Source organism: Devosia geojensis, assembly GCF_000969415.1.
Lineage (GTDB): Bacteria > Pseudomonadota > Alphaproteobacteria > Rhizobiales > Devosiaceae > Devosia > Devosia geojensis.
Genome location: NZ_JZEX01000119.1, coordinates 1 through 114,091 on the forward strand (window position 1 = coordinate 1; position 114,091 = coordinate 114,091).

Sequence of the window (114,091 nt, forward strand, 5' to 3'; positions counted from 1 at the left end):
CCCCAGCCCCTCCCCTCAAGGGGGAGGGGAGCGATGCCGCGGCGCCCCGGGTCAGACAAACGCGGCTTCTCCTTCGACGCCGGATTTGACGCCGGTGATGAGGGAGAAAAAAAAAAACGCCGACGATCCTGCCGCGGCGCCAGACCCAGATGCGGTCGACGAGGTCGAGCACCTGGCGCAGGTTGTGGCTGACGAGGATCAGGGGAATGCCGCGCTGCTTGAGGCCGCGGATGATGTTCTCGACCTGGGCGGTTTCCTGCACGCCGAGCGCGGCGGTCGGCTCGTCCATGATGATGAGCTTGCTGGCAAAGGTCGCAGCGCGGCTGATGGCGACGCACTGGCGCTGGCCGCCGGACATGTTGCGGATCTTGCTCTTGAGGTCGGGAATCTTGACGCCGGTGGTCTTCAAGGCCTCGGCGGAGCGGCGGGTCATCTCGCGCTCGTTGAGGATGGAGAAGGGACCGAGATTGAACCAGGTCCGCTCGCGGCCGAGGAAGAGATTTGACGGGACGTCGAGATCATCGGCGAGGGCGAGGTTCTGGAACACGGTCTCTATGCCATGGTCGCGCGCATCGATCGGGGTCTTGAACGCGACTTCCTCGCCGTCGAAGAAAATCTGGCCGGCGGAGGGCTGCTCGACACCGGTGATCTGGCGGACGAATGTCGACTTGCCCGCGCCATTGTCGCCGACGATGGCGACGTGCTCGCCTTCGCGCAGCACGAAGTTGGCGTCCTCCAGCGCATGGATGCCGCCGTAGCGTTTGCTGAGGCCGCGTGTCTCGAGGATGACCTTGCGTTCGGACATTTGCTACTCCTTTTGGTGTCGCGCTCTCGAACCGCAAAAGTGGTATCCACTTTTGCTGAGAGCGCTCCTTCCTAACCCCGGCCGCGGGCGCGCTGGCGGTAGACGTCCTGGACGACGGCGATGACGATGATCGCGCCCAGGATCATCTCCTGGTAGTAGGCCCCGACCCGGAGGAACGTGAAGCCGGAGGTGATGACGCCGAGGATCAGCATGCCGAGCGCGGTGCCGACGATGGAGCCGCGCCCGCCGGCCAGCGAGGCGCCGCCGATGACGGCCATGGAGATGGCGTGGAGCTCGTACATGGTGCCCATGCCGGACTGGGCGGTGAGGCCGCGGGCCGAGAGCACGATGCCGGCAAGGCCAGCCAGCACCCCGGCTATGCAATAGACCAGGATGATGTGGCGCTCGACGTTGATGCCGGAGACGCGGGCGGCCTGCTCGTTGGAGCCGATGGCGTAGGTGCGCCGGCCATAGACGGTGTAGCGCAGCGCAAGCTGGAAGAGGACCGCGACGGCGAGGAAGATCAGCACCGGGTTCATGCCGGCGCCGATGGCGGCGAAATCGGGCGTCGGGAAGGAGACGGGCTGGCCTTCGGTGTACCATTTAGCGACGCCGCGGGCGCTGACCATCATGCCGAGCGTGGCGATGAAGGGCGGTATCTTGGTGTAGGCGATCAACGCGCCGTTGATGAGGCCGGCGAGGAGCCCACAGCCAAGGCCGACGGCGACGGGAACGATGACCGGCAGATCGGTCAGGTGCGGATAGACGGCGCGGGCGTAGGTCGACACCTGCGCGAAGCTCATGGCGATCATGGCGGTGGCGCCGACGACGGAGCCGGAGGAAAGATCGATGCCGCCGGTGATGATGACCTGGGTGACGCCGACGGCAATGATGCCGATGACGCTCACCTGCAGGATCATGATGCTGAGGCGCTGGAAATTGAAGAGGAAGCTCTGGCCCTGGAAGATCCAGCCGAGGATCTCGAAGAGCACGGCGATGATAACGAGGCCGATGAAGACATTGAACTCGGCCGGCCAGGGGCGGCGATCGGTTTTCTCCGCGGCGGGCTTGGCCGTTGCGTCTGCTACCTGGGCCATGGTGTCCTCTCTTTTTTCGCCATTCTACGCCTGCCGATGGCGGGGTTTAACCGGAATCGACGGGTGGGCTCCCCTTCCTTGAGAGCGGAGCTAATACATAAGTCTCCGACCTGGGAACCGGCCCCCTTCCCTCTCCCCTTGTGGGAGAGGGACAGATTTTCCGCGTTCAGCGGAAAATCAGGGTGAGGGGTCTGCGATGCCGCCGCTTACGCTGACGTTTGCCTCGGCATCGTTGACCCCTCATCCGCCCCTTCGGGGCACCTTCTCCCACAAGGGGAGAAGGGGGTGCCCTACTCCGGCCCCTTGGTCAGTTCGCTTCGAAATAGTCCTCGATGTTCTCGGGGGTGACGAGCTCGAAGGGCACCCAGATGACCTGCTCGACTTCCTCGCCGGCGGCGAGCGCGATGGCGGCGTCGAGGGAGCCGGAGCCCTGGGCGGCGGCGTTCTGGAAGACGGTGACGTCGAGGTCGCCGGCCTGCATGGCCGCGAGGGCGTCCTGCGTCGCGTCGACGCCGCCGACGATGACGTCTTCCATCGACATGCCCGCCGCCTTCATCGACTGGATGGCGCCGATGGCCATCTCGTCGTTGTTGGAGACGAGCGCATCGAACTGAACGCCGGCCGAGAGCCAGTTGGTCATGAGGTCGGCGGCCTGGGTGCGCTGCCAGTTGGCGGTCTGCTCCTCGACGATGGTCATGAACGAGCATTCGTCGGTGGCGATGACGTCGTGCACGTCCTGAGTGCGCTGGCGGGCGGCCTGGTTGGAGAGCTCGCCCATCATGACGACGATATTGGCGCCCTCGCCCTTGCCGACCTCCTGCAGCAGGCGGCAGACTTCCTGGGTCTCGAGGGTGCCGGAATCGACCTCGTTGGAGCCGACGAAGGCCTGGTTGTCGGGCAGGGTCTCGAGGTTGACCGGCTGGCGGTTGACGTAGACCAGCGGGATGTTGGCCTGTGCGGCCAGCGCCGACATGGCTTCGGTGGCGTCGGTGTCGACAGGATTGACGATGATGGCGTCGACGCCTGAGGCCACGAAATTCTGGATCTGGTTGAGCTGACGGCCGACGTCGTTCTGCGCGTCCTCGATCTGCACCTCGACGCCGTCGAGTGTGCCGGCGTATTCCTCGATGCCGTTGCGCAGGACGGTGAGGAAATTGTCGTCGAAAAGCGCCATGGATACGCCGACGGTCTGGGCGGCGGCGGTGCCGGTCATCAGGCCGACGGCAAGGCCGGCCAGTACGAGCTTCTTCATTTATGTTCTCCTCCTCATGGAGCGTCCGGTGGCGCTCCTGTTCTTGACCGGATGTTCCCCGAGCGGGAATCCTCCTCTATGCGGCGCGCTCCTCCAGCGCGTCGGAAACGAAATCGATGCTCTGGCCGATGGCCTTGGCAGGATCGGCGAGCGTGCGCAGTTCCTCGGCGAAGGGTTCGAGCGAAAGCAGCGCGCGGCAACCGGCGGCGCGCAGCGCCGCGATCTGGCCGAGATTATCGAGCCGGTCGCGCGGACCGACGAGGACGCGGTGGGAATCGCGCATGTCGGTGAACGCCACGGCGGGGTCGTCGACCCCGGAGATGTGGATGAGGCCTGTCTCCTGCGGAAAGAGCTGCGCCTCGCCGGCAAGGCGATGGTGAAACGTATCGTGGACGAGGCGGAACGCGCCCTGCCCGTTCGCGGCGGCGATGGCGGCGACGGCTTCGCTCTTGAGGCTCAGCGAACAGGCGGCAAAGCCGAGGCATTCGATGAGGCCGGTGAGGCGGCGCGCGGAGAGGATCGGCGACAGGCCGGCGAGCGCTTGCGTCGCGTTGGCGACCCGCTCGCTGCGGTCAAGGCCCGTGCCGTCGTTGGCGGCGACGAGAACGAGCGCCCCGGCGCCGCAGGCTGCCGCATAGTCGGCGAGCGCCTCGGCTTCGGCGGCGCGCTCGGGCGACCAGTGATTGAACTTCTGCAGGGCGTTGATGGAAAGGATCGCGACCCCAGCCTCTTCGGCGAAGGCACGCACGGCAGCCGGCGGCGTGCCGTCGAGGATGGGCAGGCCCGGCAGGTCGTTGCGAATCTCGACAGACGAGATGCCGAGGCTGCGCGCAAGGGAAAAGAACGCCGGCAGAGGCAGTTGCGGAGCGACCATGTGGTTGAGCGCAAAAACAGGCCGGTCGTTCAAGCTCACCCTCCCTCGACGCCGGGCTCTTGGCGGCCCGTCCGCTTATGCCCTCAAATGAAACACGGGTTCCGCTTCTTTGTCAATCTGGAACTAATATTCCAAATTTGACAGTGATGGATGCGATTTTCCGCGCATTCTACGGAACAAACGGACGCTGTGACGTTCCAAAAAGATGCGTTGCTCGTGGATCGTTCAAATCCTTGCACAGCCCCGCGACGGCGACAGACGCGCCGGCACCAAGAGACGCTTGAGGTATTTCGGACCTATCGGGTAGGAGCATAGGCAATTCGATCCGCCGGGTCGCATGGAATAAATCGAGGACGACAAATGAGTGAAGTCGCGGGCTCGCAGCAGGCGACCTATGTGCTGACGCTTTCCTGCGCGGACCGGCCGGGGATCGTGGCCGCGGTGACGACGGAGCTGGCGGCGCTGGGCGGCAACATCGCCGAGAGCAACCAATTCTGGGACCGGCAGACCGGCCAGTTCTTCATGCGCATCGCCTTCACCATGCCGGCGGGCACCGGGCGCGAGAGCATCGAGCGGGCGCTGAAGCCGGCATTCGAGCGGTTCGGCATGAAGACGGCGATCGCCGACCAGGCGCGCAAACCGCGCATGATCATCATGGTCTCGAAGTTCGACCATGCGCTGCTGCACCTGCTGTATCAGATCCGGGTGGGCTGGCTGGACGCGGAGGTCGCCGCGATCGTCTCCAACCATGCGGACGCCGAGCGGATCGCCAGGGCCGAGGACATCCCCTTCCACCTCTGGCCGGTGACCAGGGAGAACAAGGCCGAACAGGAGGCCAAGGTCATCGCGCTGGTCAAGGAAACGGACGCGGACCTCGTCGTGCTGGCGCGCTACATGCAGGTGCTGTCCGACAATCTCTCCAACCGGCTCTATGGCAAGGCGATCAATATCCACCACTCGTTCCTGCCGAGCTTCAAGGGGGCCAAGCCCTACCATCAGGCGCACGAGCGCGGAGTGAAGCTCATCGGCGCGACGGCGCACTACGTGACGGCCGCCCTCGACGAGGGGCCGATCATCGAGCAGGAAACGGCGCGGGTGACGCATTCGATGAGCCCGGACGACCTGATCGCGGCCGGGCGCGACATCGAGAGCCGCGTGCTGGCGCGGGCGGTGAAGCTGCACCTGGAAAGCCGGGTGATGCTGAATGGGCATAAGACGGTGGTGTTCGGGTAGGTAGAGACGTGCCACGCCCTCGTGGTTCGAGGCCGCTTCGCGGCACCTCACCATGAGGGCTACTGGGACGACTCTGGATTCTCATCAGCCCCCATGGTGAGGCGCGAAGCGCAGCGGAGCCTCGAACCACGAGGGCGTGGCACTCAGTCCTTCTCGCCAGCCGCTTCCGCGTCCCTCGCCCGCTTGGCGTCCGCCTCGGCGATCCAGCCGCTGAACTTGGTGAAGAGGCGGGCGAACTCGACGACTTCTTCTTCCGGCCAGTCGCCCAGGGCGTCGGCGAAGCGCTGCCACTTGTACTTGCGCACGGCCAAGGCGTGGCGGCGGCCGGCGTCGGTCAATTCGAGACAGATGCGGCGGGCGTCGGCCTGGGAGGCGACACGCTTGACGACGCCGGCCTCGACGGCGTCGGAAACGATGCGGCTGGCGCGGGAGGGATCGACGTTGAGGCGCTCGGCGACGGTGCCGACGGTCACCTCCCGGTCGCTGCCGGCGCAGGATTCGACGACGGACATGACGTCGAAGACGCCGGGATCGAAGTCGAGCTTCAGGTCGCGCACGGCCATGCGCATGAGCTCGCGCCGGGCCATGGAGCGGCGGATGTTGCCCATGATGGAATCGATGGCGACCGCCGCCTCGGCCGCGCGCGGCGACATCCCGTTGCCGATGAGCTGCAGGACATGATGATCCTGCAATTGATCGACCGGCTTTTTTTGGCCTTGGGCGTTGTCCTTGCTCATAATAGGCTCATATCAAGTCTCGGGCGCGCTGCAAACCGACGGTGCGGGACAGGCAAATTATGTGCTATTGACATATAAGTGACAATGGCACATTTTCTAGCGCCTTCAGCAAGAGCTTTGCCATGACCGAAACCGCTTCGCCTGCCCCTGCCCCGATGTCGTTCTCGCGCAAGATGACGATCTATGTGGCGCTTCTCGCCGGCCTCTTCATGGCCGTGCTCGACGCGCAGATCGTGGCGACGGCGCTGCCCACGATCGCCGCCGACCTCGGGCGGCTGGAGCTCTTCGGCTGGGTGGGCGCGGCGTACCTGCTCGCCACGGCAGCGGTGACGCCGTTCTACGGCAAGCTCGGCGACCTCTTCGGGCGCAAGCGCGTGTTCATGGCGGCCATCGTCATCTTCGTCATCGGCTCGCTCGCCTGCGGGCTCGCGCGGTCGATGGAGATGCTGATCGCTGCCCGCGTGATCCAGGGTCTCGGGGGCGGCGGGCTGATGACCTCGGCCTTCGGCATTCTCGCGGACCTCTTCGAGCCGCGCGAGCGGGCCAAGTACCAGGGGTTCAGCTCGGCGGTGTTCACGGTGGCGAGCCTCATCGGCCCCGTGGCGGGCGGCGTCATCAGCCAGACGATCGGCTGGGAGTACATCTTCCTCATCAACCTGCCGATCGGCATCGGCGTCATCATCGTCCTGATCTTCGCCATGCCCAATTTCGAGACCGGGCGGAAGCCCAGCATCGACTACATGGGCGGGTTCCTGCTGGCGGCGGCGGTGACGGCGCTGGTGTTCTGGGCCGAGGAAGCGCTAGGCGGCGGCTATGGCGGAGTGATGGTCTACCTGCTGCCGGCGGTGGTGGTCGCGGCGCTCGTCGGCTTCGTGGTCGTCGAGCGGCGGGCGGACGAGCCGATGGTGCCGCTGCACCTCTTTTCCAACCGCAGCATCTCGCTGGCGCTCGCCATCTCGGTGGTCTCGGGCGTCGCAACGCTCGGCATGCTCAACTACTTCGCCCTCTTCCTGCAGACGGTGACCGGGTTGCCGCCGGCGCTGGCGGGTCTCCTGTTCCTGCCCTCCTCCGTCGGCTCGCTGCTGGCTTCGGTCGGCTCGGGCATGCTGGTCTCGCGCACGGGGCGCTATAAGATCTTCCCGGTGATCTCGATGGTGCTCGGGGCCGTGGTGATGATCGGCTTTTCGACCGTGCACGCGACGACACCGCTCTGGTTCATCGGCATCCTGATGTTCTTCTTCTCGGTCGCCATCGGCCTGCAGATGCAGACGCTGATGACGGCCGTGCAGGCGGCCGCGCCCATGCGCGACGTGGGGGCGGCGACGGGCACCATCACGCTCGCCCGCATGATCGGTGCTTCGCTCGGGCTGGCGGCCAATGGCGGGCTGCTGACGGCGGCGCTGATGCGGGGGCAAGAGGGGATCTCCGCCGGCACGCTGGCGGCGATGCCCGGGCCGATGAGCGAGATGACGCCGACCGCGATCGCGACCCTGCCGCCGGAAGCGGCGAGCGAGGTGGTGGAGGTGTTCGCCACGGCTTTCGGCACCGTGTTCTACTTCGGCGCGGCGCTCTTTGCCGTGGGGTTCTTGTGCGCGCTGCTGATGCCGAACGTGAAACTCGCCGGGCGCGGCGGCGAGGCGCCGACGGGCGGACGGGCGGCTCCCGCGGGGGTGCCGGCGCAGGCGGCGGGGGAGTGAGAAAAGCGGGGATCGGCACAAATCCCCCACCGGATGTCACCCCGGCGAAGGCCGGGGCCCATCCTGAGATGGCGTAGCGGCCGCCAGGTGGGAGTGGTGAGCACCTGGAGGTGCCAGTTTCATACACCTTGCGGTTGGGGGGATATCTCAGGATGGGTCCCGGCCTTCGCCGGGATGACATCGGGGTTGAATGAGGCTCGGTGCCAGTCCTCCAATTTCAATCCCTGACAGGCTTCAACGCTGATCGGTCAGGTCCCACCACAAGTCACGCCAGTCGGGATTGGTTTCTTCGATCAACCTCCCCTTCCAGGCACGCTGCCATTCCTTGATCAGCTTCTCGCGCGTGATCGCCGCGTCGATGTTGTCGTGGACCTCGAACCAGACGAGGTGCCCGATGCCGTGCTTCCTGGTGAAGCCCTCGACGGCGCCTTCGCGGTGTTCCCAAGCCCGGCGCACGATGTCGTTGGTCACGCCGATATAGAGCGTTCCGTTCCTGCGGCTGGCCATGATGTAGACGCAGAAGGTACGGTGCATGGTGCCCCCAAGTATGCCCACGCAAGGGCACGATGCTTTCACATCCACCGTTGTCACCCCGGCTTTCGCCGGGATGACAGGCGGTGGGTGGGGTGGGTTTGTACCTCGAGCCGCCCCTTCGCGGCCCCGCCCTACGTCTCCCTGGCCCGCTCGAGGATGCGCTTGCAGTCGAGGAGTTCTTTCAGCACCTCGGAGAGCTTGTCGCGGGCGTCGCGGTCGAGGGTGGGGTTGGCAGTCATGCGGGCTTCTTCGAGCTCGGCTTCGTCGCCGGCGACTTCGGCCTGCTCGATCATGGGCAGGAGCTCTTCGATGGGCTTGCCCTCGCCCACGGCGATGACGTAGCGCGGGCCCTGGTCTTTCAGGATGCGCTGGACGCCCTTGATGGTGAAACCCTGATCGTAGAGGAGGTGGCGGATGCCCTTCAGGAGCATCACGTCGTCGGGCCGATAATAGCGGCGCCCGCCGCCCCGCTTCAGCGGCTTGATGTTCGAGAAGCGGGTCTCCCAGAAGCGCAGCACGTGCTGGGGAAGGTCGAGCTCCTCGGCCGCCTCGGAAATGGTTCGGAAGGCGTCGGGTGACTTGTCCAAACCGCACTCCAGAATGCTTTATTTTCCAGCACGTACCATAGATTTGTTGATCTTGGATTTCAACACGTTGCTGGGTTTGAACACAAGAACCTGGCGGGGAAGGATCGGAACCTCCTCACCCGTCTTGGGATTTCGTCCGATCCGCTGGTTCTTGGACCGGACCTGAAAGGAGCCGAAAGAGGAGAGCTTGACGTTTTCCCCCCGCACAAGGGCGTCGCTGATGAGGTCGAGAACCCGCTCGACCAGCTCCGCCGACTCGGTTCGGGAAAGGCCGACCGTGCCATAGACCACCTCGGCCAAATCCGCCCGAGTCACCGTCTTCTGAGTCATTCGCACCCCCGTATTGCCATCAAGGCCAATCACAGGTCCGGCACCCGAATCGGCGGCCGGCCTTGGTTATTGTCGGCACGATCACGACGTCATCGAGGCAAAACTCGACAGCCCCGTCTGGCGTTTCCTCAACCCGCAAAGAGACTAACGCCTTGAAACGGTTAAGGTCAATGCGCGAGATGGCGGGCGCCGGACGGCGCGATCGGCCGGTGGAAAACCCTCACCAGCGGATGAGCGACGCGCCCCAGGTGAAGCCGCCGCCCATGGCCTCGAGCATGACGAGGTCGCCGCGCTTGATGCGCCCGTCGGCAACCGCGACGCTCAGCGCCAGCGGCACGGATGCCGCCGAGGTGTTGGCGTGGCGGTCGACGGTGACGATGACCTTCTCGGGCGGCAGGCCGAGCTTGGCCCCTGCCCCGTCGATGATGCGCTTGTTGGCCTGGTGCGGCACGAACCAGTCGAGGTCGTCGACGGTGACGCCGGCCTGGTCGAGGGCTGACTCGACGACGTCGGTGATCTTGCCGACCGCGTGGCGGAAGACCTCCGGCCCCTGCATCTTGACGTGGCCGGCAATGCCCGTCGAGGACGGGCCGCCATCGACATAGAGCTTGTCCCAGTGATGCCCGTCCGAGCGAAGCGCCGAGGCGATGACGCCCCGGTCCGGCTCGCCGTCGGCGATCTCGACGAGCTCCATGACGGCTGCGCCCGCGCCGTCGCCGAAGAGCACGCAGGTCGACCGGTCGGTCCAGTCGAGAAGGCGCGAGAAGGTCTCGGCGCCGATGACGAGGGCGCGTTTGGCAAGGCCGTTCTTCAGGTAGCTGTCGACGACGGCGACGGCGTAGACGAAGCCGGAGCAGACGGCCTGAATGTCGAAGGCGGCGCCGTGATGGATGCCGAGCTTCATCTGCACGAGAGCGGCGACGGCCGGGAAGGTGTAGTCGGGCGTGGTGGTAGCGACGACGATGAGGTCGATGTCCTCCGGCCCGACGCCGGCCTGCGCCATCGCGGCGCGCGCCGCATGAACGGCGAGATCGGACGTCATCTCGCCTTCGGCCGCAATGTGCCGCTCACGGATGCCGACGCGCTGGACGATCCACTCGTCCGAGGTGTCGACCATTTTCGCCAGGTCTGCGTTGGTGAGAACTTTTTCCGGAAGGTAGCCGCCGACACCACGAATTATGGAACGCGTCTTCACGCCGGTTTTGCCTCCGGTTGGGTTTGTTCGGGCTCGGCCGGCTTCACGGGGAAGCGGCGCAGACCCTCGTCGATCTTGTCGATCAGATGGCTGCGGGCCATCTCGTAGGCGAGGCCGAGGGCGCTCTTGTAGCCGATTTCGTCGGTGCCGCCATGCGATTTGATGACGATGCCGTTAAGGCCGAGGAAAACGCCGCCGTTGACGGTGCGCGGATCGAGCTTGCGGCGCAGGGCATCGAGCGCCTGGCCGGCGAACAGGGCGCCGACCCTCGACATCAGATTGGCCGTGAGGGCGTTGCGCACATAGGTACCGACCTGCCGGGCGGTGCCCTCGGCGGTCTTGAGGGCGATGTTGCCGACGAACCCTTCGGTGACGACCACATCGACGGTGCCCTTGCCGATGTCGTCGCCCTCTACGAAGCCGTGATAGCGGAAGCCCGCGCCGCTGGCGGCGGAGAGCAGCCGGGCGGCGTCCTTGATGGAATCGAGGCCCTTGACCTCCTCGGTGCCGACGTTGAGCAGACCCACCGTCGGCTGGTCGTCATCGAAGAGGGCGCGGGCGAGCGCGGCGCCGAGAATGGAGAAATCGACGAGCTGCTGGGCGTCGGCCCCGATGGTGGCGCCGACGTCGAGCACGATGATATCGCTGCGCAGCGTCGGCCAGATGGCGGCGATGCCCGGGCGCGAAATGCCGTCGATGGGGCGCAGGCACATGGTGGCCATGGCCATCAGCGCGCCGGTATTGCCGCCCGAGATGCACACATCCGCCTCGCCGTCCTTGACCGACTGCAGAGCCGCCCACATGGAGGAGTTGCCGCGGCCCTTGCGCAGGGCCTGACTCGGCTTTTCGTCCATGGCGATGACGGTGTCGCAATGACGGATGGCGGAAACGGGCTTGAGCGTCGGAAACTCGTCGAGCAGGGGTTTGAGCTCTTCCTCACGGCCGTGGAAGACGAAGCTCGTATTCTTGCGCTCCTTCAAGGCAAGGCTCGCGCCGTGGAAGACGATGCGGGGGCCGTTGTCGCCGCCCATGGCGTCCACCGAAATGCGAATTCTGTCGGTCATTTGTGCTCGCGAGAGGGGCGTTGGAACCACGAGAGAGAAGTCATCCGATTACAAGCGGTTCCGTTGTGATTTGCCGCATCGCGCGGCGGAAACCGGGCTTCCGCGCCCCCGGCGCAACGCTTGCGTGAACATAACCCATCGGGGGTCGCACGCAAGTCCCGCGCAACGAAGGGGTGGCTGGAACCGTCGTGTTCCGAACCGTGAAAGCGGCGTCCACTTTTGCCGGAAACACTCTAACGCCCGTCCGAGCGGGGCTTCAGGTCCTTGAGCCGCGCGAACGGGGACTCCTCGACATCGCCGTCGTCGAGCTCGAGCGTATCGAGACTGGCGCCGGGCGCGCGCGGATAGGGATCGATGGCGAGCGCGAGGGTTTCGACGAGAAGCTCGGCCAGGTCGAGATCGGGGCCGTCGATGTAATCCGGCGGATCCTCGCCCTCGAGCTCGACAAAGATCTCGGAGCCGGGCTCCGGCTCGTGCGCACGCTGCGAAGCGGGCAGGAACACGCGGTCGACGGGCTCGTCGATCTCCTGCGTCACCGGTTCGGCGGTGATGACACAGGGCTGTACCACCCGCCCCTGCAAGCGGCCGACCACCCGCACGCCGCCGCGGAAGCGCGTGGCGGTAAGGCGGGCCGAGAGGCGTTCGAGGGCCGAGACCTTCAGCCGCTCGGTGAGCCGCGCAAGCGCCTCGGCATCCGCCTCGACCTCGATCTGCCGGCCGGTGGCGGAGATCTGGTCGATGCGCACGAGCGCATCCGGCAGGAGCGGCGACGGCCGGCTCATGCGGGCGCCTCGAAGGAAAGCCGGCCAGCGCGGATGGCCTCGACCGGCTGGGCCGCAAGATTTGCATCGAGCGCGATGACGTAGTCGGCCAGGCGCCGCGCGCCCTGCGTCCCGACCTCGTCGAAGATGTTGCGGACGAGGACCCCGGCCAGCGCCTCGCGGTCGCCGGCATCGAGCGCCTGGTCGATGGCGGCGAGCAGGCCATAGAAGATGTTGCCCATCTTCTGGATCTTCTTGGGCACCCCGATATCGGTGACGCCCATCTCGCGCAGCTGCCGATCCATGTCCTTGAAGAAGAGATCGAACACGGCCTGGGCGAAATCGCGCTGGCCGGAATCGCCGCCGCGCAGGCGCCGGAAGAGCAGCGCCAGATGCAGGCTGATCATGTCGAAGCGGCCGGTGACCGTATCGGGCACGGACCACTCGGCGTAGAACAGCGGCTGCCGGGATTGCGCCACAATGGCGCTATAGACGGCGTAGACCGACTCGGTTTCGGTGTTTTTTCGGAACAGCGACAGGATCATCGGTTGGCTTCAAGGTCTTATGCGAGGGCACCGGAAGGGCGGTGCGTTCCGGCTCGGGTCAGCTTGCCATCCGAGAACTTGGCCGCTACACATGCCGGCGGCGAAAGCGGTCTCGCAGGGACTGCTGCCGTGATGTCACGCCTATAGTCGAGAGCCCTGGGGAAAGTCAAACAATGCCGTTGTCCGTCGTTTCCGGGCGTCTCGCGCCGATCGCCGCTGCCGCCATGCTCGCCGTCGCGCTTGCCGGCTGCACGGCCAGCAACAGCCTGGTGACGCAGCGCACGCAGGGCTACGAGATCCCCGAATCGGCACTGGCGCAGATTCGCCCCGGCCAGAGCCAGGACCTGGTGCGCACCGTGCTCGGCACGCCGCCGCTGACCAACGAGTTCGGCGGGCAGACGGCGTGGTACTACGTCGAGACCAAGCTCAACACCACCGCCTTCGGCCTCAATACGATCCGCTCGCGCACGGTGCTGGCCGTCTATTTCGACGAGCGCGGACGGGTGCGCGAACGCGCCGTCTACGGGCTCGAGGACGGCGTGGTCATCAACATGGAAACGCGACGCACGCCCTCGTTCGGCGAAGACCGCACGTTCATCCAGTCGATCCTGGGTTCGATCGGGCTTTAAGCCTCGGCATTCGCCACGCCCTCGTGGTTCGAGGCCGCTGCGCGGCACCTCACCATGAGGGCTACCGATAGCGCCTACCCACCGATGTCCTCCCGGCGAAAGCCGGGATCCAGCCTGAGATATGTCCCCGGCCGCAAGGTGGTTGCGGCTGTTCCTTGATGTGCCCTCTTCATACACCTTGCGGCTGGTGAGGCATCTCAGGATGGGCCCCGGCCTGCGCCGGGGTGACATCTGGGTGGGTGAGCGTGGTGCCAGAGCTTGCGCAAACGGCGCGGGCACTATTCATCCCGCTCACTGCGTGTCATCCCGGCGCAGGCCGGGATCCAGCCTGAGATGTGTTCACCGCCGCCAGGTAGTTGGGGCGGTCCGTCAACGTGCCCTCTTCATACACCTTGCGGCTGGCGAGGCATCTCAGGATGGGCCCCGGCCTGCGCCGGGGTGACATCGTGGGGGAAGCGGCATGGTGCCCAAGTTAGGCTTCGCCACGAAACTCCCGCACTACGCGAAACCGAGGCTCAGGGTGTAGGTCAGCGGGCTCTTTGCGGTGATGTAGACCTTGGGGCCGGGGATCGAGAGGCCGCCGTTGTGCCAGGCGTATTGCTCGCCCGGGCGGGCCTCGATGAGGCCTGGGCCGTTGCCGGGGCCGAAGGTGATGCGGTCTTCGCCCAGGGTGTAGGTCCCCTCCCCTTCGATGAGATGGAAAGTGCCGTCCTCCAGCGCCTCGGCGCCGGAGAGCTCGCCGCCTTCGCGGAAGGTGAGCTCGAAGGTCAGTTCCACGTCCGCCTCACCCGAGATGTCGAAGGCGAGGTCAAAGCCGGTATCGGTTCCGGAGATGGCGACGTTCGTCGTCAGGTCGCGGGTCGAAACCGGGCGATTGTCGAAGTCCATCATAGAATAGAAGCGGCCATCGACGGAGCGCGAGAGGGCATAGACGGCATCTGCGCTACGCCGCTCGGCGGGCATGGGCAGGTAGTAGGGAATGGCGAGCGCGTTGCCGAGGCGGATCTCGCCGTTTTCGAAGGCGATGCCGTTGGAGCGGAAGTGGCCCATGGAAAAGAAGTTGGGCACCAGGCGCACGGCCTCCAGCACCGCCTTGCCGTTGAAGGCGCGCAGCATCGTGGGATTGGTGGAAAGGCCCGAACCGAAGCGGTTGTAGAACGGGGTCGGCTGGCCGTCCGCGTACCAGTCCGTGCCGCCGAAGGCGGAGGCGTTGAGCTTGCCGCGGCGGATGCGCACCAGGCCGGCACCGGGATAATAGCGCTTGAGATCGGCGAAGGGCTCCTCGTCCGCCGGGAGGGTAGCGGCGATCTCGGGGCGCTCGATGAGATCGCCGAGGAAATCGCCGATATCGGCGGCGAACTGCCGCTCGATGAGACGGGCCATGGCGGCGAAGCGCCCGTTGCCATCGAGAAGCGAAAGCTCGCGGAACTGGGTGTAGAAGTAGCGGATATTGACGACACGCTGGTCCTGGTCCTGCCGGCGGGACTGGATGGTCTCGATCTCACCGTTGGGCTCGGAGTGCTCGATGGTCAATTCGAGGTTGCGTCGCACGTGCTCGAGGAGCTCGGGCCGGTCGAGGACGTGGGCGACGACGAGGAGCGAGGGGTTGGTGACCTCGGAATAGTAGATGCCGCTGCGCTCCGAATAGATGCCGTCGGCGTCGATATCGATGCCTTCGGCGAGCCATTCGTCGATGCGGTCGTTGTAGGAGACGCCGGTGACGTGCCCGATGCGGGCGAGCGCGGCGCAGAGCTTCCAGCGGTGGTTTGGCGTATGGACGCCGCCGGCGGCAAGGCCGGGACCGGCTTTGCCCATCATATCGCGGATGCGGCCGGCCATCTCGGCGCTCGCGGCGTGATCGTCCGCTTCGAGGAGCGAAACCATCAGGCCCATGTCTTCGATGAGGAAGCCGGTATCGGGCGGAGAATGGCGGTTGCCGACGCTGAAGGTGCCGTCCTCGTGCTGGCGTGAGGCGAGGGTCGCGAGCATCTCGTCCAGGGAATCGAGGAAGGATACGTCGTGATGGTGGGCGGACCGGCTCCAGACGAACGGCGTCACCAGCCGGCGTACCTGGCGGGTCAGGCCGCGCGGCGAGCCGGAGAGGGCGGCTGACAGCTCGGCGAGGGTCTTGCCAGCCTGGGCGTCGGCGGCGGTGGTGAGGACCGAGAGGCTGTCGGCGTCCTCTTCCTGTGCGGAAGCGGCCCCGGCGAGCCCCAGGGTGATGGCGGAACCTGAGAGCCAGCGGCTGCGCAGCGCAGCGCGCGCACCGAGCGCGGCTGTCGCGCCGATGAATTGACGACGATCCATGATTTCTCCTCCTCGGCACGCCAGCAAATCCGTTGGTTCGGCCTTCTGGCCGGCGATGAATGGATGAGGAGAGAGTTTCAATCGGCAGAGGCGACGTCAATACATTTTCATGAAGTGACGACCGATAAGTTGCCCATACTCAGCATGTGCACGAGCCATTGCGTGCCGCAGTATGAAAGAAATTTCATAAGCGAGATGTGCCACGTCCTCGTGGTTCGAGACCGCTTCGCGACACCTCACCATGAGGGCTAGCGAACCCACGAAGGCGTGGTGCGCGCCCCTACTCTGCCGGCTGCGGGCGGCGGCGCGTGATATCGCCCCAGGCCAGCAGCAGGATGGCGAGGGCGGCCAGGGGAATGGCGAGGATGTTGATCGACTGCCAGCCGATGAGCTGCAGGAGAAGGCCCGAGCCGATGGAGGCGAGCGCCATGGTGCCGAAGACGATCTGTTCGTTGACGGCCTGCACGCGCGCGGCCTCCTCCGGACGGTAGGCTTGCGTGAGGAGCGTCGTCGAGCCGATGAAGCCGAAGTTCCAGCCAACGCCGAGGAGGATCAGCGCCAGGTTGAAGTGGGCAACGCTGAGCCCCAAGAGGGCGATTATGGCGCAGCCGACGATGAGGACGAGCCCGATGGCGGCGGTGAGATGCGCGCCGATGCGCTTGATGATCGCGCCGGTGATGAAGCTCGGGGCGAACATGGCGACGATATGCCACTGGATGGCGCCGCTCGCCTCGGCCGGCGAATGGCCGCAGGCATAGACCATGGCAAGGGGCGCGGCGACCATCACCAGCGTCATCAGCGCGTAGCTGACGGTGGCGCCGACGATGGGCACGGCAATGGCGGGCGTCGAGAGCAGGACGCGCAGCGGGCGGCCCTGCGGAGCGCCTTGCTGCGGCTTGTGGGCGGGCGCGAGGCGGGTGAGGCTGACGATGCCGATGGTGACGACGGCGATGACGGCCATGACGATATAGCCGGCGGCGAACGGCGCGCCGGGCACCCAGCCTTGCGAGATGGTGCTCAGTTGCGGGCCGAGGAAGCCGGCGGCGACACCGCCGAACATCACCCAGGAGATGGCCGTGCTCTTCAGAGCGGGCGCGACGCTGTCGGCGGCGGCGAAGCGGATCTGCTGGAAGGCGGCAGCCGTGGTGCCGACAACGAAGAAGGCGGCGCAGAAGAGCCAAAAATTGGACAGGACGACCGCAAGCGCGGCAACGAGCGCGGCGGGCGCAGCGATGGCGCCGGCGAGCATGAAGCCGCGACTGCGCCCGAGGCGGTGGAGAAGGAAGGTCGCCGGCGTCGTGCCGAGGGCAAGGCCGATGATCATGGCCGTGACCGGGAGGGTCGCGAGCGCGGGGTTGGGCGCCATGCCGGCCGCGGTCAGCGCGCCGATGGACATGATGATCGCCTGGCTCGAGCCGCCGAGGGCCTGGGCCAGGGCGAGAAGCGCGATGTTGCGGACGGATTGCGTCCGGGTCGGAGCGTCGGTCATGGGACGGACTCGCGGTGGAGGTGCATATTCGCACGGCTGGGGGGCGAGTGCCATGGTGGGATGGTGCTACAGGCAGGATGCATCTCCCTCCTGGGGAGGGAGGTGCGGGAGCCGCCGCTCTTGTGCAGGTGGGAAGGCCCCCTCACCCGGCCCGCCGGGGCCGACCTCTCCCCCGCAGGGAGAGGTGGGGGGCTCAGGGGTACGCCAGTGGATCATCCCACCCATCCCCGGATGCCTCGCCGATCGCAAGGTATCCGAAACCGGCACTGGCGAGGGTGCCCAGCACTTCCACCTTGCGGTTGTGGGGCTATCTCAGGATGGGCCCCGGCTTTCGCCGGGGTGACAGCCGGTGGGTAGGCCAAGATGGTGCCCAAGGCGTCAGGGCCTGGACCTACAGCTTCACCCCTGCCCGGCGCGCGATGGCGTCGAGGGTGGCGTTGACGAGGTTGGCGGCGTCGTCTTCGTGGAAGGCCTTGGCGATGTCGACGTATTCGGTAATGACGACGCGGGCCGGGATGTCCTTGCGGCGGGTGAGCTCGAAGGTCGCGGCGCGCAGGATCGCGCGGATGGTGGCGTCGACGCGCTCGACCGGCCAGTCATCGGCCAGGGCCTTGTCGACGGACGGATCGATCTCGAGCTGGTGCTTGATGACGCCGGTGACGATCTGGCGGAAGAAGTCGGCGTCGGCGGGCAGGTATTGCTCGCCCTCGATCTCGCGGCCGAGGCGGAAGGCGCCGAACTGGGAGAGGGTTTCCTCCAGCGTCTGGCGGCCGATGTCCATCTGGTAGAGCGCCTGCACGGCGGCAAGGCGCGCGGCCCCGCGCTGGTTGGCGGGACGCGCCATGGCGGGATCGCGTTTCGCGGGGCCGGAGGTGGGTTTATCGGCAGGCATCGCTCAGGCTCCCAGCCGTGCGCGCAGCTCGGCCATGGCGAGAGCGGCGCGGGCGGCTCCGCCACCCTTGTCCTCTCCGGACACACGGGCGCGAGCCCAGGCCTGAGCTTCGTTCTCGACGGTCAGGATGCCGTTGCCGAGAGGAATGGCCTCGTCGACGGATAGCTGCATCAGGGCGCGGGCACTCTCGCCCGAGACGATCTCGTAATGCGTGGTCTCGCCGCGGATGACGCAGCCGAGGGCGACGAACCCGTCGTACTCGTCGGGCTGGCCGTCGAGGGCCATGGCGACGGCGGCGGGGATTTCGAGGGCGCCGGGGACGGTAACGACATCGAAGGTCGCGCCGGCCGCTTCGAGGGCGGCGGACGCGCCGGCCAGCAGCTCATCGGCGATCGCGTCGTAGAAGCGCGCCTCGACGACAAGGAAATGCCGGCCGCGGGCCGAACCCGGCTCGATTGGAAAGGTGCCGCCCGAGGAGGCCATCGTTTGCTAGTCCTGCTTGTTGAGCCCGCCGAGGGTTTCCATCAGCCGCGCCGCGTAGCGGGCCATCGGATCCACCTCGATGTTGACGAAATCGCCCACCTCATAGTCGCCCCAGGAGGTGACTGCAACCGTATAGGGGATGAGGTGCACCGAGAAGCGGTCTGCCTCGACCGTATTGACGGTCAGCGAGGTGCCGTTGAGGGCAACGCTACCCTTCTTGGCGATGAAGGGAGCAACATCGGCCGGGGCGCGGAAGGTGAGGGTCAGTTGCTCGCCGGTCGCCTGCTTTTCGACGATCTCGGCCATGCCGTCGATGTGGCCGGAGACGATGTGGCCGCCGAGCTCGTCGCCGACTTTCAGCGAACGCTCGAGGTTGAGGCGGCGGCCGATGCGCCATTTGCCGACATGGGTGACGGCGAGGGTTTCGAGGGCGGCGAAGACCTCGAACCAGTTCTCGTCTCCTTGCCGGCCCTTGGCCGTCACCGTGAGGCAGATGCCGTCATTGGTGATGGAGGCGCCGAGATCGATGCTATCGGCGTCATAGCTGGTGGCGACACGCAGGAGACGGCCGTCGTTGCGGTCCTCGACCTTCACGAGGCGACCGACGTCGGTGACGATACCGGTGAACATGATCATGAGGTTCCCATACCTGGGTGCATCTGCACCGGAATTTCCACGTCCCCGATGTCACCCCGGCGAAAGCCGGGGCCCATCTCCGAACTTTTCAACACGCAGCAACGGATCGGTTGGTCATCGCTGCCTCGTTCACATACCTTGCGGCTGCGACTGCATCTCAGGATGGGTTCCGGCATTCGCCGGAATGACACCGAGTGTGTAGTAGCTGCGGTGACAAACCCGCTGATCTGCAGGGATGGTACCATCAACTCAGTCAGCGTTCTCAAAAGTACGCAGCATATCCTCACCCAACGCGGTGCTCGCGACCTCATGGAAACCGGCGGCGGCGAGAAGCTTTTCTATAGTGCCCCTGGCAGTGGCGCGCACGCCGCCCGCGCCGATGGTGACGGCGCCCTGCAAGAGCTCGAAACGGTCGACAAGGCCGGCGGCGAGAAAGGCCGCCGTCAGCGTCGCGCCGGGCTCGACAAGCAGGCGAGTTATGCCCCTGGCGTGGAGGGCTTTCAGGGCTTCGGCGAGATCGGGGCGGCCGTCGGCGCCGGGGACTGCGATAACCGCGATGGATGCGGGCACGGAGACCTCGCGGCCGGATTCGGCAATGATCGCAACGCGATGGCCGGAAAAGCCGCCAATCAGATTCAAGCGGCGATCGATGCCGCGCGTGCCTGCGAGGATGACGCGAAGCGGGGTGCGGGACTCGAGGCCGGGGAGCCGCACGGTCAACTGCGGATCGTCGATCTCGGCGGTCGCGCCGCCGATGAGGATGGCGTTGGACATGGCGCGCTGGAGGTGGGTCCAGCGGCGGGCTTCCTCGCCGGTGATCGCCACCCTGCCCTCGTCCTTGCGCCCGATCATGCCGTCGGCGGAAACGGCAAGCTTCAAGGTGACGAAGGGACGGCCGAGGGTGTGGCGGACGCGATGGGCCTCGTGGAGGCGACGCGATGGGGCGTGGTCGGCGACGACGACCTCGATGCCGTGACTGCGCAGAAGGGCGACGCTCTCGCCGCTCGTGCGCGGATCGGGATCGGCGGTGCCGATGACGACGCGGGCGATACCGGCGCGCACCACCGCATCGACGCAGGGCGGCGTGCGGCCCCAGTGATGGCAGGGCTCGAGGGTGACGTAGAGCGTGGCGCCGCGGGCGAGATCGCCGGCGGCTTCGAGGGCCAGCGGCTCGGCATGCGGACGCCCGCCCCTGGCGGTGACGGCGCGGCCAAGGAGGATATTTTCGCCCGGATCGACGACGAAGGCGGCGACGGTCGGATTCTCGGCGGTGGCGCCGAGAAAGGGCTCGGCCGCGCGCACGGCCGCGTCGAGCCAGCGGATATCGTCGGGCGTGGCGGGGCTCACTCGTCCTCGACCTTTTCGGCCTCGTCGGCCTTGTGGAGCTCGGCGAGGAAGGAGCGGAAGTCGTCGGCGGACGCGAAGTTGCGGTAGACCGAGGCGAAGCGCACGAACGCCACGTCGTCGAGGCTCTTGAGGCCTTCCATGACGAACTCGCCGATCTGGTCGGAGGTGACTTCCACGTCGCCGAGGCTTTCGAGCTGGCGGACGATCCCCGAGATCATACGCTCGACGCGCTCTGGATCGACCGAGCGCTTGCGCAGCGCCGTATAGACGGAGCGGGCGAGCTTTTCGCGATCGAACGGCACCTTGCGGCCGGACTTCTTGACGACGGTCAGGTCACGCAGCTGCACGCGCTCGAAGGTGGTAAAGCGCCCGCCGCAGGCGTTGCAGATGCGCCGGCGCCGGATGGCCCCGGAATCCTCGGTCGGACGGCTGTCCTTGACCTGGGTGTCGTCGTTGCCGCAGTAGGGGCAGCGCATGGCGCGTCCTTACTGGCCGTAGATCGGGAAGCGGTCGGTCAGCACCTTGACCTTCTCGCGAACGGCCTCCTCGACGGCAGCGTTGTTCTCGTCGCCGTTGGCGGCGAGGCCGTCGAGGACTTCGAGGATCAGCTCGCCGACATGGCGGAACTCGGCCTCGCCGAAGCCGCGGGTGGTGCCGGCGGGGGTGCCGATGCGCACGCCCGAGGTGACCGCGGGCTTTTCCGGATCGAAGGGCACGGCATTCTTGTTGCAGGTGATGTGAGCGCGCCCGAGGGCGGTTTCGGTCGCCTTGCCGGTGAGGCCCTTAGGACGCAGGTCGACCAGCATCAGGTGGTTCTCTGTGCCGCCGGTGACGATCTCGAGCCCGCCCTTGACGAGAGTGTCGGCCAGCACCCTGGCGTTGGCGACGACCTGACGGGCATAGAGCTTGAACTCGGGCGAGAGCGCTTCCTTGAAGGCGACGGCCTTGGCGGCGATGACGTGCATCAGGGGCCCGCCCTGGATGCCCGGGAAGATGGCCGAGTTGATCTTCTTGGCGATGTCCTCGTCGTCGGTGAGGATGAGGCCGCCGCGCGGACCGCGCAGGGTCTTGTGGGTGGTGGTGGTCGCCACGTGCGCGTGCGGGAACGGGCTCGGGTAGACGCCGCCGGCGACGAGGCCGGCGACATGGGCCATGTCGACGAAGAGGATCGCCCCGACCTCGTCGGCGATGGCACGGAACTCGGCCCAGTCCATGATGCGCGAATAGGCCGAGAAGCCGGCAACCAGCATCTTCGGCTTGTGCTCGCGGGCGAGCTGGCGGACCTGGTCCATGTCGACGCGGCCGTCCTGCTTCCTGACGCCATACTGGATGGCGTTGAACCACTTGCCGGACTGGTTCGGCTTGGCGCCGTGGGTCAGGTGCCCGCCGGCATCGAGGCTCATGCCGAGGATGGTGTCGCCGGGCTGCAGCAGCGCCTGGTAGACACCCTGGTTGGCCTGCGAGCCGGAATTGGGCTGGACGTTGGCGAAGCCGACGCCGAAAAGCTGCTTGGCGCGCTCGATGGCGAGGGTTTCGGCAACGTCGACGAACTGGCAGCCGCCATAGTAGCGCCGGCCCGGATAGCCTTCGGCGTATTTGTTGGTCAGCACCGAACCCTGCGCTTCCAGCACCGCCTGGGAGACGATGTTCTCGGAGGCGATGAGCTCGATCTCGCCCTGCTGGCGCGCGAGCTCGTCGCTGATGGCCTTGGCGAGCTCCGGATCGGTCTCTGCCACCGAATCCGAGAAGAAGTGCGGAAAGAGCGGAAGGCTGGTGGCGGCGCTCATGGTATTCTCCGGGCGGTCTCCTGGGCAGCCGCCCGGGCGTACCCAAGATGTGGTGCTTGAAGGGCGATACGGACGCAGCCTCTAGCACAAAGGCACGCGCCAGTCCAAGCGCGCGAGGCCAAGTTCAGCCACGATTTTCTCCTATGCGCAGGCAACCGACGGCATGCGCCCGGCATTTCAAATATGCCGGCGATGTGACGGCCCGCCGGGGGGCGGAAGGAGAACGATGATGAAGAAGAGTTTTGCAACCATGGGCGCGATATGCCTGGCCGTTCTGACCGGGGTCACCGGCGTCGTGCCGGCGCAGGCGCAGGCCTTTGGCGACCGCGACCGCGTGGTCGGCATCTATTGCGAGCGTTATAACGACCGCGAGTGCCGGAACCGGCATCGCTGGGGCGATGACGACTATCGGGTGTTCTACCGCGACCGTCGCGACAACCTCGATGCCATCGCAGCAGGCGCCCTCGGGCTGACGTTCGGCGCGATTCTGGGCAGCGCGCTTTCCCAACCGCAGCCGCGGGTCAACGACCGGGTGATCTATCTCGACGACGAGCCCTACTATCGCGACCGGTATCCGAGCCATCCGCGCTACAGCGATGCCTGGGAGGCGCATGTCGCCGCCTGCTACGCGCGCTACCGTTCGTACGACGAGCGCACCGATACCTTCATGGGATATGACGGCTACCGGCATCGCTGCATGATGTAGGGGACTCGGGGCGGGTGTGCCCCGCCCCGACCTCGGCGTCGGCCGGAGCATTGCTGCCCCTCCCTTCTTCCTCAAGGGGAGAAGGAGGAGCGTCCTCCTGAAATACCGCATCAGCCGCAAGGTGGGTGATCAAGGCCGGGGAGCGCTGCCGCGTTCCAGGACTGGTCCTGCCTGCTTTCTTAAGATGGAGAAGGTGGCGGCACTTGTTCGCACACCTTGCGGCTGTGGCGGTATCTCAGGATGGGCCCCGGCTTTCGCCGGGGTGACATCCGGCGGTGGGTGCGGGGCCGCTTTCCCATAAGGATGGGCCCCCTACCCTTATGCTTCCACTTCGCTCCGCGGCGTCCAGAACGCCATGAGGGCACCGGTGCCTTCGGTGACGTCGGACCAGCGGGGGACGTTGAAGTCGATGACGGCGAGCGCCGCCGTCGGGTATCCCGTCTCCATGGCGGCAAGGGCATCGGGGTCGCCCATGCCGCAAAGCGCCAGCGCGCTCGACTGGGTGGCGCTGTTGTGGCCGACGAGCATGACGGAGGCGGCCTCGCCCCCCTCCTCGCGAATGAACGCGACGTAGTCTTCTTCCATCAGATCATAGAGGCGGCGGCTGCGGACGAGCTCCGGCGCGGAACCGGCTTGGGCCAGCGCGGGCAGAACCGGCTCGATGGTCTGGAGCGTGCGGATGGCGGTGGAGCAGATGATGCGCCGCGGCAGCCATCCGCGTTCGCAAAGCGCCCGGGCAAGCACGGCGGCGGCGTGTCGTCCGCGCGGAGCAAGGGGCCGATCGAAATCGGCCATGCCATCCTCCTTCCAGGAGGACTTGGCATGGCGAAGGAGATAGAGCCGCAACATCAGAAAAGCCGTTGCGGCGGTTCTGCCGCCGAGAGCTCGGCGAGGCGCTTCTTCAGCTTGGCCAGCGCGATCACCTGCATCTGGTGGCGCGTGGCCGCGATGGGCGCGATCACGATCACCTCGACATTGGTGTCGGCATCGATCGCCGAAACCCGCATCTGCTGGCCGATCTGGACGAACTCGTAGAGGACTTCGCCCACCGTAAAACCCCTCGGGTATGTTGATACCTCAACATACCCTAGAGCATTTCCCCTCGTGAGGGAAACCGGACCGGGCCGCCCGGATCAGGCCTCGAACGTCACCTTGCCCTGCGCGTCGAACTGGTAGACGTCGTCGCGGAACGACACGGTGCCCTGCCTGTTGGCCCAGGCGGAGATGTAGGTGGTGTGGATCGGCACGGGGTTGGTGAGCGCCTCGTCGTGGCGCGCATTGGACGCGAAGGTCGAATCGACCCGCGACAGGTCCCAGCCATTGTCGCGCAGCAGCCAGGCGACGAGCTGGTTGACGCCCTCGACGCGCACGCAACCGGAAGAGTGGAAACGCGCGTTCTCGCCGAACAGCGCCTTGGTCGGGGTGTCGTGGAGATAGACGTCGTGGGGGTTGTGGAAGTTGATCTTGCAGTGCCCCATCGAGTTCTCGGCGCCCGGCTCCTGGCGGAACATGTACTGCACCGCCTCCTCGGTCTGCCAGTTGATCTGGCTGGGCTGAATCTCGTTGCCGCTGCCGTCGTAGATGTGGATGCGGAACTTGGCCAGATACTCCGGATCCTCATTCATGTACTTGATGAGGTCGTTGCGGATGATCGACTTGGGGACGTGCCAGTAGGGATTGAAATTGATCTGGTGGATCTTGCTGGCAAGGATCGGCGTGGCGCGATCGACGCGGCCGACGACCGCGGTGTGCCGCTGGACGACGAACCCGCCCTCGACCGCCTCGATGGTGGCGGCGGGAATGTTCACCACCACATAGCGCTCGGAGAGCGTCGCGGCCATGTTGGTCACGCGCTGGAGGTTGAGGTAGAGCTGGTTGAGGCGCGTCGCGGCGGGCACCGCCATCGCATAGAACGTCGCCTCGTCCACCTGGCCGGTGAGCTGCAGGCCGTGGCGGGCCTGGAAGGTGCGGATGCCGGCGTCCGTGGCCGGATCGATCAGGTTGTTGACGCGCTCGACATAGGGCATGTCGCCGGACGAGATGAGGCGGCGCTTGAGGGCGATGCCCCCATCGCGATCCTCGCCGAGGCGCAGGCCATAGACCTCGCGCGGGATCTCCTCCCAGCCGCCGGCGGCAACGAACGGCTCGTACTGCGAGATGGCGAGCTGGAGGTTGTAGGCCGTATCGTAGGAGAGGATGGGCTCCTGCGTCTCGATCAGCGCCTGGGCGGCGGCCGATGCGCCGGCCGTATCGGCGTTCCGCAGAACCCGATCGCGCGCCATCATGTCCCAGATCGACTCGGCCCGCGCCATCGCCGGCGGCAGGACCACCGAGGCCCCGGCCACTGCCATCGACCGGAGCAGAGTACGTCTATTCAATCGCATGCATTCACCCGAATTGCAGCTCGACCTATCGCCAGTGGGTATCACCGGCCCGCGGACGCGACAACGTCCGTCAACCACCTGTGAACCACCAGCACCGACTTGATACAGAATGCGGGGAAATGGTTTCCAAACCGCATATGCGAAAAGCTTCATACCGGGCTTTGCGGCACAAATAAGAAAGGAATGCAGCCCGACCCGCGGCGGAACACCGAGTGTGGCGGCGCGGACACAGCAGGCCATCCTGGCCATGCCGGACGAAAAACCCCGGCCTCTTGCGAGACCGGGGTTCGAATGGTCGGAGTAGCGTGATTCGAACACGCGACCCCCTGCTCCCGAAGCAGGTGCGCTACCAGGCTGCGCTATACTCCGATAAGGGTTCGAGGCTGGCCGGGAACCGCCCACGCGTTGCGGGGCACGCCTCGATGCGGCGCTATATAGCCGTCTCGCCCGCTCGGTTCAAGCGCTTCGCGACACGTTTTGCACGCGGTTGCGCGCCCTGGGCAAACCGTGTAGGAACCCGCCGAGTTGGGGCGTCGCCAAGTGGTAAGGCATCGGTTTTTGGTACCGACATTCCTAGGTTCGAATCCTAGCGCCCCAGCCAGTTCCGACACCATTGTCCACATAGATGGGGAATTTCCATGCCCCCCACGTACGGGTCTCCCTAGCCTGGCGCAATTGGTTATGAGATGGTGGCGAGGTCAGCCAAGAGGATGGCTTTGCCGTCCCGGCGGGCGCTTTCGACCGCGGCTAAGCCGCACAGAACGGATATCGCGCCCGCGCGTGAGCCGGCGCGCTGCCCCAGAGGATCGGGCGTGCCGGGCTTGAACAGCGCGTCGCGCAAGCGGTCATCGCCTCCAAAGTGCCCACCGGAGTAGTGTGGGATCCAAATGCGTTCCACACCTTTGAAATTGCGGATCACCAGAATCTCGTCGGCTGGAGGCTCCGTCCAGGGCTGACGGTGGAACTGGCGGATCTCGATGCGGCCATGCGTGCCGTTGATGGCCAGGTGGTGCCCTTCGATCGGCATGTAGGTGTTGAGCGAATAGGTCGCCTGTACTCCGTTCGAGTACCGCACCAGCGCGCTCATCGTGTCGGGAATGTCGATGTCCTCGCGGTAGACGCAGGCGTCCCTGACATAGCCGTCGATACTGGAAGGGTCCTCGTAGAGGGCACTCAGGTAGTCATTCCCCGTGATGTCGAAAAAGAACTCACACTTCCCAGCATGCGAGCAGCCTTTGCAGCGGGCGCTGCGGAATGAGCCCGCCTTGCCGTATTTGCGCTGGCTCGACATTGCGCTGACCGAAATCGGATCGGCGTCCAGGAACCAGTTGAGGAGGTCGAAATGGTGCGTGGCCTTGTGCACGAAGAGCCCACCCGAGGAGCCTTCGTAGGCATGCCAGCGCCGGAAATAGGCGGCACCATGGGTCGTGTCGAGGAACCAGTGGAAGTCCACCGACGTCACCTTGCCTATAGCTTGCTCGAGGAGCAGCTCCTTGATTTTGGCCGAGAGCGGGGCAAAGCGGTAGTTGAACGAGACATCCACATGCCTGCCGCTGGTTTTCTCCGCATGGAGGATACGATGGATCTTGTCCACCGTGGTGGTCAGCGGCTTCTCGCTCACCACATTGGCACCGGCTCCCAGCGCCTTGACGATCACCTCGTCATGATCGCTGTCGCGCGTGCACACGATGACCGTATCCGGCCGATGCCGTTCCAGCATTTCGTCGCGATCGGCATAGATCGGAGCGCTGGAATTCATCATCTCGCGCGAGCGCTCGGCGCGCAGAGTATTGAGATCGCAGATACCGACCAGATCGACGTAGTCGGACCAGCCCTTGAGCAATCCCCTGCCCCACATGCCGGTGCCGCGATGACCGGTTCCAACCAAGGCGTATCGGTTTTTCAGGCTGGCATGTTTCATTTGCGCAAATCTCCCCAAGGCTTCTGTTGGCTGCGCGCCGCGGGTTGTGCCTGAGGCCGCATCGCTCAGAGCTGCGGCGGGTTGGGCGGCGGGAACGCTTGACAGGTGTAATTTTGAATTATAATTATGAATAATGAATTCCAGCGTCAAGCGGGTTGCTCGCGGCAAGGCAAGATGGAGACGATCAGGTGCTGATCACGGCCCCGACACGGCGAAAAACGCTGCTGATACCCGCGACCATGAATGGTACAGATCGCGTGTCTCACCGCGCTGCTGTGCGGCTCAGGCGTTGGAAATCAGGGAGTAGCGCATGCTGCCGACACGAATGGTCAGGAAGTCTCTTCACAACGAACTGGTGGAGATTCTGCGCGAGATGATCATCGAAGGAGCGATTGCCACCGGCCGACGGATTCCCGAACTCGAACTGTGCGAGCAATTGGGGGTGTCCCGCACGCCGCTACGGGAAGCCCTCAAGGTTCTCGCCAATGAAGGCCTGGTCGAACTCACGCCCAATCGTGGTGCCACGGTGGTCGAGCTCAAGATCGAGGATATCGAGGAGATATTCCCGGTAATCGGCGCGCTGGAATCGCTGGCTGGTGAACTGGTCTGCGCGCGAGCCAGCGATGATGCCATCACCACGATCGAAGGGCTCCATGCAGAAATGGCCGCACATTTCCAGGCCGCTGACCTGCCGAACTACCTCAAGGCCAGCCAGACCTTCCACGACACCATTCTCGAAAGCTCCGGCAATACCGCCCTGATCGCGAGCTATCGCAACCTGACGCAGCGGCTCCGCCGCGCGACCAATTCGGCCCACATGACCCGGGAGCGTTGGGAGGAGTCGATGCGCGAGCACGAGAAGATCCTGGCTGCGCTGAAACAGCGAAATGCACCGCTGTTGGGCGAGCTCTTGCGCCAGCATCTGGAGTCGCGGGGCCAGTCCGTCATCGAAGTACTGCGCCGGCGCGCCGAGAAACCGGCACTCGCGGAAACCTGAACAAGCTCGCGGCAAACAAACGAACAGGCGGGGCAAACCGCCAGAGGGAGGGGAGACAATGGCCGATCTGAAATTGGTGAACGTGTGCAAGAGTTACGGGCAAGTCGACGTCATCCATGGCGTCGACCTGGAGGTGAAGCACGGCGAATTCGTCGTCTTCGTCGGCCCCTCGGGTTGCGGTAAGTCCACCCTGCTGCGAATGATCGCGGGGCTCGAGGAGATCACCGACGGCGACGTCGTCATCGACGGTGACTATGTGAACGATGTCGATGCCACCGACCGGGGGCTCGCCATGGTGTTCCAGTCCTATGCGCTCTACCCGCACATGACGGTCAGGAAGAATCTCTCTTTCGGGCTCGAGATCGCCAGGGTTGCGCGTCAGGAGATCGACCGGCGGGTCGCCGAGGCTGCCCGCATCCTCAAGATCGAGGACTATCTCGACCGCCACCCTGCCAAGCTTTCCGGCGGCCAGCGCCAGCGCGTCGCCATCGGCCGCGCGATCGTACGCGAGCCCAAGATCTTCCTCTTCGATGAGCCGCTGTCCAACCTCGATGCCGAGTTGCGCGTAGCGACACGTGTCGAGATCGCCAAACTGCACGAGCGGCTCGGCGCCACGATGATCTATGTGACGCACGACCAGGTGGAGGCCATGACCATGGCCGACAAGATCGTCGTGCTGCGCAATGGCGTGGTCGAGCAAATCGGCGCGCCGCTCGATCTCTATAATCACCCCGCCAACCTGTTCGTCGCCGGTTTCATCGGCTCGCCCAGGATGAACCTCCTGGAAGGACGCGTCATCGGGAGCCGCACGGGCGAAATCGAGATCGAGATTGCCGACAATGTTCGGATTACCGCGCCGATCGGCCCCCTGCCCGATGTCGGCAAGGTGACGCTCGGCATTCGCCCCGAACATTTCGCGCGAGTGGGTGCCGAGGAGGCGCAGTTGGCATTGACGATCGATTTCGTCGAGGCCTTGGGGGGTGAGACGCTGGTCTACGGCTCCCTTCCGGGGGGCAGCCAGCCGATCATCGTCAAGCTCGACGGACAACATCTGATCGAGAATGGCGCAAGCTTGTCGCTGACTGTGCAGCCGGGACAGATGCACGTCTTCGATGCCACTGGCCGCGCCTTGCCAAAAATGCGCGCCACAGCCGCGGCTGCCTGAACCGGGCAGCCGCGGACCAGCCAACAACCCTTGAGCAAGGGAAACCATGCGCCGGCCCATAGGACCCGGCCGGCGCAAACGAGAAGTCGTGTTCAGACGGCCGGGGACAGGGACCTGTGAGGAGATCATCCAATGACCAATATTTCGCGTCGGTCGTTCAATCGCTACCTACTGGCCTCGGCAGCCGGTGCGGCCGCCTTTGGCGGGTTGACCGGTTCTGCCTTCGCCGATAGCCGGCTGCGTTTCATGTGGTGGGGCAATCCCACACGCGACGAGCGCACCAATGCCGTCGTCGATCTTTTCGAGAGCGCCAATTCGGGCATCGTCGTCGATACCGAGGCGCTGGCTTCGAACGATTACTGGCCCAAGATCGCGACCCAGGCGGCCGGCGGCAACATGCCGGACGTCATGCAGATGGACTACCGATTCCTGTTCGAGTATGCGCGCCGCGGGCAGATCGTTCCGCTCGATGGCTATGTCGGCAACCAGATCGATCTCACCAATTTCGATCCAGGATTCGTCGACAGCGGGCGCGTCGATGGTCAGCTCTTCGGCATTCCGTTCGGGGCCAATTCGCCTTCGGTCATCTACAACATGACCAAGCTTGCCGAATATGGGGTGACCCTGCCGGATCCGAGTTGGACCTGGGATCAGTTCTGGGATTTCGCGCGCGAGATCCAGGCTGCGGCACCGGAAGGCCAGTGGGCCGTGGCCGACAAAGGATCGTGGGAGCCGGCGTTCGACATCTTCCTGCGTCAGCAGGGCAAAATGCTCTACACCGAAGAGGGCGAGCTCGGGTACACCGCTGCCGACGCCGCCGAGTTCTTCGACATGTGGCGCGTTGCCCGTGAAAACGGCCTGGTGCCGCCCGCCGACATTACCGCGCAGGATTCGGACGGTCTCGACACGCGTCCGATCTCTCGTCGGCGCGTCGCCATCGACTTCGCGCATTCCAACCACCTTGGCGGGCTGCAGGGCCAGAACCCCGACGAGCTCGGCATAACCCTCTTCCCGCACCGTGAGGGTGGCATTCCGGGCCAGTACATGAAGTGTGCGACCTTGCTCTGCATCACGGCCAACAGCCAGGCCAAGGAAGACGCGGCCCAACTCGTGGACTTCCTGCTGACCGATCCGGAAGCCAACAACATCCTGCGCATGGAGCGCGGCGTGCCGGGCGACAATGCCGTCGCACAGGCGCTGCTGGAAGATCCGGACGATATCGAGCGCAAGACGATCGAGTATTTCGAGATCGTGCAGGGCAACGTCTCGCCGATGCCGCCGCCCCCGCCATCGGGCGCCGGCGAGGTGGAAGTGATGCTGGTCCGCCTCTATGGCGAGCTGATCTTCGATCGCCTTACTCCTGAGCAAGCAGGCGAACGCCTGGTCAACGACGCCCAGACGATCCTGGCGCGCGCTTGATTCTGCCGGTCCGACGACTTCGCCCGTCGGACCGGTCCTTCCCTGCGAGGTATCGTCCATGGCCACCACCACAATTCCACGCTCGCGCCGGGACGCGATCGCCAAGCGATGGCAGCGCGGTCGCTCGGGCTACATGTTCCTGATTCCCTGGCTCATCGGCTTTTTCGCCCTGACGCTCGGGCCGGCCTTGGCCTCGCTCTATCTGGCTTTCACCAAATACGACGTGCTGACACCGCCGGTGTTCACCGGTCTCGACAACTTCGGCTACATGTTCTTCCAGGACTACCGGTTCCGCCAGGCACTGCAGGTGACCTTCACCTATGTGCTCTGGTCGGTGCCGCTCAAGCTGGGCCTGGCCCTCCTGATCGCCATTGCGCTCGACAAGGGCACGCGCGGGGTCGACCTTTACCGCGCCATTTTCTACCTGCCGTCGCTGATCGGCGGTTCCGTGGCCATCGCCGTCCTCTGGCGCCAGCTCTTCGATCGCGACGGCCTGACCGACCAACTGCTGCAGCTGCTTGGCTGGCCGCCCGGGACCTCGCTGCTCAACAATCCCGACCATGCGCTCAAGACGCTGATCGTGCTCTCGGTGTGGCAGTTCGGTGCGCCGATGGTGATCTTCCTCGCCGGGTTGAGACAGATACCGCAGCACCTGCACGAGGCGGCACGGATGGACGGCGCCAAGACCATGCAGCGCTTCTCGCGCATCACCCTGCCGCTCCTGGCTCCGGTGATCTTCTTCAACCTCATCATGCAGACAATCGACGCCTTCAAGGCCTTCACGCAGGCCTTCGTGGTCTCGGCGGGCACCGGCGGCCCGATCGACTCGACGCTGTTCTACACGCTCTATCTCTACCAGGAGGGCTTCGCCTTCTTCCGCATGGGCTATGCCTCCGCGCTCGCCTGGTTCCTGCTGATCATCATCGCGGCGTTCACCGCGCTGACCTTCCTCTCCGCAAAATACTGGGTGCACTATGACGACGGTCGCTGAGAACGCCGGGTTCGATCCCTATCGCGAAGCGCGGGCCCGCTCCAAGGCGCTCAAGCAGCGCCGCGACGTCGTCCGCGCCATCATCAAGCACATCGTGCTGATCCTGTCGTCGATCGGCATGCTTTATCCGCTGCTGTGGCTGGTTTCGAGCTCGTTCAAGCCCGACACCGCCATCTTCTCGGATTTCTCGCTGATCCCCGAAGCGTTCTCGTTCGCCAATTACGTGAATGGCTGGACCGCCCTACGCACCAGCTTCACCACGTTCTTCACCAATTCCTTCTTCATCGCCGCCCTGGCGGTGATCGGCAACCTCATGGCCTGCTCGCTCACCGCATTCGCCTTCGCCAGGCTCGAATTTCCGCTGAAGAAGCTGTGGTTCACACTGATGCTGGCGACGCTGATGATCCCCTATCACGTGACGCTCATTCCCCAGTACATCCTCTTCCTCAATATCGGCTGGGTGAACACCATCCTGCCGCTGGTCTTGCCGAAATTCCTCGCCACCGACGCTTTCTTCGTCTTCCTAATGGTGCAGTTCTTCCGCGGCATTCCGCGCGAACTGGACGAGGCGGCACGCATGGATGGCTGCGGGCCCTGGCGCATCTACTGGCGCATCATGCTGCCGCTCTCGGTGCCAGTCATGGCCACCGCCGCCATCTTCTCGTTCATGTGGACCTATGACGACTTCCTGGGTCCACTGATCTATCTCAACGACATCAACCAGTACACGGTGCCGCTGGCGCTGCGTACCTTCGTGGACTCAACCGGCGTGTCCGCGTGGGGACAGCTCTTTGCAATGAGCACTCTTTCGCTCCTGCCGGTCTTTTTCTTCTTCCTCTTTTTCCAGCGTCTCATCATCCGGGGCGTCGCGACCTCTGCGATGAAGCGCTGAACGATGAGATACCGCATCGCCGTTGTCGGCGCGCGCATCGGCGCAAAACATGTCGAGGCCATCCGGGCCCTGCCGGATCGCTACGAGTTGTCCGCAGTCTGCGACCTCGACCGGGTTCGTGCTGCCCGGATCGCGGACAAGGTGCCGATCGTTGCCGATTACGCACGCCTCTTAGAGCAAAATGATATCGATATCGTCGCGCTCTGTACGCCCTCGCACCTGCATCTGGAGCAGACGCTGGCAGCCCAGGCTTCGGGCAGGCACGTCGTCTGCGAGAAACCTGTCGCCGCGACAATCGAGGAACTCGACCGTCTCGCCGCCGCCGTGAGGGAGACAAATTGCCTGGTCTTCCCCGTACTGCAAAAGCGGCATGGCAATGGCCTCCAGAGGCTCCGTTACCTTGCCGACCGAAATCTGCTCGGACGGCTCTATGTGGCAAGCGCGGAAAGCCATTGGTCACGTGGTGCCGACTATTACGCCAATCCCTGGCGGGGACGCATTGCCACCGAACCCGGTGGAACGCTGATGACCCATGCCATCCATCAGCACGATATGATGCTGAGCATCGTGGGGCCCGTGCGCTCCGTCTTTGCGCGCATTGCGACGCGCGTCCACGATATCGAAACCGAAGATTGCGCCAGCATCGTCGCGACGACCGAGGACGGTGGATTGCTGTCCCTCAGTGCAACCGTGGGATCGCATGCCCCGGTTTCTCGTCTGCGTTTCTGCTTCGAACACCTTACGGCCGAGAGCAGTTCCTCGCAGAAAGCGCCGCATCACGACCCTTGGACCTTTACACCTGCCGAGCCCATGCGCGGTCAGATCGAGGCGGCGCTCGCCGATTTCGCGCCGGGGGCGGAGGACTACGTCGCGCTCTACCGGTCCATACATGCCGACCTCGAGACGGGCCGGAACACGGGCCGGTTGGACGAGTTCCGGCCGGTCCTGGCCCTCACGCAGGCCGCTTACCAATCCGCCCGCGAGGGCCACGAAGTCACGCTGTCCGATCCCCTTCGGGCGGCAGCCGTGTCGGCCACGCATTCCCAGTGAGATCATCATGGTTTACCACAACCTCTATACGCACTTCGCCAAGAAGGACCTTGTAAGAGTCGGGGTCATCGGTGCTGGAAACTACGGCACCGCCATCGTCACCCAGGATCCGCACACTCCCTTGATGACTGTCGTCGCTGTGGCCGATATTTCCATAGAGGCGGCGCGGCAGGCCTATATCAAGACAGGCCTTGATCCCGAGACGATCGTCTATTGTGCCGACCTCGACGCAGCGGAGGCGGCCCTGGCCGCCGGGCAGCGCGTCTATACGGATAATTGCCGCCTCGTCGCCGAGATCGGCGCCGTGGACATCGTCTGCGAGAGTACGGGCATACCGGAAGCGAGCGCCGTCTATGCCCTCGCTGCGATCAACAATGGCAAGCACGTGGCGATGATCACCAAGGATTGCGACGTGACCATCGGACCGATCCTCAAACATCTCGCCTCGCAGGCGGGCGTCATCTACACGCCCGTGGATGGCGACCAGCACGGTCTTCTGATCCAGTTTTACGAGTGGGCGAGGTCGGTAGGACTGACCGTCCTCAGTGGCGGCAAGGCCACCGACGGAGAGTTCATTTATGACGAGGCCGCCGGCACGGTCACCATCAAGACCGACAAGAAGATCCATGCGCCTGCCGTCGAAACCATAACGATCGCACCCGAGGATCGCCCTTATCTCGGCATGATCCCGCAGGGCAAAGTGGAGGAGTACGTGGCAAGACGCGCGGAAATCCTCTCGCGCCTCCCCCAGCCGGGCGCCTACGATCTCTGCGAGATGACCATTGCCGCCAACTACACGGGGCTCGCTCCCGCGGTCGACACGCTCCATCACGTTCCGATGCGGATCACCGAACTCCCCGTCGTCTACTGCGAGCGCGAACATGGTGGGCTGTTCGAGGGTCAGGAGCATATCGACCTTGCCACCTGCCTGCGCGGCCCGACCGAATCCGGACTTGGCGGCGGCGTCTTCCTGGTCGTTCGCTGCGACAACGCCTATTCCAATCACATCCTGACCACCAAGGGGCAGATCGCCAACTACGACGACACAGCGGCCGTCATCTACCGTCCCTACCACCTTTGCGGCGTGGAGACGTCCAGTACGCTGCTGCTGGCGGGGCTACTCGACATAGACACCGGTGCGCCGGACTTCCGCCCCCGCTACGATCTGGTGAAGGTTGCCTCCCGCGACATCGCCGTCGGCGAAATCTTCGGCAACGATCATAGCCCGCAGATGACGGCGCGCATCGTTCCGGCGCAGCCGGTCGGACCGGGTAATCTCGCCTGCGCCCATCTCCTCACCGGTAATCGTGCACGCGTCGACATTCCCACCGGAACGCCGATCACCTACGACATGGTCGAAGAACCGGCAGGATCATTCCTCTGGCGGTTGCGCCGCCAGCAGGACGCTGTGTTCGGCTTGGGGCATGAGGCAGAAGCGCTCGCCCCGGCCGGCATCGCCTGAGACAACGGCATGTCCCGGATCGTCCTTCTCCACGCAACCTCGGTCGCCATCGAACCGGTGAAGCAGGCTTTCGACGCCCACTGGCCCGAGGCAGAGCTGATCAATCTGCTCGATGACGGCTTGAGCGTCGACCGCGCCCGGGATGCGGGGCTGACCGAGGCGATGATCGACCGGTTTACCGCTCTCGGCCGCTACGGCGCCGCCCATGGAGCCGAGGGTATCCTCGTTACCTGCTCGGCTTTCGGTCCGGCGATCGATCGGCTTGCCGCCGGGCTCGATATCCCGGTGCTGAAACCCAATGAGGCCATGTTCCGCGCCGCCATCGACCTTGGCGCACGAATCGGCATGTTGGCCACCTTCGCGCCCGCCATCCCCACCATGGAGGAGGAATTCAACGACTTCGCCAGAAGCGCCGGAACGGCGGCCACTTTGGAAACTATTCTGGTCGAAGGCGCCATGGCGGAGTTGCGCGCCGGCAATGTGGCGCGGCACAATGACCTGGTAGCGGCACAGGCTCTCGCGCTTGCGGGATGCGACGCGATCATGTTGGCTCAGTTTTCCACCGCGCAGGCGGCCGGCAAGGTCGGCGCCAAGGTGGACGTGCCGGTGCTGACGGCACCCGAAGCCGCGGTGGAACGCATGAAGGTGCTGGTTCTGGGAGGGGAATGAATGCTGCTGGGGGTTATTGCCGACGACTTCACGGGGGCGAGCGATATCGCCAATACACTCTCCAAGGGCATTCCGAACCAGGGCGGGTTGCGAACCGCCCAGTTCATGGGAATCCCCGATACGCCGGCACCGACGGACGTGGAAGCGGGCGTGGTAGCGCTTAAGTCGCGATCGATCCCCGCGGCGGAGGCGGTCGAACAATCGCTGACGGCCCTCGACTGGCTGCGGGCACAGGGCTGCCGACAGATCGTCTTCAAATATTGCTCCACCTTCGATTCAACGCCCGACGGCAATATCGGTCCGGTTGGGGAAGCGTTGGCGCATGCGCTCGACGCCAAGGGGGTGATCGCTTGCCCGGCCTTTCCCACGATGGGGCGGACAATTCATCAGGGGCATCTGTTCGTCCACGATCGGCTGCTGAACCAATCGGGCATGGAGAAACATCCGCTGACGCCGATGACCGATCCAGACCTGCGCCGGTGGCTCGGCCGGCAATGCCAGGACCCCGTCGGCCTGGTGGCTGCGAGCCTGGTGCGCCAGGGACGGGACGTGGTGCGCCAGGCATTTGCGGGTGCCGCCCAGCGGGGCGAGACCTTGGTCATTGCAGATGCCGCGACGGACGAGGACTTGCTGGTGCTTGCCCAGGCGGCCGCCGACGCCCCCCTACTCACGGGCGGCTCGGGTATTGCACTGGGCCTTCCCGCCAACTTCATCGCCCGAGGAGAGGCGGACGGCGCCGGCGTGGCATTCGACGGCGTGGCCGGGCCCGAAGCAATCCTTGCCGGCAGCTGCTCCGGTGCCACGCGGGGACAGATCGACCTGCATGCAAGCAACCATCCTGTCCTGCGCATCGACGTCGATGCCGTCATGACAGGCAGGCTGCAAGCGGAGGAGGTGGTACGGTTCCTGTTCGACAATAGCGGGCAAGCGCCACTCGCCTATTCGTCGAGCCCGCCTGAAGTGGTCGCCGCCATGCAGGATCAATATGGTCGCGAGGCCGTGTCCGACCGGCTGGATACGCTCTTTGCCGATGTCGCCGTCGCAATGCGCAGGAAGGGCGTTCGGCGCCTGATCGTTGCAGGCGGCGAGACCTCCAGTGCCGTGGCTCAGGCGCTCGAGCTTGGAGCGCTTGCCATCGGCCCGGAAATCGATCCCGGTGTCCCGATCCTCACCGACATGGACAACACGATTGCCCTGGCGCTGAAATCGGGCAATTTCGGTGCGCCTGATTTCTTCGCCAAGGCATTGCAGCGGATGGAACGGCCATGATCCTGGAACAGACCTTGCGCGGCGAGATCGTGCGTTTCGGCACCATGCTCTACCAGAAGGGATTGGCCCATGGCAGCGCGGGCAACCTCTCGGTCAGGCTGGAGGACGGTTCGATACTCGTGACGCCGACCAACTCTTCTCTGGGCTTTCTCGAGCCGCAACGGATCTCGAAGGTGTCGCGTGAAGGCGAGTTGCTTTCCGGCGATCCGCCCTCCAAGGAGGCGTTCTTCCATCTCGCCGTCTACGAGCAGCGGCCGGAAGCGAGGGCGGTTGTCCATCTGCATTCCACCCACAGCGTCGCGATGTCATGCCTCTGCCACGACGACCCGGCTGACGTCCTGCCGCCACTGACCGCCTACGCTGTCATGCGCGTCGGAAAATTACCGCTCCTGCCCTATTTCCGGCCCGGCGACCGCAAGCTGGCCGCGTGTGTTCGTTCGGCGGCGCAGGATCATCGCGCCATGCTACTCGCCAACCACGGTCCTATCGTTTCAGGATCCAGCCTGGCCGAAGCGGTCTTTGCCTACGAGGAATTGGAGGAGGTGGCCAAGCTGTTCTTCCTGACCGATGGACGCAAGACATCACCGCTCAGCGCGGCCGCCATCGCCGAACTCAACGCCGTGTTCGGTAACTAGCCGGCCTCAGTCGTCGTCCCAGATATTGTCGACACCTGCCACGCGGTCTGGCATCGTCCGCAACAACCGGTTGCGACCTGCCAGACTATGGTCACGCAGGATGCGGGCGAGCCGCGTTGGATTGCCGCTGCGCAATTCCTCGATGATCCGTACGTGATCGGCAGAGGATGCACGTACATTGCCATCAAGGATCAGGGCGCGCTTGCGCCAGATATGCAGCTCGCGGTCCAGATTATCATAGATGTCGGCGAGGTGCCTGTTGCCGGTAAACTCCATGATCTTGGAATGGAACCTGCGGTTGAGATCGTAGAAGCGGTCGGATTCGTCGGCCTCGATGGCCGCTTCCATATCGTCCTGCAAGCCCTGCAGTTCGTCGATCTGTGCCTGGCTGATGTTGCGCGCTAGAATACGGCCGGCCTGGGCTTCCTGCAGGCGCCGGCAGGCTTCTCGGATCGGGCCACGGCTCACGCCCCGGGACTCCGCCAACTGCTTCTCGTTGATCCGCTCGCCGGGCACGAGCTGCCCATCGATAATCAGGTTCTCGAGGTAAGAGAAGATATCCTGGGACAGGGCGCGACCATGCGCCACCGACCCGCTGGAATAGAGGGCAACCTCAGCCATGCTTCTCCCTGACAATGAGCGACATAAAGTGTCAGCAATAATAGACGAGTGGTTGAGCTTGGCAAGCAGTTGAGCTCCTATTGCGACCTTTCGCTGTGCAAAAATCCAGCAAAAACCACGGAACAGGGCGACATTCAACGCTGATCAGAAGTGTCGGCAATCTTGGCGGAATATTGCCGCAGAGACGGCGTTCGTCAGGTCCAGACTGCGGCTGGCGGGATCGCCAGCTGCTTGCGCCAAGGCCCGCTTTGGCACCGCGGCGTACCGCGGTGCCAAAGGCAGATTTTTTCGGCCGGTCAGTTCTGCTGGCTCTCGACCAGTTCCAGGATGCCCGTATCGGTGACGATCGCGGTCCAACGCTCGCCCGCATCCGACCAGCGCTGCGCGAAGTCGGCGCTGTCGAGATATTCAGGATCGGAACCGAGGTCGCGGATGGCCTGCTGCACCTCATCGTCCGCCTTTGCGGCCGCAAAGGCGGCTTCGAGGCGCTGGGCAACCTCCTCGGGAATGCCGGCTGGAGCGCTTACACCGGTCCAGGACGCGACCTGAATGTCGTAGCCGAGTTCTTACGCAGTCGGGATATCGGCCAGCACCGGATCAACACTGCGCTCGGCGGCGAAAGTGACGAGCCCACGGACCGCGCCGGCCGAGATCTGATCCCTGTAGTCGACCGGGCTGCCGGCCGCGGCCGGGATGTGACCGCCGAGCAGGGCCGTCATAAGCGATGAACCACCGTCGAAGACGACATGAGGCATGTCCACTCCGGCCTCAAGCGCCGTCTGGGCCGGCCCGAGATGAGACGAATTGCCCACCCCAGTGATGCCGTACTTGACGGAACCGGGTTCCGCTTCCGCCGCGGCGAGCATCTCTTCGAGCGACTGCCAGCTACATCCGCTTCTGGAATGCGGTCACATCCTGCTCAACGGTTGAATTGGAGTCGAAGCGGACGTCTACTATGGAGTCGGCTGTACGTTTACCGCGACCCAGCGCAAGCAGCACCGACGTTAGCGAACGCACTACGCATGACGAGGTGAAAGACCGACGAACGCCTCGACCTGATCCCGAATGGCGATCTCAGTCGGCAATCGCTCCATGGAGCTGGCGCCATAGAAGCCGTGGCAAAGCCTAGTGCGCTCAAGCACGTATAGGGCATCTCGCGGCATCGCGATGGGCCCGCCATGGCAGAGGACGATCACGTCATCCTTGACGGAGCGTGCCGCGTTGGCCCACGCGTCGATCTTCTCGATGCAATCGTTGAGAGTCAGCGCCGTTTCGGCCCCGATCGCCCCGCCGGTGGTCAATCCCAGGTGGCACACGATAATGTCGGCCCCGGCCCCCGCCATCGCCGCCGCATCAGCCTCACTGAAGACATAGGGCGTGGTCAGGAGATCTATGTTTGCCGCCCGCGCGATTATCTCGACTTCGAGCTCGTAGCTCATGCCGGTCTCCTCGAGATTGGCCCGGAACACACCGTCGATGAGCCCGACCGTCGGGAAGTTCTGCACGCCGGCAAAGCCGACGCGCTTTAGGTCGGCAAGGAACGTATTGGGCAGCATGAAGGGGTCCGTGCCGTTGACGCCTGCCAGCACCGGTGTGTGGCGTACGACTGGCAGGACCTCGCGCGCCATCTCGACGACGATGTCGTTGGCATTGCCATAGGCCATCAGCCCGGCAAGGGAACCGCGGCCCGCCATGCGGTAGCGCCCGGAGTTGTAGATGACGATGAGATCGATGCCGCCGGCCTCCTCGCACTTGGCCGACAGACCGGTGCCGGCCCCTCCCCCGATGATGGGGCGGCCGGAGGCAATCTTGGCGCGCAGCTTATCGAGGATCTGCGAACGGGACGGACGGTTCATGAGCGGTTTGACCTTTCGATGTCTTTGTAGTTCCGGACCAGCGCCGCGGCGAACTCGGGATCGTTGACGTGCAGGTCGAGCTCGATCAGTCGCCGGTTCGGCGCCTCTGCCCACCCGGAGCGGATGGCCTCGAAGAGCGCCGCGTTCGCATCGGGATCATGGAAGGGCTGGCCGGGAGCGTCGATCGCCGAGACGCCGCGCAGCGGCAGGAGGAACCGTGTCGGTCCCCGCATCCTGTTGAGCCGTTCGACGAGGAATTCCCCGAACCAGCGGTTCTCCTCGGGTGTCGTGCGCATCAGGGTGATCTGCGAATTGTGGATATGGAGGCGCCGCTGCGTGAAGGCCTGCGGCACGGTCTCGCGGCCGCCGAAATTGACCATGTCGAGCGCACCGACCGAACCCACATAGGGGCAATGCGTGCGGATCACGGCGCCGAGCCGGTCCTGCGTCGCGGCGAAGACGCCGCCGACGACGAGATCGGCAACCTCGGTGGTGGTGACGTCGATGATGCCGTCGAGAAGCCCGGAATCGAGGAGCTTTTCCATCGACTGGCCACCGATCCCGGTGGCGTGGAAGGTGAAGACCTCATGGTCCTCCTCCAGGGCCTCGCGCGCCATCGTGACACACGCGGTCGTGACGCCGAACATGGTCATGCCGACGCTCGGCCGGTCGGCTGACGCCGCCGGCGCCCGGTTGAGCGCCATGCCGGCGGCCGCATGCGCGGCATTGCCGATGACGGTGCGCGAGATGGCGTTGAGCCCGGCGATGTCGGTCACCGAATACATCATGGTAAGGTCATTGGGCCCGACATAGGGCGCCACGTTTCCCGAAGCGACGGTCGAGACCATAACCTTGGGCGTGCCGATCGGCAGGCTGCGCATCGCCTGCGTCACCAACGCCGTGTTGCCCGTACCGCCGAGACCCAGGATCGCGCCGATATCGCGCCGGGTCGCAAGGTACGCCGTCAGCGCCTCGCCCATCGCCGTCACGGCCTGCCCGCGATCGGAAAGACCGAGCACGGCCTGTGCCCCGCCCGCGTGGTGCAGCGCGACCGTTTCGGCAGGGACCGCCGGCACCACTCCGCTCGGCGGGCCGGCCGTACCGACGTCGACAATCTCCGGCCGTGCGCCGGCCGCCGCGACACGCTCGGCGGCGTAGGCAAGCTCAGACCCCTTGGTATCGCACGTGCCTACGATGAGAACGGTGCTCATGGCCATCTCCTCCTGTTGCGGCCGTTCCTTTGCGGATCGTTCACACACGTCGGCCTCTGCGCGTTAGGATGCGCCTGCGCTCATTCAATATGCAAGATACAAAATATTCAATTTCTATATTGTATATTCTTCAGATGCACTGCATACTGCAGCCACATCGAACTCGGACCGACCATGAACGCCCCACGCCATCTCACCCTTCGCGAGCGCATCTACGAGGAGATCGTCCGCATGATCGTTTCAGGGGAGTTGCCGAGCGGCGCGCCGCTTGACGAGAAGGCGCTGACGGAGCGGTTGCAGGTCAGCCGCACGCCGTTCCGCGAGGCTCTGGGCACGCTCGCCAAGGAAGGCCTCATCGAGATCCGCCCTTACCGCGGCTTCTACGTGCGCAGCTTCTCGCGCAAGGAAACCGAGGACCTCTACGAGCTGCGCAAGACCCTCGAGTGCTTCGCCGTCGAGCTGGCCGTGCCGCATATGAGTGACCGCCACATCGAGCAGTTCGAACGCATCCTCGATGCCGCCGTCGGCGCCCTGCAGGCGGGGGACATCCAGGCATACGGCCTGCACGACAAGGAATTTCACGAGACGATTTCCGAGCTTTCCGGCAACGCCGCGCTCATCGAGACGCTCGCGCGCCTGGCGCTGCAGATCCAGGTCGGGCGCACCATCGCCAACGAAAGCAAGGTCTTCGCCGAGCGCGCCATCCGCGAGCGCGACGACATCCTGGCGGCCTTCCGCGAGCGCAACATCGCACGCGCAAGGCAGCTCATGCACGCCCACATCTCGGACGTCCAGCGCGCGGTGCTGGAGCGGTTCGAAGGCGAATAGCCGGCACACCGCCGGCTAAGGCGGGTTCATCCGCACGATCGAGAAGATGCCGGTCAACCGGCACGCTCAAAAGGAGGAGTAGATGACCAAACCCAAAGGACTTGCCCTGGCACTGGGGCTGCTGACGTCCGTCGTCATGGCGCCGGCCGCCTACGCTCAGACATTGACAGTATGGGGGTCTGAGCAGCAGTCAGACCCGCTTGTCGCCGAACTCTGGGAGGAGATCGCGACGAGCTTCGAGGCAAAGCACGACGGCGTCTCGGTCGAGTACATGGCGCCGACCGGCAACATCTCCAACGGCGCCGTGCAGGCGGCCATCCAGTCCAACGCCGGGCCGGACGTGCTGCTGACCAATTCGGGCATCGGCCGGGTGACGATCGTCGCCGAGGCCGGCCTGGTGCTCCCGCTCAGCGACCAATATGCCGAATACGGCTGGGACACCAAGCTCTACCCCTGGCTCTACGAGGAGCTGAAGACCCAGTTCGACGGCGAGCTCTACGAGGTTCCGGACGGGATCGACGCCATCGGGCTCTGGTACCACAAGGACCTCTTCGAGCAGAACGGCTGGTCGCTCGACGGCGGCTGGGCGGACTTCACGGCGACGCTCGATTCCATCCGCGGCGCCGGCATGGAGCCGATCGCGGTCGGCGTGCGCGGCTGCTGCAACGGTGGGCACCTCTTCGGCAACTTCCTGCAGGCCGCGGCCGGCAGCGAGGTGATGGGCCATGTGATGAAGGGCGAAGTTCAGTGGGCCGACCCTGCTCCGCTCTCGGGCGCCCAGAATCTCATCGAGGCGGTCAAGGCCGGCTATATCAGCCCGCAGATGACCGGGCTCGACCAGGACGCCGCCATCCGCCTCTGGGTGAACAAGCGCGCCGCGCTCTTCGTCGGAGGCCCCTGGTTCATCGGCAACGTGCGCCAGAACGGCTACGACGTCGCCAACCTCGGCTATGCCCCAATCCCGAGCGACCTGCCCGAAGGCTCGCGCCCGACCGGCGGCGTCGGCTGGTCGTGGATGGTGCCGACGAGCAGCGACCAGCCCGAGCTCGCCTTTGCCTGGATCGACCATATGCTCTCCGACGAGATCATGACGCTGCGTGCCGAACACCCGACCGGCAACCAGATGATGTCGCGCGACCTGCCCGACATCCAGCCGGCCGTGGCGGTGATGTCGGAAGTCTATGCGGCGGCGGCCGAAGGGGTCGGCTACAACCCCAGCGTCTACATCCCGGGTGCGGCGCTCGACACCTATTACCAAGTGATCGGTGGCCTCATCGGCGGCCAGGTTTCCGCCGGGGACGGCATGGCCCAGATCGACGCACGCATGGGCGACTGACCAGCCGCTCTTCCTCCAGACCCATCGGAGTGGATCGATGTCGAACGACACGACCAGGGCCGGACGCGCGGGCGCGATTGCCGCCCGCGCCGCTCCAGCCGCTGCCGAAACCTACAAGGACGGCTCGCAGGACAGCGCCGTGACGGGCTTTGCCCTGCTGCTGCCGGCCATCGCGCTCTACGCGGCCTTCTCGCTGCTGCCTATCCTGGTGACCATCTGGATCAGCTTCACCAATTCGGGCGGTTTCAATACGCAGGCCGAGTTCGTGGGTTTCGACAACTATCTGCGCGCCACGCAGGATCCGATCATCTGGCAGAGCCTGCTGCGAACGTTCCTCTGGCTCATCTATCACGTCGTGCTGGCTGGCGGCCTCGGATTGCTCATGGCGCTGGCGATCAGCGCCATGTCGCGGGGCCGCGTGTTCTTCCGCACCGCGCTCTTCCTGCCGCACCTCGTTTCGCTGGCCGTCGTCGGCGTCATCTGGGCCAACATCTATGATCCGTTCTACGGCCTCCTCAACACGGTGCTGCAGAACATCGGGCTCGGCGGCTGGATCCGCGGCTGGCTCTCCGAGCCGATGCTGGTCCTGTTCTCGGTGAACGTCGCCAGCTCCTGGCAGGGCTTCGGCCTCTACATGCTGCTCTTCATCGCTGGACTCCAGAACATCGACCGCAGCCTCTATGACGCAGCCGACGTCGACGGGGCGACCGCCTGGCAGAAGCTCGTCCACGTGACACTTCCGGGCCTCCGGGACGTGATGACCTTCGTCATCTCGCTGGCGCTCATCAACGGCCTCAAGGGCTTTGCCACAGTCTTCGTCATGACCAACGGCGGTCCGTTCTACGCCAGCGAGATTATAACGACCTATATCTACCGGCTCGCCTTCTCGGCGCAGGATCACGGCCTCGCCGCCGTGCTCTGCATCATGATGAGCATCCTGGCCATCACCATCACCGTCACCTTCAACCGCTGGCGTGCAAGGGGGGCGGCATGACCTGGCTCCGCGACTTCCGCATTCTCGTCGCCCTCGTTCCGTCGACGGCCGTCATCCTCGGCCCGTTCGTCTGGCTCATCGTCTCGAGCCTCAAGACCGAGGCCGAGATCGGGGCGGGCCATCCCTTCGACCTGCCCGACAACCTGATGTGGCAGAACTACGTCGATGCCTGGAACGTCGGCAGTTTCGGATCGCTCATCGGCAACAGCCTCATCAACGTCGCCGGCGTCGTGGCGCTGATGCTCCTCGCCTGCGTGCCGGCCGGCTATGCGCTGGCCAAGATCCGCTTCCCCGGCCGCGAATGGGTGTTCTTCGGCTTCATCTTCGGGCTGACCATTCCCATCCAGGCCATCATCATCCCGCTCTACCAGCTGTTGCAGGGCCTCGGCCTCATCAACTCGCTGACGGGAGTGGTGCTGGCGCAGGTGAGCAACGGCATCCCCTTCGGCATCTTCCTCATGCGCTCCTTCTTCCTCGGTGTGCCCAACGAGCTGACCGAGGCCGCCAAGATCGACGGCGCCAGCCACCTGCAGATCCTCGTCAAGGTATTCCTGCCGCTCTCCACCCCTGCCCTGCAGGCCCTGGTGATCATCTCGGCGCTCTCGACCTGGAACGACTTCTTCCTGCCGCTGGTGGTGCTCATCAGCCCCGAGGTGCAGACCTTGCCGCTTGGCCTAGTGCGCTTCGCCTCCACCTTCACCACCCAGTACCGGCTGGTGTTCTCGGGCACGGTCATCACGTTCCTGCCCGTCATCATCCTCTTCATCCTCACGCAACGGCGCTTCACCGAAGGCCTGACCCAAGGTGCCCTGAAAGGCTGACCATGACCCACCACGTCCCCCGCGACCTGCTCTATAATTTCGAGTACGACCGGCGCCTCAAGGCCTGCTTCATCGGCGCGGGCGGGCACGCCTACCGCAACGTCTATCCGACGTTCCGCTACGCGCCCGTCGATCTCGTCGCCCTCTGCGATCTCGACGAGAACCGCGCAAAGGGCGTCGCCCGGGTGTTTGGCGCCGAGCGCACCTATACCGACCACAACGAAATGCTGGTGACCGAGAAACCCGACGTCGTCTTCATCGTCACCTCCTACACCCCCGACGGGCACGTGCAGGCGACGGCGCTCGCCGGCGATGCCGTTCGCGCGGGCGCCCATGTGTGGATGGAAAAGCCGACCGCTGCATCGGTCGCCGAGATCGAGGAGCTGCAGGCGCTGAGCCGCGAGACGGGCAAGCAGATCATGACCGGTCTCAAGAAGACGTTCTTTCCGGCCATCGAGAAGCTCCGGGACATCATCGACGGCCCGTCCTTCGGGGCGCTGACCTCGATTTCCGTGCGCTATCCGCAAAATCTCCCCGCGCCGCAGGATCGTGGCAATCTCAACAAGATGCGCAGCTTTCTCGACCACATCTACCATCCCGGCGCGATCCTCGGCTTCCTTGCCGGAGAGATCGAGCGGGCGAGCTACGAGTGGGAGCCGCGTACCGGATCGAGCATCACCACGTTCCGCTTCAAGTCCGGCGCCATCGGCCAGATGCACCTGACCGCCGGCCAGGCGCGTGGGGCGCCGCTCGAGCGGGTGGAGGTCGTCGGCGAAGGCAGCCATGCCATCGTCGAGAACGGCAACCGGCTGATCCACTACCGCCCCTCCAAGCTGCCGACCTACGGGCGCTCCTCTAGCTACATCCTGCCCGAGGACACCGCCCCGCTCCTCTACGAGCCCGAGTTCTCGCTCGGCCAGCTCTACAACAACAACATGTTCACACTCGGCTACGTGCCGGAGGTGCTGCACTTTTGCGAGACGGTGCTTGCCGACAAGTCGCTGACCAAGGGCACGCTCGAGGCCGCGCACCAGATCATGAAACTCTTCGAGTTCTACCGCACGACCGAACAGGGCGTGACCGCCTCGTTCTGATTTCAGGAGATCCAATTGTCTGCCGAAACCTACGTCTCTCGCACCACCGACGGCCAGAAGGTGCCGACCAGTTGGGGCGAGCTTAACTGGAAGATTACCAACGACACCATGTCCGGCACGGAGATGACCCTAGGCACCTGCCGCATCGAGCCGGGCCAGCGTAATCCCCTCCACTCGCACCCCAATTGCGAGGAGTTCCTCTACGTCATGTCCGGGTCCTGCGAGCACAAGCTCGGCGAAGAGGTGGTGACCCTCAACGCCGGCGACGTGATCCGCATCCCGCGCGACGTGCCCCATTGGGCGCGCTGCACCAGTTCCGAGCCGATGATCGCGCTCATCGTCTTCTCCTCGGGGGAACGGCGGGCCGTCGATCACGAAGAAGGCGGCGGCGTCGCCTGAAGGGAGGTCCCCATGGCATCGATTGCCCTGGAAAGCATTCAGAAGTCCTATGGCAGCGTGCCCGTCATCCACGGCGTCGACATCGATATCGAGGATGGCGAGTTCGTCGTGCTGGTCGGTCCCTCCGGCTGCGGCAAGTCCACGCTGCTGCGCATGATCGCGGGCCTCGAATCCATCACGGGCGGCCGCATCAGCATCGGCAGCAAGGTGGTCAATGCCGTTCCCCCGAAGGACCGGGACATCGCCATGGTGTTCCAGAACTACGCGCTCTATCCCCATATGACCGTTGCCCAGAACATGGGCTTTTCGTTGCACCTGCGTCATTCGCCCAAGGCCGACATCGACAGGCGTGTCGGCGAAGCCGCCGAAGTTCTGGGATTGACGCCCCTGCTCGACCGGCTACCGCGCCAACTTTCCGGCGGACAGAGACAACGCGTCGCCATGGGGCGCGCCATCGTGCGGCACTCGCAGGTTTTCCTCTTCGACGAGCCGCTCTCCAACCTCGATGCCAAGCTGCGTGTTCAGATGCGCGCCGAGATCAAGGCGCTGCACCAGCGCCTCAAGATCACCACGGTCTACGTCACACATGACCAGACCGAGGCCATGACCATGGCCGACCGGATCGTGGTGTTGCGCGACGGAATCGTTGAGCAGATCGGAGCACCCCTTGACCTCTACGACCGTCCGACCAACGTCTTCGTCGCCACCTTCATCGGCGCGCCGGCGATGAACCTCGTAGCGGGAGCGGCAGGCGACAGCGCTTTCGAAGCCGACGCCGGCTTCCGGCTGCCCCTGCCGCCGTATGCGCCGACACTCCCCAAAGGCAGGCGCCTGCTCTACGGCTTCCGCCCGGAGCACATGACGCTGGCCGACGACGGCCCAATCTCTGCCAACGTCATCGTCGTCGAACCGACCGGCGCGGAAACGCAGATCGTCGCGCGCGCCGGCGACCAGGACATCGTAGGCCTCTTCCGCGACCGCTACCAGGTCGCGTCGGGCAACACCCTGCGACTTACCATCGACATCAGTCGTGCGCATCTTTTCGATGAAGCAACCGGTACGCGAATTGATGAGCATTGATGGAGATAAAACTGCTCGGCAAAATCGGCTTGCCCTATCGCTCAAGGCAGATCGCAACGCCCTGACCACCGCCGATGCACATGGTCGCAAGGCCCTTGCGTACATTGCGCCGCTGCATCTCGAGGATCAGGGTCACCACCATCCGCGCACCCGAACCGGCGAGCGGATGCCCAAGGGCGATGGCTCCGCCATTGACGTTGGCTTTCGCCACGTCCCATCCCATTTCCAGGTGCACGGCTATCGACTGCGCGGCGAAGGCCTCATTGACTTCTATCAGGTCGAGATCATCCGTTGTCCATCCAGCCCTTGCCAACGCACGGCGCGAGGCCGGCACCGGCCCCAGTCCCATCTCCATCGGCTCGACCCCGGCCGAGGCGTAAGCCGCGATGCGCACCAACGGTTCGAGCCCAAGGTCGCGCGCTCGTTCGTCGGACATCACCAAGAGGGCGGCTGCCCCGTCGTTGAGCCCCGAAGCATTGCCGGCCGTCACTGTTCCGCTTTCTTCGAAGATAGGCTTCAGCCCGGCGAGATCGGCCGCCGTCGTTTGCGGCCTGGGATGCTCGTCGGCATCGATGCGTACCGTGCCGCCCTTCACCTGAACATCAACGGGCACGATTTCCTCTGCGAATAGCCCCGCGGCTATAGCCGCGGCCGCCTTGCGCTGGGAGTCGAGTGCGAACGCGTCCTGCGCTTCACGCGTAACCTGATAGCGGCGCGCCAAGATCTCCGCTGTCACCCCCATATGCACACCATGGAACGCATCGACTAGGCCATCAACCATCATGGAGTCCTGCATCTCGACATTCCCGGTCTTGAAACCGGCCCGGGACCTCTGCAGCACGTGGGGCGCCAAAGTCATATTGTCTTGGCCGCCAACCAGCACGACGTCGGCATCACTCGCCCGGATCGCCTGCGCTGCCATGTGCAGCGTTCGCTGCCCGCCGCCGCAGACCTGGTTGATGGTCGCCGCAGGCACCGAAATAGGCACGCCCCCTCCGATCGCCGCCTGGCGCGCGGGATTCTGTCCAGCTCCAGCCTGCAGAACCTGACCGATCAGTACATCATCGATCATCGTTGGGTCGATATCGGTTTGCGACAGGACCGCGGCAATCGCACGGGCGCCGAGTTCGGTCGCGGGTGTGGTGGAGAAACTTCCACTAAACCGGCCTATGGCTGTTCTTTTTGCGGCGACAATGACTGCATCTCGAGACATGTGCGCACTTCCCGTCGAGACTCTATGCAACGCAGTCGGCAGAAAAAATACTGCTGCCGACTTGGCCGCCGGCATTCGGTGCTGTACCGTTCGGTCCATAACTGCTTATAACGAAGCACCGCGCCGATCACCACCCCTGCAACGATCGGGAAGGTGCGTTGGGGGAGAGAGTGGCGTCCGATATCGTCTGGTCTCCATCGGCAGCCTGGGTCCGGGATGCCAATATGACACGCTTTGCGCAGTCCATCGGATTTGCCGATTTGCCCTACGATATGATGCATCGTTGGTCGATCAGTGATCCGGGCGAGTTTTGGAGCGCCGTGTGGGACTTTGCCCGTGTTGTCGGCGACAAGGGCAGCGTAACCTTCGAGCCCCCACCGGACGGCACGATGCTCGGCGCCCGTTGGTTTCCAGAAGCACGCCTCAACTTTGCCGAAAACCTGCTGCGCGGTGCCGATAACGCACTCGCTGTTATCGAGAGCGACGAAACTGGCATTGCGCGTCGCGTCAGCATGGGCGAATTGCGGGCCCAGGTCGCACGCATCGCAGATGGTCTGTTACGTGCCGGTGTTGGTCCTGGCGACTGTGTCGGCGGCGTGCTGCCCAATCGGATCGAGGGCCTCGTTGCCCTGCTCGCCACCGCCAGCATCGGCGCGGTGTGGTCCTCGTGCTCTCCGGATTTTGGCGCTGCCGCGATTCTCGACCGTCTTGGGCAAATCGCGCCCAAGGTGCTATTCGCAGCCCCACGCTACCGCTACGGCGGGCGCGAGCACGACATCGGCGCACGTCTGGCCGAAGTGGTCTCGGGCATTCCAAGCCTCAGCGCAATCGTCCTCACCGACGGCACCGACGCTCCGTTCGAGGCGACGTCGTGGCGGGAATTCGGCTCCGCCGGCGCCCTGTTGCGCTATGCGCGTCTGCCGTTCTCGCAGCCCCTCTACGTGCTTTATACATCCGGCACCACAGGCAAGCCGAAGGCCATCGTCCACTCTGCCGGTGGCGTGCTGCTGCAGCATCTCAAGGAACACCAGTTACACTGCGATCTCAAGCCCGGGGATACCATCGGCTGGTACACCAATACCGCCTGGATGATGTATCATTGGCTGATCTCGAGTCTTGCCAGCGGCGCCACGATCGTCCTTACCGATGGTGCCGCGATCCCCAAAAGGGAAGATGGACTCGATGTCGGCCTGCTTTGGCGCCTAGTCGAGTCCGCCGGTCTTACGCACCTCGGCATCAGCCCCAAGTTCATGCATGCTGTCGCCGAAGCCGGCTATCGGCCCAGCGACCGGACCGACCTCGCGACCCTCCGCGTGTTGATGAGCGCTGGCGCTCCCGTTGCGCCCGACCAGTACGATTGGGTCTACAGCGCCGTTAAACCGGACATGATGTTCGCTTCGATCTCAGGCGGCACGGAAATCATCGGCTGCTTCCTCATCGGATCGCCGACGCTGCCTGTCCGCCGCGGGCAGCTTACCTGCAAGGCGCTCGGCCACGCCGTCCAGGTCTTGGATACCCGCGGCGTGCCGGCTATCGGACGCAAGGGTGACTTGGTATGCACCGAGCCATTCCCGTCGATGCCGCTGACCTTCTGGGGGGAAGGCGGCGATGCGCGCTATTTCGACACCTATTTCTCTCAGCGCCCCGGTATCTGGACCCATGGTGACCTTGCCGAGGAGACGATCCACGGTTCCGGTGTCGTTTATGGACGGACGGATACAACACTCAAACCTGGCGGCGTGCGCATCGGGACCTCAGAGATCTACGCCACAGTCGAGAAGTTCCACGAAATCGCCGACTGCGTCGTCTTCGGCGCCCCCAAGAACAACGACGAGGAGATCGTCCTTTGCCTGCAACCGGCCGGCGCCGGCATATCGCCGGACCTCGCCGCGCGCATCCGCAAGGCCATCCGCGAATCCGCCTCGCCCCGCCACGTGCCGCACCGCATCCATGCGGTTCCCGGCGTCCCCTATACGCTCAACGGCAAGCGCGTAGAGTCAGCGGCACGCGCCGTCGTGATTGGCGAGATCGTCAAGAATCTGGATTCACTCTCCAACCCTGAAATCCTAGATTTCTACCGCAATCTCGCGCGAGAAACACCGCTGTGAGACGTTCGCTCGGCTCCATTGCAGGGATCGGAGAACTGCCGGCCCAGCGCGAGACGCAGGGCGCTACTACCCTCGGCATGATCGCCGAAGTCGCGCGCCGGGCCGTCGCCGATGCCGGTCTCGAGCCCGCCGCCATTGATGGCCTGCTCGTCGGTCCGCAGGTCGGTGAGACGCCGCAGCATGTGCCCGCGACCGTTGCGGAGTATCTTGGCCTCATGCCGCGCATGGCCAACGTCGTCGATCTTGGTGGCGCTTCCGGTGCCGGCATGGTCTGGCGGGCGGCCGCTGCGATTTCGGCGGGCATGTGCGAGGCAGTGCTTTGCGTGCTCGCCAATACCCGCGAGGCAATGCAGGTACGGTCGCCCAACCGCAATCCTATCCGCGAGTTCGACGTGCCCTTCGGCGCATCGGGCGCCAACGCCACCTACGCCATGATCAAACAGGCGCATATGGCAGCATACGGCTCTCGCGACGTGGATTTCGCCCGCATCGCGGTCGCAGCCCGCGCCAATGCCCAGCGCAATCCCGATGCCATCTTCTGTGGCCAGCCCGCAACTATCGCCGACGTCCTCGCCTCTCCGATGATCGCAAGCCCCCTGCGCCTCTTCGAGATCGTCATGCGCGTAGCTGGCGGCGGGGCGGTTGTCGTCGTCTCACCTGAGCGAGCGCGCTCGTTGCCGCACGCGCCTGTCCACCTTCTCGGCGCCGGTGAGAAGGTGACCCATCGTGCCTTGTCACAGGCCCCCTCGCTCACCTCTGGCCCGCTGAAATCAGCAATGGCCCATGCACTAGCCACCGCGGGCATCGGCGCGGCTGAGCTCGATCTGCTCTCACTCTATGATTGCTACACCGTCATGGTCGCTGCCACTATCGAGGACCTCGGTCTCTGCCCGCCCGGGCGTTTCGGAGACTGGATCGCCGATCGCGACCTCGGCCCCGAGGGCGACACCCCGCTCAACACCCATGGTGGGCAGCTCGGCTTCGGCCAGCCTGATCTCGCCGGCGGCATGACCCATCTCACGGAGGCTGTGCGCCAGTTGCGCGGAACCACGCCCGGCAGGCAGATCCCAAATGCCGGCCTCGCCCTCGTCACCGGTAACGGCGCGACGATGAGCGAGGCTACGGCGCTCGTGCTCGGAGCCGACGCATGATCTCCGCCGCCGATCTCGCCGCCCTCGACGTACCCGGCCCCACTGTCTCGGCCCTCTCCGCTCCTTTTTGGGAGGCTGCTGATAGCGGCCGTCTGCTGGTGCAGCATTGCAAGGCCTGCGACTATGCCTTTCTCTATCCGCGCCGGATTTGTCCTCGTTGCTGGTCGGATGACCTTAACTGGCGCGAGGCAGCCGGCCGCGCCATCCTCAAAACCTGCAGTACTATTTTTAAGCCCGGTCACCCCGGCTGGCAGCCGGCCGCGCCCTATAGCATCGGCATCGTCGCCCTCGAGGAAGGCCCGACGCTCCTGACGCACCTGCGCGTCGATCCGGAGAACCTTGCTGCCGATATGCAACTGCGTGTCGTCTTCATGAATATCGGTGGCCGTACCCTGCCCTGTTTCGAGTCGGCGCCATGAGCGGGAATGCCGCCGCTTGGCGGACCCTTGCGGTCCTCACCCTGGCGGTGATCCTGTCGATGACCACCTGGTTCTCGGCCACCGCCATCCTGCCGCAGCTTACGATCCATTGGTCACTCTCGAGCGGCATGCAGACTTGGATGACCAATGGCGTGCAACTCGGCTTCGTGGTGGGCGCCCTGTCGCTCAGCCTCGTCAATCTGCCTGATATCGCGCCGCTCCGCCTGCTGATGAGTGCCGCCGCAATGGCTGCCGCCCTTGCCAATCTCGGGCTTCTCATCGCTCCCGGCCCCGAATGGGCCCTCACCTGCCGCATTCTCACTGGGATAGCGCTCGCGGGCGTCTATCCCCCGGCCCTGAAGCTCGTCGCAACCTGGTTCCAGCGCGGTCGCGGCCTCGCCATGGGCACGCTGATCGGAGGCCTCACTTTCGGTTCGGCCTTTCCTCACCTCCTGCGCGCGCTCTCGCAGGGCATCAGCTGGATGGCGGTCGTCGCCGGTGCGAGCGGTCTGACCCTGATTGGGGCTTTTCTCTTCCTGTCTAAAGCGCGCGAGGGACCATATCCGTTCAGCCGGGCCGTGTTCGACCCCCGCCAGATTGGCCGGGTCGTCAGGAACCGCGGCGTCGCCCTCACCAATCTCGGCTACTTCGGCCACATGTGGGAACTCTATGCTATGTGGGGCTGGTTTCTCGCCTTCTCTGCCGCAGCCTACGGCAATGGGACCCTCCACGCGCACCAGCTCTCCCTCATGGTCTTTGCCATCATCGCTGTCGGTGTCCTCGGGTGCATCCTCGGTGGTGTCCTCGCCGACAGCATAGGGCGCACCGCCACCACCGCGCTGATGATGCTGGTGTCGGGTGCATGCGCCCTCATCATCGGTGTGGTATTCGGCGGTCCGCTTTGGCTGTTTCTGCTGGTCGCCGGCGTGTGGGGGATCGCCGTAATCGGTGACTCCGCCCAGTTCTCGGCCATGACCACCGAAGTCGGCGACCCAGACCTCATCGGCACCGCCCTCACCTTCCAGCTCGGCATCGGATTTGCGCTGACCATGATCAGCCTGGCGCTGGTGCCCATGATCGCGGACGCGATCGGCTGGCGATGGGCGTTTCTTATCCTGGTCCCCGGTCCCGTGCTCGGAGCCGCTGCGATGCTCCTACTGCGCAAGCTTCCGGAGGCTGCGCGCATCGCGCACGGCCTGCGCTAATCGTGCATATCACACCAGATGATCGTGCTCGGCCAGCCTGGTCAGGATGGGCATCGCCCGCGCGACCGCCTTCTCGTGCTCCGGGTGGGCCAGGTAACGCTCCATAGTGGCCATGTCTTCGAAATGCGCGATCAGGCAGTAACGGAACGAGCCCGCGCGCTTGCCGAGATCCTCCGTCAGCGACCAATCGAGTATTTCGGGGATCTTACCCGGCAGGGCGTTGAGGCCGGCAATGACCTCTTGAATCTCGCGTTCGGGAACATCGGCGTAATCGAAGAGGACGACGTGGCGGATGGTCATGATGCGACCTTCACGCCGATGGCTTCGAGGTACTCTGCCCAGGGCAGGTCCTTGCCCTCGTGCAGATGGCCCCAGCGGCCGTGCTCCGGCATTACGCCGTAGTAGTAGACCGCGACCATCTCCTCGGTGACCTTGAGCGAGTGGTAGTCGCCGGCCTTGGTCAGCAGCATGTCGCCCGGCCCGAGCTCATAAGCCTTGCCCTCGCTCATGGCTTCCCCTCGCCCGGAAATGATGATCCAGTATTCATGGCAGTCGTGGAAGTGCGGCTCCACCTCCGCGCCGACCTTCAAGTGGCTGATGCCATAGTTCTGCGTTTCGCTCCAGTCCGGAAAATCCTTTTCCGTGGTGGTCGTTTTAGGCATGCGTCGTGGTCTCCCAGTTGCCGAGGTGCGCAAGCAGCGCCGAGACGGCGGCCCGCGCAAATTCCGGATCGTTGATGTGCAGATCGAGCTCTTCGAGCTGGACATTCGCTTCGAGGTTGTCTTTGAGCGATTGCAGCAGCACGGCATCCGCTTGCGGGTCGAAGAAAACCTGCCCCTCGGCATCGAGAGCCGAGAATCCGCGCAGCGGAAACAGCACCGTCACCGGACCTGCCGCCGCATTGAGCTTCTGGGCAATTCTTCGCCCGATTTCGGTATTTTCCGACGGGCTTGTGCGCAAAAGTGTCACGTTCGCGTTGTGCCTATGCAATTTACGGAGCGCAAAGCGATCGGGGACCGGAGCCATGAAGAAGTTCACCATGTCGAGCGCGCCGGGCGCCACGACCTGCGCAATTCCCAGCTTTCCCGCCGCCTCCAGTCGCGTTGCCCCCGCCGACAGCGTGCCCCCCACCACTTCGTCGGCCCATTCGGTGGTGGTGAGATCGAGGACTCCATCGAACATTCGATCTGCAATGAGATCTTCCATCGTCCGACCGCCGATGCCGGTGGCGTGGAACGGCACCAGCGTGTAACCCGCCTCTGCCAGCAACCGCCCCGCGTGCTCGATAGCAGGGGTCGTCACTCCGAACTGACTAGCGGCAACAAGCCTTCCTTTTTTGCTGGTTAGCGGCGCTTTCAGCGCCAAAGCCATTCCCGCCGCAGCCGCAGCCGCACCCCGCAGCACCGGCTCGCTGATCGCGTTAATTCCGGCAAAATCGACCACGGAGTTGATCATCGTGACATCGCGCGTTCCGACATATTGGCGTATGTCGGAAGCCGCTACGGTCGAAACCATCACCTTGGGCGCACCGAACGGCAGCACCCGCATTGCCGCGGTCCCGACAGCCGTTCCACCCGAACCGCCGACGGAAACGACGCCACAGATCCTCTTCTCGATATAGGCTTTTGCCGCCCACGCTGCGGCTCCGCGCATCATCACGTCGATCGCTGCCGCGCGGTTCCGCTCCTGTCGCAGCGCAGCGATGTCACCATGCCCCAAAGTCGCGATTGCTTCGGCCGGCACGTCCGGCACGAATCCCGGCTCACCGGTTCCGAAGTCGATGACCACCACATCGACCCCTTGAGCCGCGATGCGCTCGCGCAGGTATGCCGCCTCGGGAGCTTTGGTATCGAGAGAAACGATAAGCGCCAACGCCTTGCGGGACATGATGGATCAATCCCACGTCCGCAGTTGCGTGAAGGCGTGGGTATTGGCGCGAAGGGGTTCTTCGATCGGCAGGCGCTCCATGCTCGAGGCACCCACAAACCCGTCCACCGGCACCATACCGAAGAGCGTCCTGGCGTCTTCCGGCCCGGCGATCGGCCCGCCATGCGCCACAACGAACACATCGGCGCGCGCGGCGCGGCTGGCTTCGGCAATCGCGCGAACGCCTTCAGTGGCCTCCTCCATCGCCATCGCGTGCTGCGCGCCGATTGCGCCACCCACCGTCAACCCCATGTGCGCAACGACTATGTCGACGCCAGTATCGACCATGGCCCGAGCTTCGTCGGGCGTGCAGACATAGGCGGTGGTCAGGAGATCGAGCCCGTGCGCCAGCCGGATCATCTCGACTTCCTTGTCGAACCCTAAACCGCCGGCCTCCAGATCCGCGCGCATGCGTCCGTCGATGACGGCAACCGTCGGATAGTTGATCACACCGGCAAATCCGGCCTCGACGATCTTGGGCAGGAAGTGCGACATACGGCGCGTTGGATCGAAGCCGCAAACGCCGGCGATGACATTGGCGTCCGGCACCACCGGCATCACCTCACGTTCGCCCATCTCCATGACGATGGCATTGGCATCGCCGAACGGCAGGTGGCCGACCCAGGACGACAGCCCCTGCATGCGGAAACGGCCGGAGTTGTAAATGAAAATGAGATCGGCACCGCCCTTGTGCAGGAATTTGGCTGATATGCCCGTCCCCGCGCCGGCGCCGATGATCGCGCGGCCGTCGCGGCGCTTGGCATCGAGGGCTGCCAGTATGTCGCTACGCCGGCTCATCTGGCTTTTCCGAAGATTTCGGCGCCGAGCGCCATGCGCATGGTGCCGAGATTGTCCCGGCCGGAGCTCCACGGCTCTTTGCCGGTCCGGATCGAGTCGATGAAATGGGCGAGCGGCAGGTTGAACGACATGTCGTCGCCATCGTAGCGCCCGAGCCACTCGCGTTCATCCACCTGCGAGGCGTAGAGACCGTAGCCATCCTCGAACGTGTCGAGGAGGATGGTCTTGCGGTCAAACTCGAACCGCCACTGGCCCGGCCAGGGCGTGCGCGGAGCCTTGCTGACAAGGTTGCCCGAATAGGTGAAGGGGAACGTCCCTTTCGGACCTTCCATGTCGAATAATGCCTCTATGGCGCCCCCGCCGGCATACTGGCTGTCCGCCGGCTGCCACTCGCTTACATAGCCGCCCACCGCCTCGGCATCGAAAAATGCGCGGCACATGTCGAAATGGTGCACCGCCATCTCGAGGCCCATGGCGTGCTGCATGCCATGCTGGTAGGGCTTTCCCGGCCAGTCAAGATTGAACTCGCAGAACACCGAGGCGATCTTGCCGTAACGCTCGTCGGCAACGATCTCGCGCAGTATCTTGGCGCCGGGAAAATACCGGTAGTTCTGACTGACCATCAGCGTCAGTCTCTTCCGCTTAGCCAGGTCAACGAGCTCTTCCGCCTCCGCCATGGTGACCGCGAACGGCTTTTCGACCAGCACATGCAGTCCTCGCTCAAGCGCGGCCGAGACGGCCGCATGGTGGGCAATGGAGAACGCGGTGACGACGGCGGCATCAACCTCCATGCCGGCGGTGCCCTCAAGGCTCGTCACCAGCGGCAGATGGCCAACCTCGGTCGCGACCCACTCGGCCTGACGTTCGCTGCCGATCAGAGGATCGACGATGGCGACCAGGTCGGCCTGCGGCAGATTGGAGATGACACGCGCCCAACCGCGGCCGAGGCCGCCCGCACCCACGAGCGCGATGCGCATAGGTGTGCCATTGCTTGTTTCAGACACAGCTGCTTCCTTGCGATTAGCCCTTCAAGCCCGACATCGTGACGCCTTCGATAAAGTAGCGCTGGGTCAAGAAGAAGACGATGAGAACCGGAACGATGATGACGGTCGAGGCGGCCATCAGCAGGTTCCACTGAGAGGTGTAGAGCCCGGTGAACTGGGCAAGCCCGAGGGCAAGCGTGTATTTGTCCGAGCTGTTGATGTAGACAAGAGGATCGAGGAAATCGTTCCAGGCATTGAGGCCGGAAAGGATGGCGACCACCAACAGCACCGGTCGGCTGACCGGCAGGATGATGTACCAGAAGATCTCGAGCGGATTGGCCCCGTCGATCTCGGCCGCCTCATCCAGTTCCCGCGGCAGATTCTTGAAGAACTGGCGCAGCAGGAAGATATAAAAGACGTGGAAGCCCAGCCAGTTAGGCACGATCAGCGGCACATAGGTGTTGATGAAGCCGACCTGGGACCACATCAGGAACGTGGGCAACAACGTGATGATATAGGGCAACATCAGCGTCGACAGCAGCACTCCGAAGACGAGGTCCCGGCCCGGCCAGTTGAGCCGCGCAAACCCATACGCTGCCAGCGAACTGCTGACCAGCGTGCCGACGACCGACGGCACCAAGATGAGCATGGTGTTGACGAAGTATCGGAAGAACGGAATGACCGTCAACGCCTCGGGGAAATTCTCGAAGCGGAAGGGCTGCGGAATCCATTCTGGCGGGAAGATGAAGATCTGCCCCATCTCCATGAAGGACGACCGCACGAGCCAGGCCAGCGGCATCATCATTAAGAGGCTGATGACGATGCAGACCAAGAACGCGAACCGGCGTTTGCCGACCCCCGGGCGCTGGCGGACGATCAGGTCCTTGAAGCTGGTTTCTTCCATCGCGCTCATCAGTCGTCGCCTCCGTGATAGAAGACCCACCGGTTTGAGGTCTTGAAGACCAGGATGCTTAGGGCGCAAATCACCAGGAATAGAGCCCAGGCCAGAGCTGAGGCATACCCCATCTGTTGCTCCTGGAAGGCCTTGCGATAGATATAGAAGACGATGAAGAGCGAGCCGTTGTTCGGGCCGCCCTCCGTCATAATGAACGCCTGGACAAAGGTCTGCAGGGCCGCAACGATCGAGATCAGCAGGTTGAAGAGGATCGTCGGCGTCATCATCGGAATGGTGACGTGCCGGAGCTTGTGCCAGGCGTTACCGCCATCGATGTCCACCGCCTCATAAAGCTGGTTGGGAACATCCTGCAGTCCGGCAAGGAAGATGATCATCATCGGCCCCACGCTCCACATGCTCATGAAGACGAGCGAGGGGATTACCTGACCTTCCTCATAGATGAAGCGCTGGCGCGGCAGGCCAAGCAGGTCGAGCCCGGCGTTGAAGAGGCCGAAATCGGGATTGAACATCCAGAGCCACAGGATGGAGCTGGCGATGACCGGGATGATCGAGGGCAGATAGAAGAGCGTCCGGAACATGCCGAGGGCTGGTATCCTGGTGTTGAGCAGCATGGCGAGTGCGAATGCGAAAGCCATGCTGACCGGCACCGAGAACAAGGAATAGTACGCTGTGACCCAGAGCGACTTCCAAAAGAGCGGATCGGCGGTCAGCATGCGCATGTAGTTGTTCAAGCCGATGAAGCTCGGCGCCCGCGCCACGTTCCAGTCCGTCAACGAGATCACGAAGCTCGCGACGATCGGGATGACTTTGAGCAGGATGAACCCGCCGACCGCCAGGGAAACGAACCCCAACCCCCAATAGAGTTCACGCCGCTGCCGCCTCGACAGCTTTCTCTTGGCCGCTGCAGAGCGGCCCGAAGACCGCTCTGCGAGTGTCGTGCTGGTGGAAATCTGCGTCATCCGTGTACCCGAGGCCCTACCAGCGGCCCTGCATGAGTGGAGCGGCGTTTGCCACCGCTTCATCCATGGCTTCCTGCGCCGAGACCGTGCCATCCAGCATCTTGGAGATTGCAGGAATGACCGCGTCGTTCATGATCTGGCCGATGTTGCGCAACTGATAGGTGGGGAGCTGTTCACCCGTGTAGTTGAGGCTGTAGTTAACGATGGCATCCATTGCCTCGGGCGGATACTCGGCGTCCTCGGACGTCAGCCACTTGGCGAGCCCGTCCTCGGTCTCGAAGTATTCGAGCTCGAGCGGGGCCCAAAGTCCGGACTTGAACAGTCCAACTTGCTCGGGATTGGAGACATACTGGTAGAACTCGAACGCTTCGTCCGGATGCTCGGTGCTGGCAAAGATGACCTTGGGCGTCGAGATCAGCGGCGTATAGGGCTCGTCGAACATCGGCAGGACGCCGATCCCCCAGTTCATCCTCGTATCGTTGAAATCGGTGATGCGCCAATGACCGTCCATGCTCATGGCCACCTTGCGCGACTGCATGAGAATGTCCGCTGCCGGCAGCGTGCCGGTCTGGGTCGGTGTCGGGGTCACGTGGTGCTTGTAGATCAGGTCCTGATAAGCCTGGAGCGCTTCCACAGCCTCCGGCGAATTGAGAGTAAGCTCGGTGCCGTCCTCGTTCGCCATCCGGCCGCCGTTGGAGACGACGTAGGGATACCAGCCGCTGAAGCCTGCAGGCATCGCGACGCCGAAAGTATCGATGCTATTCGGATCGAAGTCCGAATCGGCGGCGGTATTGCCGTTGCGATCCTTGGTCAGCAGCTTGGCATTCTCGACGAATTCGTCCCACGTCCAGGCCTCAGCGGCATTGGCCGGCGGATATTCGACGCCGGCGGCGTCGAACACATCCTTGTTGTAGTAGATCAGCATGACTCCAGTCGCCAGACCGGTGCCCATCAGCCTGCCTTCGACGCGATAGATCGAGTTCTTGAGGTAGGTGTCTTCCGGTGTATCGCCCAGATAGGGCGTCAGGTCGAGCAGCCGACCTTCCGCCGCCCAACCGAACGCCTGATCCTGGCTGAGATAGGCCACATCCGGCGCGGTGTTCGACGCCAACATTGAAGTAATCTTTTCCACATAGCCGGTATTTGGGATGTGTTGGCCCGTCACCGTGATGCACGGATGGCTTTCGTTGAAGGTGCGGATCGCGTTTTCAATGTCATTCTTTTCCGAGGCAGAACCCCAGAAGGTGAATGTGAGATCGACCTGCTCGACGCAATCTTGCGCCTTGGCAGGCACGGCTCCGGCCAGACCCGCAGCTACAGCGACGCCGCCCGCGCAAACGACGCGTCTCCAGATATTGCTTAACTCGCGCATGTGATTTCCTCCCTGTTGAGACCGGCCGTACTTCAAGCGCAGTAACTCTTGCCTCCGAACGAGACTCCCTCATTCTTGCGCCTGTACCGATCGGTCAGTACGACTGCTTAGAACCAGCCTAATTCGCTGTCAATCGGCTTGGATGCCAAGTCAGCGCTCCTCGGCCGCTTGCGAGTCGGCGACGTTGAGCGGAACGGTATAGGTCGTTGCCGTCCCGCTAAGGCAGATATCCCCGGCAGCATTGCGCACCGTCGTAACGAGGGTGACGATCGGCTTGTCGGCGCGAACCTTGGCGACCTCTACGCGGCCAGTGATTTCTTCATCGATGGTCACGGCCTTGGAGAATTTCCACTCGACACCGAGAAACACGGTGCCCGGCCCAGGCAGATCCTCGGCGACAATGGCATTGAGGATGCCGGATGTGACGCCTCCCTGCACTATCAGGCCGCCAAACACCGTCTTCTCGGCAAGAGCCCGGTCATAGTGGAGCGGATTGCGATCACCGGTCATGTCGGTGAACGCCTCGACATCGCTCATGGTGACACGCCGCGAACGTTCCGCGAACGCCCCCACCTCCGGCATGCCCTTGATCGTGCCGGCCCAGCCGGATTTCAGCTCCGACATCGTTTCACCTTACGGGCGCGGCATGTACCGATTGCTCGGTATGGGATGACATGCTACGCAACCACGATCGCGTGCCACTGCATTTGGGGGTTCCCCCACAACACATTGATATTGCCGGCAAATGTTTTGTCCTCCCTAATGCGGCCACCCCGGAGTGCATCTCAATGCTTGTATTGGGGTGACCGATCGGTACATTAAAGAGATGGCGTGTGGGAGGTCAACCGGTTTGTGCGGCCAGAACATCAAGAGTGGAAGAACGCAACTTCGCCTCTCAAGAGCGGAAAACGGACGAAAACATGACTGAACAACTGACCCAGCCAAAGCCCGCTACCCCCCCGCGCAAGGCTTCACCGACGAGACTGAAGATCCTGCAGGTGGCAGCAAGTCTATTTGCCGACCGGGGGTTTTCCGGGGTGGGCGTTAACGAGATCGGTGAGGCTACCGGCCTCGGGCGCGGTGCACTCTACTATCACATCTCAAGCAAGGAAGACCTGCTCTACGATATCACGACAGCCTACATGTCCGACCTGATTGCGGACGGAAAGGCCATTCTTGATAGCGAGGTGGATCCCATCATCCGCACACAGAAGCTGAGTCGGGCGCTGATGATGACCATCTCCGAGCATCTGTCGGAAATGACGGTCTGCTTCCGCGAGATTCACGCGCTGACGGCAGAACGTCGCCGGGCGGTGCTGAGCCTTCATAGCGACTACCAGGCAATCTGGAGCCAATCTCTCTCCGATGGGCTCGCTAAGGGTCAGTTCCGACCCATACCGAGCACGGTGCTCAAGGGTCTTCTCGGAATGTACTTCTACAGCTTCCTCTGGCTCGACCCGCGCGGTCCACAGAATGCCGCCGATATCGGCGATGCCTTTGCGGAGGTCGTGCTCCGCGCTGTCAGGGTGTGAACTCGTTCGATTGACTCTGCCTGACAAGATCGCTACCGATACCGACCGATCGGTACAATAGTCGACCGCCGCGGGAGGGATGCGAGCGAGTCGCACGAGGGGAGCAAGACGTCGATGGCTAGCGTTTCCATCAACAACGCCGAAAAATACTACGGCGCCTTTCATGCGCTAAAGGGCGTGTCCGTCGACATTGCCGATGGCGAGTTCGTTATACTGGTCGGTCCTTCCGGTTGCGGCAAGTCGACGTTGCTGCGCATGATCGCCGGATTGGAGGACATCACCGAGGGCGAGATAGAGATCGGCGACCGCGTGGTCAACGACCTCGCGCCCAAGCAGCGCGACATCGCCATGGTGTTTCAGAATTACGCCCTCTATCCGCATATGTCGGTTGCGCAGAACATGGCGTTCTCGCTGCGTCTCAAGGGCGTGCCCAAGGAGGAGATTACAGCTAAGGTCAAGCGTGCCGCTGATATTCTCGGCCTGGAAAACCTGCTGGACAGGCAGCCACGCCAACTCTCGGGCGGGCAGCGTCAGCGTGTCGCGATGGGTCGCGCGATCGTGCGCGATCCGGCCGTCTTCCTCTTCGATGAGCCGCTTTCCAACCTCGACGCCAAACTGCGCGTGCAGATGCGCGCCGAGATCAAGGAATTACATCAGCGCCTTCGCACCACGACCATCTACGTGACCCATGACCAGATCGAGGCGATGACGATGGCGGACAAGATCGTCGTCATGCACGACGGGGTTATCGAGCAGATCGGCTCGCCGCTCGAACTCTACGACCGACCAACCAATATCTTCGTGGCCAGCTTCATTGGCAGTCCTTCAATGAATCTTCTCAAAGGCGAGGTGACCGGCCAGGGATTCCGCTTGGCGGACGGCACGATTTTACCAGTCGCCTGCCCTCACTCCGACGCGGTGACTTATGGCATTCGGCCCGAGCATCTGCAACTGGACGACAACGGTCTCCCGCTCGAAATCTCGGTAATCGAGCCGACGGGTTCGGAAACCCAAGTGCTGGGGCGCATCGGCGGGCAGGTGGTTAACTGCGTATTCCGCGAGCGGATTACCGAAAGGGCCGGCGCTGCTATTAAGATCAGCCCGAACACGTCGATGGTTCATCTGTTCGACAGCTCAGGCGCGCGGATCAACTAAGTTTCGGGCACGGCCAGAGCTCGGGTACACGCCTATCTTGATGCCTGCACCACATCAGGGGTGACCGCTCGTCCTCAGGTCGAGATCTCTGCCGATGCCCGGCACCTGCTCTGTCAGCCATGCTCTGAATTTCTGCAGCGGCGGACGGGTATAGCGGTTGCGCGAGTAGGCGATGTGGAAGTGATGGCCTGAGGGGGCGACTACGTCGGAGATCTGCTGCAGGCGGCCTTGTTCAAGGTCCTCTGCGATAAATTCGAGCTCGGCCATGACGATCCCCAGACCGTGAAGCGCAGCGCTGTAGGACATGCTCGAGCTTTCGAAGGACCAGCCCCTATCGCGCGAGACCACGGGCACACCGGCGGCCATGCACCAGGTTTGCCAGTCATCGTGCCGGCGCAGGGTGTGGATGATCGGATAATCGTTCAGCCTCGACAGGTCGATCGGGCCGAGCGCGGGAGATGCGACCGGACAGAGCGTCGTGGTGAACATCGGCTCGATGATGAAGTCGGACTGCTCGTCCTGCCGCCGCGTGGAGGCGATATAGGCGTCTCCGTTGTTGCCCGTAGGATTGTCGCCAGGATTGAGGAACATGCCCGTTACCGAGATGTCGGGGTGATGGCGGGCAAAGTCGGCGAGACGCGGCGCCAGCCACTGAGATCCGAACGATCGTGACAGGTGCAGCACGATGGAGCTGCGCCCTGTCATGGCGCGAAGCGCGGTATGCCCCTCCTCAAGCGCGGCGATGGGTCCGCTAACCAGTTTCAGATAGATCCGACCAAAATCCGTGAGGGCGATCCGGCGCCCTTCGCGCTGAAAGAGATCAGTTCCAACCTCTTGCTCAAGCTGGCGAATTTGTTGGCTGACGGCAGACTGCGTGACGTTCAGCGCCATGGCTGCACGCGAGAAACTGCCCAGGCGGGCAGCCTCCGAGAAAGCCCTCAACAAGTGCAGCGGCGGCACACGCATGGTGCATTAGTATTGCTAATGCAAAGTGCTGAAAAGTGTAATTTGACTCTTCGTTGCCGAAATTCTTAGCATCCAAACAGTTTGATGCTAAATTAGGCAGCAAGCAGAGCGACCTTCGTTCCCCTGTTGCCTGATCCGGTATCGAGCCTACGCCAGGACCAAACCGCAACACGGGAGTTTGACGAATGGAATATGGTTGGGAACCCTATCTGTCGGAGCGCGACAAGAAGCACAGCGAATTGTGGGGCAAGAGGGAGCTGAACGGCTTCGGCGACAAGCCCGCCCTCGTGCTCATCGACATCTACTATTCCGTTCTTGGCCTTGAACGTGAGGACATCTTCGAATCCATGAAGACCTGGCGCGGCTCGACGGGCCTGGAAGGCTGGCAAGCCGTGGACAAGACCGCCGAACTGCTGGCCGTCGCGCGCCAGTCCGGCATTCCGGTGATCCACGTCAAGGGCCTGCATACCGGCGTCCAGTCCTGGGGCCGGCGCAACCGCCCCAAGCCGACCATGTCCCAGGAGATGATCGAAAAGGGCCAGCAGATCGTCGACGAGGTAAAGCCGATCGCCGGCGAACTAGTGATCGAGAAGGCGGCCCCCTCCGGCTTCCAGGGCACGCCACTGGCCTTCCAGCTTCAGGCCCTCGGCGTCGATACCGTCATCGTCTGCGGCGAGACCACATCGGGCTGCGTGCGCGCCACCGTGGTCGATGGCGCCACGCATCGCTTCCGCATGGGCGTCGTCAAGGAATGCGTCTTCGACCGCACCGAAGCCTCGCATTACATCAACCTCTACGACATGCACCACAAGTATGCCGACGTGGTCTCGCTCGACATGGCCAAGTCCTATTTCGAGAGCCTTGCCGAGCCGATGCGCAAGGCCGGCTGAAGCTGCGCGCCTGCGCGGCCTGTCGCGCAGGCCCCCCCGTTCTCCACCCAAGACGCGGCTCTCCTCCCCCGAAACGGGCCGCGCAACAGGGAGCTACAAGAATGAAAATGACCCGCAGGTCCTGGGTGACAAGCCTTGTCGCCGGCACGATGCTGCTTGGGACCAGCCTGCTCGCCCCGGCTACGGCCCTTGCCCAGGAAAAGGCCCTGATCGTCCGTTTCTATGACGATCCTGCCGGCTTCGATCCGGCCAACATCTTCCGTATCGAAAATGAAAACATCGCTTTCAACATCTTCAGCGGACTGACGACCTATGATGGCGTCACCGGCGAGCTCATTCCCGACCTCGCGGAGTCCTGGGAGACGGACGACAACATCACCTGGACCTTCCACCTGCGCAAAGGCGTACAGTGGCAGCAAGGCTACGGCGAGTTCACCGCCGAAGACGTCATCTACAGCTTCAACCGCATCCTCGATCCGGCGACCGCCTCGCCCTATGCCTCGGAACTGTCGGGCATCGAGAGCATGGAAGCGCCCGATCCCCATACCCTCGTGATCACGCTCAGTGCCGCCAACGGCAATTTCCTGCATACGGTCGCCAATTACCACCAGGGCCAGATCGTCAAGCGGGAAGCCATCGAGGCGGCGGGCGACCAGGTGCGCTGGAAGCCCGTGGGCACCGGCCCCTATTATCTCGAGTCCATCGACGTGAATTCGCAGATCGTGCTGAAGCGGCACGAGGATTACTACAAGGGCCCTGCCCCCATAGAGACGCTGGACTTCCAGATCATCAAGGACGATGCCACCGCCGCCATCGCGCTGCGTAACGGCGAGATCGACCTGCTGATGCGCCAGGGCCGCGAAGAGCAGCTGCAGACGCTGGAGGCCGAAGGCTTCAAGATGAACACGGTCGGCAATTATGCCGTATCGCTCAAGGTGCTCAACCTGGAAGACCCTATCCTCCAGGACGTACGGGTACGCCAGGCCATCGCCCATGCCATCGACTACCCGTCGATCACGGCCGCCATCGCGCCATCGCTCCAGGCGCCCGCCTATTCGATCCTGCTGCCTTGGATGGACGTCTTTTCCGAAGCGGCTCCAAGATATGAATACGATCCGGAGAAGGCCAGGGCCCTGCTGGCCGAAGCGGGCTACGCGGACGGCTTCACCCTCAAGGTGCTGGGAACCTCAGCCCAAGGGGTGAGCGAGCAGCAGCAGTTCGAGATCGACTATCTCAGCCAGGTCGGCATCAACATGGAACTCGAGCTGGTCGATACGCCCACCTACAACCAGCGCCGCAATGCCGGGGATTTCATGATGGCCGGACGCCTGCTGCCGGCGGTCAATCCGGACATGATCCTGTTCAGCTACCTGCACCCGGACAACCTGGCGCCCGGCGGCCTCAACGGGGCGCGCTACGATAACCCCGAGCTCACCAGCACGCTGGAGGCGGCACAAGCCGACGCGGATCCGCAAACCCGCATGGAGCTCTATGCCAAGGTGCAGGAGATCGCGATGACCGACCTGCCCTACATACCGGCCACCGCCAGCAATGTCTTCTGGCCCGGCAAGCAAAGCGTCACCGGCGTCAACATCAATTACCTGGCGCAGGTGAATTTCTGGGACGTGGACATAGAAGACTAGCCTGAAAGCGAGCGCCGGCCATGCTGACCTACAGCCTCAAACGCCTTGCCCAGCTTTTCGTGACCGTTCTGGGCGTCGTCACCCTCGTGTTCTTCACTATGAGGATGATCCCGGGGGATCCAATCTCGGCCATGGCCGGCGACAATCTGTCGGGTGCGGCGCTCGACCAGATGCGCACCCAGATGGGGCTCAACGAGTCCCTCCTGATGCAGTACCTGACTTATCTGGGCAGCCTGGCGGTGCTGGACTTCGGCAACACCGTCACCACCAAGCTGCCCATCATCCAGCTCATCCTCGACGCCCTGCCCGTGACGGTCTCGATCGCTGTCGGCACCATCATCCTCACGGTGCTGATCTCCATCCCTCTCGGCACACTGGCCGCCTACATGGCCCACAAGGGTCACAAGACGCTGGACAACGCCATCACGGGCGTCGCCATGGTGCTGGACCTGATGCCCTCGTTCTGGACATCGCTGGTGTGCCTGCTGATCTTCTCGCTGGCACTCGGCTGGTTTCCCGCGAGCGGCACGGTGACCATCGATGACCCGGTCCAGTTGATGCGCCGCATCGCCTTGCCCGTGCTGGTCCTGTCGATGGCCCAGATCGCCACCATGGCCCGTATCACGCGCACCTCCGTCCTCGAAGTGCTGAGCGAGGACTACGTGCGCACCGCACGGTCCATGGGGTGGTCGGAGCTGCGCGTCCTCTTCCGACACGCATTGAAGAACGCCGCGCTGCCCATCGTCACCGTCGTCGGCCTCAGCTTCGGAAACCTGCTGAACGGCACGGTCATCGTCGAGTTCATCTTCACCCTTCCGGGCATCGGGAACCTCCTGGTCGGAGGCATCAACAGCCGCGACTACCAGATGGTCCAGACACTCATCCTCTTCTACGCGCTGATCTTCGTAATCATCAATTTCGCGACGGACCTCGTCTATCGCGTCTTCGATCCGCGCGTGCAGTTCTAAGCCGAGGCTCCTGACATGACACAGGAAATGATCACCCTACCTGCCCGTCGTTGGTCGGATTTGGGTACGCTGCGCCAGAGCGGTCTCTGGCGCCTGCTGGGCAACAGCCGCATCCAGCTCGCGATCGCCATTCTCGGACCCATCCTGTTCCTCACCATATTCCGCTCGATGCTGCCGCTCCCGGGACCGCTGCAAACCAACCTGCAGGCGATGACCCAGCCGCCCTCCCTTGGACACCTGTTCGGCACGGATCGCATGGGGCGAGATATCCTCAGCCGCACGCTGGCGGGCGTGCAGATTTCGATGTTCGTCGGCTTCGCCGTGGCACTGCTGGCGCTGGTCGTCGGATTGGTGATGGGCACGCTGTCGGGCTTTTTCGGCGGCGTCATAGATCGTATCATGATGGCGATCACGGACATCTTCCTGGCCTTCCCGTCGCTGTTGCTGGCCATCGGGCTGGTCTCGGTCCTCGGCACCGGCATGATACCCGTGGTGTTGGCCATCTCGCTCTCGGACGTGCCGCGGTTCATCCGTCTGCAACGATCCATGGTGCTGAGCCTGCGCAACCGCGCCTATATCGATGCGGCGCGTACGGTCAAAGCCAGCCAGGTGTGGCTGATGACCCGCCACATCATTCCCAACACCATCGCGCCGCTGCTGGTGGCCGCCTCGATCGCCGCCGCCAACGCCATTCTGGTGGAGGCCGGTCTCAGCTTTCTGGGCCTCGGCATCATGCCGCCCGAGCCTTCGCTTGGAAACCTGATCCGCGACGGCCAATCCTATCTCGAGCAGGCCTGGTGGATTTCCACCCTTCCGGGCGTCGTGATCCTGATGATCGCCATCGGCCTGCACTTCCTGTCGGACGGCATCCGCCAGGTCCTCGATCCCCGTTCCCGCAAGTGACCGCCAGGAAACCGGAGCAGAAGCCATGAATTTCTTGCGCCCCATTCAAGCGCTGAACGCGTCACCTACCGGCCAGACATCCTTGCTGGAGGTCCGGGACCTGCACACGCATTTCCTCACCGACGGCGGCACGGTGAAAGCGGTCAATGGCGTATCCTTCGAAATAGAACGGGGCGAGCGTATCGCCATCGTGGGCGAATCCGGGTCCGGCAAGAGCGCGATGGCCATGTCGCTGCTGCGGCTCCTGGCATATCCCGGAAAAGTGGTCGCCGGGCAGATCAACCTGAACGGGCGCGATCTCAACCGGATGAGCGAGCGCCAGCTCAACCATATCCGCGGCCGCGAGGTCGGGACCATCTTCCAGGACCCCATGTCCTCGCTCGATCCGGTGATGAAGATCGCCGACCAGATGATTCCGCCCATCATGCGGCACCTGGACATGAACTCCGAGAAGGCCCGAGCCGAAGCCATAGGATGGCTCGACCGCGTCGGCATCCCCGATGCCGGCCGCCGGATCGATGCCTATCCCTTCGAGATGTCGGGCGGCATGCGCCAGCGCGTGATGATCGCCATGGCTTTGTCCGGCCGGCCCAAGCTGATGATTGCCGACGAGCCGACCACGGCGCTGGACGTCACCATCCAGGCGCAGATCGTCGAACTCCTCAAGGAGCTCACTTCGGAAACCGGCGCGGGGATGATCTTCATCACCCACGATCTGGGTCTGGTCGCCCGCTTCGCTCACAAGGTCGGAGTGATGTATGCGGGCAAGCTGGTCGAGTTCGGCCCGGTCAAGGACATATTCGCGCGACCGTGCCATCCCTATACGCAGAGCCTGCTCGACACGATTCCGCCCGTCGACCAAGCAGAGCGCCGCAAGCTGGCGCAGATTCCGGGCTTTCCGCCGGATATGAAACTGCCTCTGGTGGGATGCGCCTTCAAGGATCGCTGCGCAGCCGCGCATGAACGCTGCTTTGTCGAAGCACCCGATCTCACTCTCCGCGGCCCCGGCCATCGGGCGGCCTGCTGGAAGCCGGAGGGGTTGGGCGAGGCACGACGCAAGGATGCCGAACTGGTGCCGCCAATGACGCATTCCGAGGAGGACCGCGTGGTGGTGGAGGTGTTCAACCTGCACAAGCACTTCACCGGCCGCAGCGTGCTGCCCTGGAAAGTGCCGCCCACCGTTCGTGCCGTGAATGGCATCTCGCTCAATATCCGTGAAGGCGAGACGCTCGGCATCGTCGGCGAATCCGGCTGCGGCAAGAGCACGGTCGCGCGCCTTCTGCTCGGCCTCGACCCCGCCACCTCGGGCGACATCTATGTCGATGGCATGGCCCAGATGGTGTTCCAGGATCCCGCGTCCTCGTTCAATCCCAAGATGATGCTCGCCGACATCATCCAGGAGCCGCTGGTGGTCACGGGCTGGGGAAACAGGATGGAACGCGCGGCCCGCACGCGCGAGCTACTCGCCCAGGTCGGGCTCGATGAGAGCTACATGTCACGCTATCCGAACCAGCTTTCCGGCGGGCAGCGCCAGCGTATCGCCATTGCGCGCGCGCTGGCGCTGAAACCATCCGTAGTCGTCGCCGACGAGCCGACGTCGGCGCTCGATGTCTCGGTGCGCGCACAGATAATCAACCTGATGGTCGATCTCAAGCGCCAGCTGCGTGTGAGCTTCGTGTTCATCTCCCATGACCTGCTGACCGTCAGCTACATCTCCGACAAGATCGCGGTGATGTACCTGGGTGAAGTGGTGGAATACGGTGCGGCCGACGAGGTGTTCCGCAATCCGGCCCACCCCTATACCCAGGCGTTGATCGCTGCCGTTCCTGTGCCGGACCCCGTTGCCGAGGAGGCGCGGATGAAAAAGCCCTTGTCCGGAGAACTGCCCAGCCCCCTCGATCTGCCGTCCGGCTGTGCCTTTGCTTCGCGCTGCCCCAGAGCCACAGATCATTGCCGGGCCGAAAAGCCGCTTCTTCAGGCCTACTCCAAGTCCAGAGAGGCGGCCTGCCACTATGCAAACTAGTTCGTTCGCGCGTTTCGGAATTGCCGGCGGTGGCTTCTTCTTTGCCATCACCGGCATGGCGAACCCCTTCTTTACTCTCTATGCCGCCGAGATGGGCGCCTCGACGCTCGACATCGGCTTCATCGTGACCTTGCGGGCGCTGCTGCCCATCGTCATCGCCATGCCGGCCGGCCAGCTCATCGACAGCCTAGGTCCCATGAAGATGCTGCAATGGGGCTCGGTGCTGCTGCTGATCTCGCTGCTGAACACCGTCTTTGCGACGAGCGTGCCCATGCTGGGCGTTTCCCAGCTCTTCATGGGCGGGGCCATCATCATCATGGCCTCCTCGCTGCAGGTGCTGGTGTCGAACGGCGACCGGGAAACCCGCAACAAGGCCATCACCACCTACTCCATGTGGATGTCCGGCGGGGCCATGATCGGACCGCTGATCGGCGGGGTGATTTCCTCGTTCTTTTCCATACCCGCCGAAGGCTACCGGGCGACGTTCATCGCCTCGGCCATCGCCACGACCCTCTTCATGCTGGTGCTGGCATGGTTCAGCCGTCGCTACCCGCACCCGACACCTGAAAAGGGCGAAATCCGCTCCACCCTTTCGCTGAAGGGCTATGCCGCAAGCTACCGGCGCGGCATCGATCTCACGATCCATCGGCCGGTGCAGTTCGGCTTGGTCGGCACTTTCGTCATCATGTATATTCAGGCGCTCTACATGGGCTTCCTGCCGCTGTTTCTCGACCAGTACGGCTACTCCGCCTTCCAGATTGCCACGATCCTTTCCTGGCAGGGACTTGCCGGCATGATGAGCCGGCTGATCGTCAATGCCCTGATGCGGCGCTTCTCGCTGGAGCATATCCTGGCCGGCGCCGGGTTCCTCGCCTCGATCTGCGTGGTGCTGACCCCGGTCGTCGCGCCCAACATCTTTCTCACCTACGCCCTCATCTTCGTCCTCGGCGCCGCGACGGGCGTCAACCTGCCCGTCAGCATTATGATCATGGTGGATGCGGTGGGCGAGGATCAGCGCGGCAAGCTCATGGGGCTGCGTCTCCTGATCAACCGCTTTTCGCAGACGGTCAGCCCCGCCATCTTCGGCATTCTCGGCAGCTTCATAGGCCTCACAGCCGCTTTCTTTGCCGGCGGAGCCGTGCTGGTCGCCACCATGTTCGGCTTTTCGGCCTATGCCAGGCACATGGCGCGCGCCGGCACCACCACCCACTCTTCCACCTCGACCCCGCAACCCACCCCCTCACAGGAGGACTGACGTGACCGAACGCATCTGGGACAAATTCCTGACCGAACGCGATAAGACCGTACTGAGTGCGGGTGGCTTCGGTGCTCTGGCCGACTGGGGCAATCGCCCCGCCCTCATCGTCATCGACGTCAACTACGCCTTCTGCGACGAGGAGCCCAAGCCGATCCTCGAGAGCATCAAGAAGTGGCGCACCTCCTGCGGAGAGGATGCCTGGCAGGCCATGCCGGTGCTGCAGAAGCTCATCGGCATCTGCCGCGACAAGGGCATTCCGGTCATCTACACGACCGGCACGCGCCGTGCGGACAACTGGGACTCGGGCTCGTGGAGCTGGAAGTCCAAGCGGAGCAGCGAGGCGCCGGTACTCAAGTCCGATGGACGCGACGGCAACGAGATCGTCGACGAGATCGCGCCCGGCCCCCGCGACTTAGTGGTGCTAAAGCAAAAGCCCTCGGGCTTTGCCGGCACGCCGCTGGCGTCCTACCTGCAGTTGCTCGGTTGCGACAGCCTGATCGTTACCGGCACGACGACATCGGGGTGCGTGCGCGCCACCGTGCTCGATGCTTTCTCGCTCAATTTCCGCTGCACCGTGGTCGAGGACGGATGCTTTGACCGCACACAGGCCAGCCACGCCATCAACCTGTTCGACATGCACGCCAAATACGCCAATGTGCGGCCGAGCGATGAAGTCATCGACCATCTGAACATCCTGCCCCAGGGGATGTTCGACCTGCCATCCGGCCAGGGCATGAGCACTCGGGTCGCCGCCGAATAGGCGCCCCGGCCTCGCTGCCCTGGCGGGCCCTTTTATTGCCAAGAGAGCACTGGCGCAGCCGACAGGACTGCGCACGGGACGCTCGTATCAAAGGAGAATATCATGACCCCCGATCGCTTCGAGGACCATGTCTGGGCCGACGTAGTCCCCAAGGACCTCATCCAGATCTATGCCCCCTATCAGCGCGAGACTTTCGTCGGGCCCAAACCGGCGCTGATCCTCATCGACCTCTACAATCTCGCCTATCGCGGCGGGCCGGTGCCGCCCGTGACATTGCAGGACCAATTTCCCAGTTCCTGCGGCATTCATGCCCACAATGCCATCGAGCCGACCCAGCGGCTGATCGCCTCGGCCCGCGCCGCCGGTATCCCGGTCATTTACTGTACCTCGGATCAGCGCCCTTTTGCCGCTCCCAGGGGTGTCGGCGCAACCCGCCGCAAGAAGCCGAGCGCGGCGCAGCGCTTCCCGGACGATTTCGAGATCTGGGCGGACTTCGCGCCGCATGACGGTGACGTCGTCATCCGCAAGCAACGGGCCAGCATCTTCCAGGGCACGCCGCTGATCTCGCACCTCAACCTCCTGGGCGTGCAGAGCCTCATCGTCTGCGGCGAGAGCACCAGCGGCTGCGTGCGGGCGAGCTGCGTCGACGGCTATTCGAACGGGCTGCATGTCAGCCTCGTCGAGGAATGTACCTTCGACCGGCACGAACTGGTCCACAAGATGAACCTCTTCGACCTGCACCACAAATATGCCGACGTCATGCATATCGACGAAGTTGTTGCGCACCTCGATAGTGCGAGTGCCGAAAAGGTTGCGGCCGAATAGGCCGCCTCTATCCCTCCAGCAAGCGCCGCCACGTCCACGGCTACCGATCCGCGACAGATGACAGTCTCCGCCACCGACAAGACCGCGCCGGCCGCCGAACCCGAATTCAAGCCCGGCACGTTCGCCGCCCTCGGCTATCGCAACTACCGCCTGTTCTGGGCTGGCAATGCCATCTCCTTCGTCGGCGACTGGCTGGACCAGGTGGCGCTCAACTGGCTGGTGATTTCCACCACCAACGACCCGGTGATGCTGGGCCTCGTCAATCTCGGGCGCGGCCTGCCGATCATGCTCTTTGCCATGTTCGGCGGGGTCATCGCCGATCGGGTCGACCGACGCACGATGCTGATCTGCACGCAGTTCCTGGCGATGATGGTGGCGATTGGGCTTGCGATCACCGTCGCCTTCTTTAACGCCTCGATCTGGATGATCCTGATCCTCGCGACCTGCCGCGGCCTGATCGTCGCCTTCAATCTGCCGGCGCGGCATTCGCTCGTCTATCACCTGGTGCCACGCGAAGCGATGGCGAGCGCGGTGTCGCTCAATTCCATCACGCTCAACACTGCCAAGATCATCGGGCCGCTCGCCTCGGCGGCGATCATCTCGAGCCTCGGCATCACGGCCTGTTTCATCGCCAATGCGCTGAGCTTCACGGCCGTCATGATCATGCTCCTGCTGCTCGACCTTCCACGGCAGAAGGTCGAGCGCAAGGAGGAATCGTTCCTCGCGAGCCTTGTTGGTGGCTTTGCCTACATGCGGCGCGAACCGGTCCTGCTGATGCTGGTGCTGGTGGCGTTGGTGCCGACCTTCTTCTGCCAGCCTTACATCCAGTTTCTGGCGGTCTTTGCGGCGCAAGTCTTCGACACCGGCGCGACAGGACTGGGCTTCATGACGGCGCTGGCGGCGTTGGGCTCCATCTGCGGGGGACTTCTTGCCAGCCGCATGCAGCGCGACGCGCGGCGCGGCTCGACCATGCTGGCCTTTATGGCGGGCTTTGGCTTGTCGCTGATCCTCTTCTCAGCCGCTCCCAACATCTACTGGGCCATCCCGGTGCTGTTCGCGGCCGGTGCGATGCACATCGCGTACAACTCCTCCAACAACACCATCCTGCAACTGACCGTAGACGATGCCTATCGCGGGCGTGTCCTCTCCTGCTTGTTCATGACCCGTGGCATCATGCCTCTTGGTACGGCGAGCATGGCTCTCATCTCCGCCGCTGTCGGCCCACGCTTGGCCATGGGCATGATGAGCTCGGTCGTGGTGATCTTCGCAATCGTCCTGTGGCTCTGGATGCCGCGGCTGCGGATGCTCAAGGTCTAGAACCATAGATCGCGGCCGTCTTGCTTGGCGACGAGCCGCCGTCATGGGCCACTTGGGAAGAGCAGGCACCCCAGGAAGAGTCGCGAGTATAGGCGGCTGCGATCCTCAGCCTTAACTCTTGCGGTCTGGCTCTGACTCTCTGCTCTTTGCCTTATCCGACTGCTCGGTTTCCCCTTTTGCTCTTCCTTTGTCAAAACTAACCAGCAGCGGCTTAATGACCTCATCGGCCACATTGAGAAGAGCCATACGATCTTCCTTGCGCCAGCGAACACGCTTTACGAAGCCAATGAGTTCGGCAAGAAAACCGAGTGATCCGTTTTCACCTCCAGAGTGGCGGAAAGTCAAAGAGGCAATAGGCGCTTTGCTTTCCTTAAGGCAAATGCGGCACGTTTCGAGCAGGATCGGATCGTTTGCGGCGATCGAGACAGATGCCCATTCTTCGATTCGATCGCCGCCCCAATGCCGAAGCTCCAGGAATTCCCGTAGCTGCAGACACGTCCGCAGGGGTGGCCCCGACCCAAAAGGAACGAATGCCTCTATTGCCACCAAATCGCCTGTTTTTTTGGCCGCCTGAACGCGAAACCCATCCATCAATGTCGCTCGCCGACGATATCACTTACGTCTACTATATAGACCTGCCGTTCGCCTGTATGGGCAGAATCGATACTGACCTTCTTGCCGTCACGGCTCCATCGCGGATGAAGATCACAGCGAATTTCATTCTTGAGCGTTGGGGGCGAGAAAAACTTACCGATATCGATACGCCGGCCCGTCGCCATTTCGTAGAGAATCAGGATGCGGTTGCTGTCCCTGTCCGGATAGGTGTCGGTCAACATCCATTTGCGATCGGGTGAGAAAGAACAATGGCCATCCGATGAGAACACGTCATTCCCAAAAGGCGTGACCTTGTCCTCGTAGAGATCATAGAGAGCATATTCGTCCGACTGCGCACCCGGCGTGCGGGCGTAGGCGACGATGGTGCGCTCGTCGAGATAGCCGAAATGAGAGAAGTACGTGTTGTCGTGGACGAGTCTGATATCCGTGCCGTCGGGCGAGGACCTGTAGAACCTGTCGTTGAAGCGGACTTTGGGATCGAACTGGCAGCGGTTCAAAAAAACGAAATTGGTGCCTTCCGGGGAGATCGTCAGATGGTTGACCCAGTGCGGCCCCAGATGCATGCGCGGGATGGTGTGGGTCTCGAACAGCCGCTGCAGCGAAATAATGAGCTCGCTCTCGCCCGTCTTGAGATCGATGCGGTAGACGCCATCATCGTCGGGGTGCTCGGCCGGTAGCGTATTCTCCATGCCGTCGGGGTAGCCGTATCCGGGCCTTGTGTGATGCAGCCGGGCATAGTTCAGGCCCACGGCATAATCCGTCCCGACGGCGTAGAAGCTGCGAGACAGCTGCCGCTTTTCTCCGGTCGCGATATTGTGGATGACCGCGTAAAAACGGTCGTTCGCACGGACATTGTAGATGATCGTGCTTTCAGGCTCGGAGGGCAGCCATTGAAGCATCGTTCCCTGCTGCCAGCTCCAGGCCGTGGTTTCGGCAAGGGGTATCCAGCGGTTATCGTCCGCCATGTCGACCATGCCGATCACGGCGACGTCGTCGCGCGTAGGCTGTCGGTCTATGAATCCCGTCTCAAGCGCGAGATGATAGCGCCCTGACTTGTTGAAGGGGAACTTGTCATAGTAGCCGAAGAAGTGATGCCGGTCGGAGGTGATCGGCTTGGCCTCGAGCGGATGCTGCTCGATCTTGTCGAAGGTCATGGTGCGGGCCTGATATCGCTTTGACGGGTCGGAGCGGTGGCGATGGATATTGGAATGCGGTGCTCGATCCGGCTTGTGGAGTAGTATTCGGCCAGGGGCGGCGTGACGATGACGTCATAGTCGCCTTCGGGTAGGTTACGGGTGGGCGAGAGCGGGATCCTGTCCGTTTCGGGTGACAACATCACCTCGCGCTGGGCATAGGTCCGGCCGTTCGCATGGGTGAGCCGCAGAGTCACCTCGCATAGCTCATCTATCGGCGGATCGATAATGACCGTGATGGGTCCGCCCGGTTCCGCCGGCGCGAGGTCGAGCCGCGGCAGAATGCGTCGGAACTTTTCCAGTCTTTGGAGGGCTGCCTCTTTCATGCGCTCACCCGTTCGAGCGGCGCCGCCACGCCGGAAAGGCCGAGCGTCTCGGCATAATGGCAGCGCGCCTGGTGATCGGGGCCTACCTCGCGCAGGGCCGGCAATTCGGAGACGCAGCGCTGTCCGTCATTGAAGCGGCAGCGGGTGTGAAAAGGACATCCAGAAGGCCGCGCGAAAGGATCGGGTACGGTGCCGCGGATTGGTTCGAGCCGCTGTCCGGCGCTGCGCTGTCCCAGCCGTGGGATCGAATGCAGCAGGGCATGCGTATAGGGGTGCCTAGGCGCAAAGAAGATGTCATCGACAGGAGCCGACTCGACCACCTGCCCCATATACATCACCACCACATATTCGGTCATCTGCGCGACAACCCCCAGGTCGTGGGTGACGAACAGGATGGCCATGCCGAACTCGGCCTGCAGCCGGCGCATCAGCGCCAGGATCTGCGCCTGCGTGGTCACGTCGAGCGCCGTCGTCGGCTCGTCGGCGATCAAAAGACGTGGCTCGCAGGACAGGGCCATAGCGATCATTGCACGCTGGCGCATGCCGCCGGAGATCTCGTGCGGATATTGATCGATTATCTGGTCGGGCCGAGGCATGGCGACCTTGGCGAGAATTTCGATCGTCATTTCCCGTGCCTTTGCCGCCGGCACGCGCTTGTGTAGCTGGATCGCCTCCACGATCTGGTCGCCGATCGTATGGACCGGCGAGAGCGAACTCATGGGTTCTTGGAAGATCATGGCAATCTCCCCGCCGCGAATGTCGCGAATGGCCCGACCGTTGCTATCCATGGCCGTGAGGTCGGCCATCTCGCCATTCTTGCGGCGGAACCGGATGGTCCCCGCCGCAATCTTCCCGGGCTGGGGCACGATGCGCAGGATGGAGCGCAGCATCACCGACTTGCCGCAGCCGCTTTCCCCCACGACGCCAACGGCCTGGCCCTCGCGAATCTTGAGACTTGCCCCCTCCACCGCTTTCACCACCCCTTGCGGCGTGTGGTAATGGGTCTTGAGCTCGTCGATCTCGAGCAGGATGTGCCGGTCGTGGTTCACAGATCCGCCTCCGCCAGTTCTGCGACGCCGTCCAGTTTCAATTCCCCGGCGCGGTGGCAGCGCACGAAACGGCCGGGCGAATATTCGCGCAATTCCGGCTCCTCGGTGCGGCAGCGTTCGACGCAATAGCCGCAGCGTGGGTGGAAATGGCACCCGGGCGGCAGATTGGCCGCGTTGGCGAGATCGCCTTCGAGCAGGCGCGGCGCGCGGGCGGCCCGGGGATTGGCCGGCGGAACCGCCGACATGAGGGCCTCGGTATAAGGGTGGAGCGGCCGGGCGAAGAGATCGCTCGTTTCGGCCAGCTCCACCACCTGCCCGACATACATCACCGCCACCCGGTCGCAGAGATATTCGACCACGCCCAGGTCATGGGCGATGAACAGGTAAGTCAGGTTCTTTTCCGCTTGCAGGTCTTGCAGCAGGTTAAGGATCTGCGCCTGAACCGAAACGTCCAGCGCCGAAACCGGCTCGTCGCAGACGATGACGCGGGGATTGAGGGCCAGGGCCCTGGCGATGCCGATGCGCTGGCGCTGCCCGCCTGAGAAGGCATGCGGATAGCGTACCATATACTCGGCTCGGAGGCCGACCCGCTCGAGCAGATCACCCACCCGATGCTTGACCTCCTCGCCCCTGGCCAGCCCGTTGACCACCATCGGCTCGCCGATGATGTCGAGTAGGGTCATACGCGGGTTGAGCGAGGAAATCGGGTCCTGGAAGATCATCTGAACGTCCTGCCGATACGGCCGCAGGTCGCGCGGCTTGAGGCTGGCCAAGTCGACCGCGCCACCTTCCTTGGGCGCATAGACGACTTCGCCGCCCGTGGGGTCGAGGGCGCGGGCGATGCAGCGGCCCAGCGTGGTCTTACCGCAGCCGCTCTCACCGACGAGGCCAAACGTTTCGCCTTCATAGATGGTGAAGGTGACCCCATCGACGGCGCGTATGGTTTTGCTCACCGCTCCGGACCAGGTCTTCTTGCCGCCGAAATGCTTCTTGAGATCGCGGACGGAGAGGATGGGTTCGGCCTGGACGCTTATGGAACTCATTACGGCCTCCTAGCGGGAGAAGGGGTCGGCGGCGTCGCGTGCACCGTCACCCACGAAGTTGAAAGCCAACACGACCGAGACAACGCATACGGCCGGCCCGATCCAGAGCCAGGGATAGAACTGGATGATCTGCACCTTCTGCGACTCCTGCAGCAGCACGCCCCAGCTGACCGTCGGCGCCTTTAGTCCGACGCCGAGAAAACTCAGCGCTGTCTCACCGATGATGATGCCGGGTATGGCCAAGGTCAGCGTCACGATGACGTAACTCATCAGATTCGGCACCAGATGCTTAGCGATGATACGTGTCCGGCTGGCGCCATAGACGCGCGCCGCGGTGACGAAGTCCTGCTCTCGCAAAGCCAGGAACCGGCCGCGCGCCACACGCGCCGTGCTGGTCCAGGAGATCAGCGACAGTACCACGAGGATGGCGAAATACTGGTAGAGAGGCGGCCAGTCGCGGGGTACGGCAGCGGCAAGACCGAGCCAGAGCGGAATAGTCGGGATGGCGATGATCGCCTCGATGACGCGCTGGATGAAATTGTCGATCCAACCGCCATAGAGGCCGGAAATACCGCCTATGACCAGACCAAGCACCAGGCTCACCAACACCGAGATGATCCCGACCGACAGCGAAATCTGCGCGCCATAGACGAGGCGGGTGAACATGTCGCGACCGAAGTGATCTGTGCCGGCCAGGTGGAAATAACCACCTTCCGCCACCCCAAAGAGGCGTACATCCGCGTCGATCACCCCGAAAAGCTTGTAGGGCTCGCCTCTGACGAAAAGTCCGACCGGAAACTTCTCCTCTGGATTGACGGTATAGACCGGACTCAGCGTCTCCAGGTCACGCGTCATCTTCCAGCCGTAGACGAAGGGCTGGAGGTGGAACTGCCCGATCTCGTCGAAGAAATGGATGCCCTGTGGCGGCGCATAGAGATTGCGCGACCGCGTGGCGGGATCGTAAGGCGCGACGAACCCGGCAAAGATCGTAGCGAGATAGGCCAGGATCAGGAAAATGGCGGACGCCACGGCGAGCTTGTGCTTTCGGAACTTCCACCACATCAGGCGACGTGGCGAGATGATCCGGGCGGTAACACCATCGGCGACGGCTGATGGTGCCGTTGCGGTCGTGGGGGCAGCTTCGACGGTCATAGCTTGATCCTCGGGTCGGCCCAGACCAGCAGCAGATCGGAAATGAACGTCCCAATTACTGTCAGAATGCTCAGCACGAAGATGATCGATGCGGCCAGGAACATGTCCTGCGAGCGGACGGCATTGAGCAACAGAGGCCCTGTCGTGGGGATATTGAGAACGGTAGCGGTAATCTCAGTGCCCGAGATCAGCGCCGGCAGCACGAAGCCGATGGTAGAGAGCACCGGCGAGACGGCGACGCGCACCGGATATTTCATGATCAGCCGCCATTCGCCGAGGCCCTTGGCCCGGGCGGTCTCGACATAGGCCTGGCTCAGTTCGTCGAGCAGCATGCCGCGCATGACGCGCATGGTCGCCGCAACCCCGGATGTGCCGATGATCAGTATGGCCAGCGACATGTTCTGCATCATGTTGAGCACCTTGCCGATCGACCAGGGTGCCAGCTCATATTCCGGAGAGAACAATCCTCCGACGCCGCCCCCGAAATAGCGATAGCCGATATAGATGGCGATGATGGCGATGAGGAAGTTGGGTACGGCCAGGAAAATGAAACCGGCAAAGGACAGCAGGTAATCCACCAGCGAATATTGGCGAACGGCGGAATAGATGCCGATGGGGATGGCGACCATGTAGACAAAGATCGCCGTGGGAATGGTGATGGCCAGAGTCAGGGGCAGCCGCTCGGCCAAAAGATCGAGCACCGTTCGCTGGTACTGGAAGGAGATGCCCATATTGCCCTGGAGCAGATTGGTCAGCCAGCGCCAGTATTGAACCACGAGGTTTTCATCGAGCCCGAACTGGGCGCGCAGCGCCACGATGGCGTCCTGGGTGACGATATTGCCCCCCGAAAGCGTCGCCAGATAGGAATTGACGAAGTCGCCCGGCGGCAACTGGATCACGACGAACGCGATCACGCTGATGACGAACACGGTGACCAGCATCTGGCCCGAGCGGCGGATGGCATAGTTCATCATCGGGACACCTCACCAAATAGGTTCAGGCGAGGACGGCGGGAGGGAGCAGTCCTCGCCCTTGCGAGCCTCATCAACTGCGTTCGCCCGACCAGGCGCCGCCTTCGAAATAGGTCTGCTCGATCTGGTAGTTGTAGTTGCCCAGCCAGGAGAAGCCCGTGAACCCTTCTTCGGGATAGTTGCGCAAGTTCGAGCCTAGGATCACTGGGATTGGCACCTGCCCGACATCCCCGATATTCCAGAGATTCTCCGCGTTGATCCGCAGGATCTCGTTGCCGATCTCGAGCCGCCTTGCCTCATCGACGGTGATCTGCATCTCGTCGAACAGTTCCTGCACCAGCTTGGCATCACCTTGGGGCTCTTCGCCCTGCTGACCGCCGGAGGCATAGAACTGTGCCCAGGCCATGCCCCAAACATTCCAGCCGGTCGCTAGATAGGGAACGTGCCATTCGGGCGAATGCGGGAACATGGCGTCCGAACACTTGTCGCCGATCCAAATGCCCACTTCCGTGTCGTTGTTGTCGATCAGCGCACGCACTTGCTCGCGGGCAATGGAGCGGACGTTGAAGGTGATGCCCACCTCACGCATGAACTCTATGATGAGTTCGGCCACCGCCAGACTTCCCGGATCGTCCACGGGAATGTCCATGTTGAGTACCAGCGGCCGCCCGTCCGAGCGCTGGCGAATGCCTTGCCCGTCTCGGTTCGTCAGCCCGATTTCATCCAGCAGGGCATTGGCCCCATCGGGATCGTATTCGGTGTCTTTAGTGGCCCACTCCTCATTGCGCCACTTCGAGCCCGGAATCATCTGCAATTGCGAAGGCACCGCGAAACCGAGATAGACCGTGTCGGCGATCTGCTGGCGGTCGAGGGCCAGCGAGAAGGCGCGCTTGAACCGGACGTCGTTATAGAGCTCGCGCAGCACCGGATCCTTGACGGTGTGATTGAACATGATCGTGTGCTCGGCCGCACGGTCGGTTTGCCACAGCTTGACGCTGTAATTGCCCCGTTCCTGGCCTTCACGATAAAGTGGCAGATTGGTGAAGGTAGTGTCTGTATTGACCCAGTTCATCTCGCCCGCGGCGATCGCGGCGTCGCGCACTTCCCCGCTTTCGTAGTTGGTGAGCACTATGTCATCGACGTAGGGCAATTGCTGCCCCTCTGGATCGACCTTCCAGTAATAGGGGTTGCGGTCGGCCACCAGCACGTTGAGCTGCATCGGCCGGCTGAGCTTGAACGGCAGGAGCGTGGGCATGGCCGGATTGTCGAATGGCATGAGCCATTGAACATTTGACCGGTTATTGAAAAGCTCGGCCCAGGTCGAGAAGCCCGCTTCTGCCACCCGGCCGTTCAGCGCCGCCTCGTCGGCGAAATCGGCATGGAACTGTTCGAGGTAGTGTCGCGGCAGGTAGCGCGGAATGCTGCCACCCGGACCATGCGCCAAAAGCGCCGGCAGGTTGGCGTGAGGTGCAACGAAGGTCCACTGCACGGTATGATCGTCCACCATCTCGAAGGTGGGGACTTCGCCCTGGACCATGAACTGCGCCATCGGAGCCGGACTTAGCTCCGCATTGAGGTTCACATGGTTCCACCAGAAATCGAACCCGGACGCATCGAAGGAAGCCCCGTCCGACCATTTGATGCCGCGGCGCAAATGCAGCACGAAGGTCTTGCCGTCATTGGTGTATTCCCAGCTTTCCGCCAGGTTCGGCTCGACCGACTGGCCGTCGCGGCTGATGCGCAGGATCGGTTCCGGCCCCCAGGCCGACCGCGCCTGGAAGCCCCGGTTCTGGATGATCCCCGTACGCAGATGCCCGCCATAGGTCCCGACCGATTCCAGCGGCTCGACCACGACCGGCGCTTCGGGCAGCCGCTCATCGACCGACGGCAGCGTGCCGGATGCCACCATTTCCGCCAGTTGCGGCGCTTCCTTGTACTGCGAGCCCTGCGCGAAGGCGCGACCGCCAAGGCCGCCGAGGGCGATGGACGAGGCGGCCAAGCCTCCAAGTTTGAGAAATTGGCGCCGTGTGGGCGCAAAAGTCCTGATCATGAATTCCTCCCGTTTGGGCGCCTGCATTTCCCAATCTGCAGGCCCCACTCACTCCTCTGCGGCTGATGTCCTCTCTTTGCACGGGACATTCATCCAAGATTAACCTAGCTCCCCGGCCAGTCTGCGTCGTTCGACATTCTGGCCGGAGAATTTTATACAGACCGTCAGCCGGGCCCGGAGCCGAGCTATCCCGCGGCACGGAGCGAGCCTTCGCCGCCGTACCAATGCTGGGGAATAATGTCGCGTTCTGCATCGAGCAGATCTTCGATCAGCGCTTCGGTGTCGCCGATGGAATTGGTCAGTGGATCGACGAGGAGCGCCCGGCGCAGCAGAGCGCGGTCGCCCTTGGCCACCGCTTCCGCGGTCAGTTCGTGGGTATCCAGCACAATTTCCTGCATGGCCCTGAGGCCCCGCGGCATCTCCCCGACCGGGCGCGGGCGCGGACCGTTCATGTCCACGTCGCAGAGCAGCTCGAGATAGGCGTCGTCGGCCATGTTGCTCACTGCCCCGTCATTGCGGGTATTGATATAGAAGGGTTTCCCCAGTCCGCCGACCATGTTCTCGATGATATCGGTGGCGTGATCCGGGCCGAAGGTCTTCATGTAGTCGCCTATCGGCGTCTCGCCGGAGAGGAAACGGTCGATCTGTTCCCACATCTCACGGTGTCGGGCATAGCGAGCCTCGGTCTCCCACAGCGACAGCTCGGGTATGGCTTCCTCTGTGACGCCGTGCCCTTGCCAGAACCGCACATATTCCTTGGTGTGGGCGACACAGGCGGGCACCTTCTCGAACATCTGATAGAGTTGGTAGCCGATGGCGTCGTTGTGGACCGCCTTGGCGCCCTTGTCGCCCCCGTCAGTCTCGGTGGCCGCGCGCCGCCCGATGGCTTCGCCGATAGCGTCCATCATGTCCTGCCCGTCATATTCGGCCTTGAGCACCCAAGTGAAGTGATTGACCCCGGCAATGCGCAGATCAAACCTGGCATCTTGCTCCGCCGTCAGTTTTTCGCCCGGCCCGACAACGCCGGCCCGCTCCGCATATAGCCGCTTCACATGCGGCATATGCAGGCTGTCGCAGAGCCCGAAGCTCTTGATCTGTGGGGCGAAGCGCTTGAGCGCCATGCCGTTGACGGCCGAAGGATTGATGTAGTTGATGACCCAGGCATCGGGACACAATTCCTCGACATCCCGCGCGCAGTCCAGGATATGGGGCAGCTCGCGCATGGCGCGGAACACCCCGCCCGGCCCGATCGTGTCGCCCGAGCACATGCGGATGCCGTATTTTTCCGAGATCACCGTGTCGAGGCCCCGATAGCGCACCGTGTCCTTGGCAAAGCTCAGAACCACGAAGTCCGAACCGGGAAGTACGGCACGTCGGTCGGTGCTGGCCTCGATGCGAAGCGGCACGCCTTCATGCCCCACCACTTTGTTAGCCAGCCGCTCCAGCTTGTCGAGCCGGGCGAGGTCGGTATCGACCAACGCCAGCGTACCGCCATTCAGGTGCGGTGAATGCACCATCTGCCAGATGGCCTGGCGCCCGAAAAACAGGCTGCCTGCACCAATGACGGTTACCTTGGGGCCATTCGCGGCCATGTCGTCCTCCTCGGTCAGTTTCCGTGCCGCCGCCTCTCTGCGTTGACAACGGCGCCGTTTGTTCAATGACTAGACGGCATCCGTCGGTCCTGTCTTTCGATTTTGGAGCCTGAGAAAATTGAACAGTGAAACGTTCGAGATGTATCGGAGACCCACTTCGCTGGTTTTGCCCGAGCTGGTGAGCCTAGGCATGTTCATTACCTCGGAATCGCGGCTGGGGGGCGAGCGGCGGGATGGGACGACCGGGCTCGAAATCGGCTTCCTCGAGCACGGAATCGTCGAATGGTGGAACGGAGAGGAGTTGGAGGAGGCCGAGCCTCCCTCGGTCCTGATTGATCCGCCCGGCGATTGGCAGGGCGGGGCCAGTGCCATCGTCCACCCTTGCACCCGCTACTGGCTCCGCTTCGAATTTCCCGACCAAGGGGAATTGCCGGGAGTCTCGCGCTCCACCACTCTGGCGTTGCGCCACTCGTTCGATTCGATCGACCGGCACTTCTTTCCCGGCGATCCATCATTGGCAAAGCTGTTCGTCCAGCTCCTGGATCAGCAGCGTCAGCCTGGCATTTTTGCCGAGGAACTGAGCCGAGCTCTGTTCCATCAGATTCTGGTGATGGTACTGCGCAACTTCGAAATGGTCGCCAACGAGGTGAGCTCGCCGCAAATCGCCGCGGCCAAGGCCTATCTTGCCGACAATTATCGGATGAAGGTACATATCCAGGATGTAGCAGCGCTCGCCGGCTACAGCGTTGGCCACTTCCACGAAGTGTTCCTGCGTGAAGTGGGGCTTTCTCCTCTGCAGTTCCAGTTGAAGCAGCGCATTTCCCAGGCGAAGCGGGCACTGATCTCGACCGACAGTCACATCACCGACATTGCCCTCGATCTTGGCTTTTCCTCCAGCCAGTACTTCTCGACCGCGTTCCGCAAAGTGGTGGGCCTCACCCCAGCTGCCTACCGTCAGATCCGCACTACGCGGAGAGCTTAGGGCCTGTGAACTTGCTTGAGGACCGCTTCTTGTCGATACACCCTAGCACCTGGGTGCTAACGCCAGCGATCGGTACGCTAAGCCGTGCCGGCGCATCGGCAAAAGCCCTCAAACGGATGCACTCTGGCACTGGCGCCGAGAATAAGATCTTTGCGTCAATCTGGGGGTCCGAGCTTCCGATCGGCCTCTCTAAACTGATCCTGAAGCCAAGGATTGGCGACTAGTGTATCGCCAAATGTAACCAGTTCTTCATAAAGCGAGCTGCGCATCTGAGCGAGGCGCGTTCGGTTTTCCGGAGCTCCAGAGACATTGTGCAGCTCAGCCGGGTCAATCTCCAGATCATAGAGTTCGTCCACATCGGTGGCGTTCCAGACATACTTCCACCGCCGGTCGCGTAGCATGCGTTGGCTGTAAAGCCCAAATTGCTGCCCGTTGTAGGTCGAAACGACATGGGGGCGAGTCTCGAAGCCCTTGCATCCATAGACCACCTGGGTGAGATCGATGCCGTGTAGACCCGGGGGTGGCTGGAGGCCGGCCATCGACATGATGGTAGGTGCCAAGTCGAGCATGTTGTAGACAAAGGCATCTGTGGACACCCTTTCAACCTGACCGGGCAAGCGTATTGCCAGGGGTACGCGAACTACGTCGTCATAGAGGACGTAGTGCTTGTCCAGCATGCGATGGGCGCCGCACATGTCGCCGTGATCGGAAGTGAAGATGACGACCGTCTCATCGGCGGCGCCTATGCTATCGAGCGCACGCAGGAGCCGCCCGAACGCATCGTCAACTTGGGCAATGATGTTGTAGTAACGGGCAACGATGGGCGCCCAGTCGTCCCAGTCGTAGTCTTCCAGCCTCCAGTTGAGCAACTGCTGGCGCTGGATATAGGGCTTGTTCCGGAAGGTTTCGCCGAATGAGTCCCATCGGGGAACGTCGCGAGGACCGTAGAGGCTGGCAAAAGGCTCCGCGGGCCGGCATGGCAGGTGAGGCTCGGGAAGATCGAGGCGAAGGAGCCACGGGGCACCGCCCCTGCTCAAAGCCGCCATCCGATCGATCGCGCGCTCGGTCAGCCAATGCGTTCGGGCATCTTCGAGCGGGAGCGGATCGTCCTCGCCCAGATAGTCTGGCCGATAGTGGACGTCTGGATGTTTTCTGATGCGGAAGGCTTCATAGTCATCCACCGATATATAAGTGTCGAAACCGAAGTCCTGCGGTCCGTGGCGGTCGCTGACGTGCCATTTGCCGACATATCCGGTTGAATAACCGGACTCGGAAAGGGCTCGACTCCATGTCCAATGATCTGGTCCGAGCGACGGGATTCTTGGTCCCAGATCGTAGTTCCAGAGCGTTCCCAAAGCCTCGGCGCGCTTTCCTGTCAAAAAGGACTGGCGCGCGGGGCAGCAGGTCGGGATCGGCGTGTAGCTTTGCGAAAACCACACGCTCTGAGCCGCAAACCTGTCGAGATTCGGCGTGCTTACGGGATAGCGGTTGGAAAAGCCGATGCAGTCGTATCGGAGCTGGTCAACGACAACCAGCAGCACATTTGGTCGGGCCATGGATCTTCCGGAAAATGGGAAGTGGGCGGCTGGCTGCAGCCACCCTTCTCCGTCAGTCGCGCAGGCGGTCAACTGCGCGGCTGACATTGGCGATCTCTGCTTCAATGTCCCCACCGCGGACGACCGACTGAATGGCGAGCGCGAATGCCTCGAGCATGGCAGTGGCTTGCAAATCCCGGATCGGCAGCGGATTCGCGTTCGCCAGCGTCTCGGCGAATGCCTGTATATAGGGGTCCTCCCCCATGCTCCCGGCCGACAGCAGATCCCCCCTGGGGGTGGTGAGCTGATCGGAGGTTTCGTAGAAGAATTCGACGGCTTCCGGGTCGCTGACGATGAACTCCATGAACGCGGCCGCGGCAGGGTTGTCGGCGCTCGCCTTGGTCAGCACCAGCATGTTGGAGTTGTCGAGGTTTCTTGGTGACGAGCCATCGGCCGAGGGCATATTTGCAACCCACACGTCGGCATCGGCTCCCATAGTAAGGGCTCCGCCAGACACGTTCTCGACAATGCCGCCGACCCATGGACCTTCGAAGATGAACCCCGCTCGGCCCTGGGCGAACACGTTGCGCGATTGCTGGATATCGAAGAATTCCGGCGCACAACCCCTGTTGATAATATCGCGATACCATTCAAGCAGTGCTCTGGTCTCGGCCGTGTCGAAATTGATGTCGCCGTCGGCAGCGATGACGTCTCCGCCCTGCGCCCAGATGAGCGGCAGTGCCCATAGGCCAGTCACCGGCTGCTGCGCCGAGCGCAGGGCGACACCGTAAACCTGCCCGCCATTGCGTTCACCCAGCCCGCAAATGGCATCGACCGCTTGCGTAAATTCGTCCCACGTCCGAGGCGGCTGATCGGGATCGAGCCCAGCCTCCTGAAGCAACGTGCGATTGTAGACCATGACGATCGGGCCCGGAATCCAAGGCAGCCCGACCAGATCGCCGTTGAATGTCATGGCGTCGAGATAGCTCTGTGGAATGTTCGACAACGTTTCCTCGGAGATCTTGCCGCCAAGGCCGGTCAGAGCGCCCATGCCGTTGAGCTGGGAAACCCAGCCCGGATTCACCTGGATGATATCGGGTGCATTGCCGCCGTTGATGGCCACGACGGCCTGGCTGAGGGTCTGTTCATTGGGGGTACCGATATAATTGATCGTCATTCCGGGATTTTGTTCCTCGAAGGAGGCGACGATGTTCTCCCATCCTTCCTGCTGGAACTCGAACAGTCCAACCCACCCCATGAAATCGACTTCCTGGGCCGCGGCACCTCCTCCCGATAGCGCCAGCGCACAGGTCGCGACGAATGATATAGTCTTCGGTGTATGCATGCTCTCCTCCATTAGGCATGGCTAACCCTTGACGGCGCCGACAGTGACGCCTTCGACGAAATGCTTCTGAAATGCCAGGAACAGGACCAGAATGGGCACGGTGGCCGTGGTTGCGACGGCCATCATCTGTGGCCATTGGTACTGGAATTCCTGCAGGAACAACAATGCGATACCGGCAGGTAAAGGTCGCATCGAACTCGAGGTGGTGAAGGTCAGCCCGAAGATGAACTCGTTCCAGGACGTCACGAAGACATATATGGCCGCGGCCGTGAAACCGGGCCGCATGATCGGAATGACAATCGACCAGATGATCCGGAAAAGGCTCGCGCCCTCGACATAAGCCGCCTCCTCCACCTCCACCGGCAGACTATCGACGAAACCCTTCAGCAGCCAGATAACCACAGGCAGAGTAAGGACGACATGACCGATGATGACGGCGAAATAGGTGTCGATGAGACCCAGGCGAGACAGCGTGAGATAGAGCGTGATCATCAAGAGGGGCAACGGGAACGCCAGAGAACAGAGAAAGAACACCATCAGCATGTTTGAGGACCAATGACGCAGCCTTGCGACGACATAGGCTGTGCAGGCTCCGATCAGGGTGGACGTGAATGCCGTGGCAGCCGCGATCACCACGCTGTTGAAGAAAAACCGCAGCATGATTGGCGAAAATGCGTAGGCGAACGGCTCAAGGGTCGGTTCTCGCGGAATCCAGGTGGGCGGAACCGAAAAGACCTCCCCCCTGCTCTTGAAGGCCGTCGCAAGGAGCCATGCCAGGGGAAACTGCAGCACGATCAGGCTGCCCGCCATGACGACATAACCCGCGACCTGAGCCGAACGGCGGCGCAGATCGAACATTTCGACACTTGGAGCAATGGTCATCGTCGAGCTCCCATCTAAAAGCTGCGCCGGGTGAACTGCATGGCGATGAGGCCGACCAGCCCGAGAAGCACGAGCCAGACGGTGCCGGCAGCTGCGGCAAGACCATAGTCCCATTGCTGAAAAGCAAGCTTGTAGGTGTAAAGGCTCAAGGTGCTTGTGGCGTTCATCGGTCCTCCCTGGGTCAGAATCCAAGGCAGCGTGATCTCCTGGAACAGTTTGACCAGCTGGAGGAGAGCAAGCGTAACGAGCATGGGCCGCAGCAGCGGCAAGGTAATCCTCATGAACCTTTGAACCGGCGTGGCCCCATCCACGGATGCGGCTTCGAGCACTTCGCTGGGAATACTTTGCAGAGCTGCGAGCGAAACGACCATCATGAACGGAATCATTCGCCAGGCGAAACCGAGAACGATCACGATCCTTGCGGTCGTGCTACCCGAGAACCAGCCAATAGGTTCGTCGATGATCCCGATACCCATTAGCATGTAGTTCACGATGCCGTAGTCGGCGTTGAATATCCAACCCCATAGGATAGCCACCGAGATCCATGGAACGATCCAGATCTGGAAGACGCCGGCGCGGAACAGTGCGACGCCCGGCAATCTCCGGTTGACGAGCAAAGCCAGCCCAAGCCCCGCGACCATCGACAGGAGGATCGCTCCTCCCACCAGCACCACGCTGTTGAACAGAACGATGTAGAATTCCGGCGTCGCGAGCAGATATTCGTAGTTACCGAGCCCGATGAACCGCGACGTCGGCCGCAGCGCGGAGGCGTTGGTGAAGCTTAAGTAGACGCCGTTTGCCAGAGGATAGACGAGAAAAACGCCCGCAAACAGGAGCGCCGGCAATAGAAGCACGAGCGCAGCACCGACATGCCGACGGAAAACATGATTCATGCTGTCTGTACCTCTTGTTGCTTCCTCGTTGGAAGCAACAGGAGGGTCCCACCCCTGGACCACGCCATATCCTTCTCTCCCAAAAAGTTATAACGTTGTTACTTTTATGGAGGATCAAGATGATCTCGTCAATGGTAACCCGGCGGGTCGCGCGATGAAGGAGGACCGGCCGACGATCAGGGACGTGGCGACGCGGGCGGGAATGTCGACGCTCACAGTCTCGCGCGTCATCAACGACCACCCTTCCATCAAGCAATCGACTCGCGAACGCGTGGAGCGCGCCATCCGCGAACTCAACTATGAGCCCAACGCGGCCGCCCAGCATGTTCGGCGCGGGTCCTCCCGGACCATTGGGTTCCTCATGCCCGATTTTGCTCATGGCGTTAGCGCGCTCGTCGCGCAGAACGTCGAACGGGTGCTCAGCAAAAGGGGATACACTGTGATGCTGGCGTGCTCCCATTTCGATCCAGCGACCGAAGAAGCGGCATTGCGCGTATTCGCGCGCAATCGCATCGAAGCGGTTCTCCTCAAGACCTGCGATGAAAGCGCGCCTGAGATTATTGCCCGCGTCGAGGCGATGCATTGCCCTGTGGTGCTCGTCGACCGCGACCTGCCCCTTGATGTCGACGCCATCGTCAGCAACCACGCCGAAGCAATGCGCCAGGCCGTGAGATACCTGGTGACATTGGGTCACCGGGACATCGCGCTTGTCGCTCCGAGTCCAAAAATGCGGCCGGGGCGCGAGCGCATCAGGGGTTTCAAGGAAGGCCTGAAGGAGGCGGCGCTGGAGGCCAACGATCCGCGCATATTTGATGGCGGTCAGTCGGACGAATCTGCCAGACAAGTGGTACTGGACCTTCTCCGATCCCCCAATCGTCCGACGGCGTTGATAGCCGGCGGAAATCAGATACTCTATGGTGCTCTCGAAGCGATTAAGGCCTGCGGGTTACGCTATCCCGAAGATATTTCCCTGCTGGGTGCCGACCATCCCAAGCTCGCGAGCGTATCCTCCCCTACGATCACCATGATAGATCGCCAACCTGCCCTCCTCGCGGAAGGTGCAGCTAACCGCTTGTTGGAGCTTTTGGAAGGACAAAGCCCTCAATTTGCCCAACGCAAGGAGTTGCCCTCAATATTCATTGAGGGTGAATCATGCATGCCACGTCCCTAGCGAAAAGCCAGATAGCAGCCAGCGACGCACCTTTATTCGGGAAGTGGGGCTAGTCCAATCATGACTGTCAGACCTCGCAGTTTGAACGTTGCAAACAGCTGTTCGCGAACGGCGACCGCGTCGCACCTGGCAAGTGGGATTCACAGGTCTGCCACCAAGCGATCACCCCCAGCGCCGACCGCCCCGTGCTTCATGCGCCCCCGAACCGACATCCGGACCACCTATGAATCGTAGGCGATCCGGAAACCGACGTTGCTGGCTGCCGACTCGGCGGTGAGTGCGGAGCGGGCGGCGATGCGGTAGCGGTAGCAGTAGCTGATGTGGCAGAGGAAGGAACCGCCCTTGGTGACCTTCTCGTTGGTGCAGGCGGCATTGTCGTTGCGCGCCTTGGCCTCGCGTGAGAGCGAACGGACGCGGAAGGCGTCCGCCGTCCATTCCCAGACATTGCCGGCCATGCCGTGGAGCCCTGCCCCGTTCGGCGCAAAGGCCGTGACGGGACTGGTGCCGAGATAGCCGTCCGCCAGGGTATTGGCGTGGGGGAACTGGCCCTGCCAGATATTGGCGAAGATTGCTTGGCCGTCGTCGGGCTCCTCATCGCCCCACGGGAAGCGGGGATCGGCAAGGCCGCCGCGGGCGGCGTGTTCCCATTCGGCTTCGATCGGCAGCCGCCCGCCGCACCAGGCGGCGAACGCCTGGGCGTCGGCCCACGAGACCTGCACCACCGGGTGGTCCATGCGGTTGCCTATCGAGGATCCTGGTCCTTCGGGCGCCGCCCAGTGGGCACCGTCGACCTTGATCCACCAGGGCACGCGGGTGCCAGACGGGGGCGGCGCGTCCTCGCCCATCAGGGCGCGGAACACCGGCGACCAGCCGAAGCGCTCGGCTTCGGTCACATAGCCGGTTTCCCGCACGAATGCGGCGAAGCGGGCGTTGGTCACCGTCGTCGCCTCGAGGCAGAATGCGGCGAGCCGCACCGGCCGGCGCGGCCCTTCGCCGTCCTGCGCGATCACGGGACGATCGGTGCCGACGAAGGTGCGCGCAGCGGGAAAGAAGATCCTTTCCGGCTGATCCACGGGACCTGCCTCGACCACCACGGCCGATGCCGGCGCCTCGGCGGTTTCAGCTTGCCGCGATGGACTGCAGCAGGACATTCGTCCTCCTCGATTGCGCGATGCCGAAGAGCACCGCGACGCTGTCGCGTTCCGGCAGGCCGCCTATCCCAGCCATCCGGCGTCGAGCTTGCCTAGCATGGCGGCGAGATTCCGGCATAGGGCGAACCATTGGCGTTCCCGAATTGCCGCCCGGCTTGACTCGCGGAGCGGACGCTCATAGCGTCATGCTTAAACGTTTAAGCAGGCTTATGACAGTCCCTTTCCGACCAACGATCGCCGATGTGGCCAAACGTGCGAACGTTTCGGTGGCGACGGTTTCCTACGTGCTGAGCGGCAAGGAAGAACTGGTGCGCCGCATCAGCGGGGAGACGCGCGAGCGGGTCACAAAGGCCATCGCCGAACTCGGCTATGTGCAGAACCAGGTGGCTCGGCAGCTTCGGCTGCGGCGGACGCGGCGCATCTGCGTGCTGCTGCCGCAGATCGGCATTCCCTTTGCCGACAACATCGCTCGGGACGTGGAGACGACCGTGCGCCAGCGCGGCTATTCGTCCGTCGTCGTGGTCGGACGCACAATCGAGATGTGCCGCCAGCTGGTGCTGGACGTGGAGGCGGGGCTCGCCGATGGGATCGTCGCCGAAGTCGAGCAGTTCAGCCGGACGGAAATCGACGCGCTCTTCGAGCCGGTTTCGCGTGCCGGCAAGGCCGCGCTGCTGCTGCATCCGACACTCGAGCCCGACCCGTTTTCGACGGTGCGGCAGGGGCGATTGCCTGCGTTCAAGGCTGCGCTCGAACATCTCCATGGCACGGGCCGGCGGCATTTCGCCTATATCCGCCATGGAGATTCGGATGACGCCCACCGGTCCGAAACGCTACGGACCTTTCTTGCCGGGAAGGGCCTCGAGGCGCCGCTGATCGTCACGGGGGCCGAGAACCGCGACGATGCGGTTGCCGCCGCGCTCGCGATGGTCGACGGGACGCGGCCGCCGGACGCCCTGCTGATCCAGTCGGATCTCAGCGCCGTCGCGGTCATCCAGGCCATGCTGCGCAGGGGCGTGCGGGTACCCGAGGACATCGCGATCGTCGGCTCCGGCAACGCCGAGGACGGCCGGCACTGCTTTCCGCAGCTCACCACCATCGGCCCCGAGCGTTCGCTGCTCGGAACTTCCGTCGACCACCTGATCGACGAGATCGAGGGCAAGGCAGAGCCCCGAACATTCGAGATTGCCTGGTCGATGATCGGCCGGGAGAGCGCCTGACACCGGCAAGCAGCCGGGAGCGCAAGACATGGGAGGACAAACAATGACGCATAGTTTCAATCGCAGAACGGTGCTGGCGGGTCTCGGCGGCCTGGCGGCCGTGCCGCTGGCCACGCGCCTTGCGCATGGACAGGAAACGCGCCTGCGCTTCTTCTGGTGGGGCAACCAGGATCGCGCGGACCGCACGCAGCGGGTCATCGACCTCTACGAGGCGGCCAATCCCGGAACGGTGGTCGAAGGTGAGACGGCCCCGTTCGCGGACTTCTGGACGCGGCTTGCGACCCAGGTCGTCGGCGGCAATCCGCCCGACATCATCCAGATGGACTTCCGCTACATCGCCGAATACGCCGACCGGAATGCGCTGCTGCCGCTCGACGACTATCTTGGCAACCTCCTCGACCTCAGCGAGATCCCGACGGATCAGGTGGACGCAAACCGCGTCAACGGCAGGCTCTACGGCATCAGCTTCGGCGTCAATTGCGCCGCGCTGCAGGTCAACACGGACGCCTGGGCCGAGGCCGGCATCGAGCCGCCGACGCTCGGCATGACCTACGAGGCCTTCGCCGAAGCGTGCGCGCGGCTGAGGGAGGCGACGCCTCGCGACAATTTCTACGGAACATCGGACGCGAGCGGCGTCGAGGTGCCGTTCGAGAACTTCCTGCGCCAGCGCGGGCGCGCGCTCTATACCGCCGAGGGGGAGATCGCGTTCGATGAAACCGATGCGGCGGACTGGTACGCGCTCTGGGACGGGATGCGCCAATCCGGAGCATGCGTGACCGCCGACATGCAGGCGAGCGACCAGAACACCATCGAGACCAGCATGCTGATCCAGGGCCGGGCCGCCTGCAATTTCGGCCTTGCCAACGCGATCGGCCCGATCCGCAACCTCACGGCCGAAACGATCGCGCTCGCCCCCTACCCGTTGATCGGGGCGGACGCGCAGCCGGGCCATTACCTGCGGCCGGCGACCCGCGTCAGCATCGCGGCGGCGACGCCCAATCCGGAAGAAGCGGTGAAATTCCTCGCCTATTTCACCCAGGATCTGGAAGCGGCAAAAATCCTCGGGGCGGAACGGGGCATTCCCGTGGCGCCGACGATTCAGCAGGCCATCGCGTCCTCGATCAGTCCGGCCGAGCGATCGTCGGTCGAATACATCGCGGCCATCGGCGATGTCGTCGGGCCGCTGCCGCCGCAGTCGCCGCCGGGCGCCGGCGAGGTCACGGACCTGCTGATGCAGGTGAGCCAGGAGGTGGCCTTTGGGGTGCGCTCGCCGCAGGACGGCGGCGCGGCGCTCGTCGCGGGCGCTGCCGACATCCTGGCGCGTGCTTAACACGTAGAGGCGAGGCACCGTGACACAGTCCGCAAAGAACGTCCTTCTCGTGACCGTCGACGAGTGGCCCGCCCGCCTCATGGGCGCGGCGGGCCATCCCGTCATCGAGACTCCAACGCTCGACGCGCTGGCGCGGGCCGGCACGCGCTTCACCAACGCCTATTCGGAGACGCCGGTCTGCGTGCCGGCTAGGCGGAGCCTCATGACCGGCACGGACCCGCGGACCCATGGCGACCGCATCGCGCAGGGCACGCTGCGCATGCCCGACCTGCCGACGCTCGCCGGCACGTTCCGCGATGCGGGCTACCAGGCGGCCGCCATCGGCAAGCTGCACGTCTATCCGCAGCGCGACCGCATCGGCTTCGACGACGTAATCCTTGCCGAGGAGGGGCGGCAGCTCAACGGGTGCGTCGACGATTACGAGGCGTTCCTCGCCGAACGCGGCCATCCGGGCCAGCATTTCCTGCATGGCATGGGCAACAATGAATATGGCTGGCGCCCCTGGCACCTGCCCGAGGAGCTGCACCCGACCAACTGGATCGCGATGCAAGCGGCACGCACCATCAAGCGGCGCGATCCGACGCGGCCGGGCTTCTGGTACGTCTCGTTCACGGCGCCGCATCCGCCGCTGGTGCCGCTCGCAAGCTATTTCGAGCGCTATGCGCGCCGCGACGTCGACGAACCGGCGACGGCGGACTGGTCGGCGGCGATGGACAATCTGCCGCCGGCGCTGCAAAGCATGCGCCATTACTGGCCCGCGCTGCCGCCCGAGCAACTGGCCGACATGCGGCGGGCCTATTATGCCCTCTGCACCCATATCGACCACCAGCTGCGCATCATCATCGGCACGCTGCGCGAGGAGGGCATTCTCGACGACACCGTTGTCCTCTTCACCAGCGACCATGGCGACATGCTGGGGGACCACGGGCTTTATGCCAAGCGGCTGATGTACGAGGCATCGGCCAATATCCCGATGATCCTGATGGGAGCGGCCTCGGATGGAGACCGCGTCGCCCCGGGCACGGTCGACGACCGGCTCTGCGGACTGCAGGACGTGATGGCCACCCTGCTCGACCTCTGTGGCATCGAAGTGCCGTCGACCTGCACGGGCCTGTCGATGGTCGGGGCGGAGCGCCGCGACACATTCTACGGCGAATGCTCGGAGGGGCTGGAGGCGACGCGCATGGTGCATGACGGGCGCTTCAAGCTCATCTGGTATCCTGTGGGCAACCGGTTCCAGCTCTTCGATCTCGACGCCGACCCGGGGGAGACCCGGGACCTCGCGGCCTCGCGCGACCACCAGGATCGGCTGGCGGTGCTCAGGCAGGTCCTGCGCGACAATCTCTACGGGTCCGACCTGGCGTATGTCGTGGACGGGGAGATCGTCGGAACGCCAGCGGTCGAGGTCCGAGCGCGGCCCAATCGCGGGCTCTCCGGCCAGCGCGGGCTGCAGTATCCGCCGCTTCCCTACCGCGACCCGAAACTGGCGACCCGTACGTTGTAAGGCCGCGGGTAGACCGACGGTCAGGCGGAGCCAGGCCGGTAGGAGCTCTCGCGCACGATGAGTTCGGGATCGATGAGGGTCACCCGCGGATCGGGCAGGCTGCCGTCGGTGGTGACGAGCTCGAGGAGGCGAGAGACCGCGAGATCCGTGACGAGCTGCGTCTCGTAGTTGACGCTCGTCAGCGGGGTGGCGGCGTGCTCGGCGAATTCGATGTTGTCGAAGCCGGCGATCGCCACGTCCTCGGGCACTCTGAGGCCGTTCTTCTGCGTCCAGCGCAGGGCGCCGATGGCGAGGGAGTCGTTGGCGGCGAACACGGCCGTCGGCCGCCCCGGCGCGCTCATCAGGCGGTCCATGGCCCAGTAGCCGCGGATAACCGAATGGCCGTGTGGATCGACGACGAGGGCGGGCGTGAACGGCAGGCCGGCCTCCTCGAGGGCCATGACGTAACCCTCGCGCTTCTCGAGGTTGCCGAGCCGCTGGCCACCGTCGATGATGCCGATGCGCTTGTGGCCGGTGTCGATGAGATGCCGGACCGCTCGATAGGCGCCGCGCCGCTCATCGATGCAGACCGCGTCGACGCCCGCATCCGGATCGGCCACCAGCAGCACCACGGGGTGGTTGGCCCGCCGCAGCTCGCGGATGTGGTCGAGATCGCGGTGACTGCGCGGATAGATCAGCATGCCGTCGACCTGCCGGGAGCGGAAGACGGCGATGGCCCGCTTCTCCTCCTCGAGGTCGTTGTTGGAGGTGGCAAAGAGGGTCGAATAGCCCCTCTCGGCCAGCGCCATCTCGATGGCTTGCGCCACTTTGGTCAGGGTCGGGTTGGTGATGTCGGTGAGGACGAGCCCGATGGTCTTGGTCTCCCGGCTGACCAGGGACTTGGCCACCTGGTTGGGCAGGTAGTTCAGCGAGCGGGCGGCTTCCCGGATGACATTGGCGGTCTCTTCGGGAATGCGCGGGTTGCCGCGCAAGGCAAGGCTCACCGTATTCACCGAGAAGCCGGTCTTGTCCGCGATATCCTTGAGCCGAACGACAGGCCTGCCCAAACTCACCCCTACCTTTCCAAACCGGCTGCGGGCCTACCGGCTTTCGGCCCTGAGGCGGCGGATGGCCTGGTATTGCAGGCAGTCCGGCGCCATCTCCATCAACTCGATGCGGTTTCCGTCCGGGTCCTCTATCCAAGCCTGGCGATTGCCGTCCAGCCCCTGCTTGATTTCCGACGTCAGGGCGATGCCGGCGGCCTTGATGCGGGCGGTGGTCGCGTCGAGGTCGTCGATGGTGAAGCACATGTGGTTGACGCCATTGGCGTTCCAGCCGGGCGCCCGGTCGTTCTCGGCTCCAGGGAAGATTTCGAGGTAGTGATCGTCGGTGATCCGAAGGTAAACCAGCCAGGTCGAGCCGTCGTCGTTGTTGAGGCGCAGCATCTCGGGAAAGCCGAGGCGGTCGCGGTAGAAATCGAGCGATCGGGCGAGGTCGGTGACCTTGATGGCGACGTGCCCGTAGCCGGTTATTCTGAGCATAACAAATCCTCCCGGTCCCTCGCGGGCCGCTTTTGCAGGTTCGCGGGTCAGCATTGCTGACCTTGTAGGAACGTTAATACTGGACGTTCTTCGCACCCTCCCGTACGAAGTGTCAACTGGCGATTTGCGTCAGTCCCATTCCGGCCCCCATGCCGGATCGATGGCGCGCCGGTTCTTGTCGATTGTCTCGATACGGGCGATCTCTCCCTCCGAGAGGGAGAGCCGGAGCGCCTCGAAATTGGAGCGGATGCGCTCGTGCCGGCTGGACGTCGGGATCGCCGCATAGCCCTTGGCCAGCTCGAAGGCGAGAGCGACCTGCTCGACGCTGGCATCGTGCCGACGAGCGATATCGCGGAGCACGGAATCATCCGCCAGACGCCCGTGCGCGATCGGCTGGTAGCAGGTGACCGAAATTCCTTTGGAGAGGCAATAGCTTGCCAACTTCTTGTTCTGGATGTGCGGATTGAGCTCGACCTGGTTGTTGGCGATCCGCCCTGTCCCGGCCAGGCGCTCGGCCTCTTCGAGGAGCGCGATGGTGAAGTTGGAGACGCCGATGAAGCGGGTGAGCCCCATGTCCTGCGCCTCGGCCAGCGGCAGCAGGTAGGAGGCGAGCGGCTGGTGGCCGTTCGGCGACGGCCAGTGCAGCAGCGTCAGGTCCACCTGCTCGACGCCCATGGTCTCGAGGCTGCGGCGCAGGGACGCGATCACCTGCCCTTCGCCATAGTTCTCGGTCGAGATCTTGGTGGTGAGGAACACCGCGTCTCGGCCGAGACCCGAGCGCCGCACGGCTTCGCCGACCTCGGCCTCGGTATTGTAGGACTGAGCCGTGTCGAGGTGCCGGTAACCTGTTTCCAAGGCAAACAGCATGGCCTCGATACCGGCCTCACCCTGCCGACCATAGGTGCCGAAGCCCATCTTCGGCATAACATCCTGAACATTCATGCCTATTTTTCTCCTCCCATCGAATCCGAAGTCCTGTCGTCGTTTGAGGACATATCATAGCCAGTTGACGCGCCTGCGTTTATGTCCTTAGTTTAACGATAATACAAGGCAGCACAGACCCTGAATGCAGGGCTTGCCTTGCCGAGGGAGGACACATGGCCTTGCGCTGGAGCCGCATCGCACCGCAGCTGGCACTGACCCCCGCGCTCGCCGTCACGGCGGTGGCGTTCGTCGGATCCATCGGCTGGACGATCTACCTGTCGTTCACCCGCAGCCGCAGGCTGCCGGAATACACCATCGACTGGTCGGAATGGGGCCGGCAGTACCAGCGCCTCTTCAACGATGCGGCCTGGGGGATCTCGCTGCGCAACCTCATCGTCCTGGGCCTCGGCAGCGCGCTCGCCATCGTCTTCGGCTTCATCCTCGCAGCCATGATCGAACGCGAGAAACGCGGCGAAAGCTTCTTCCGCACGGTCTTCCTCTATCCGCTGGCCGTCTCGCTCATCGTCACCGGCGCGGCCTGGCGCTGGATGTTCAATCCCGAGCTCGGCATCGAGAACGTGCTGCACCAGATGGGGCTGACCTTCGTCAATTTCTCCTGGCTCGCCAGCGCCGAGACGGCCATGTGGGGCATCATCCTCGCCTCGGTCTGGCAGAGCTCGGGCTTCTACATGGCCCTGATGCTGGCGGGCCTCAAATCGATCAATTCCGAGATCTGGAGCGCGGCCAAGCTCGACGGCGTACCGATCTGGCGGCTTTATGTCGAGATCATCATCCCGATGATGAAGTTCACGTTCATCACCTGCGCGATCCTCCTCTCGCTCGGCGTCATCAAGGCTTACGACGTCATCGTCGCCATGACGCTCGGCGGGCCGGGCCAGTCCACCTACGTGCCGGCCTATTTCACCATCCAGGCGCTCTCGGCGAGCGGCAATCTCGGCTACGCGTCGGCCGCCGCCGTGATGATGCTGGTGATCACCGCAATCGTCTTCCTGCCGCTCGTGCTGCTCACCGCCTGGCAGCAGCGGCGCCGTGCGGAGGCCGTCCGATGAGCGACCTGACCATTGCCCAGAAGGCCGTCGGCGGGGAGATCGCCGTGCGCAGCGCGCCCTATTTCCCGCGCCGGCGCAAGCGCATCACCGGGCGCTCGATCGCCATCCTCGTCTTCCTCACCATCTGTGCGCTGTTCTTTGCCATCCCGCTCTACGTGGTCGTCGTCACCTCGTTCAAGTCGATGGCCCAGATCCGCGAAGGGGCGATGTTCGCCCTGCCCGGCCCGTGGACGATCGAGGCCTGGGACTATGCCTGGAACCGGGCATGCTCGGGCATCAACTGCAACGGCCTCAAGGTCGGTTTCTGGAACTCGGTCGCGATCCTCATCCCCTCGCTCATCCTTTCCATCTCGCTCTCGATGGTCACGGGCTATGCGCTGGCGCTGTGGAACGTGCGCTGGGCGGGCACATTCCTCTTCCTCCTCTTCATCTGCGCGTTCGTGCCGTTCCAGATCATCATGTTCCCGCTCATTTCAATGACCTCGACGCTCAAGGTCTACGGGTCCGTCTGGGGGGTCGCGATCGTCCACGCGGTGCTGGCGATGCCGGTGCTCGTCCTCATCTTCCGCAATTACTACAAGGATATACCGCAGGAGATCATGAGCGCGGCCATCATGGACTCGGGCTCGTTCTGGCGGATCTTCGTCGAGATCATCCTGCCGATGTCGGGCAACATCCTCATCGTGATCCTCATCCTCCAGATCACCTCGATCTGGAACGACTATCTCATCGGCGTGACCTTCGGCGGCTTCAACGGCCAGCCTATGACCGTCAACCTCGCCAACCTCATCACCATCTCGACGGGCACCGTCGCCTACAACCAGAACATGGCGGCGGCACTGCTGACCGCCATTCCGCCGCTCGTCATCTACTTCCTCGTCGGCAAGCTCTTCGTGCAGGGCATCACCGCCGGCGCCATCAAGGGTTGAGCCCGGCATGCCTCGCGTCAGCTTCGAACACATCACCAAGACCTACGGACACCTCACGGTGCTGAACGATCTCAACCTCGCCATCGACGACGGGGATTTCCTGGTACTGCTCGGTCCCTCCGGCTGCGGCAAGACCACCCTCCTGAACCTCCTCGCGGGCCTTCTCGACGTCACCGACGGGCGCATCACGATCGGCGAGCGGGACGTGACCGACCTCGATCCCAAGGATCGCGGGTTGGCCATGGTCTTCCAGTCCTATGCGCTCTATCCGACCAAGACCGTGCGCGGAAACCTGCGCTTCGGGCTCGTCTCCTCAGGGCTGCCGCGCGAGGAGATCGACAAGCGCGTCGACTGGGCGGCAAAGCTCCTGCAGATCGAGCCGCTGCTCGACAGGAAGCCCGCGCAGCTTTCCGGCGGCCAGCGCCAGCGCGTCGCCATCGGCCGGGCGCTCGTCAAGAACGTCGGCGTCTTCCTCTTCGACGAGCCGCTCTCCAATCTCGACGCAAAGCTGCGCACCGAGATGCGGCTCGAGATCAAGAACCTGCACACGAGCCTCAAGCACACCATCGTCTACGTCACCCACGACCAGATCGAGGCCATGACCATGGCCACCAGGATCGCGGTGATGAACGGCGGCGTCATCCAGCAGTTCGGCACGCCCGACGAGATCTACGAGACGCCCGCCAACCTCTTCGTTGCCGGCTTCATCGGCTCGCCGGCGATGAACCTCAAGCGCGGCACGCTCGCGGTTTCGGGCGACAGGCGGGCCGTGATCATCGGCCAGACCCGGCTCGATGTCTCCGACTACCGCTTCGAGCAGCCGCCGCAGGACGGCGCCGAGGTCATCGTCGGGCTGCGCCCCGAGCACTTCCTGCCGCCGGGGACCACGCCAGCCGATGCGGCAGGCCAGTTCACCGTGCCGGTGCGCTATGCCGAGCGCACGGGTCCGGATGCCAGCGCCTTCTTCGAGTTCGACGGCGCGCTGCTGGCGCTGCGCGTCGAGCCGTCCCTCGCTGCGCGCCTCAAGGCCGGCGAGACCGTCACCGTCGCCTTCCCACGCGGGCGGGCAAACCTCTTCGACGCCCGGACCGGGCAGCGAATGTAACCAGACATCTTGAAGGGAGAGAGATGATGAGAACGAGAATTGCCCTGCTTGCCGCAGGGCTGCTGTCGGGCACCTGCGTGCCCGGCGCCCTGGCCGTCGACCTCGTGGTCTATCACAGCTGGTCCGCAGCCCCGGAAGTCGCCGCGCTCAACGTGCTGCGCGCCGGCCTCGAAGAGAAGGGCCACACCTGGACCGACATCGCCATCCCGCACAACACCGGCTCCAACGTCAACCTGATGAGCCTCGTCACCGGCGGGCAGCCGCCCAACGTCTTCATGGAATCCAATCCCGGCGTCTACCGCGACCTCGCCGGCATGGGGTTCGGCGCAACGCTCACCGACTGGTACGAGGAGAACGGCATCCTCGAGCACCTGCCGGCGTCCGTGGCCGCCTCGATCCGGGTCGACGACGAGATCGTCAAGGTGCCGACCGCGCTCCATATCGACGGCATGCTCTACTACAACATGGAAGTGGCGGAAGCCGCCGGGGTCGATCCCGCCGCCTGGACCTCGCTCGAGGAGATGTTCGCCGATTTCGACGCCATCCGCGAGGCCGGCTACGATCCCCTCGCCGTCGGAAGCCAGCCGTTCCAGGTCGGCTACCTGATGCATGCACTGACCGCCGCGATCGCCGGGCCCGACGTCTATACGCGCATCTACGGGGCCGAGGTCGATCCGGCTGCGCTCGACGATCCGGGCTTCCGCCAGACGCTCGAAACCCTGCGGCTCTTTGCCAACGAGGCCGGTCCCGAGGCGCAGAACCGCCCGTGGAACGAGACCACCAACGAGGTCATCACCGGCAACGCGCTGATGCAGATCCACGGCGACTGGATGAAGGGCGAATGGCTGGCGGCCGGCAAGACGCCGGGCACCGATTTCGGTTGCATCGAGATCCCCGGGGCGCAGGCCGTGGTCGTCACGGTCGACGCCTGGGGCATGCTCGGCGGCGTGCCGGACGACGTCATGCAGGCCGAGCTCGATTTTGCCTCGGTGGTGCTCGACCCCGAGATCCAGGGCGCGTTCTCGGCCGAGAAGGGCTCGACGCCGGTGCGCCTCGATGCGCCCGAGGGGAGCCTCGATGCCTGCTCGCAGAACGTCCTGCAGATCCTTTCGGACGAAGCCCGGCAGGTACAGAACCCGCACAACACCGCCGATGCCGACTGGCAGAACTCGATCTGGGACGTGGTCTTCAACTTCTGGAGCGAGCCCAACATGACGGTCGACGAAGCCATCGAGCAGATGAAGTCGAACTACGACACCATCCTCGGCTGATCCCTTTCCTCCCGCGACGACAGCGGGCGACCCGGCGCATCCGCGCCGGGCCGCCTGCCCCCAACCCTAGAATGGACGACCGACATGGACAAGCGCCTGCTTGATGAAGACGAAGTGATGCAGATCTGCTTCGTCACCGACGACGTGGTGAAATCGGCCCAATGGTTCTCGGACCTGACGGGCAAGCCGATGCCCAAGGAGGGCAAGGCGGCCGATCCCGAGGAGGCCAAGGCCACCTACAACGGCATGCCGGCGGCCGTCGGCTGCCGCATCATGATGTTCAAGTTCGGCAATATCGACGTCGAGTTCCTCGAGCCCGGCCCGGAGAAGAGCGCCTGGCGCGACCTTCTCGAGGAAAAGGGCCCCGGTTGCCACCACATCGCCTTCCGCACCCGGAACCTGACCAAGCGGCACGAATACCTCGAATCCAGGGGCCACAAACTGCTGCAGCGCGGCGAGTTCGACGGCAGCCACGGGCGGTATGCCTATTACGACACGGTCAAGGACCTGGGCGTGATGATCGAGCTCCTCGAGTTCGACAAGGACAAGGAGCCACAGCCTTGAGAGCTCCAGCGGCTCTCCCGATTTCCTCACTGACGCCGGGGGAGAGGGTTGGAGTGGGGGACCCTCCTCCGGTAGCAGGCATATGAAGGCCCCCTCACCCGGCGCTGCGCGCCGACCTCTCCCCCAAGGGAGAGGTGATGCTGCCCTCCTCCGAGCCACGGTTCGACCATGACCTACCGCAAAGCCTACCAGCTCTATTCCTCGCGCAACTTCCCGCCGCTTGCTGCCCAGCTCCCCACCCTCAAGTCGTTCGGCTATGACGCCATCGAACCATGGCTGCCGGCCTATGAGGCGGACCCGAAGCTCTTCCGCCGCCAGCTCGACGATGCGGGCCTTGCCTGCTACGGCTTCCACATGCCGCTTGTAGGCCTCGTCGACGAGCCGCAGCGCTTCATCGATATCGCGCTGACGCTCGGCGCCAGCCTGATGATCCCGCCCTATGTGACGCCGCAGGAGCGCGAGGATACGCCCGGCTACTGGCGCGGGCTCGGCGAGAAGCTGTCGCGCGGCGGCGAGCTTGCCGCGCCGCACGGGCTCAAGGTCGCCTGGCACAACCACGATTTCGAGTATCGGCCCCTGCCCGACGGCAGCCGCCCGATCGACCACATCTTCGCCACCGGCGGCGACAAGGTCTGGTTCGAGATCGACTGCGGATGGATCGTGCGCGCGGGCGCCGACCCGGCGGCCGAACTTACCCGCTATGCGGACCGAATCGTCGCCATCCAGCTCAAGGACACCGCTCCCCTCGGCACGAGCGAGGACGACGGCTGGACCGCGACCGGAGACGGCATCATCAACTGGGCCTCGCTCGTGCCGCTCTTTGCCAGGACGGCCGCCGACCATGTCGTTGCCGAGCACGACAATCCCGGCGACTGGCAATACTTCGCGCGCCGATCGATCGAAACGATGAAGGCACTGGGGCTTTAGGCCGTATCGATATCGTCGCGGATGCACGCCTTGAAGTGACCGGGCGCCATTTCGCGAAGCGCCGGTACACCCGCCGCGCAAGGTTCGACGGCGAAGGGGCAGCGGGTGCGGAAGACGCAGCCGCTGGGAGGGTTGGCCGGGCTCGGGATGTCGCCCTTGAGGAGCTGGCGGGCGGCGCGCCGGGTGGGGTCGGGGGACGGCACCGCGGAAAGGAGCGCGCGCGTGTAGGGATGGCGGGGGGCGGCGTAGAGCTGCCGGCTCGGCGCCACTTCCATGACCCGGCCGAGATAGAGCACGATCACCGTATCGGCGAGGTACTCGACCACCGCCAGGTCGTGGGCGATGAAGAGCATGGTGAGGCCGAGGCGGACCTGCAGGTCGCGCAGGAGGTTGACGATCTGGGCCTGGATCGAGACGTCGAGCGCCGACACCGGCTCGTCGGCGACAATCAGCTCCGGAGCGAGCGCCAGCGCCCGCGCGATGCCGATGCGCTGGCGCTGGCCGCCGGAGAATTCGTGGGCGTAGCGCGCCATGGCGTCCGGCGGCAGGTCGACGGAGGTCAGCGCCGCGACGGCGCGCTCCTGCCGCTCCGCCCTGGTGCCTACCCGCTGGATGTCGAGGCCTTCGGTGAGGATCTCGCCGATGGTCATGCGCGGCGAGAGGCTGGCGAACGGATCCTGGAAGATGTACTGCACGCGCGCATGCATGCGGCGCAGCTCGCGGCGCGAGAGTTTCGTCGTCTCGACGCCATCGAAGCGGACGCTGCCGGCGGTCGGCTCGATGAGATGCGCGACCATGCGCCCGACGGTGGTCTTGCCGCTGCCGGACTCGCCGACGAGGCTGACCACCTGCCCGCGCGGAATGGCAAAGGACACGTCCTCGACGGCCCGGACGACCGGACCGCGCGAGAATGCGACCGGCGGGAAATGCTTGGTGAGGCCGTTGACCTCGAGCAGGATATCGGACGCCATAGTCTAGACCTCCTGCCAGCGGATGCAGCGGCTGAGCTGGCCTTCGCCGGTATCGGCGAGCGGCGGATAGGCGCTCACGCACGCATCGATCCTGTAAGGACAGCGAGGCGCGAAGGGGCAGCCGGGCGGCAGGTTGACGAGGCTCGGGACCGAGCCGCTGATCGTCGGCAGGGGCGTGCCCGCTTCCTTCAAGGCCGTCGCCTCGCCGAGGCGCGGGACCGAGCGCATCAGGCCTTTGGTATAGGGATGGCGCGGATGGGCGAAGACGCGCGTCACGCTGCCAGTCTCGACGATGGAGCCGGCATACATCACCGCCACCCTGTCGGCGATCTCGGCGACGACGCCGAGGTTGTGGGTGACGAAGAGCATGCCCATGCCTCGCTCCTGCTGCAGGCGGGCGAGAAGGTCGAGGATCTGCGCCTGGATGGTGACGTCGAGCGCTGTCGTCGGCTCGTCGGCGATGAGGAGCGCCGGATCGCAGGCGAGCGCCATGGCGATGGTGGCGCGCTGGCGCATGCCGCCCGAGAGCTCGTGCGGGTATTGGCCGGCGCGGCGGGCCGGGTCCGGGATGCCGACGTCTTCCAGAAGCCGGACAGCCTGCGCCCAGGCCTCTCGGCGGGACCTGCCGAGGTGGATGCGGATCGGCTCGGCGATCTGCTCGCCCACTGTATAGACCGGGTTGAGGCTGGTCAGCGGCTCCTGGAACACCATGCCGATATCGTTGCCGCGCACGCGGCGCAGCGCCTCGCCACCGATCGCCTGCAGCTCGACCATCTCGCCGCTCTTGCGGCGTAGCCGCAGGGTGCCGGCGGCAATGCGCCCGATACCGCGCGGCAAGAGGCCCATGACGGAAAGGCCCGTCACGGATTTGCCCGAGCCCGATTCCCCGACGAGCGCGACCGTCTCGCCGGCGGCGACGGTCAGGTCGAGGTCGCGCACGGCCACCACGTCCCCGCCGGCGATATGGAACACCGTGCGCAGGCCGGAAACAGCGAGGATCGGCTCGGGCTGCATGTCAACTCAGCAACTGCGTCTGGCGCAGGATGCCCTCGATGACGGAAGCTTCCTCGTCGTTGAGCGGGCGCTGCGGGCGGGCCATGATGTTGGTGTCGATGACTCCCAGGCGGCGCATGGCCGTCTTGAAGGCGCCGACCCCGGCCGACCCGGGACTGGTGCGCGGCAGGCTGACGCGGACCATCTCGAAGAGCCGACAGAGCCGTTCCTGCTCCTTGCGGGCGGCGGCAAAGTCACCGGCCTGACAGAGATTCCAGAGGCGCACATAGCCGTGGGGATCGACGTTGCCGAGGCCCGGCACCACGCCGTGGGCGCCCATGGCAAGGACGCTGTCGACGACGATCTCCGAGCCGGTCATGGCGAAGAAATCGGCGAGCCCGGCCGTGTCGGCCATCACGTAGCGCAGATTGCCGTCATCGCCGCTCGAATCCTTCAATCCGGCGATCGTGCCCTCGCGGGCGAGCGTGACGGTGGTGTTGCGCTCCAGCTTCGTGCCGACGCAGACGGGGATGTCATAGGCGACCACGGGAACGTCGAGGGCCTCGCGGATATAGCGGAAGTGATCGACGATCTCGGGCTGGCTGGTGCGGGTATAGAACGGAGCGGTGACGACAACCGCATCGGCGCCGGCAGCCTGCGCGGCCTTCGCGTGGCCGATCACCCGGTCGGTGGTCGGATCGATGACGCCGACGAAGACCGGCACCCGCCCGTTCACCTGGCTGATCGCGTGCTCGACAATGCGGCGGCGCGCGGCTTGGTCATGGAAAACGACCTCGCTCGTCGAGCCGAGGACGAAAAGCCCATGCACGCCCCCATCGAGCAGGTGGTCGATGACGCGGGTGAAGGAAGGATAGTCGACCTCGAAGGACGCGGTCAGCGGGGTGACCACCGGGGGGACGACACCGGTAAACAGCGGCATTTGGCACCTTTCAGTTGAGTTCTGCGCGTGGATCGAAGGCGTCGCGAAGCCCGTCGCCCACGAAGTTGATGGCGAGCACCGTCAGGATCAGTGCCGCGCCGGGAAACATCCATTGCCAGGGGTAGTTCTCGAGCACGAGCGTCGAGCGCGCGCTGTTGAGCATGTTGCCCCAGCTGGCTTCTGGCGGGGTAACGCCGAGGCCGAGGAAGGACAGACCCGCCTCGAGCAGGATGCCGTTGGCGACCTGGAGCGTGGCGAAGACGACGAGGATATCGATGGTGTTGGGCAGGCCGTGGCGAAAGAGCAGATGCCAGAGCCCTGCCCCCATGCCGCGCGAGGCGACGACGAAATCGCGCTCGCGCAGTTCGAGGAGGCGGGCGCGCACCATGCGCGACAACACCGGCCAGGAGAGCAGCGATATGACGAAGATCGTCGGCAGCACGCCGGTGCCGGCGATCGAGGCGAGGACCAGCAGGAAGATGACCGGCGGCAGGGTCATGGCGAGATCGACGAAGCGCATGGCGACGCCGTCGACGAGGCGGCCGGTGAAGCCGGCGATCGCGCCGACGAAGAAGCCGATGGCCGTCGAGATCACCATCGAGACGGTGGCGACGAGGAGCGAGGTGCGCCCGCCCTGTAGGAGGCGCGCCATGACGTCGCGGCCGACGCCGTCGCTGCCGAGCCAATGAGTCGGCGACGGGCCCTTGTTCATGGCCAGGAGGTCGATGTCGTTGGGCTTGTAGGGCCACCAGAAGTCGTAGGTGACGGTCGCGATGAGGATCGGGACGAGAATGGCGAGGCCGGCGACGGCGGCGCGATTGCCCATGAACCGGGAGATGGCGCGGCGGATGGGGCCAGCCGAGCGGGCGCGGGCGATGGGCTGAGACACGGCCGTCATCTCAGGCCACCTTGATGCGCGGATCGACAGCGGCGTAGGCGATGTCGGTCAGCAGGTTGACGATGATGACGCAGGCGCCGGTGAGGAGCGTTGCGCACATGATGACGGGATAGTCGCGCCGCAGCACCGCGTTGACCATCAGCAGGCCCATGCCGGGCCAGTCGAAGATGCTCTCGATGAAGATGGCGCCGCCGATGGCGATGCCGATGGTCGAGCCGATGAGGGTGATGACCGGCAGGAGGGCGTTGCGTACGGCGTGCTTGACGATGACCCAGAACTCGGTAACGCCCTTGGCGCGGGCGGTACGCACATAATCCTGCGAGAGCACCTCGAGGAGCGACGAGCGCATGTAGCGCATGATGAGCGCGCCGTGGCCGATGGCGAGAAGGCTCGCCGGAAGGATGAGGTGCGCGAGCAGATCGGTGAGCGAGAACGGCGCGCCGGGGGTGAGCATGCCGCCGGCCGGCGCCCAGCGCAGCATCACGGCAAAGATATAGAGGCCGAGGAGCGCGGTGAGGAAGGCGGGGCTCGATATGCCGACGAAGGCGAGAACGGAGAGCCCGACATCGGTCGGCTGGTTGCGCCGCACGGCGCTGATGATCCCCGCCGCGATGCCGGCCACGGTGGCAATGAGCAACCCCGAAAACATCAGGAGTATCGTCGGCCCGATGCGGCCGAGGACGAGCGGCAGCACCGGCTCGCCGCCGCGCTGGATGGAATAGCCGAAATCGCCGGTCACCGCGGCACCGAGCCAGGCGAAATACTGGACCGGCAGCGGCTGGTCGAGGCCGAGGCGGACGCGTAGGGCACCGAGGTCGGATGCGGACATCGGCACGGACGGGTTGATGTAGGCATCGATCGGATCGCCCGGCGCCAGCCGCAGCATGCCGAAGATGAGGACTGTCAGGGCCAGCAGCATCAGGAGGCCGACTGCCGAACGGCGAAGAATGTAGTGCAGCATGGTCCAGCCAGCTCGAGCCTCATGGAAAAGGCGCGACCGGATACGCCGGCCGCGCCCCACTCTCTTGGATCGCGCTACTGCGCGATATCCCAATCCTCCGGATGGGCAGCGAACGGCCCGCCACCGGGAGCGGGCGTCCAGACGAAGTCGACGAGGTCGCTGGAGACGACGCCATAGCGGCTGGCGACCCACATCGGTCCCCAGGGCAGCTCGGCGTTCATCACCCGGCAGACCTCCTGCCACTTGGCTTCGGCGGCGACCGGATCGGTCTCGGCCATGGCCCCATCGAGGGCGGCGGTGAGGTCCGGCATCTCGACGCGCATGATGTTGTTGCCGGCCGGCGGCAACTGGGCGGCGTTGAGGCCGACGTTGAGGGATGCGGGGTTTGGCCCGTTCTGCAGACCGGCATAAACCAACGGGAAATCCTGCCAGTTCTCGCCGCGCACGATGCCGTTGTAGCCGGGCGTATCGAGGGCGCGCGGCACGACGTTGATCCCAACCTGCGCGAGCATCGCCTGGATCGCCGCCATGACATTGGCGACCTGCGGCGTGTTGTAATAGGTCAACCAGGAGATGGGGGCATCGCCATTGATTTCGGCCCAGCCGGCTTCCTCGAGCAGGGTCCGCGCCTTTTCCGGATCGTAGGCGTATGGCTCGATGCCTTCCGGTACGAACTGCGGGACCACGTAGCCGCAATTGGCGAGCTTGGCGGCGCCGCCGAAAAGGCTGGCGACGATGCCTTCGCGATCGATGGCGTGCATCACCGCCTGGCGCACGCGCACGTCGTCCCATAGGCCCGAGCGGTGGTTGAAGCCGATATAGTTGACGACGAAGGAGTCCCCCTCGATCACGCGGAACGCGTCGTTCCCCTCAAAGGTCTTGGCATCGTCCGGCTCGGCGAAGGTGAACTGGATCTCTCCGGCCTTCAGCGCGGCGACGGCCGCCGCCGGGTTGGCGAAGTAGCGGTTGATCAGGCGGTCGACCTTGGGGCGGCCCTCGCGGTAGTCCTCGAAGGCGGCGAGCTCGACATACTGGTCGCTCACGTACTGCACGAAGCGGAACGGCCCGGTGCCCACAGGCTCGGTTGACCACCAGTCGTTCTGGGCGATCTCGGCGACGTGGATGTCGGCAAGGGCGTGCTCGGGCAGCATCATCACCTGGGCGAGGACCGACAGGAATGCCGAGTTGGGCTGGCTGAGTGTAACCACGACTGTCCGCTCATCGGGCGTCTCGATGCTGGCGATATCGGCAAGGCGCGCAGCAAAAAGGCTGCCGCTATCGGCGTTCTTGGCGAGCTCGAGCGTGAACTTGACGTCGGCGGAAGTGAAGGGCTCGCCGTCGTGCCAGGTCGCCTCGACGAGGTTGAATGTATAGGTGAGGCTATCCTCGCTGATCGTATGTTCGGAGGCCAGCGCGCCCTCGATCTGCGAGAGATCGGCCGAATAGATGACGAGCGGCTCGTAATAGGTGCTGAGCCAGGTAAAGCCCGCCGTCGCGGTCAGCGGGTTGAAGTTGCCCGGAAAGCCGCCGGGGCCGACATCGAAGCCGCCGGTGATGGTCTTTGCGTCCTGCGCAATGGCCGGCGCCGGCGTCATTGCCGTGGCGGCTGCCAATGCAAAACCCATGGCCGCCAGAAGGCGCCCGAAATTCCGTCTATGCATGTTTCCCCTCCCTTTGGGTGACTCTCTGCTTTGTCGCGGTCAGGTTTCTCCCGACCGGTTTGCGGCGATGACTTTCTGGATGCCCGAATAATGATCGCCGAGGCGCCGGCGGGCCGCCTCGACGTCCTTGGCGGCGACGGCCTCGACGATCTCGTGGTGGTCGCGCCAGGTATCGAGCGGCGTCGGATTGGTGAGGTTGGCAAAGCCCGAGGCCTTGTAGAAAGCCGTCCAGAAGATATCGATGAGGGCGCTCAGCATCTTGTTGTTCTGGCAGCGGAACAGGAGCTGGTGGAACTGCTGGTCGTCCTCGGCGAAGCTCTCTCCGCGTTCGGCCTTCCGGCGCATGCGCTCGGTGACCTGCCGCAATTCGGCAAGGTCGTCCTCTCCGATCATCTCGATCGTTCGGTCGATGAGGCCGGTCTCGAGCACCCGCCGGATTTCGCGCAGTTCCTCGACGTCGCGCAGCGATGCCTGCAGCCCGTAGGCGAGGTTGTCGAGCAGCGGGGCGAAGGAGAATTCCTTGACGAAGACCCCTACCCCGCGGCGCGTCTCGAGGATGCCGAGCGACTCCAGCGCCTTTATCGCCTCACGCACGGAATTGCGCCCGACGCCCAGCTGCTGGGCAAGGAACGTCTCGGGAGGCAGCGGCGCGCCGGCGGCGAGGTCGTTCTCCTCGATGTAATTGCGCAGGCTTTCCTGCACGCTGACGTGCAGAAGTGGCGGACGCTCAAGGGGTTTGATCGGCTTGTTCAAGAAAATTCCTCGACCGGGAGCGATCGTATGCGTTGAGGTATATCGACTTGTAGGATATGTTGCAAGTTATCTCGTGAAGGCGGCTGAAGCGGCCTCGATGCAATGGGAGGAAGAAGGTGGAAGCAGCCAAGTTCGAACGGCGCGACGGGCGTTGGGGAGCGGTGCGCGGCAACTGGGCGACGCTGCTGCTGCCGATAGCGGAAGACGATTCGATCGACTTCTCCCGCCTCGCCGACGAGATGGACACGCTCGTTGCGGCGGGTGTGGACGGCGTCTATTCCAACGGCACGGCGGGGGAGTTCCACAACCAGACCGAGGCCGAGTTCGACGCCATCCAGCAGATGCTGGCCGATCGCTGCGGCGCGGCTTCAGTCCCGTTCGTGATCGGCGCCTGCCAGCCGGATCCGCGCGTTTCGCTCGAGCGGGTGCGCCGGGCTGCCGCGCTGCGGCCTGAAGCCATCCAGGTGATCCTGCCCGACTGGTGGCCGGTGACGATGCCCGAGGCGCAAGACTTCCTCGATCTCGCGGCGCAGGCGGCCGGTACCGTTCCGCTGATCCTCTACCACCCGCCGCACGCCAAGCGGGTCTTCGCGCCCGAGCAACTGGCGGAAATTCTCGCCCCCTTCCCCAACGTCGTCGGGATCAAGATGGGCGACGGGGACGCCGACTGGTATGCGCAAGCGCGCCGGCATCTCGGCGATATCGGCATCTATGTTCCAGGTCACCATCTGGCGACCGGCGTCAGCGAAGGGGTGGCGGCGGGGGCGTTCTCGAACGTCGCGTGCCTCAGCCCGTCCGGCGCGCAGCGGTGGACGCAGCTGATGGCAACGGACCTTGAGGCCGCGCTCGGCATCGAACGGAAGCTGCGCTCGTTCTTCGACACCCACATCGTTCCTTTCGGCAGGGTGCACGGGTATTCCAACGCGGCGCTCGACAAACTGCTGGCCGCAATCGGCGGCTGGGCGGATGTGGGCACCCGTTTGCGGCGCCCCTATCGCTGGATCGATCCGCAGGTCGTTCCGGCCCTGCGCCGGGAAGCGCGGGCGGCCTTACCCGAGATCATGGGGTGAACGCCATGGCCAAGCCCAACATCCTGATGATCATGACGGACCAGCAGCGGCGCGACACGCTCGGTGCCTATGGCTGCGACTGGATCCCGACGCCCAATCTCGACCGCCTCGCCTCGGAGGGCGTGGTGTTCGAGAACTGCACGGTCGACAACCCGATCTGCA

Annotated in this window: 111 protein-coding genes, 2 tRNA genes and 1 pseudogene (1 of these 114 cut by a window edge); 50 read left to right on the forward strand and 64 right to left on the reverse strand. The window is 63.9% G+C overall.

What is annotated here, in order from left to right; translation table 11 throughout:
- The 4 genes from VE25_RS13020 to VE25_RS13035 form a co-directional block, all read right to left on the reverse strand.
- Window positions 1-805 (reverse strand): ATP-binding cassette domain-containing protein (locus tag VE25_RS13020; RefSeq protein WP_152664617.1); only part of this gene is annotated, 805 nt, incomplete at its 3' end.
- Window positions 806-876: 71 nt separating this feature from the next.
- A complete protein-coding gene (locus tag VE25_RS13025) occupies window positions 877-1,902 on the reverse strand; it encodes an ABC transporter permease (RefSeq protein ID WP_046109073.1) in 1,026 nt (341 codons plus the stop codon).
- 307 nt (window positions 1,903-2,209) lie between these two features.
- Window positions 2,210-3,154 carry a sugar ABC transporter substrate-binding protein gene (locus tag VE25_RS13030; protein WP_046109074.1) on the reverse strand — a complete coding sequence of 315 codons (945 nt, stop codon included), beginning with the start codon at window positions 3,152-3,154 and terminating at the stop codon, window positions 2,210-2,212.
- Between the two features lie 76 nt (window positions 3,155-3,230).
- Window positions 3,231-4,028: a TIM barrel protein gene (locus tag VE25_RS13035; protein WP_046109189.1), complete on the reverse strand. Its 798-nt coding sequence runs from the start codon at window positions 4,026-4,028 to the stop codon at window positions 3,231-3,233.
- A 360-nt stretch (window positions 4,029-4,388) separates the two neighbouring features.
- Here VE25_RS13035 and purU point away from each other — a divergent pair, with 360 nt between their 5' ends.
- Window positions 4,389-5,261 carry a formyltetrahydrofolate deformylase gene (gene purU / locus VE25_RS13040; RefSeq protein ID WP_046109075.1) on the forward strand — a complete coding sequence of 291 codons (873 nt, stop codon included), beginning with the start codon at window positions 4,389-4,391 and terminating at the stop codon, window positions 5,259-5,261.
- A gap of 143 nt (window positions 5,262-5,404) precedes the next feature.
- Here purU and VE25_RS13045 read toward each other — a convergent pair whose 3' ends face one another.
- Window positions 5,405-5,998, reverse strand: coding sequence for a MarR family winged helix-turn-helix transcriptional regulator (locus tag VE25_RS13045; protein ID WP_052731947.1), 594 nt, complete (start codon window positions 5,996-5,998; stop codon window positions 5,405-5,407).
- A 122-nt stretch (window positions 5,999-6,120) separates the two neighbouring features.
- On the opposite strand from VE25_RS13045, the gene VE25_RS13050 reads away from it, so the two are divergent.
- Window positions 6,121-7,695 carry an MDR family MFS transporter gene (locus VE25_RS13050; RefSeq protein ID WP_046109076.1) on the forward strand — a complete coding sequence of 525 codons (1,575 nt, stop codon included), beginning with the start codon at window positions 6,121-6,123 and terminating at the stop codon, window positions 7,693-7,695.
- A gap of 234 nt (window positions 7,696-7,929) precedes the next feature.
- Here VE25_RS13050 and VE25_RS13055 read toward each other — a convergent pair whose 3' ends face one another.
- The 7 genes from VE25_RS13055 to VE25_RS13085 form a co-directional block, all read right to left on the reverse strand.
- Window positions 7,930-8,229 (reverse strand): GIY-YIG nuclease family protein, encoded by a 300-nt coding sequence (locus tag VE25_RS13055; protein WP_046109077.1) that lies wholly within the window; start codon window positions 8,227-8,229, stop codon window positions 7,930-7,932.
- 131 nt (window positions 8,230-8,360) lie between these two features.
- Window positions 8,361-8,816 (reverse strand): MerR family transcriptional regulator, encoded by a 456-nt coding sequence (locus tag VE25_RS13060; protein ID WP_046109078.1) that lies wholly within the window; start codon window positions 8,814-8,816, stop codon window positions 8,361-8,363.
- Window positions 8,817-8,834: 18 nt separating this feature from the next.
- Entirely contained in the window at window positions 8,835-9,146 is a 312-nt protein-coding gene (locus VE25_RS13065) for an integration host factor subunit alpha (protein ID WP_046109079.1), read from the reverse strand.
- 220 nt (window positions 9,147-9,366) lie between these two features.
- The gene (locus VE25_RS13070) at window positions 9,367-10,341 is read right to left on the reverse strand and encodes a beta-ketoacyl-ACP synthase III (protein WP_244466919.1); all 975 of its coding nucleotides are present in this window, start codon (window positions 10,339-10,341) and stop codon (window positions 9,367-9,369) included.
- Window positions 10,338-11,405 carry a phosphate acyltransferase PlsX gene (gene plsX / locus VE25_RS13075; protein ID WP_046109080.1) on the reverse strand — a complete coding sequence of 356 codons (1,068 nt, stop codon included), beginning with the start codon at window positions 11,403-11,405 and terminating at the stop codon, window positions 10,338-10,340. Before plsX ends, VE25_RS13070 begins: the two co-directional genes overlap by 4 nt.
- A gap of 233 nt (window positions 11,406-11,638) precedes the next feature.
- A complete protein-coding gene (locus VE25_RS13080; RefSeq protein ID WP_046109081.1) occupies window positions 11,639-12,187 on the reverse strand; it encodes a YceD family protein in 549 nt (182 codons plus the stop codon).
- Window positions 12,184-12,711: a ubiquinol-cytochrome C chaperone family protein gene (locus tag VE25_RS13085; protein WP_046109082.1), complete on the reverse strand. Its 528-nt coding sequence runs from the start codon at window positions 12,709-12,711 to the stop codon at window positions 12,184-12,186. Before VE25_RS13085 ends, VE25_RS13080 begins: the two co-directional genes overlap by 4 nt.
- Before the next feature lie 173 nt (window positions 12,712-12,884).
- Here VE25_RS13085 and VE25_RS13090 point away from each other — a divergent pair, with 173 nt between their 5' ends.
- Window positions 12,885-13,340 carry an outer membrane protein assembly factor BamE gene (locus VE25_RS13090; RefSeq protein ID WP_052731948.1) on the forward strand — a complete coding sequence of 152 codons (456 nt, stop codon included), beginning with the start codon at window positions 12,885-12,887 and terminating at the stop codon, window positions 13,338-13,340.
- Window positions 13,341-13,838: 498 nt separating this feature from the next.
- On the opposite strand, the gene VE25_RS13095 is transcribed toward VE25_RS13090, so the two are convergent.
- The 8 genes from VE25_RS13095 to glyA form a co-directional block, all read right to left on the reverse strand.
- Entirely contained in the window at window positions 13,839-15,647 is a 1,809-nt protein-coding gene (locus VE25_RS13095; RefSeq protein ID WP_052731949.1) for a hypothetical protein, read from the reverse strand.
- A gap of 280 nt (window positions 15,648-15,927) precedes the next feature.
- Window positions 15,928-17,136, reverse strand: a complete 1,209-nt coding sequence (locus VE25_RS13100) for an MFS transporter (RefSeq protein WP_046109083.1) — start codon at window positions 17,134-17,136, stop codon at window positions 15,928-15,930.
- 391 nt (window positions 17,137-17,527) lie between these two features.
- Window positions 17,528-18,028 carry a transcription antitermination factor NusB gene (gene nusB, locus VE25_RS13105; protein ID WP_046109084.1) on the reverse strand — a complete coding sequence of 167 codons (501 nt, stop codon included), beginning with the start codon at window positions 18,026-18,028 and terminating at the stop codon, window positions 17,528-17,530.
- 3 nt (window positions 18,029-18,031) lie between these two features.
- Window positions 18,032-18,511: a 6,7-dimethyl-8-ribityllumazine synthase gene (locus VE25_RS13110; protein WP_046109085.1), complete on the reverse strand. Its 480-nt coding sequence runs from the start codon at window positions 18,509-18,511 to the stop codon at window positions 18,032-18,034.
- A 6-nt stretch (window positions 18,512-18,517) separates the two neighbouring features.
- Complete coding sequence (locus VE25_RS13115; protein ID WP_211199169.1) at window positions 18,518-19,144, reverse strand: riboflavin synthase; 627 nt, start codon at window positions 19,142-19,144, stop codon at window positions 18,518-18,520.
- Between the two features lie 252 nt (window positions 19,145-19,396).
- Entirely contained in the window at window positions 19,397-20,494 is a 1,098-nt protein-coding gene (ribD, locus tag VE25_RS13120; RefSeq protein WP_046109086.1) for a bifunctional diaminohydroxyphosphoribosylaminopyrimidine deaminase/5-amino-6-(5-phosphoribosylamino)uracil reductase RibD, read from the reverse strand.
- Window positions 20,491-20,970: a transcriptional regulator NrdR gene (gene nrdR, locus VE25_RS13125; protein ID WP_046109087.1), complete on the reverse strand. Its 480-nt coding sequence runs from the start codon at window positions 20,968-20,970 to the stop codon at window positions 20,491-20,493. Before nrdR ends, ribD begins: the two co-directional genes overlap by 4 nt.
- 9 nt (window positions 20,971-20,979) lie before the next feature.
- Window positions 20,980-22,281: a serine hydroxymethyltransferase gene (gene glyA, locus VE25_RS13130; RefSeq protein WP_046109088.1), complete on the reverse strand. Its 1,302-nt coding sequence runs from the start codon at window positions 22,279-22,281 to the stop codon at window positions 20,980-20,982.
- Window positions 22,282-22,510: 229 nt separating this feature from the next.
- On the opposite strand from glyA, the gene VE25_RS13135 reads away from it, so the two are divergent.
- Window positions 22,511-22,987, forward strand: coding sequence for a BA14K family protein (locus VE25_RS13135; RefSeq protein ID WP_052731950.1), 477 nt, complete (start codon window positions 22,511-22,513; stop codon window positions 22,985-22,987).
- 318 nt (window positions 22,988-23,305) lie between these two features.
- Here the strand turns inward: VE25_RS13135 and VE25_RS13140 are convergent, their stop codons facing one another.
- The 4 genes from VE25_RS13140 to VE25_RS13155 form a co-directional block, all read right to left on the reverse strand.
- Window positions 23,306-23,836, reverse strand: coding sequence for a SixA phosphatase family protein (locus VE25_RS13140; RefSeq protein WP_046109089.1), 531 nt, complete (start codon window positions 23,834-23,836; stop codon window positions 23,306-23,308).
- Window positions 23,836-24,036 (reverse strand): DUF6898 family protein, encoded by a 201-nt coding sequence (locus tag VE25_RS13145; RefSeq protein WP_046109090.1) that lies wholly within the window; start codon window positions 24,034-24,036, stop codon window positions 23,836-23,838. The genes VE25_RS13140 and VE25_RS13145 overlap by 1 nt, the downstream gene beginning before the upstream one ends.
- A gap of 84 nt (window positions 24,037-24,120) precedes the next feature.
- Window positions 24,121-25,365 (reverse strand): L,D-transpeptidase family protein, encoded by a 1,245-nt coding sequence (locus VE25_RS13150; protein ID WP_152664618.1) that lies wholly within the window; start codon window positions 25,363-25,365, stop codon window positions 24,121-24,123.
- 298 nt (window positions 25,366-25,663) lie between these two features.
- Window positions 25,664-25,740, reverse strand: a tRNA-Pro gene (locus VE25_RS13155).
- A gap of 157 nt (window positions 25,741-25,897) precedes the next feature.
- On the opposite strand from VE25_RS13155, the gene VE25_RS13160 reads away from it, so the two are divergent.
- Window positions 25,898-25,972, forward strand: a tRNA-Gln gene (locus VE25_RS13160).
- 78 nt (window positions 25,973-26,050) lie between these two features.
- Here VE25_RS13160 and VE25_RS13165 read toward each other — a convergent pair.
- Window positions 26,051-27,292, reverse strand: coding sequence for a Gfo/Idh/MocA family protein (locus VE25_RS13165; RefSeq protein WP_046109092.1), 1,242 nt, complete (start codon window positions 27,290-27,292; stop codon window positions 26,051-26,053).
- Window positions 27,293-27,602: 310 nt separating this feature from the next.
- Between VE25_RS13165 and VE25_RS13170 the strand changes: the two genes are divergently transcribed.
- The 10 genes from VE25_RS13170 to otnC all read left to right on the forward strand — a co-directional run bounded on the left by VE25_RS13170 (window position 27,603) and on the right by otnC (window position 37,841).
- A complete protein-coding gene (locus tag VE25_RS13170; protein ID WP_046109093.1) occupies window positions 27,603-28,289 on the forward strand; it encodes a GntR family transcriptional regulator in 687 nt (228 codons plus the stop codon).
- Between the two features lie 58 nt (window positions 28,290-28,347).
- A complete protein-coding gene (locus tag VE25_RS13175) occupies window positions 28,348-29,454 on the forward strand; it encodes an ABC transporter ATP-binding protein (protein ID WP_046109094.1) in 1,107 nt (368 codons plus the stop codon).
- 132 nt (window positions 29,455-29,586) lie between these two features.
- The gene (locus VE25_RS13180) at window positions 29,587-30,873 is read left to right on the forward strand and encodes an ABC transporter substrate-binding protein (RefSeq protein ID WP_046109095.1); all 1,287 of its coding nucleotides are present in this window, start codon (window positions 29,587-29,589) and stop codon (window positions 30,871-30,873) included.
- 58 nt (window positions 30,874-30,931) lie between these two features.
- Complete coding sequence (locus VE25_RS13185) at window positions 30,932-31,864, forward strand: carbohydrate ABC transporter permease (RefSeq protein ID WP_083988923.1); 933 nt, start codon at window positions 30,932-30,934, stop codon at window positions 31,862-31,864.
- A 118-nt stretch (window positions 31,865-31,982) separates the two neighbouring features.
- Window positions 31,983-32,756, forward strand: a complete 774-nt coding sequence (locus VE25_RS13190) for a carbohydrate ABC transporter permease (protein WP_244466928.1) — start codon at window positions 31,983-31,985, stop codon at window positions 32,754-32,756.
- Between the two features lie 3 nt (window positions 32,757-32,759).
- A complete protein-coding gene (locus tag VE25_RS13195) occupies window positions 32,760-33,806 on the forward strand; it encodes a Gfo/Idh/MocA family protein (protein ID WP_046109096.1) in 1,047 nt (348 codons plus the stop codon).
- A 7-nt stretch (window positions 33,807-33,813) separates the two neighbouring features.
- Complete coding sequence (locus VE25_RS13200; protein ID WP_046109097.1) at window positions 33,814-35,268, forward strand: NAD(P)H-dependent oxidoreductase; 1,455 nt, start codon at window positions 33,814-33,816, stop codon at window positions 35,266-35,268.
- A gap of 9 nt (window positions 35,269-35,277) precedes the next feature.
- Entirely contained in the window at window positions 35,278-35,937 is a 660-nt protein-coding gene (locus tag VE25_RS13205; RefSeq protein WP_046109098.1) for an aspartate/glutamate racemase family protein, read from the forward strand.
- Entirely contained in the window at window positions 35,938-37,206 is a 1,269-nt protein-coding gene (gene otnK, locus VE25_RS13210; protein ID WP_046109099.1) for a 3-oxo-tetronate kinase, read from the forward strand.
- A complete protein-coding gene (otnC, locus tag VE25_RS13215) occupies window positions 37,203-37,841 on the forward strand; it encodes a 3-oxo-tetronate 4-phosphate decarboxylase (protein ID WP_046109100.1) in 639 nt (212 codons plus the stop codon). The genes otnK and otnC overlap by 4 nt, the downstream gene beginning before the upstream one ends.
- Window positions 37,842-37,847: 6 nt before the next feature.
- Here the strand turns inward: otnC and VE25_RS13220 are convergent, their stop codons facing one another.
- The 4 genes and pseudogenes from VE25_RS13220 to VE25_RS13235 all read right to left on the reverse strand — a co-directional run bounded on the left by VE25_RS13220 (window position 37,848) and on the right by VE25_RS13235 (window position 41,529).
- Window positions 37,848-38,462, reverse strand: coding sequence for a GntR family transcriptional regulator (locus VE25_RS13220; protein ID WP_046109101.1), 615 nt, complete (start codon window positions 38,460-38,462; stop codon window positions 37,848-37,850).
- Between the two features lie 296 nt (window positions 38,463-38,758).
- Window positions 38,759-39,334: pseudogene (locus tag VE25_RS23370) on the reverse strand (Bug family tripartite tricarboxylate transporter substrate binding protein); the annotation flags it as partial.
- A 144-nt stretch (window positions 39,335-39,478) separates the two neighbouring features.
- The gene (locus VE25_RS13230; protein ID WP_046109103.1) at window positions 39,479-40,318 is read right to left on the reverse strand and encodes a phosphoenolpyruvate hydrolase family protein; all 840 of its coding nucleotides are present in this window, start codon (window positions 40,316-40,318) and stop codon (window positions 39,479-39,481) included.
- Window positions 40,315-41,529 (reverse strand): Tm-1-like ATP-binding domain-containing protein, encoded by a 1,215-nt coding sequence (locus tag VE25_RS13235; RefSeq protein WP_046109197.1) that lies wholly within the window; start codon window positions 41,527-41,529, stop codon window positions 40,315-40,317. Before VE25_RS13235 ends, VE25_RS13230 begins: the two co-directional genes overlap by 4 nt.
- A gap of 174 nt (window positions 41,530-41,703) precedes the next feature.
- On the opposite strand from VE25_RS13235, the gene VE25_RS13240 reads away from it, so the two are divergent.
- From VE25_RS13240 to VE25_RS13270, 7 genes are all read left to right on the forward strand, one after another.
- A complete protein-coding gene (locus VE25_RS13240; RefSeq protein ID WP_046109104.1) occupies window positions 41,704-42,357 on the forward strand; it encodes a GntR family transcriptional regulator in 654 nt (217 codons plus the stop codon).
- 82 nt (window positions 42,358-42,439) lie between these two features.
- Entirely contained in the window at window positions 42,440-43,693 is a 1,254-nt protein-coding gene (locus tag VE25_RS13245; RefSeq protein ID WP_046109105.1) for an ABC transporter substrate-binding protein, read from the forward strand.
- 37 nt (window positions 43,694-43,730) lie between these two features.
- Entirely contained in the window at window positions 43,731-44,687 is a 957-nt protein-coding gene (locus VE25_RS13250) for a carbohydrate ABC transporter permease (RefSeq protein ID WP_046109106.1), read from the forward strand.
- Window positions 44,684-45,508, forward strand: coding sequence for a carbohydrate ABC transporter permease (locus VE25_RS13255; RefSeq protein ID WP_052731951.1), 825 nt, complete (start codon window positions 44,684-44,686; stop codon window positions 45,506-45,508). The genes VE25_RS13250 and VE25_RS13255 overlap by 4 nt, the downstream gene beginning before the upstream one ends.
- A 2-nt stretch (window positions 45,509-45,510) precedes the next feature.
- Window positions 45,511-46,602 carry a Gfo/Idh/MocA family protein gene (locus VE25_RS13260; RefSeq protein WP_046109108.1) on the forward strand — a complete coding sequence of 364 codons (1,092 nt, stop codon included), beginning with the start codon at window positions 45,511-45,513 and terminating at the stop codon, window positions 46,600-46,602.
- Between the two features lie 15 nt (window positions 46,603-46,617).
- Window positions 46,618-47,001 (forward strand): cupin domain-containing protein, encoded by a 384-nt coding sequence (locus VE25_RS13265; RefSeq protein ID WP_046109109.1) that lies wholly within the window; start codon window positions 46,618-46,620, stop codon window positions 46,999-47,001.
- A gap of 12 nt (window positions 47,002-47,013) precedes the next feature.
- Window positions 47,014-48,081 carry an ABC transporter ATP-binding protein gene (locus tag VE25_RS13270; RefSeq protein ID WP_046109110.1) on the forward strand — a complete coding sequence of 356 codons (1,068 nt, stop codon included), beginning with the start codon at window positions 47,014-47,016 and terminating at the stop codon, window positions 48,079-48,081.
- A gap of 34 nt (window positions 48,082-48,115) precedes the next feature.
- On the opposite strand, the gene VE25_RS13275 is transcribed toward VE25_RS13270, so the two are convergent.
- Window positions 48,116-49,294: an acetyl-CoA C-acetyltransferase gene (locus VE25_RS13275; RefSeq protein ID WP_046109111.1), complete on the reverse strand. Its 1,179-nt coding sequence runs from the start codon at window positions 49,292-49,294 to the stop codon at window positions 48,116-48,118.
- Between the two features lie 170 nt (window positions 49,295-49,464).
- Here VE25_RS13275 and VE25_RS13280 point away from each other — a divergent pair, with 170 nt between their 5' ends.
- Genes VE25_RS13280 through VE25_RS13295 form a run of 4 tightly spaced genes read left to right on the forward strand, consistent with a single transcriptional unit; the run spans window position 49,465 to window position 54,177 of the window.
- Window positions 49,465-51,402: an acetoacetate--CoA ligase gene (locus VE25_RS13280; RefSeq protein ID WP_083988926.1), complete on the forward strand. Its 1,938-nt coding sequence runs from the start codon at window positions 49,465-49,467 to the stop codon at window positions 51,400-51,402.
- Window positions 51,399-52,553, forward strand: coding sequence for a thiolase family protein (locus VE25_RS13285; protein WP_046109113.1), 1,155 nt, complete (start codon window positions 51,399-51,401; stop codon window positions 52,551-52,553). Before VE25_RS13280 ends, VE25_RS13285 begins: the two co-directional genes overlap by 4 nt.
- The gene (locus tag VE25_RS13290) at window positions 52,550-52,972 is read left to right on the forward strand and encodes a Zn-ribbon domain-containing OB-fold protein (RefSeq protein WP_046109114.1); all 423 of its coding nucleotides are present in this window, start codon (window positions 52,550-52,552) and stop codon (window positions 52,970-52,972) included. The genes VE25_RS13285 and VE25_RS13290 overlap by 4 nt, the downstream gene beginning before the upstream one ends.
- Complete coding sequence (locus VE25_RS13295) at window positions 52,969-54,177, forward strand: MFS transporter (RefSeq protein WP_046109115.1); 1,209 nt, start codon at window positions 52,969-52,971, stop codon at window positions 54,175-54,177. Before VE25_RS13290 ends, VE25_RS13295 begins: the two co-directional genes overlap by 4 nt.
- A gap of 9 nt (window positions 54,178-54,186) precedes the next feature.
- Here VE25_RS13295 and VE25_RS13300 read toward each other — a convergent pair whose 3' ends face one another.
- From VE25_RS13300 to VE25_RS13340, 9 genes are all read right to left on the reverse strand, one after another.
- Complete coding sequence (locus tag VE25_RS13300; protein WP_046109116.1) at window positions 54,187-54,477, reverse strand: Dabb family protein; 291 nt, start codon at window positions 54,475-54,477, stop codon at window positions 54,187-54,189.
- Complete coding sequence (locus VE25_RS13305; RefSeq protein ID WP_052731953.1) at window positions 54,474-54,839, reverse strand: cupin domain-containing protein; 366 nt, start codon at window positions 54,837-54,839, stop codon at window positions 54,474-54,476. The genes VE25_RS13300 and VE25_RS13305 overlap by 4 nt, the downstream gene beginning before the upstream one ends.
- The gene (locus VE25_RS13310) at window positions 54,832-56,064 is read right to left on the reverse strand and encodes a Tm-1-like ATP-binding domain-containing protein (RefSeq protein ID WP_046109117.1); all 1,233 of its coding nucleotides are present in this window, start codon (window positions 56,062-56,064) and stop codon (window positions 54,832-54,834) included. Before VE25_RS13310 ends, VE25_RS13305 begins: the two co-directional genes overlap by 8 nt.
- Window positions 56,065-56,070: 6 nt before the next feature.
- Window positions 56,071-56,901: a phosphoenolpyruvate hydrolase family protein gene (locus tag VE25_RS13315; RefSeq protein ID WP_046109118.1), complete on the reverse strand. Its 831-nt coding sequence runs from the start codon at window positions 56,899-56,901 to the stop codon at window positions 56,071-56,073.
- Entirely contained in the window at window positions 56,898-57,905 is a 1,008-nt protein-coding gene (locus VE25_RS13320; protein WP_152664619.1) for a Gfo/Idh/MocA family protein, read from the reverse strand. Before VE25_RS13320 ends, VE25_RS13315 begins: the two co-directional genes overlap by 4 nt.
- Window positions 57,906-57,921: 16 nt before the next feature.
- Window positions 57,922-58,797, reverse strand: a complete 876-nt coding sequence (locus VE25_RS13325) for a carbohydrate ABC transporter permease (RefSeq protein ID WP_201776089.1) — start codon at window positions 58,795-58,797, stop codon at window positions 57,922-57,924.
- Window positions 58,797-59,759: a carbohydrate ABC transporter permease gene (locus tag VE25_RS13330; RefSeq protein ID WP_083988928.1), complete on the reverse strand. Its 963-nt coding sequence runs from the start codon at window positions 59,757-59,759 to the stop codon at window positions 58,797-58,799. Before VE25_RS13330 ends, VE25_RS13325 begins: the two co-directional genes overlap by 1 nt.
- Before the next feature lie 16 nt (window positions 59,760-59,775).
- Window positions 59,776-61,131, reverse strand: a complete 1,356-nt coding sequence (locus VE25_RS13335) for an ABC transporter substrate-binding protein (protein WP_052731954.1) — start codon at window positions 61,129-61,131, stop codon at window positions 59,776-59,778.
- A gap of 150 nt (window positions 61,132-61,281) precedes the next feature.
- Window positions 61,282-61,755, reverse strand: a complete 474-nt coding sequence (locus VE25_RS13340; protein ID WP_046109120.1) for a MaoC family dehydratase — start codon at window positions 61,753-61,755, stop codon at window positions 61,282-61,284.
- A gap of 248 nt (window positions 61,756-62,003) precedes the next feature.
- Between VE25_RS13340 and VE25_RS13345 the strand changes: the two genes are divergently transcribed.
- Window positions 62,004-62,663 (forward strand): TetR/AcrR family transcriptional regulator, encoded by a 660-nt coding sequence (locus VE25_RS13345; protein ID WP_244466921.1) that lies wholly within the window; start codon window positions 62,004-62,006, stop codon window positions 62,661-62,663.
- Between the two features lie 114 nt (window positions 62,664-62,777).
- Window positions 62,778-63,818 carry an ABC transporter ATP-binding protein gene (locus VE25_RS13350; protein WP_046109122.1) on the forward strand — a complete coding sequence of 347 codons (1,041 nt, stop codon included), beginning with the start codon at window positions 62,778-62,780 and terminating at the stop codon, window positions 63,816-63,818.
- Window positions 63,819-63,872: 54 nt separating this feature from the next.
- On the opposite strand, the gene VE25_RS13355 is transcribed toward VE25_RS13350, so the two are convergent.
- A complete protein-coding gene (locus tag VE25_RS13355; protein ID WP_046109123.1) occupies window positions 63,873-64,784 on the reverse strand; it encodes a LysR substrate-binding domain-containing protein in 912 nt (303 codons plus the stop codon).
- Between the two features lie 185 nt (window positions 64,785-64,969).
- On the opposite strand from VE25_RS13355, the gene VE25_RS13360 reads away from it, so the two are divergent.
- From VE25_RS13360 to VE25_RS13400, 9 genes are all read left to right on the forward strand, one after another.
- Window positions 64,970-65,674, forward strand: a complete 705-nt coding sequence (locus VE25_RS13360; RefSeq protein WP_046109124.1) for an isochorismatase family protein — start codon at window positions 64,970-64,972, stop codon at window positions 65,672-65,674.
- A 101-nt stretch (window positions 65,675-65,775) separates the two neighbouring features.
- A complete protein-coding gene (locus VE25_RS13365) occupies window positions 65,776-67,317 on the forward strand; it encodes an ABC transporter substrate-binding protein (RefSeq protein WP_046109125.1) in 1,542 nt (513 codons plus the stop codon).
- A gap of 20 nt (window positions 67,318-67,337) precedes the next feature.
- On the forward strand, window positions 67,338-68,285 hold the full coding sequence (locus VE25_RS13370; RefSeq protein WP_046109126.1) for an ABC transporter permease: 948 nt from the start codon (window positions 67,338-67,340) through the stop codon (window positions 68,283-68,285).
- 15 nt (window positions 68,286-68,300) lie between these two features.
- Window positions 68,301-69,188 (forward strand): ABC transporter permease, encoded by an 888-nt coding sequence (locus VE25_RS13375; RefSeq protein WP_083988930.1) that lies wholly within the window; start codon window positions 68,301-68,303, stop codon window positions 69,186-69,188.
- A gap of 25 nt (window positions 69,189-69,213) precedes the next feature.
- The gene (locus tag VE25_RS13380) at window positions 69,214-71,211 is read left to right on the forward strand and encodes an ABC transporter ATP-binding protein (RefSeq protein WP_046109128.1); all 1,998 of its coding nucleotides are present in this window, start codon (window positions 69,214-69,216) and stop codon (window positions 71,209-71,211) included.
- Complete coding sequence (locus VE25_RS13385) at window positions 71,201-72,466, forward strand: MFS transporter (protein ID WP_046109129.1); 1,266 nt, start codon at window positions 71,201-71,203, stop codon at window positions 72,464-72,466. The genes VE25_RS13380 and VE25_RS13385 overlap by 11 nt, the downstream gene beginning before the upstream one ends.
- Window position 72,467: 1 nt before the next feature.
- Window positions 72,468-73,229 (forward strand): cysteine hydrolase family protein, encoded by a 762-nt coding sequence (locus VE25_RS13390; protein ID WP_046109130.1) that lies wholly within the window; start codon window positions 72,468-72,470, stop codon window positions 73,227-73,229.
- Between the two features lie 102 nt (window positions 73,230-73,331).
- The gene (locus tag VE25_RS13395) at window positions 73,332-74,054 is read left to right on the forward strand and encodes an isochorismatase family protein (protein WP_052731956.1); all 723 of its coding nucleotides are present in this window, start codon (window positions 73,332-73,334) and stop codon (window positions 74,052-74,054) included.
- A 57-nt stretch (window positions 74,055-74,111) separates the two neighbouring features.
- Entirely contained in the window at window positions 74,112-75,371 is a 1,260-nt protein-coding gene (locus VE25_RS13400; RefSeq protein WP_046109131.1) for an MFS transporter, read from the forward strand.
- Window positions 75,372-75,482: 111 nt separating this feature from the next.
- On the opposite strand, the gene VE25_RS22755 is transcribed toward VE25_RS13400, so the two are convergent.
- The 9 genes from VE25_RS22755 to VE25_RS13440 form a co-directional block, all read right to left on the reverse strand.
- Complete coding sequence (locus tag VE25_RS22755; protein ID WP_152664620.1) at window positions 75,483-75,962, reverse strand: hypothetical protein; 480 nt, start codon at window positions 75,960-75,962, stop codon at window positions 75,483-75,485.
- On the reverse strand, window positions 75,962-77,140 hold the full coding sequence (locus VE25_RS13405) for a hypothetical protein (protein ID WP_046109132.1): 1,179 nt from the start codon (window positions 77,138-77,140) through the stop codon (window positions 75,962-75,964). The genes VE25_RS22755 and VE25_RS13405 overlap by 1 nt, the downstream gene beginning before the upstream one ends.
- Window positions 77,137-77,505 (reverse strand): hypothetical protein, encoded by a 369-nt coding sequence (locus VE25_RS13410; RefSeq protein WP_046109133.1) that lies wholly within the window; start codon window positions 77,503-77,505, stop codon window positions 77,137-77,139. The genes VE25_RS13405 and VE25_RS13410 overlap by 4 nt, the downstream gene beginning before the upstream one ends.
- Complete coding sequence (locus tag VE25_RS13415) at window positions 77,502-78,554, reverse strand: ABC transporter ATP-binding protein (protein WP_201776090.1); 1,053 nt, start codon at window positions 78,552-78,554, stop codon at window positions 77,502-77,504. The genes VE25_RS13410 and VE25_RS13415 overlap by 4 nt, the downstream gene beginning before the upstream one ends.
- Window positions 78,551-79,597 (reverse strand): ABC transporter ATP-binding protein, encoded by a 1,047-nt coding sequence (locus VE25_RS13420; protein WP_046109134.1) that lies wholly within the window; start codon window positions 79,595-79,597, stop codon window positions 78,551-78,553. Before VE25_RS13420 ends, VE25_RS13415 begins: the two co-directional genes overlap by 4 nt.
- A gap of 9 nt (window positions 79,598-79,606) precedes the next feature.
- Entirely contained in the window at window positions 79,607-80,749 is a 1,143-nt protein-coding gene (locus tag VE25_RS13425; RefSeq protein ID WP_083988932.1) for an ABC transporter permease, read from the reverse strand.
- Complete coding sequence (locus tag VE25_RS13430) at window positions 80,746-81,723, reverse strand: ABC transporter permease (protein WP_046109136.1); 978 nt, start codon at window positions 81,721-81,723, stop codon at window positions 80,746-80,748. Before VE25_RS13430 ends, VE25_RS13425 begins: the two co-directional genes overlap by 4 nt.
- Before the next feature lie 70 nt (window positions 81,724-81,793).
- On the reverse strand, window positions 81,794-83,770 hold the full coding sequence (locus tag VE25_RS13435; protein WP_160299986.1) for an ABC transporter substrate-binding protein: 1,977 nt from the start codon (window positions 83,768-83,770) through the stop codon (window positions 81,794-81,796).
- Window positions 83,771-83,955: 185 nt separating this feature from the next.
- Complete coding sequence (locus VE25_RS13440) at window positions 83,956-85,362, reverse strand: family 4 glycosyl hydrolase (RefSeq protein WP_046109138.1); 1,407 nt, start codon at window positions 85,360-85,362, stop codon at window positions 83,956-83,958.
- A gap of 118 nt (window positions 85,363-85,480) precedes the next feature.
- Here VE25_RS13440 and VE25_RS13445 point away from each other — a divergent pair, with 118 nt between their 5' ends.
- Entirely contained in the window at window positions 85,481-86,344 is an 864-nt protein-coding gene (locus tag VE25_RS13445) for a helix-turn-helix transcriptional regulator (protein WP_152664621.1), read from the forward strand.
- 155 nt (window positions 86,345-86,499) lie between these two features.
- Here VE25_RS13445 and VE25_RS22390 read toward each other — a convergent pair whose 3' ends face one another.
- Genes VE25_RS22390 through VE25_RS13465 form a run of 4 tightly spaced genes read right to left on the reverse strand, consistent with a single transcriptional unit; the run spans window position 86,500 to window position 90,999 of the window.
- The gene (locus VE25_RS22390; RefSeq protein WP_083988933.1) at window positions 86,500-87,987 is read right to left on the reverse strand and encodes a sulfatase family protein; all 1,488 of its coding nucleotides are present in this window, start codon (window positions 87,985-87,987) and stop codon (window positions 86,500-86,502) included.
- Window positions 87,953-89,224, reverse strand: a complete 1,272-nt coding sequence (locus VE25_RS13455) for an ABC transporter substrate-binding protein (RefSeq protein WP_160299987.1) — start codon at window positions 89,222-89,224, stop codon at window positions 87,953-87,955. Before VE25_RS13455 ends, VE25_RS22390 begins: the two co-directional genes overlap by 35 nt.
- A gap of 21 nt (window positions 89,225-89,245) precedes the next feature.
- Window positions 89,246-90,106: a carbohydrate ABC transporter permease gene (locus VE25_RS13460; protein WP_046109141.1), complete on the reverse strand. Its 861-nt coding sequence runs from the start codon at window positions 90,104-90,106 to the stop codon at window positions 89,246-89,248.
- Between the two features lie 14 nt (window positions 90,107-90,120).
- Window positions 90,121-90,999: a carbohydrate ABC transporter permease gene (locus VE25_RS13465; RefSeq protein ID WP_046109142.1), complete on the reverse strand. Its 879-nt coding sequence runs from the start codon at window positions 90,997-90,999 to the stop codon at window positions 90,121-90,123.
- Between VE25_RS13465 and VE25_RS13470 the strand changes: the two genes are divergently transcribed.
- Window positions 90,998-92,170, forward strand: coding sequence for a LacI family DNA-binding transcriptional regulator (locus VE25_RS13470; RefSeq protein WP_083988936.1), 1,173 nt, complete (start codon window positions 90,998-91,000; stop codon window positions 92,168-92,170). The genes VE25_RS13465 and VE25_RS13470 overlap by 2 nt on opposite strands.
- Window positions 92,171-92,391: 221 nt before the next feature.
- Here the strand turns inward: VE25_RS13470 and VE25_RS13475 are convergent, their stop codons facing one another.
- The gene (locus VE25_RS13475; RefSeq protein WP_046109144.1) at window positions 92,392-93,321 is read right to left on the reverse strand and encodes a formylglycine-generating enzyme family protein; all 930 of its coding nucleotides are present in this window, start codon (window positions 93,319-93,321) and stop codon (window positions 92,392-92,394) included.
- Window positions 93,322-93,563: 242 nt separating this feature from the next.
- On the opposite strand from VE25_RS13475, the gene VE25_RS13480 reads away from it, so the two are divergent.
- Genes VE25_RS13480 through VE25_RS13490 form a run of 3 tightly spaced genes read left to right on the forward strand, consistent with a single transcriptional unit; the run spans window position 93,564 to window position 97,372 of the window.
- On the forward strand, window positions 93,564-94,538 hold the full coding sequence (locus tag VE25_RS13480; protein ID WP_046109145.1) for a LacI family DNA-binding transcriptional regulator: 975 nt from the start codon (window positions 93,564-93,566) through the stop codon (window positions 94,536-94,538).
- A 43-nt stretch (window positions 94,539-94,581) separates the two neighbouring features.
- A complete protein-coding gene (locus VE25_RS13485; RefSeq protein ID WP_046109146.1) occupies window positions 94,582-95,868 on the forward strand; it encodes an ABC transporter substrate-binding protein in 1,287 nt (428 codons plus the stop codon).
- Window positions 95,869-95,887: 19 nt separating this feature from the next.
- On the forward strand, window positions 95,888-97,372 hold the full coding sequence (locus tag VE25_RS13490; protein WP_201776091.1) for a sulfatase-like hydrolase/transferase: 1,485 nt from the start codon (window positions 95,888-95,890) through the stop codon (window positions 97,370-97,372).
- Between the two features lie 20 nt (window positions 97,373-97,392).
- Here the strand turns inward: VE25_RS13490 and VE25_RS13495 are convergent, their stop codons facing one another.
- The 3 genes from VE25_RS13495 to VE25_RS13505 form a co-directional block, all read right to left on the reverse strand.
- Window positions 97,393-98,424, reverse strand: coding sequence for a LacI family DNA-binding transcriptional regulator (locus tag VE25_RS13495; protein WP_244466924.1), 1,032 nt, complete (start codon window positions 98,422-98,424; stop codon window positions 97,393-97,395).
- Between the two features lie 27 nt (window positions 98,425-98,451).
- The gene (locus VE25_RS13500; protein WP_046109148.1) at window positions 98,452-98,892 is read right to left on the reverse strand and encodes a VOC family protein; all 441 of its coding nucleotides are present in this window, start codon (window positions 98,890-98,892) and stop codon (window positions 98,452-98,454) included.
- Between the two features lie 129 nt (window positions 98,893-99,021).
- The gene (locus tag VE25_RS13505; protein ID WP_046109149.1) at window positions 99,022-99,834 is read right to left on the reverse strand and encodes an aldo/keto reductase; all 813 of its coding nucleotides are present in this window, start codon (window positions 99,832-99,834) and stop codon (window positions 99,022-99,024) included.
- Window positions 99,835-99,989: 155 nt separating this feature from the next.
- On the opposite strand from VE25_RS13505, the gene VE25_RS13510 reads away from it, so the two are divergent.
- From VE25_RS13510 to VE25_RS13535, 6 genes are all read left to right on the forward strand, one after another.
- Window positions 99,990-100,886 (forward strand): carbohydrate ABC transporter permease, encoded by an 897-nt coding sequence (locus VE25_RS13510; protein WP_046109150.1) that lies wholly within the window; start codon window positions 99,990-99,992, stop codon window positions 100,884-100,886.
- Entirely contained in the window at window positions 100,883-101,815 is a 933-nt protein-coding gene (locus VE25_RS13515) for a carbohydrate ABC transporter permease (protein ID WP_052731960.1), read from the forward strand. The genes VE25_RS13510 and VE25_RS13515 overlap by 4 nt, the downstream gene beginning before the upstream one ends.
- Before the next feature lie 7 nt (window positions 101,816-101,822).
- Entirely contained in the window at window positions 101,823-102,920 is a 1,098-nt protein-coding gene (locus VE25_RS13520) for an ABC transporter ATP-binding protein (protein WP_046109151.1), read from the forward strand.
- 23 nt (window positions 102,921-102,943) lie between these two features.
- On the forward strand, window positions 102,944-104,191 hold the full coding sequence (locus tag VE25_RS13525) for an ABC transporter substrate-binding protein (RefSeq protein ID WP_046109152.1): 1,248 nt from the start codon (window positions 102,944-102,946) through the stop codon (window positions 104,189-104,191).
- An 84-nt stretch (window positions 104,192-104,275) separates the two neighbouring features.
- A complete protein-coding gene (locus VE25_RS13530; protein ID WP_046109153.1) occupies window positions 104,276-104,755 on the forward strand; it encodes a VOC family protein in 480 nt (159 codons plus the stop codon).
- Window positions 104,756-104,923: 168 nt separating this feature from the next.
- A complete protein-coding gene (locus VE25_RS13535) occupies window positions 104,924-105,682 on the forward strand; it encodes a sugar phosphate isomerase/epimerase family protein (RefSeq protein ID WP_046109154.1) in 759 nt (252 codons plus the stop codon).
- On the opposite strand, the gene VE25_RS13540 is transcribed toward VE25_RS13535, so the two are convergent.
- The 7 genes from VE25_RS13540 to VE25_RS13570 form a co-directional block, all read right to left on the reverse strand.
- Window positions 105,679-106,653 (reverse strand): ABC transporter ATP-binding protein, encoded by a 975-nt coding sequence (locus VE25_RS13540; RefSeq protein ID WP_046109155.1) that lies wholly within the window; start codon window positions 106,651-106,653, stop codon window positions 105,679-105,681. The two genes, VE25_RS13535 and VE25_RS13540, sit on opposite strands and share 4 nt — an antisense overlap.
- Before the next feature lie 3 nt (window positions 106,654-106,656).
- Window positions 106,657-107,667, reverse strand: coding sequence for an ABC transporter ATP-binding protein (locus tag VE25_RS13545; protein WP_046109156.1), 1,011 nt, complete (start codon window positions 107,665-107,667; stop codon window positions 106,657-106,659).
- A 1-nt stretch (window position 107,668) separates the two neighbouring features.
- Complete coding sequence (locus tag VE25_RS13550) at window positions 107,669-108,586, reverse strand: dihydrodipicolinate synthase family protein (RefSeq protein ID WP_046109157.1); 918 nt, start codon at window positions 108,584-108,586, stop codon at window positions 107,669-107,671.
- A 10-nt stretch (window positions 108,587-108,596) separates the two neighbouring features.
- Window positions 108,597-109,484, reverse strand: a complete 888-nt coding sequence (locus tag VE25_RS13555; protein ID WP_046109158.1) for an ABC transporter permease — start codon at window positions 109,482-109,484, stop codon at window positions 108,597-108,599.
- A 1-nt stretch (window position 109,485) separates the two neighbouring features.
- A complete protein-coding gene (locus VE25_RS13560; protein ID WP_046109159.1) occupies window positions 109,486-110,445 on the reverse strand; it encodes an ABC transporter permease in 960 nt (319 codons plus the stop codon).
- Between the two features lie 74 nt (window positions 110,446-110,519).
- Window positions 110,520-112,106, reverse strand: coding sequence for an ABC transporter substrate-binding protein (locus VE25_RS13565; protein ID WP_046109160.1), 1,587 nt, complete (start codon window positions 112,104-112,106; stop codon window positions 110,520-110,522).
- 39 nt (window positions 112,107-112,145) lie between these two features.
- A complete protein-coding gene (locus VE25_RS13570; protein WP_046109161.1) occupies window positions 112,146-112,859 on the reverse strand; it encodes a FadR/GntR family transcriptional regulator in 714 nt (237 codons plus the stop codon).
- A 116-nt stretch (window positions 112,860-112,975) separates the two neighbouring features.
- Between VE25_RS13570 and VE25_RS13575 the strand changes: the two genes are divergently transcribed.
- Together VE25_RS13575 and VE25_RS13580 are read left to right on the forward strand one after the other, a co-directional pair.
- Entirely contained in the window at window positions 112,976-113,929 is a 954-nt protein-coding gene (locus VE25_RS13575; protein ID WP_046109162.1) for a dihydrodipicolinate synthase family protein, read from the forward strand.
- 5 nt (window positions 113,930-113,934) lie between these two features.
- On the forward strand, window positions 113,935-114,091 hold the 5' portion of the coding sequence (locus tag VE25_RS13580) for a sulfatase family protein (RefSeq protein WP_152664622.1). It continues 1,307 nt past the right edge of the window; only the first 157 of its 1,464 coding nucleotides appear in the window; it begins with the start codon at window positions 113,935-113,937; its stop codon lies off the right edge, out of view.

Bases quoted from the DNA above. Each gene is read 5' to 3' on its own strand.
- VE25_RS13025 (WP_046109073.1), bottom strand. From the start codon at position 1,902: ATGGCCCAGGTAGCAGACGCAACGGCCAAGCCCGCCGCGGAGAAAACC.
- VE25_RS13030 (WP_046109074.1), bottom strand. From the start codon at position 3,154: ATGAAGAAGCTCGTACTGGCCGGCCTTGCCGTCGGCCTGATGACCGGC.
- VE25_RS13035 (WP_046109189.1), bottom strand. From the start codon at position 4,028: ATGGTCGCTCCGCAACTGCCTCTGCCGGCGTTCTTTTCCCTTGCGCGC.
- purU (WP_046109075.1), top strand. From the start codon at position 4,389: ATGAGTGAAGTCGCGGGCTCGCAGCAGGCGACCTATGTGCTGACGCTT.
- VE25_RS13045 (WP_052731947.1), bottom strand. From the start codon at position 5,998: ATGAGCAAGGACAACGCCCAAGGCCAAAAAAAGCCGGTCGATCAATTG.
- VE25_RS13050 (WP_046109076.1), top strand. From the start codon at position 6,121: ATGACCGAAACCGCTTCGCCTGCCCCTGCCCCGATGTCGTTCTCGCGC.
- VE25_RS13055 (WP_046109077.1), bottom strand. From the start codon at position 8,229: ATGCACCGTACCTTCTGCGTCTACATCATGGCCAGCCGCAGGAACGGA.
- VE25_RS13065 (WP_046109079.1), bottom strand. From the start codon at position 9,146: ATGACTCAGAAGACGGTGACTCGGGCGGATTTGGCCGAGGTGGTCTAT.
- plsX (WP_046109080.1), bottom strand. From the start codon at position 11,405: ATGACCGACAGAATTCGCATTTCGGTGGACGCCATGGGCGGCGACAAC.
- VE25_RS13080 (WP_046109081.1), bottom strand. From the start codon at position 12,187: ATGAGCCGGCCGTCGCCGCTCCTGCCGGATGCGCTCGTGCGCATCGAC.
- VE25_RS13085 (WP_046109082.1), bottom strand. From the start codon at position 12,711: ATGATCCTGTCGCTGTTCCGAAAAAACACCGAAACCGAGTCGGTCTAC.
- VE25_RS13090 (WP_052731948.1), top strand. From the start codon at position 12,885: ATGCCGTTGTCCGTCGTTTCCGGGCGTCTCGCGCCGATCGCCGCTGCC.
- VE25_RS13095 (WP_052731949.1), bottom strand. From the start codon at position 15,647: ATGGATCGTCGTCAATTCATCGGCGCGACAGCCGCGCTCGGTGCGCGC.
- VE25_RS13100 (WP_046109083.1), bottom strand. From the start codon at position 17,136: ATGACCGACGCTCCGACCCGGACGCAATCCGTCCGCAACATCGCGCTT.
- nusB (WP_046109084.1), bottom strand. From the start codon at position 18,028: ATGCCTGCCGATAAACCCACCTCCGGCCCCGCGAAACGCGATCCCGCC.
- VE25_RS13110 (WP_046109085.1), bottom strand. From the start codon at position 18,511: ATGGCCTCCTCGGGCGGCACCTTTCCAATCGAGCCGGGTTCGGCCCGC.
- nrdR (WP_046109087.1), bottom strand. From the start codon at position 20,970: ATGCGCTGCCCCTACTGCGGCAACGACGACACCCAGGTCAAGGACAGC.
- glyA (WP_046109088.1), bottom strand. From the start codon at position 22,281: ATGAGCGCCGCCACCAGCCTTCCGCTCTTTCCGCACTTCTTCTCGGAT.
- VE25_RS13135 (WP_052731950.1), top strand. From the start codon at position 22,511: ATGAAGAAGAGTTTTGCAACCATGGGCGCGATATGCCTGGCCGTTCTG.
- VE25_RS13140 (WP_046109089.1), bottom strand. From the start codon at position 23,836: ATGTTGCGGCTCTATCTCCTTCGCCATGCCAAGTCCTCCTGGAAGGAG.
- VE25_RS13165 (WP_046109092.1), bottom strand. From the start codon at position 27,292: ATGAAACATGCCAGCCTGAAAAACCGATACGCCTTGGTTGGAACCGGT.
- VE25_RS13170 (WP_046109093.1), top strand. From the start codon at position 27,603: ATGCTGCCGACACGAATGGTCAGGAAGTCTCTTCACAACGAACTGGTG.
- VE25_RS13175 (WP_046109094.1), top strand. From the start codon at position 28,348: ATGGCCGATCTGAAATTGGTGAACGTGTGCAAGAGTTACGGGCAAGTC.
- VE25_RS13180 (WP_046109095.1), top strand. From the start codon at position 29,587: ATGACCAATATTTCGCGTCGGTCGTTCAATCGCTACCTACTGGCCTCG.
- VE25_RS13185 (WP_083988923.1), top strand. From the start codon at position 30,932: ATGGCCACCACCACAATTCCACGCTCGCGCCGGGACGCGATCGCCAAG.
- VE25_RS13190 (WP_244466928.1), top strand. From the start codon at position 31,983: ATGCTTTATCCGCTGCTGTGGCTGGTTTCGAGCTCGTTCAAGCCCGAC.
- VE25_RS13195 (WP_046109096.1), top strand. From the start codon at position 32,760: ATGAGATACCGCATCGCCGTTGTCGGCGCGCGCATCGGCGCAAAACAT.
- VE25_RS13200 (WP_046109097.1), top strand. From the start codon at position 33,814: ATGGTTTACCACAACCTCTATACGCACTTCGCCAAGAAGGACCTTGTA.
- VE25_RS13205 (WP_046109098.1), top strand. From the start codon at position 35,278: ATGTCCCGGATCGTCCTTCTCCACGCAACCTCGGTCGCCATCGAACCG.
- otnK (WP_046109099.1), top strand. From the start codon at position 35,938: ATGCTGCTGGGGGTTATTGCCGACGACTTCACGGGGGCGAGCGATATC.
- otnC (WP_046109100.1), top strand. From the start codon at position 37,203: ATGATCCTGGAACAGACCTTGCGCGGCGAGATCGTGCGTTTCGGCACC.
- VE25_RS13220 (WP_046109101.1), bottom strand. From the start codon at position 38,462: ATGGCTGAGGTTGCCCTCTATTCCAGCGGGTCGGTGGCGCATGGTCGC.
- VE25_RS13230 (WP_046109103.1), bottom strand. From the start codon at position 40,318: ATGAACCGTCCGTCCCGTTCGCAGATCCTCGATAAGCTGCGCGCCAAG.
- VE25_RS13235 (WP_046109197.1), bottom strand. From the start codon at position 41,529: ATGAGCACCGTTCTCATCGTAGGCACGTGCGATACCAAGGGGTCTGAG.
- VE25_RS13240 (WP_046109104.1), top strand. From the start codon at position 41,704: ATGAACGCCCCACGCCATCTCACCCTTCGCGAGCGCATCTACGAGGAG.
- VE25_RS13245 (WP_046109105.1), top strand. From the start codon at position 42,440: ATGACCAAACCCAAAGGACTTGCCCTGGCACTGGGGCTGCTGACGTCC.
- VE25_RS13250 (WP_046109106.1), top strand. From the start codon at position 43,731: ATGTCGAACGACACGACCAGGGCCGGACGCGCGGGCGCGATTGCCGCC.
- VE25_RS13255 (WP_052731951.1), top strand. From the start codon at position 44,684: ATGACCTGGCTCCGCGACTTCCGCATTCTCGTCGCCCTCGTTCCGTCG.
- VE25_RS13260 (WP_046109108.1), top strand. From the start codon at position 45,511: ATGACCCACCACGTCCCCCGCGACCTGCTCTATAATTTCGAGTACGAC.
- VE25_RS13270 (WP_046109110.1), top strand. From the start codon at position 47,014: ATGGCATCGATTGCCCTGGAAAGCATTCAGAAGTCCTATGGCAGCGTG.
- VE25_RS13275 (WP_046109111.1), bottom strand. From the start codon at position 49,294: ATGTCTCGAGATGCAGTCATTGTCGCCGCAAAAAGAACAGCCATAGGC.
- VE25_RS13290 (WP_046109114.1), top strand. From the start codon at position 52,550: ATGATCTCCGCCGCCGATCTCGCCGCCCTCGACGTACCCGGCCCCACT.
- VE25_RS13295 (WP_046109115.1), top strand. From the start codon at position 52,969: ATGAGCGGGAATGCCGCCGCTTGGCGGACCCTTGCGGTCCTCACCCTG.
- VE25_RS13300 (WP_046109116.1), bottom strand. From the start codon at position 54,477: ATGACCATCCGCCACGTCGTCCTCTTCGATTACGCCGATGTTCCCGAA.
- VE25_RS13305 (WP_052731953.1), bottom strand. From the start codon at position 54,839: ATGCCTAAAACGACCACCACGGAAAAGGATTTTCCGGACTGGAGCGAA.
- VE25_RS13310 (WP_046109117.1), bottom strand. From the start codon at position 56,064: ATGTCCCGCAAGGCGTTGGCGCTTATCGTTTCTCTCGATACCAAAGCT.
- VE25_RS13315 (WP_046109118.1), bottom strand. From the start codon at position 56,901: ATGAGCCGGCGTAGCGACATACTGGCAGCCCTCGATGCCAAGCGCCGC.
- VE25_RS13325 (WP_201776089.1), bottom strand. From the start codon at position 58,797: ATGAGCGCGATGGAAGAAACCAGCTTCAAGGACCTGATCGTCCGCCAG.
- VE25_RS13330 (WP_083988928.1), bottom strand. From the start codon at position 59,759: ATGACGCAGATTTCCACCAGCACGACACTCGCAGAGCGGTCTTCGGGC.
- VE25_RS13335 (WP_052731954.1), bottom strand. From the start codon at position 61,131: ATGCGCGAGTTAAGCAATATCTGGAGACGCGTCGTTTGCGCGGGCGGC.
- VE25_RS13340 (WP_046109120.1), bottom strand. From the start codon at position 61,755: ATGTCGGAGCTGAAATCCGGCTGGGCCGGCACGATCAAGGGCATGCCG.
- VE25_RS13350 (WP_046109122.1), top strand. From the start codon at position 62,778: ATGGCTAGCGTTTCCATCAACAACGCCGAAAAATACTACGGCGCCTTT.
- VE25_RS13355 (WP_046109123.1), bottom strand. From the start codon at position 64,784: ATGCGTGTGCCGCCGCTGCACTTGTTGAGGGCTTTCTCGGAGGCTGCC.
- VE25_RS13360 (WP_046109124.1), top strand. From the start codon at position 64,970: ATGGAATATGGTTGGGAACCCTATCTGTCGGAGCGCGACAAGAAGCAC.
- VE25_RS13365 (WP_046109125.1), top strand. From the start codon at position 65,776: ATGAAAATGACCCGCAGGTCCTGGGTGACAAGCCTTGTCGCCGGCACG.
- VE25_RS13370 (WP_046109126.1), top strand. From the start codon at position 67,338: ATGCTGACCTACAGCCTCAAACGCCTTGCCCAGCTTTTCGTGACCGTT.
- VE25_RS13375 (WP_083988930.1), top strand. From the start codon at position 68,301: ATGACACAGGAAATGATCACCCTACCTGCCCGTCGTTGGTCGGATTTG.
- VE25_RS13380 (WP_046109128.1), top strand. From the start codon at position 69,214: ATGAATTTCTTGCGCCCCATTCAAGCGCTGAACGCGTCACCTACCGGC.
- VE25_RS13385 (WP_046109129.1), top strand. From the start codon at position 71,201: ATGCAAACTAGTTCGTTCGCGCGTTTCGGAATTGCCGGCGGTGGCTTC.
- VE25_RS13395 (WP_052731956.1), top strand. From the start codon at position 73,332: ATGACCCCCGATCGCTTCGAGGACCATGTCTGGGCCGACGTAGTCCCC.
- VE25_RS13400 (WP_046109131.1), top strand. From the start codon at position 74,112: ATGACAGTCTCCGCCACCGACAAGACCGCGCCGGCCGCCGAACCCGAA.
- VE25_RS22755 (WP_152664620.1), bottom strand. From the start codon at position 75,962: ATGGATGGGTTTCGCGTTCAGGCGGCCAAAAAAACAGGCGATTTGGTG.
- VE25_RS13405 (WP_046109132.1), bottom strand. From the start codon at position 77,140: ATGACCTTCGACAAGATCGAGCAGCATCCGCTCGAGGCCAAGCCGATC.
- VE25_RS13410 (WP_046109133.1), bottom strand. From the start codon at position 77,505: ATGAAAGAGGCAGCCCTCCAAAGACTGGAAAAGTTCCGACGCATTCTG.
- VE25_RS13420 (WP_046109134.1), bottom strand. From the start codon at position 79,597: ATGAGTTCCATAAGCGTCCAGGCCGAACCCATCCTCTCCGTCCGCGAT.
- VE25_RS13425 (WP_083988932.1), bottom strand. From the start codon at position 80,749: ATGACCGTCGAAGCTGCCCCCACGACCGCAACGGCACCATCAGCCGTC.
- VE25_RS13430 (WP_046109136.1), bottom strand. From the start codon at position 81,723: ATGATGAACTATGCCATCCGCCGCTCGGGCCAGATGCTGGTCACCGTG.
- VE25_RS13435 (WP_160299986.1), bottom strand. From the start codon at position 83,770: ATGATCAGGACTTTTGCGCCCACACGGCGCCAATTTCTCAAACTTGGA.
- VE25_RS13440 (WP_046109138.1), bottom strand. From the start codon at position 85,362: ATGGCCGCGAATGGCCCCAAGGTAACCGTCATTGGTGCAGGCAGCCTG.
- VE25_RS22390 (WP_083988933.1), bottom strand. From the start codon at position 87,987: ATGTCAGCCGCGCAGTTGACCGCCTGCGCGACTGACGGAGAAGGGTGG.
- VE25_RS13455 (WP_160299987.1), bottom strand. From the start codon at position 89,224: ATGCATACACCGAAGACTATATCATTCGTCGCGACCTGTGCGCTGGCG.
- VE25_RS13460 (WP_046109141.1), bottom strand. From the start codon at position 90,106: ATGACCATTGCTCCAAGTGTCGAAATGTTCGATCTGCGCCGCCGTTCG.
- VE25_RS13470 (WP_083988936.1), top strand. From the start codon at position 90,998: ATGCTGTCTGTACCTCTTGTTGCTTCCTCGTTGGAAGCAACAGGAGGG.
- VE25_RS13465 (WP_046109142.1), bottom strand. From the start codon at position 90,999: ATGAATCATGTTTTCCGTCGGCATGTCGGTGCTGCGCTCGTGCTTCTA.
- VE25_RS13475 (WP_046109144.1), bottom strand. From the start codon at position 93,321: ATGTCCTGCTGCAGTCCATCGCGGCAAGCTGAAACCGCCGAGGCGCCG.
- VE25_RS13485 (WP_046109146.1), top strand. From the start codon at position 94,582: ATGACGCATAGTTTCAATCGCAGAACGGTGCTGGCGGGTCTCGGCGGC.
- VE25_RS13500 (WP_046109148.1), bottom strand. From the start codon at position 98,892: ATGCTCAGAATAACCGGCTACGGGCACGTCGCCATCAAGGTCACCGAC.
- VE25_RS13505 (WP_046109149.1), bottom strand. From the start codon at position 99,834: ATGAATGTTCAGGATGTTATGCCGAAGATGGGCTTCGGCACCTATGGT.
- VE25_RS13510 (WP_046109150.1), top strand. From the start codon at position 99,990: ATGGCCTTGCGCTGGAGCCGCATCGCACCGCAGCTGGCACTGACCCCC.
- VE25_RS13515 (WP_052731960.1), top strand. From the start codon at position 100,883: ATGAGCGACCTGACCATTGCCCAGAAGGCCGTCGGCGGGGAGATCGCC.
- VE25_RS13520 (WP_046109151.1), top strand. From the start codon at position 101,823: ATGCCTCGCGTCAGCTTCGAACACATCACCAAGACCTACGGACACCTC.
- VE25_RS13525 (WP_046109152.1), top strand. From the start codon at position 102,944: ATGATGAGAACGAGAATTGCCCTGCTTGCCGCAGGGCTGCTGTCGGGC.
- VE25_RS13530 (WP_046109153.1), top strand. From the start codon at position 104,276: ATGGACAAGCGCCTGCTTGATGAAGACGAAGTGATGCAGATCTGCTTC.
- VE25_RS13535 (WP_046109154.1), top strand. From the start codon at position 104,924: ATGACCTACCGCAAAGCCTACCAGCTCTATTCCTCGCGCAACTTCCCG.
- VE25_RS13540 (WP_046109155.1), bottom strand. From the start codon at position 106,653: ATGGCGTCCGATATCCTGCTCGAGGTCAACGGCCTCACCAAGCATTTC.
- VE25_RS13545 (WP_046109156.1), bottom strand. From the start codon at position 107,667: ATGCAGCCCGAGCCGATCCTCGCTGTTTCCGGCCTGCGCACGGTGTTC.
- VE25_RS13550 (WP_046109157.1), bottom strand. From the start codon at position 108,586: ATGCCGCTGTTTACCGGTGTCGTCCCCCCGGTGGTCACCCCGCTGACC.
- VE25_RS13555 (WP_046109158.1), bottom strand. From the start codon at position 109,484: ATGACGGCCGTGTCTCAGCCCATCGCCCGCGCCCGCTCGGCTGGCCCC.
- VE25_RS13560 (WP_046109159.1), bottom strand. From the start codon at position 110,445: ATGCTGCACTACATTCTTCGCCGTTCGGCAGTCGGCCTCCTGATGCTG.
- VE25_RS13565 (WP_046109160.1), bottom strand. From the start codon at position 112,106: ATGCATAGACGGAATTTCGGGCGCCTTCTGGCGGCCATGGGTTTTGCA.